This window comes from Melissospora conviva (assembly GCF_049523535.1).
GTDB lineage: Bacteria > Actinomycetota > Actinomycetes > Mycobacteriales > Micromonosporaceae > Melissospora > Melissospora conviva.
This window is the reverse complement of record NZ_JBLLDT010000010.1, coordinates 16855-131587: the sequence shown is the minus strand read 5'-3', so window position 1 is coordinate 131587 and position 114733 is coordinate 16855. Positions and strand designations below refer to the sequence as shown.

Here is a 114733-nt window from a genome sequence, read left to right as displayed (position 1 = left end):
GGCGTCGGCCCGGTCCCGCACCAGCGCCATCATCACGGTCGGCTTCCCCTCCCGCAGGTCGTCCAGGACCGGCTTGCCCGTCACCGCCGGGTCGCCGAAAACGCCGAGCACGTCGTCGCGGAGCTGAAAGGCGTCACCGAGCGGGTCACCGAACGCCGCGAGCGCCTCCAGCACCGCCGGCTGCGCCCCGGCCAGTGCCGCGCCGATCTGCAGCGGACGGGTGATGGTGTAGCGGGCGGTCTTCATCCGGATCACCTTCAGGGCGCCCTCGACCGACCCTTCGCGCATCCCGGCGGCGAGGTCGAGGTACTGCCCGGCGATCACCTCGGTGCGCATGGCGGCGAAGACGTTGTAACCGCGGTGCACCTGCTCGGGCCGCAGCCCGCACTCGTGGAACATCTGGTCGGCCCAGGCTGCGCAGAGATCCCCGGCGAGCAGCGCGGTGCTCTGCCCGTACGACTCGGGGTCGCCACGCCAGCGCGACTGCACGTGCAGGTCGGCGAAGAGCCGGTGCACCGAGGGTTCGCCCCGGCGCTGCTCGCTGCTGTCCATGATGTCGTCGTGGATCAGCGCGAAGGCGTGGAAGAGCTCCAGCGCCGCCGAGGCGATCACAATGGGATCGCCGTCGGGCTCCCCCGCTCCCCGCCAACCCCAGTAGCAGAAGAGCGGCCGCAGCCGTTTGCCGCCGGAGAGAATGAACCGCCGCAGCTCGGTGAAGACCTCCGCGGTGCGTCCGGTGGACCAGTCGGGGGTCCGCTGGTCGAGGAAGGTGGCGAGTTCCGCGTCGAACCGGACGCGCAGGTCCAGCGCTTGCGCCGTCGTCATCGTCATCGTCATCGTGCCCTCCAGGAGGTGGATTCGCCGGCCTGCTGGTGAGCCGACCTCGCTGTGGTGCCGCCGGTGCCCGGGTGGAGCCGGACGGCACCGGATCGCCGTGGTGGTGGCGACGCCGGTCAGAAAAGTGGTCGAAGTGTCACGGTCGGGAGTCGCAGTGCCGAACATATCCGAGCGAGCAGGCGAGGGACCTGCATTCGGCTTCCTGACCAGCGGTGGGATACGCCCTTTCGCACGGATCGATGGATCTCGGCGGAAGTCGGCGCAGCACGAACCGGCCCCCAGACCCCGGAGCGTGACCAACCGATTTCCATACAGGACAGTAACCTGATCATGACTCCGAGCGGAACCGCGAGTTCGCGGTTCCGCTCGGTGACATCGGCAACGTTGTGCCCGCTACGTCTCGCTCTTGCGCAGCTTGCGGTCGTCGCGCAGCTGCACGTAAGGCTCCTCGTCGACCGGGTGACCGGCGGAGATGGCCCGGCTGCGCTCAAGCTCGGCATCGAGCTCGCCGCCGAAGAGGATCGCCAGGTTGGTCAGCCAGAGCCAGACCAGGAAGACGACCACGCCCGCCAGCGCGCCGTAGGTCTTGTTGTAGGACCCGAAGTTGCCCACGTAGAAGGCGAAACCGCCGGAGACGACCAGCCAGATCAGCACGGCGACGATCCCGCCCGGGCTGATCCAGCGGAAACCGCCGTGGCGGGCGTTGGGCGCGGCCCAGTACAGCAGCGAGAACATCAGGCTGACCAGCACGATCAGCACCGGCCACTTGGCGATGTTCCAGACGGTGACGGCGGCTGCGCCCAGTCCGATCAGGTCACCGGCCACCTCGGCGATCCGCCCGGTGAAGACGACGATCAGGACGCTGGCGATCAGCATCAGCCCGACCAGCGCGGTGACCCCGACCCGGATCGGCAGGGTCTTCCAGATGGGCCGCCCCTCCGGCACGTCGTAGATCGCGTTGGAGGCCCGCATGAAGGCCGCAATGTAGCCGGAGGCCGACCAGAAGGCGGCGAGCAGACCGAAGATCGCCACCAGGCTCGCCGCGTCGCTGCGCTGCACCTGGCCGATCGCGTCGGTAATGACCTTGGTGAGTTCGGGGCTCGGCACCACCTGGCCGACGGTGTCCCGGACGGAATCGGGGTCGCCCTGCCCGACCAGGCCGAGCAGCGAGACCAGCACCAGCAGCCCGGGAAAGATTGAGAGCACCCCGTAGTAGGTCAGCGCGGCGGCCCAGTCGGTCAGGCCGTCGTTGGAGAACTCCTTGACGGTGCGCTTGACCGCCGAGAACAGGGACGAGCCGGGCAGGCCCGTCGGACTGTCCGGGCCGGCGTCCGGTCCGGGGGGTGCGTTCTTGTCGGGACGGCCGTCGCCGTCGCGCGGCACCGGCGCGGGCGCCGGCACCTCGTCCTCGTTGCGCCGCGTCGCCGGCGGGACCGCCCGGCCCTCGTCTGCGTTGCGCTGCGTCCCCGACGGGACCGCTCGGTCCTCGTCTGCGTTGCGGTTCGCGGGCGAGGGGGACGGCAGGTCGTTGTCGTCGCGGCGTGATCCCTGCTCCGGGTGTCGTTCGGTGGTCATGGTGGCTCCCTCGCTGTGCCGGCCACCCCGCTATGCCCGAAGCCCGGTCCCGCTAATCGCCGAGGGTCACTTTCACTTGCAGAGCAGCCGGTCGACCCGCCGGCCGGCAGCGGCCAGCCCGATCACCACGGCCGCGAGCAGGTAGACGACGTCGAGCAGCAGTGTCCAGTCGGCCGTGCCCAGGGTGATGCCGCGGATCAGGTGGACAGTCCGGTAGAGCGGAGTGAGCTCGATCAGCGCGCCCAGCGCCGCCGGGTACGCGCTCAGCGGCACGAAGGTGCCCGAGAAGAGGAAGAGCGCGAACTGCACCGAACTGATCAGGTCGAAGTCCTGCCAGCTGCGCAGGTACGTCGCGAACGCCATGCCGAGCGACCCGAAGGCGAAACCGGCCAGCACCGCGGCCGGGAAGGCCACCAGCGCACGTCCGACGCTGGTGAGGTCCATCAGCACCATCAGGCCCAGGAAGGCCGCCGAGTAGGCCGAACCGCGGATCATCGCCCAGATGAGCTCGCCGAAGGCGATCTCGAACGGCCGTACCGGGGTGGCGATCACCCCGTCGTACAGCTTCATGAACTTCATCTTGCCGAAGAAGTTGAAGGTGGTCTCCGACAGCGCGCCGTTCATCGCCGAGGCGGCGAGCATCGCCGGTGCCACGAAGGCGGCGTAGGAGACGACCTGCCCGCCGGTCAGGGTCAGGTCACCGATCAGGCCACCGACGCCGACACCGATGGAGAAGAGGTAGAGCACCGGCTCGAGGAAACCGGAGACCATGACCAGCCAGTACGCCGACTTCAGCGCCGCGAAGTTGCGGCCGGTCACCGACAGCGAGCGGCGCGAAGCGGTGGTGAGCCCGGCGAGCCGGGGCAACAGCAGCGCGACCATGACCCTCCTTCCTAGTCCACGAGCCGGCGGGCGAACTGCCGCCGGGCCAGCCACCAGCCGACCACCGCCCAGGCGGCCAGATAGAGCAGATGCCCGGCGGCCGGCCAGTACGGCGTGGTGCCGAGCGTCGCCGCGCGGGAGAGCTCGACGGAATGCCAGAGCGGCGAGGCGTACGCCAGCCAGCGCAGCACCGGCGTCAGCTCGGCCACCGGGAAGAAGACCCCGGAGAAGAGCGTCATCGGGATCACGCCGAAGCGCATCAGCAGGGCCAGGAAGCTGTCGCTGGAGACGCGCGCGGCATAGGCGATGACCGGGGAGATGACGGCGAGACCGAGCAGCACCTGCACCGGCACCACGGCCAACGCCCAGAGCGAGTGCAGGGTGCCGAAGGCGGCTGCCACCGCGAGGAAGATCGTGGAGCTGAGCAGCACCCGGAAGAGCAGGAAGAGCAGCTGGCCGCCGAGGATGTCAGCGACCCGCAGGGGGGCGGCGGCCTGGGCGAAGTAGGTCTTCTCCCACTCGAACCGGCCGAAGACCGGCCAGAGCGACTCACCGATCGCCACCTGGAACGCGGTGGAGGCGATCAGCCCCGGCACCAGGTAGTCGAGGTACGGCACGCCGTCGACGCCGCCGGTGACGTAGGAGCCGACGCCGACACCGAAGCCGACCAGGGTCAGCACGGGCAGCAGGAAGGAGGAGAAGACACTGCCGTACCAGGACCGGCGGAAGTTGATCAGGTGGTACTCGAAGACCATCAGGGCCGGCATCCGGGCGACCCCGGGCTGCTGCGTCATCTCTGCTCCCGTGCTGGCGGCGGTGGTAGGCGGCGTCACCACGGCCGGCTATTCGATCAGGGTACGGCCGGTGAGGTGCAGGAAGACGTCCTCCAGGCTGGAGCGGCGCACCAGCACCCCCTCCGGGCGCAGCGCCCGCTCGTGCACCTGGGCGACCGCGGCGTCGCCGTCGGGGACGTAGAGCAGGATCCGGTCCGGCAGCACCTCGATGCGCTCGCCGAGACCGGCCAGCTTGCCGGCGAAGTCCTGCTGCGACTCGGTGGAAAAGCGCAGCTCGACCACCTCACGGGTGGAGTAGCGGGTGATCAGGTCCCGAGGCGCGCCCTCGGCGACGATGCGCCCGCCGTCCATCACCACGAGCCGGTCGCAGAGCTGCTCTGCCTCGTCCATGTAGTGGGTGGTGAGCACCAGCGTGACGCCCTGCTGCTTGAGGCGGAACAGCCGCTCCCAGACCAGGTGCCGGGCCTGCGGGTCCAGGCCGGTGGTCGGCTCGTCCAGCAGCACCATGCGCGGCTCGTTGACCAGCGCCCGGGCGATCGTCAGCCGCCGCTTCATGCCGCCGGAGAGGGGCTCGACCTTGTGGTCGGCCCGCTCGGTGAGCTGCACGAAGTCCAGCAGCTCGTCGGCGCGGCGGCGGGCCACCCGGCGCGGGATGCCGAAGTAGCGGGCGTAGGTGGTGAGGTTTTCCCGGACGGTCAGCTCCGGGTCGAGGTTGTCCAGCTGCGGGCAGACGCCGAGCTGGCCGCGGATCGCCGGGCCTTCGCGGCGCGGGTCCAGACCGAGGATACGCAGCTCGCCGTCGGTCGGGGGCGAGACGCAGCCGATCATGCGCATCGTGGAGGACTTGCCGGCGCCGTTGGGTCCGAGGAAGCCGAATGCCTCCCCCGCCTGCACCTCGACGTCGATGCCGTCGACGGCGACGAAGTCACCGAAGCGTTTGACCAGCCCTTTGGCCTGGATGAGAGGTTGCCCCGTGGTCACCGGCAGACTCTAGCGCCCGGGTCGGACAACCTCGCAACGGTTATCCGCCCGGACCGGGAGCGAGGCGCCAGCCCGCGCTCAGTCGGCGAGGGCCGATGCCTCCTGGGCGGCCCGCACCATCCGATCGGTCTCGGCCACGATCTCGGGGTCGTCGGTGCGCGTGCCCGGGTCGTAGCGGACCGTCCAGGTGACACCGTCCACGCCGGGCGCCCGCCGGGCGGCGATCCGCACTCCCCCGCCGGGCAGCGGATGGTGCACCGTGTGGAAGACCGAGCCGGTCACCCGCAGCCGCACCTGTGCCGGGACCGCTCCCGGCTCCGGCAGCTCGAAGGTGTCGACCGGCCGGTCACCCATCACCAGGTAGCCGTCGCGCTCGGCGACCTGCTCGGCCGCGGTGATCGCCAGCTCCCGCCCCGACCAGATCGCCTTGTGCACCTCGTGCCAGCCGAGCCGGCGCTCAGCGGCCGGCAGCCAGAGACCCAGGTTCGTGACGACCACGGTGCCGTCGCCAACGGCGACCGGTGCCCAGGCCAGCACCCGCTCGTCGCGCTCCAGTGGTGGACGGCGGTCGGCCGGCAGTTTCTTGCTCCGGTTGAACAGGCCCATCCGTCACAGCCCTCCCGCTGCCTGCTCGCGCAGTCCGCGGGCGTGCTGCTCCAGCGAGAGCAGCTCCCCGAAGAGCGCGAAGTACTCGTCCTTGTGCGCCACCGGATTGATCCGCTGGATCTTCGACTTCAATTCCCGGATCCTGCTGGTGGCCGAGCCCAGTTGCAACCGGGCCAGGGTGATCGAGACGTACCGGGGGTCCGGCTCGGTGTCCAGCCGCAGCGGCTCGACCGCCAGTTCGGCCACGAGCGCCTGGGCGGCCAGGTCGTCGCAGACGTCGCGGACCGCCTCGATCCAGACCGCGCCGCCGGTCGCCGCGGCGGCGCCGCCGGCCTTGGCGATCGCCTCCCGCAGCACCTGGTGCACCGGGTGCAGGTACTCCTCGGCACCGACCGCGTCGAACATCGGCCCGGCGAGCACCGGCACCTGCAACGCCAGCTTCAGCGCCTCCCGCTCGACCAGGGATCGCGGGTTGTCGACCACGGGCGCGGCCCGGCCGGCCCGCTGCTGTGGCGCGGGGCGGCCGTCGGGTCCGGTGGCCGGGGCGTTGGCCGCGGCAAGCACCGCCCGCTGCACCGGCTCGACCTCCATGCCCAGGTCGCCGGCGAGTTTGCGGACGTACTCGGGGCGCTTCTCGCGGTCCTTGAGCTTGGCGACCAGCGGCGCCGCGGCGCGCATCGCCTCCACCCGCCCGTCAACGGTGTCCAGGTCGTAGCGGCGCAGCACCTGCCGCAGCGCGAAGTCCACCAGCGGCTCACGGCGGGCGACCAGGTCGCGCACGGCCAGGTCGCCGCGGGCCAACCGCAGGTCGCAGGGGTCCATGTTGTCCGGGCTGACGGCGATGAAGGTACGCCCGACGAAGCGCTGGTCGTCGGCGAAGGCGCGCAGCGCGGCCTTCTGCCCGGCGGCGTCACCGTCGAAGGTGAAGATGATCTCGCCGGCGACGGAGTCGGTGTCCATCAGCAGCCGGCGCAGCACGCTGATGTGGTCGGCGCCGAAGGCGGTGCCGCAGGTCGCCACGGCGGTGGTGACCCCGGCCAGGTGGCAGGCCATCACGTCGGTGTACCCCTCGACGATCACCGCCCGCCCCTGCTTGGCGATCTCCCGCTTGGCCTGGTCGATGCCGTAGAGGACGTGCGACTTCTTGTAGATCGGCGTCTCGGGGGTGTTGAGGTACTTCGGCCCGTCGTCGTCGTCGAAGAGCTTGCGGGCACCGAAGCCGATCACGTCACCGGCGAGGTCGCGGATCGGCCAGAGCAGCCGGCGGCGGAACCGGTCGATCAGCGAACCGGAGCGCGCCTCCCGGGCCAGCCCGGCGGTGATCAGCTCCTGGCTGGTGAAGCCCTGCTGGCGCAGGTGCTTGGTGAGCAGGTCCCAGGCGTCGGGGGCGAAGCCGCAGCCGTAGCGCTCGGCGGCGGCGCGGTCGAAGCCGCGGCGGGCCAGGAACTCCCGGGCCGGACGGGCCGGGGCGGTGGCGAGCTGGGCGGCGTAGAACGCGGCGGCGGCGGCGTGCGCGGCGATCAGCCGCTGCTTCTGACCCTGCTGCGGCCGGGGCCGCGGCGCGCCGTCGGTCTCCTCGTAGCGCAGCTGGATGCCGGCGCGCCCGGCGAGGCGCTCCACCGACTCGACGAAGCTCAGGTGCTCGGCGTCCATCAGGAACTTGATCGCGTCGCCACCCTGGCCGCAGCCGTGGCAGAAGTAGACGTTGCGAGCCGGGGCCACCGTGAACGACGGGGTCTTCTCGTCGTGGAACGGGCAGAGCCCCTTGAGATTGCCGCCGCCGGCCGACTTGAGCGTCACCGTCTCGGAGATGATGTCGGCGATCGAGGTGCGCTCCCGGACCAGCGCGATGTCCTCGTCCCGGATCCGTCCAGCCATCAACACCTCCCTCAAGGCTTACATCCTGCCCTGCAAGGGCAGCGTCGCGACGACGGGGGCGCGGGGCGGTGTCCCAGCAGATAAGCGCCCGCGCTTTTTCCGACAGGCTGTCGGTAGGATTTCCCCGACTGCCGCACCAACGTCGGAAGAGACCGGATCATGCGCCGTTCCGCCCTGCTCACCGTCTGCCTGGCGGTCTTCGTCGACATGCTCGGTTTCGGCATCATTCTGCCCCTGTTGCCCTTCCACACCCAGGACCTGGGTGGCACCGGCATCTGGGTCGGCGCGCTGCTCACCTCGTACGCCGCCGCGCAGTTCGTCGCCGCACCGGTCCTCGGCTCGCTCTCGGACCGTTTCGGCCGCCGCCCGGTCCTGATCGCCGCGCTACTCGGCTCGGCGATCTCGCTGGCGCTGACCGGTGTCGCCGGCACGCTCGCCACCCTGCTGCTGGCCCGGGTCGTCGCCGGCGCGTTCGGCGGCGCGATCGCCATCGGTCAGGCGTACGTCAGCGACTTCACCGTGGGCAAGGCCCGCACCCAGGCGCTCGGCATGATCGGCGCCTCGATCGGCATGGGCTTCGTCTTCGGCCCGGCCATCGGGGCGCTCCTGGCCGACCTCGGCTTCGCCGGGGTGAGCTTCGTGGCCGCCGGCGTCGCCCTGGCGAACGCGATCCTCGGCTACTTCCTGCTGCCCCGCACCACGCCGGCCGCGGCCGGCGCCCCGGCCCGGCGCGGCGGCGGCAACCCGCTGACCGCGCTGCGCCATGCGCTGGGCAACGCCACCCTGCGCCCGCTACTGCTGGTGATCTTCGCCTTCACCTTCGCCTTCGTCGGCATGGAGGCGACGTTCGCACTGCTCGGCGCGGAGCGTTTCGGCCTCGACGCGCGCGCCCTCGGTCTGGTCTTCGCCGGTATCGGCATCATGATGGCGATCGTGCAGGGCGGGCTGGTCGGCCGGCTCTCGGGTAGCTTCGGCAACCGGAAGGTGGCGATCGCCGGTGCGCTCCTGCTCGCCGCGGGGCTGGTGATCCTGCCCTTCGTCTCCCCCTGGGTCGGCTACCCGGCGCTCGGGCTGCTCGCCGTCGGCCAGGGCCTGCTGACCACCACCACCTCGGCGCTGATCGCCGAGGAGGGCGGCGCGGAGCTGGGTGGCGCCTTCGGAGTGAGCCAGTCCGCCTCGGCGCTGGCCCGGGCCCTGGGCCCGCTGGCGGCCGGCGCCCTCTACGACGTGAAGATCCCGCTGCCGTACCTGCTCGGGGCGGCGCTGGCGCTGCTGGCGGCGGCGCTGCTGGTCAGCCGGCGGCGCGGCGGCACCGCCCCGGCCACGCCGGCCGAGACCGGTCAGCCCGCGACGGCGAGCTGAGGCGCCGCCGCGGGAAACCGCCGGCTCAGTCGGCCAGGGCGGCCGACTCCTCGGCCTCGATCCGCTGGTTCCAGTCGCGCTTGACCGCGCGCCAGCCCTCGTCGTCGACGCCCCGGCGCCAGTAGCCGGAGATGGAGAGGGTCGCGGCCGGCAGGCCGTGCTCGACGCGGAGCAGGCGGCGCAGGTCCCGGACGAAGCCGGCCTCGCCGTGGACGAATGCCTGCGGGACACCCGCGGGCCAGGCCAGCGCCCGTACGGCAGCGGTCAGTGCCTGGCCGACAGGGCGGCCGTCGCGGTGCACCCAGACGATCTCGGCGTCGGCGGCGGTGGGTAGCGGCTGCTCCTCGGCGGCGTCGGCGACCTCTACGAAGACCCGCGCCACCGCGCCGGCCGGCAGCCGCTCCAGGCCGGCGGCGATCGCGGGCAGGGCGCTCTCGTCGCCGGCGAAGAGGTGCCAGTCGGCGGCCGGGTCCGGCGCGTAGCCGCCGCCGGGGCCGAGGAAGCAGATCTCGTCGCCGGGCTGCGCGGCGGCCGCCCACGGGCCGCCCAGACCCACGTCGCCGTGATAAACGAAGTCGATGGTCAGCTCGCCCGCGGCCGGATCCCACCGGCGGATCGTGTACGTGCGCAGCCGCGGCCACTGCTCCCGGGGCAGGTCGGCACGGATCGCGTCGAGGTCCAGCGGCCGCGGATACTCCACCCCCGACGGCGCGAAGATCAGTTTCACGTAGTGGTCGGTGTAGTCGCCGACCGTCAGCCCGGCAACGGCCTCACCCCCCAGCACGACACGGATCATGTGGGGGGTGAGCCGCTCGGTGCGGAGCACCCGCGCCGAGTTGACCTTGTTCTTCCGCTCCGTCATGTAGCCAAGGCTAACCTCAGTCGCCGTGGCCGCTGCCGGGGTCCCGCGGTCAGTCCGCCTCTGCGTGGGTGATGCGGGACCGCACGATCAGGCCGTAGACGCACGCCACCGCGGCGAGCACGCCGAAGAGCACGAACGGTCCGGCGGGACGCCAGCCGTCGTAGAGCGGGCCACCGGCCGCGAAGGCGATCATGATGCCGATGCCCCCGCTGAGCGAGAAGGTGCCGATCACCGAGCCCCGGGTACGGGTCGGCGCCTGCTCGGCGATGAGCACCTGGCTGGAGATCACCGCACAGACCTGGCCGAGGCCGATCAGGGCCGCGACGAGGTAGCCGGTGAGGCTGAAGGGGTTGTCGACCAGCAGGGTCGCGCAGTAGCCGACCGCCGCGGTGCCGAGGGAGATGATCACCGCGTCGGTACGGGTCAACTTGTCGGCGATGATGCCGATCATCGGCGCGCCGACGAGGGCGACACCGTTGGCGACGCCGAGCAGGATGCCTGCCTTGGCCAGCGCCTCGGCCTCGCTGAGCCCGAGAACCTCGCTGCCGTACTGCTGGGCCCAGAGCGTCAGGTACGCCCCGACGAGCGCCAGGTCGGCCCGGGCGACGAAGGCGCTGGTGTAGGCGAAGGAGACGCCGGGCCGGCGGGCCTCGGTCACCCCTTCGCGCAGCAGCTTGAGCAGGGGGATGCGTTCGGTCTGGACGATCGCCTGTCCACCGCGCAGTCCGAGTTGCATCGCCAGCGCGGTGAGCAGCGCCAGCCCGGCGACGACCAGGTAGGTGGTCCGCAGGGCGGCAACTTCGCCCATTCCGCTTCCCTCGAAGATGTCGGGGAGCTTGACCAGGAAGAAGTAGGTGGCGACGGCGCCGATGCCGTTGCAGACGCCGACGAAACCGTTGGCGGTGCCCCGGGTCTCGTTGCGGACGTAGTCGGCGACGACCGCGGTGAGCATCACCGTCACCATCGCCACGCCGACCGCGGCGATGCTGCGGGCCACGTAGTAGGGCAGCACCCCGCCGACGAAGGGGGCCATCGCCAGGCCGAGGCCGATCAGGGCGTAGCCGCCGGCGACGACGGGGCGGCGGCCGATCCGGTCGGACCAGGCGCCGGCGACACCGACGACCGCGATCAGGATGATCTCGGCGAGCAGGCCGGCGATGCCGACCACGGAGCCCTGCTGGTCGCGGGGGACGTCGAGGATCGCGGTCAGCACGGCGGTCTGGATCGCCGGGATGAACGTGAACATCATGATCGACGTCAGCGCCATCCAGTAGTACGTGCTGATGTTGATCCGCGTGGTGCCGGCCGAGAGCCGCAGTGGGCCGAACCGCACGGGCTTCGGCTCTGGCGTGCTCGGGACGGCGTCGTCCACCTGGCTCTGCGACATGCTTTCCCTGCCCTTCACACGGCGAACGGAAACGCCGTTTCGCAAAAAGTAGCAAGGGATCGGGGCCAAAGGACCCTATTGATCTTGACTTTACTGCCAGGCGGGACGGTTGCCTGACGCAACAGATCGGGCCGGCTGGATACCTCGGGCACCGCCCCCGCGGCCTGGCGGCCAGGTCCAGCGGGGCGCGGCGGCCAGGTCGGCGGCCCCACTGCCAGGTCAGCGGGGCAGCGGCCGGGTCAGCGGCGGCGGCCGGGTCAGCGGGACAGCCGCTGCGCCAGCCAGGCAAGCGCGAGCGGGTACCGGTAGTCGATCGCCATGTGGGTGGCGTCGAAGAGCTCGAAGTGCACCCGGTCGGCCGGCACGCCGACGCGCTCCAGCCCGGCGCGGAACGCCTCCGCCCCCAGATCGAGGAACCACTCGTCCTTCGTACCCGCGTCGATCCAGACGGCGGTCAGCGACCGGAGCGCGTCGGCGTACCGGTCGACCATCCGCACCGGGTCCCACTCCAGCCAGCGCTGCCAGAGCTCCGGGCGCAACTGACCGGTCCGCGGATCGAAGGGCAGCTGCACCGTGCCGTCCTCGGCCGCCGAGAAGGCCGCGCTGCAGCCCAGCACCATGCCCAGCGTCTGGTCGCCCGGCCTGGTGTTCGCCACCCGCGACCGGAAGTCCTCCCACCAGCGGAAAATGTCGTGGTCGTACTCGCGCAGGTAGCGGGCCGCCTGGGCGAACTCGCCCAGATAGCAGTACTCGTAGAGGCTGTCGCCGGCGTGGGTGGCGAGCGCGCCGAAGAGGTCCGGCCGCAGCATCGGCGTGATCATCGCGCCGAAGCCACCGGAGGACTTGCCGGCGATCGCCCGGGACGCCGGCGCGGCGATCGTGCGGTAGCGGGCGTCGACCCAGGGCACCACCTCGTCGCAGAGGTACGAGTGGTACGCGCCGGTGCCGGGCGAGTCGACGTACTGGGAACCGCCGTACCGGCTCCAGGCGTCGACGTAGACCACGATGCAGCCCGGCGCCTGCCCGGAGGCGAAGACCGCGTCCGCGGTCTCGATGAAGGGTTGCCGGTACGGCGTGCGGTTGGCCCACATCGTCACCTGGCCGCCGTAGCCCTGGATGACGTAGACGCTGGGGTAACGCGTCTGCGGGGAGTCGTCGTAGCCGGGCGGGGTGTAGACCCAGATCGGCCGCTGGTGCGGGTCGCCGAGCGGGTTGTCGCGCAGCAGCGCGGAGTCGATGACCTCGTGGTCCAGGCGACCAGCCAGTTCGGTGCTCCAGGGCAGCATCGCGCACCTCTCCTCATCCGGACGGCAGAGCTCGGATCCTACGCCCGCGACCGCCCGCGAACCGCCCTTACCGGCCGGTCAGTCGGGCGTGCCAGGCCGTCGCGGCCGGATCGGTCAGGGAGGCCACCTGGTCGACGACCACCCGCAGCCGGCCGGCGTCGTCGGCGGCTTCACTCCACAGTGGCGCGAAGACCGGGTCGAGCTCCCCCGGCGCCCGCTCCAGCAGCGCGCTGACGAGTTCGGTGAGGAGTTCGCGCTGCTGGGCATAGTGCTGCTCGGCGCCCCGGCGGCGCATCACGTACCGCAGCGCCACCCCCTTGAGGAGCGCCACCTGGGCGCGGACCTCGCGGGGCACCACCAGGTCGGCGGCGTACCGGCGCAGTGGGCCGGGGCCGGCCGCGGCCCGGGTCGCTTCGACCGCGGCGGAGACGAAACGGCCGGTCAACACGCTGGTGGTCTCCTTCAGCGCCGCCAGCGCGCGGTGGCTGCCGTCGTAGCCGGCCAGCGACGCCAGCACCGGGTCCCCGAGCACCTCCAGCAGCACGGTGTTGAGGTCCCCGGCGGTCTCCCCGGAGTAGACCGCCGCGACGTCCGCGCAGAGCGCGGCCCGCTCGTCGCCGTCGTGGAGGAGCCGGCGCGGGTCGAGGTAGCCGCCGTGTATGCCGTCCTCGACGTCGTGCACCGAGTACGCCACGTCGTCGGCCCAGTCCATCACCTGCGCCTCCAGGCAGCGCACCCCCTCGGGCGCGGCCCCCCGCAACCAGGTGAAGACCGCCGCGTCATCGGGGTAGACGCCGAACTTGCGCCGCCCCGGCCGGCGCGGCCAGGGGTACTTGCAGGTCGCGTCGAGCGCCGCCCGGGTCAGGTTCAGCCCGGCCGAGACGCCGTCGGGGGTCAGCACCTTCGCCTCGAGCCGGGTGAGCACCCGCAGCGTCTGCGCGTTCCCCTCGAAACCGCCGCAGGGTCCGGCCAGCGCGTCGAGCGCCTCCTCACCGTTGTGGCCGAAGGGCGGGTGGCCGAGGTCGTGCGCCAGCCCGGCGGTGTCCACCAGGTCGGGATCGCAGCCGAGGCGGGCACCCATCTCCCGGGCGATCTGGGCGACCTCCAGCGAGTGGGTCAGCCGGGTCCGCAGGAAGTCGTCGGTGCCGGCGGTGTGCACCTGGGTCTTGGCCGCAAGCCGCCGGAAGGCCGCCGAGTGCAGCACCCGGGCCCGGTCGCGTTCGTACGGTCCGCGACCGGCGCTGGTGTCCTTCGGCGGCTCCTCGACGAAGCGCGCGGCATCGAAGTCGGCGCTCAACCACGTCACCCGGCGCTGGTGCGCTGCCGCAGCACACAGAACTCGTTGCCCTCCGGGTCGGCGAGCACCGTCCACTCCACGTCGGACTGTCCGACGTCGACGTGCCGGGCGCCCATGTCCACCAGCCGCTCCACCTCGGCCTCCTGGTCATCGGGGCGCAGGTCGATGTGGAGGCGGTTCTTGACCTGCTTCTCCTCGCGCACGGGCACGAAGACCAGCCCGGGGAGCGTGTCGGGAGCGCGGCGGATCTCCACCTCGTCGGGGGTGTCGACGGTGATCCGGTAACCGAGGGCCTCGGCCCACCAGCGGGCCAGCCGCGCCGGATCGTGGGCGTCGACGACGAGATTCTCCCAGACGCTGCTGCTCATGGCGCCGTCCTTCCGTACGCGTCTGCGGCGGTCGCGGGCAAGGAGCCCAGGTTACGCCGCACTCCAAGGGGTGCACCGGGCCTACGGCACGGCGGGTACGCCGCGGGGCGGCCCCGGCGGCGGCCGGTGATGGCCGCCGCCGGGAACCGCCCCGACGCGTACGCGTGTGCCGTCTGCTCAGCGGCTGTCCGAGCCGGCGGACTGCACAGCCGCCCGGCCTGCCTCGAGCCGCGCCACCGGCACCCGGAACGGGGAGCAGGAGACGTAGTCCAGGCCGACCGAGTGGAAGAAGTGCACCGAGTCGGGGTCGCCTCCATGTTCCCCACAGACGCCGAGCTTCAATCCCGGCCGGGTTGCCCGGCCCTCCTCGGCGGCGATGCGGACCAGCCGGCCGACGCCTTCGCGGTCGATGGACTCGAAGGGCGAGACACCGAAGATGCCCAGCTCCAGGTAGCGGGAGAAGAAGGAGCCCTCCACGTCGTCGCGGGAGAAGGCCCAGCTCATCTGGGTCAGGTCGTTGGTGCCGAAGGAGAAGAACTCGGCGGTCTCGGCGATCTGGCCGGCGGTCAGCGCCGCCCGCGGCACCTCGATCATCGTGCCGATCAGCACCTGTACGCCGCTGTCGGCGACGACCTCGGCCACGATCTTCTCGGCCTCGGCGCGGACCGTCTCCAGCTCCTGCACGGCGGCGACCAGCGGCACCATGATCTCCGGCTTGGCCTCCACGCCCGCCCGGGCGCACTCCACCGCGGCCTCGACGATCGCCCGTACCTGCATGGTGAACAGGCCGGGGATGACCAGGCCGAGGCGGACGCCGCGCAGCCCCAGCATCGGGTTCTGCTCGTGCATACGACGGACCGCGGCCAGCAGCGCCTCGTCCTTGCCGGCCTCCTCGCCGCGTGCCTTGGCGACGGCGACCTTGACCGCCAGCTCCTCCAACGGGGGCAGGAACTCGTGCAGCGGCGGGTCGATCAACCGGATGGTGACCGGCAGGCCGTCCATCTCCCGGAAGATCTCGGCGAAGTCCGCCCGCTGCAGCGGCAGCAGGGCGCCGAGCGCCGCCTCACGGCCCTCGGCGGTGGTGGCGAGGATGAGCCGCTCGACCAGCTCGCGCCGGTCGCCGAGGAACATGTGCTCGGTGCGGCACAGCCCGATGCCCTGGGCGCCGAAGCGGCGGGCGCGAGCGGCGTCGGCGCCGGTGTCGGCGTTGGTGCGCACGGCCAGGCGGCGGGTGGCGTCGGCGTGCGTGATGATCCGGTGCACGGCCTTGACGAGCGCGTCGTCGGTGGTCGCCGGGTCGAGAACGCCCTCGAAGTACTGCACCACCTCGGACGGGGAGACCGGCACCTCACCGAGGTAGATCGCGCCGGTGGTGCCGTCGATCGAGAGGACGTCGCCCTCGCCGAGGGTCCGGCCGTTCACGGTGACCGTACGGGCGGCGACGTTGACCTCGAGGGAGTCGGCGCCGCAGACGCAGGTCTTGCCCATGCCGCGGGCCACCACCGCCGCGTGGCTGGTCTTGCCGCCGCGCGAGGTGAGGATGCCCTGGGCGGCGATCATGCCGGGCAGGTCGTCGGGGTTGGTCTCCCGGCGGACCAGGATCGTCGCCTCGCCCTGGGCGGCCAGCTCCACCGCGCGGGCGGAGTCGAAAACGATCTTGCCGACGGCGGCGCCCGGGGAGGCGCCGACGCCCTTGGCGAGCACCTCGTTGGCGTGGTCGGCCTGGAAGCGCGGGAACATCAGCTGCGCGAGCTGGGCGCCGTTGACGCGGCTGAGCGCCTCGTCGAGGTCGATCAGCCCTTCGTCGACGAGCTGGCCGGCGATGACGAAGGCGGCGCCGGCGGTGCGCTTGCCGACGCGGGTCTGCAGCATCCAGAGCTTGCCGCGCTCGATGGTGAACTCGATGTCGCAGAGGTCACGGTAGTGCTGCTCGAGCCGCGCCATGATCCCCAGCAGCTCGTCGTAGGACCTCTTGTCGAGCTGCTCCAACTGCTGCAGCGGCACCGTGTTGCGGATGCCGGCCACCACGTCCTCGCCCTGGGCGTTGGAGAGGTAGTCGCCGTAGATGCCCTGCGCGCCGCTGCCCGGGTCACGGGTGAAGGCCACCCCGGTGCCGGAGTCGGCGCCGAGGTTGCCGAAGACCATGGTGCAGACGTTGACCGCGGTGCCCAGGTCGGCCGGGATGCGCTCCTGGCGCCGGTAGAGCACGGCGCGCTCGGCGTTCCACGAGTCGAAGACCGCGTGGATGGCGAGGTCGAGCTGCTCACGGGGGTCCTGCGGGAAGTCACGCCCGGTGTGGGCGCGGAAGATCTCCTTGTACGCGTCGACGAGCCTGCGCAGGTCACCGGCGTCCAGGGCGAGGTCGTCGGTGGTGCCCTTGGCGCGTTTGGCCTCGTCGATGGCGTGTTCGAACTCCTCGCCGGGCACGTCGCAGACGGTCTTGCCGAACATCTGGATCAGGCGTCGGTAGGAGTCCCAGGCGAAGCGCTCGTTACCGCCGGAGCAGGCGGCGAGGCCGACGACGCTGACGTCGTTGAGGCCGACGTTGAGGACTGTCTCCATCATGCCGGGCATGGAGAACTTGGCGCCGGAGCGTACCGATACCAGCAGCGGGTCGTCGGCATCGCCGAGGCGCTTGCCCATCGCCTGCTCCAGCGCGGCCAGGCGCTCGGTGATCTGGTCGGCGAGGCCGGCCGGCTCACTGCCGCTGGCCAGGTAGGCCTTGCAGGCCTCGGTGGTGATGGTGAAGCCGGGCGGCACCGGAAGACCAAGGTTGGTCATCTCCGCCAGGTTGGCTCCCTTGCCGCCGAGCAGATCCTTGAGATCCCGGTTCCCCTCGGCAAAGTCGTAGACGTACTTCTGCTCAGCAGTCTCTTTGGCTGCCACCAGAGCCTCCCAGTAACCGACACTCAACCGAAGGTTCACACGCTCTTACCCCGAGCGTGGCACCGCCTACCGCTTGGGACCAATGGCCATTGGTGGGCGAAGGCTAAGCGACCGCCTCGGGGGCTGCACCCATTCGGTGACAATGGGCACACGAAACGACAGACCACACGCAAGTTCCGGTCACTGGGAGCGCTTCCATGGTCATGACTGCGCACGACCGCGCATCCGGGGGTCATCTTTGCGACTCAGACGACATTGCCTCCTACCCGCCGCGCGATGTACGTTTTGCCACATGTAACCGGGTATAACCCCTCTTCCGGAGGCCCCCGTGTCGATCGAATCCCCCGCGACGCCGCATCCCGACTCGGCACCGGCCCGGCTCAACGGAGAACCGGCGGTCCTTCTCACCGACGTCGTCCCCGCCCCCACCCGCGTGCGGCCCGACCCCGCGGCCACCTTCACCCTCCGCCCGGACACCACGATCCGCTGCGGCCGGCAACCCGGCGCCGTCGCCGTCGCCGAACACCTCGCCGAACTGCTGCGACCCGCCACCGGCTACCCGCTGCCCGTCGGCCCGCTCGATGGCGAACCCCCCGGTGACCTGCGGCTGCTCCTGACCAACCTGCCCGCGGTCGGCACCGACGGCTACCGGCTCACCGTCACCCCGACCCGGGTGACCCTCGCCGCACCCACCCCGACCGGGCTCTTCCACGGCGTGCAGACCCTGCGCCAACTGCTGCCGTGGCAGATCGAGAGCCGTACGCCGGTCGCGCGGGCCTGGACCGTCCCGGGGGGCGAGATCACCGACACCCCGCGCTTCGCCTACCGCGGCGCCATGCTCGACGTCGCCCGCCACTTCTTCGACGTCCCCGACGTGCTGCGCTTCATCGACCACCTCGCCCGGTACAAGCTCAACCACCTGCACCTGCACCTCACCGACGACCAGGGCTGGCGGATCGCCATCGACCGGCGGCCGGCGCTCACCCGGGCCGGCGCGGCAACCCAGGTCGGCGGCGGCGAGGGCGGGTACTACTCCAAATCGGACTACCGGCGCATCGTCCGCTACGCCGCCGCCCACCACATAACGGTGGTCCCGGAGGTGGACATGCCCGGCCACACCCACGCCGCCCTGACCGCCTACCGCGAACTCGCCCCCGACGACACCGTGCCCGCGCCCTACACCGGCACCGAGGTCGGCTTCAGCTCCCTGGCCCTGGACCGGGAGACGACGTACGAGTTCCTCGCCGACGTCCTCGGCGAACTCGCCGAACTCACCCCGGGGCCGTACCTGCACATCGGCGGCGACGAGGCGTTCCACGTACCCGGGCCGGAGTTCGCCGCCTTCGTCACCCGCGCCCAGTCGCTGGTCGCCGCCACCGGCAAGATCCCGATCGGCTGGCATCAGCTGGCCGCGGCCGAGCACCGCCCCGGCCGGATCCTGCAGTACTGGGGCACCTCCGGTGAGGACCCGCTGCTCGCCGCCGCCGTCCGCCGCGGCGACCGGGTGATCCTCTCCCCCGCCGACCGCTGCTACCTGGACATGAAGTACGACCCGCAGACCCCCATCGGCCACGACTGGGCCGGCACGATCGACGTTCAGCGGGCGTACGACTGGGACCCCGAAAGCCACCTCGACGGGGTGCCGGCCGGTGCCGTGCTGGGGCTGGAGATGCCGCTGTGGACCGAGTCGGTGACCACAATGGAGGAGATCGAGTTCATGCTCTTCCCCCGGCTGCCCGCCCTGGCCGAACTGGCCTGGTCCCCCCGGTCCGCGCGCGACTGGCCGGCGCTGAGCCGGCGGCTGACCGCCCAGGCCTGGCGCTGGACCGAAGCCGGGATCACCTTCCACCGCGCCCCGGAGCTGCCCTGGCCCGTACCGGCCCAGCGCCGCCCCGACAGCGACTCGTCGGCGAATTCCGGTTCAGCAACGGAGGCGGGACCGGCTGCCGACCCCGGGCACTGACCCGGTCAGCGCCGGGACAGCAGCGAGGTCACCCGCATCCGGTCACTGTGGATCCAGACATCGGAGTACTCGACCGGGCGCCCGTCTTCGAGATAGGTGATCTGCTCCAGGTAGAGCAGCGGGAACCCCTCCGGCACCCCCAGGGCCGCGGCGATCGCGCCGCGCGCGCCGGAGGCGCTGAAGGTCCGGCGGCCGTTGCTGATCTTCAAGCCGTACTCGTTCTCCAGCGTGCCGAACAACGACCCGGTGGCGAAGTCGTGCCGCTCGAGCCCGGGCGCCAGATCGGTGCGCACGTAGTTAACCAGCCAGGCCACCGGCCCGTCCTGAGTGGAGCGCAGCCGCTCCAGGTGCAGCACCGCCTGACCGGGGCGCAGATCGAGCAGCGCGGCGACCGGGGAGGGAGCGGCGATGACCTCCCGCGTACGCATCTCGGTGACGACCTCGACGCCCTGCCGGGCGAAGTCCTCCGACAGGGTGGTGAGCTTCTGGGCGATCGAGGGCTCCAGCGTCGTGGAGGTCACGAAGGTCCCCCGCCCGCGGACCTGGACCAGCAGGCCGTCACGGATCAGTGTGGACAGTGCCCGGCGCAGCGTGCCCCGGGAGATGCCGAGTTCGGTGGCGAGTTCCGGCTCGCTGCGCAGCCGGTAGTGAGCGGGCCAGTCGCCGCTGACGATCCGGTGGCGAATCTGCTCGGAGACCTGCGCGTGCAACGGCATCGGCGCGTCCCGGTCGAGATGCTCCGCCGCCGCGATCGAGGCCAACTGCTCGGACATCGCCACCCCTTTGTCGGATTCCGGCCATCCCCCGGTGCGGTGGTGCGACCGCACCGGGAGACGGCAGGAGATCAGTAGCTGGTGGTCTGCGCGTCCACCTGGTCGGTGACGATATCCACACCAGCGCTGGTGCCGAGCAGCACGGCCCCGGCCTTGAGCAACGACACGGCCTGGTCGAAGGACTTGATGCTGCCCGATGCCTTCACCTTGACACCCTCCGGCGCCCGCTGCACGAGGTAGGCGACGCTCTCCGGGTTCGCCACCTCGACGTTGCCGCTGCTGGCGTTCTTCAGGTACGCCGCACCGGCCTCGATGGACAGCCGTACGGCCACCTCCCGCTCCTCGGGAGTCAGCAGCGGCAGCTCCAGCATCACCTTGACCGGCACACCGGCGGCGACGACACCGGCGATGTCGTCACGGAACGCGTCGTACATGCCGCTCTTGAGCCAGCCGATCTGCACACCGATGTCGATCTGCTGCGCGCCGGCCCGGACCAGGCTCTCGGCCTCGGCCGCCTTGCCGGCGCTCGTGGTCACGCCCACGGTCGGGAAGTCGAGCGCCGAGGCGACCTCGACGCCGGTGCCGCGCAGGACCGCGGCCACCTCGGGGACCCAGCTGCCGGGCACCATTGCGGCGTTGAAGCCGTACCGGACGGCTTCCTCGGCGTGCGCGACCATCCGGTCGCGGGTGATCCCGACGTCGATGAGGGTGTGCTGGATGAACGGCGCCAACGACGCGGGGGTGACAGTGGCGTCGTCGAACAGGGCGGAAGTCACGAGATCTCCAAAGGGTGCGGGAAGGGCAGAGGCGGTGGGGACTACATCCGGTCCCGGTAGTAGTCCGGCACGATCACGCCGGGCTCGTCGAACCAGCGCGGCACGTCCACCCCGCAGACCAGGCCGACGTTGCCCCACGGGTTGAAGGCGCCGGTACGCACGATCACCTTCGCCTGGTGGGCGAGTTCGCCCAGCATCTCGGCGTGCGACCGGGTGGTCAGCGGGGCGTCCGGGAAGCGCTGCTGCAGCCAGCCGGCCAGCGGCGCGTTGTGGGTGACCACGTCCTCGGCCGTCACCACGCCCTCGACGATCAGCTCGTCGGCGATCAGGTCGAGCACCGTGGTCAGCCTGGGCAGGTCCTCGGCGATGGCCAGGTCCACCCGGTGCGCCGTACGCGGAATGGGGAACCCGGCGTCGACGACCATGAGCAGGTCGGTGTGGCCGAGGGTGGCCAGGGCGCCGGAGAGCTCGGCGTTGAGGATTCCGTTGCGTTTCATGGCATTACTCCTTCATGGTGGTTGCGCCGGTGGCCAGGGCCATGACCTTCTCCTCGGTCGCCTCCGCCGCCGAGAGCACGCCGACGAGCCGGCCGGCGGCCATGACCGCGATGCGGTCGCTGACGGAGAGCAGTTCGGGCAGGTCGGATGAGGAGACGAGCAGCCCCACCTCGGCCTCGGCGAGGGTGCGGAAGAGCCGGTAGATCTCGGCCTTCGCGCCGACGTCGACCCCGCGGGTCGGCTCGTCGAGCAGCATCAGCCGGGGTTCGATGGAGAGCCAGCGCGCCAGCAGCGCCTTCTGCTGGTTGCCGCCGGAGAGCTGGGTGATGCCCTGCGCGGTGCCGGCGGTCTTGACCCGCAGCTCACGGGCGCGCGCGTCGGCGCCACGCCGCAGCGCCCGCCGCTGCAGCAGCCCCAGGCGCTGGTTGCGGCCGAGGGTCAGCACGTTGATGTTGTCGGCGACGCTCATCGTCGGGAAGATGCCCTGGTGGCGGCGCTCGCCGGGCAGGTAGGCGACCCGCGCGGAGATGGCGTCGCGCGGCGAACGGGCGCGGAACAGCTCGCCGTCGAGCGACATCTGACCGCCGGTGACCGGGTCCGCGCCGAAGATCGCACGCAGCAACTCGACACGGCCGCTGTCGGGCAGCCCCGCCACACCGACGACCTCACCGGGGGCGACATCGAGGGTGACGTCGGCGAACCCCTTGCCGGTGAGCCCACTCAGGGCCAGCCGCGGCGCCGTCTGCGGATTGCGGGTCCGGCCGGCGGGCCGGTCGATCTCGCCGGCCAGCTCCCGGCCGACCATCGCGGCGACAACCTGGTCCGGCGCCACCTCGGCGGTCGGCCAGTCACCGACGTGCCGCCCGTCGCGTAGCACGTGGATGTGCTGCGACAGGGCGAAGACCTCCGGCATCCGGTGCGAGACGTAGAGCATGGTGATGCCGTCGGCGCGCAGCGACTCGATCACGCCGAAGAGCCGGTCGGACTCGGCCGGGGAGAGGATCGAGGTCGGCTCGTCGAAGATGACGACCCGGGCCTCGCGGGCCAGCGACCGGGCGATGACCACGAGCTGCTGGGTGGCGGCGTCGAGCCGCCCCACCGCGTGCCGCGGGTCGAGCCGGACGCCGAGCCGGTCGAGCAGTTCGGCGGCGCGTTCGTCGAGCTTGCCCCGGTTGGGGAACGGACGCGACCCCGGCTCGACGCCGAGCATGATGTTCTCGGCGACGGTGCGGTCCAGGCAGAGCGACAGCTCCTGCGGCACCAGGGCCACCCGGTGCCGGCTGAGCAGGTTCGCCGGTTCGAAGCGGCGGACCTGCTGGTCGCCGACGCGTACGGTGCCCGCGGTGGGGGCGTCCAGCCCGGCCAGGATCTTCATGAGGGTCGACTTGCCCGCGCCGTTCTCCCCCATGACGGCGGTGAGGCTCCCCGCCGGGACGCGCAGGGTCACCTCGTGCAGCGCGCGGACGGGTCCGAAGTGCCGGGACAGCCCCTCGACCTCGACGGCGACGGCCGCCGGGGCGATGATCTCAGCCGGGCTGGTCATGACTCAGCCCTCCACCGGCACGTCGTCGACGTTGTCGCGGGTGACCACGAGCACGCCGGTGTCGACGTCGCTGATGGCGGTGCCGTTCTTGACGAACTCGGCGAGCAGCTTGACGGCCTGGTAGCCCTGCTCGGCCGGGGCCTGGCTGATGGTCAGGTCGACGGTGCCGGCCTTGAGGTACTCGACGGTCTGCGGCTGGACGTCGAAGCCGACGGAGTGGATCTTTCCGGCCTTGCCGGACTGCTGGAGCCACTTGGCCCCGGCGGTGAAGCTGCAGCAGTCGAGGGAGACCAGCGCGATCGCGTCGCCCTGAGCGGCCATGGTCGACTCGATGGTGTTGTACGCCGTGCTCGGCTCGTTGCCGGTGTTCACCGGGCCGACGATCTCCAGACCGGAGCCCTCGACGCCCTTCTTGAAGCCGGCGAAGCGGTCGTTGGACCAGCCCGCACCGGAGTCGACCGAGGCGACGACGACCTTGCCGGTGGCGCCGTCGAGCACCCCGAGCAGCTCCTTGGCCAGCGACTCGCCGGAGGCGACCAGGTCCTGGCCGACGAAGCCCATCTGCTTGGACTCGGGGTTGTTGGTGTTGAACGAGATGATCGGGATGCCGGCGTCGAAGGCCTGCGCGATCACCGGCTTGAGGGCGTCGTTGCTGGCCGAGGAGACCGCCAGACCGTGGATCTGCTTCTGGTTGATCAGGGTCTGCAGCTCGGCGACCTGGGCGGAGGCGTCACCGCCGGAGGGGCCGATCATCTGCACGTTGACGCCGAGTTCGGCGGCGGCGCGCTCCATGCCCTGGCGGATCGGCACCGCGAAGGCCAGCGACGGGTCGTGGTAGCTGAGCCGGATCTTGAGTTCGTCGCCGTTGTCGACGGCTTCCTTGATGTAGCCGGCGAGCTTGAACTCGCCGTCGGAAGAGGATTCGCCGGTGGTGACGGCGCCACAGCCGGCCGAGGCCAGCAGGGTGGCACCGACGGCCACGGCGACGGCGAGCCGGCGCCGGAGGGAGACAGCCATGGGTACAGCTCCTTGCTCGTGGTGATGGGTGGGGGTGCGGTGCGAGGGGTGCCGGAAGGCCGCTAACGGCGGCCGGAGCGTTTGCGCAGCCAGGTGTCGGCGGCGACGGCGATGATGATCACCGCGCCGGTCGCCACGGTCTGCCAGAACGACGAGATGCCCCGCAGGTTGAGGATGTTCTGCAGTACACCGATGAAGGCGACGCCGATGATCGTGCCGAGCATCGTGCCGGAGCCACCGAAGAGCGCGGCGCCACCGATGATCACCGCGGAGATGGCGGTCAGCTCCATCCCGGTGCCGGTCACCCCCTGCACGTACGACAGGAAGGAGAGCCCGAGCACGCCGGCCAGGCCGGCCATGGTGCCGGAGATGGTGAACGCGGTGATGCGTACCCGCCCGGTGTTGATGCCGCAGAGCCGGGCGGCCTCGGTGCTGCCACCGACGGCGTATGTGTTGAAGCCGTAGCGGGAGCGGGAGAGCACGATCATGCCGACGACCGCGACCAGGGCGAAGATGATCAGCTGCATCGGCACCAGGCCGAAGAGCTTGCCCTGGCCCAGCAGGCTGAACTCGGCGACGTTCGGGTCGCCCGAGGGCAGCGAGATCGGCGCGCCGCCGCTGAGCAGCAGCGCCACACCCCGGTAGACGCTCAGCGTGCCGAGGGTGACGATGAAGGACGGGATTCCGAAGCCGACGGTCATCACGCCGTTGAGGAAGCCGGCGGCCGCGCCGGCCGCGATGCCACCGAGCGCGGCGATCGGCCAGGCGACGTCGGCGGACATCAGCAGACCGCAGCAGACGGCGCCGAGGCCGTAGATCGAGCCGACCGAGAGGTCGATCTCGGCGTTGATGATCACGAAGGTCATCCCGACGGCCATGATGCCGATCTGCGCGATCTGCTGGCCGACGGTCAGGAAGTTGCTGGTGCCGAGGAAGCCCGGGGCGATCAGCGTGCCGAGGGCGAAGAGCACCACGAGCGCCAGGAAGGTGCTGGCCTCACGGGCGTGCAGGAAACGCTGCAGGGGGTTGCGGGCCTTGGCCGCGGTCGCCTCGGGCAGCGGCGCGGTCGGCGCGGTCGTTGTCGTCATCGGTCACTCCTGAGCAGGGCCGCGACGTCATCCGGTCGGGGCAGCGCCGGAATCACCTCGGCGATGCCGACCGTGTGCGCGCCGGCGGCGGCGGCGAAGCGGACGGCGTCGGGCAGGGCGTCGCCGCGCGACAGGGCGACGGCGAGGGCGGCGGTGAACGAGTCACCGGCGCCGGTGGTGTCGACCACGTCCGAGACCCGGACCGGCTCCACCCGGAACCGGTCGCCGGCGTCGTCGACGATGGCGCCCTCGGAGCCGAGGGTGAGCACGATCGTTCCGGTGTACTGCCGGCGCAGCAGGTCGAGCAGCTCCTCCGGGGAGGTCTCGTCCTCGGGGTCTCCCCCGGTGAGCACCCGCGCCTCGCTGGAGTTCGGGGTCAGCACGTCGATCCAGTCCCAGGCCTCGGCCGGCAGCTGCGCGGCGGGCGCCGGGTTCAGCAGCGTGCGGGTGCCGTGTTCGCGGGCGATGCGCAGCGCGGCCGTGGCGACCGGCAGCGGGATCTCCAGCGACACGACCACCAGGTCGGCCTCGGCGATCCGGCCGGCGAAGGCTTCCACGTCGGCGGGGGTCAGCTCGTCCAGCGCCCCGGGGGCGATGGCGATCCGGTTCTCGCCCTGATCGTCGACGATGATGAAGCCGACCATGGTGGCGGCGTCGGTGTCCCGGACCTGGGCGGCGTCGACGCCCTCGTCGGCCCAGAGCCGGCGCGCGGCGGCGCCGAACTGGTCACGACCGATCGCGGTCAGGAACGCCACCTCGGCACCGAGCCGGGCGGCGCCGACCGCCTGGTTCGAGCCCTTGCCGCCGTGACCGGAGGCGAAGACCCCTCCGGTGAGTGTCTCTCCGGCGACGGGTGCCCGGGGCACCCGCATCGTCAACCCGGCGCCGTAGCTGCCGACCACTGCAATCTTCATCTACCGGCCTCATGTTCATGGACAACCATGTACAACTTCCGGAACCATAAGCCGCCGGACCCGTCCTGTAAACCCTCCTGACCAGGAAACGAAACAGTTTCGTAACCATCACGTGGACGGGACATGGACCGGGATCTCCGCCCACCAGGGCCAGGACGTCGGTCCGGCACCTTGGAACCGAGGGCGGCAAAAGCTTCCCTATACGTCCCTGTTGCCCCTAGGATCAGGAACGATGAGTGAGGAAATGTACTCGGTTGAGCAGGTCGCCGAGCGGCTCGGGCTGCACGTGCGGACCGTCCGCTCCTACATCCGCGGCGGCCGGCTCAAGGCGGTCCGCATCGGCAAGCAGTACCGGATCGCCCGCAGCGACCTCGACGCGCTGACCGGACAGAGCCGGACACCGGGTCCCACTCCGGACCGGGCGATCGAGGTGTCGAGCATCGTGCAGATCGATGGTGTCGACCGGGCCGCCGCCGACCGGCTCGCCACCCTGGTCCTGGCCGGGGCGAACAGCAGCGCCGGGCACGCCTCCCCGCTACGCCTGCAGACCATCCACGACGACGAACGGAACCGGATGAAGATCGTGATCCTCGGAGACGCCGCCGCGACCGCGGACGTCCTGCAGCTGCTCGACTCCGTGCTCGGGGCGGGCAACGACCTGCTCGGCGGAGCGATCCACAATGGCTGACCTGGTGCAGGAACGCCACGGGGTGCAGGTGCTGGTCTGCGACCCGGACGGGCCGCTCATCGCCTCCGAACAGGACGCCCTCGACCTGATCGGGGCTGCCTTCGCCGGCGCCGAGATGGTGGCGGTCCCCGCGCACCGGCTGGATCCGCGCTTCTTCTCCCTCGGCACCCGCTTCGCCGGCGAGGTGATGCAGAAGTTCGTCAACTACCGGATGCCGCTGGTCGTCCTCGGCGACATCACCGCGCACCTGTCGGAAAGCAGCGCGCTGCGCGCCCTGGTGCAGGAGTCCAACCAGGGCGCCCACGTCTGGTTCGTCGACGACCTGGCCGCGCTCGACAACCGGCTACGCGACCGCCGCACGGCAGGCTGACCGGCTGCGCGACCGCCGCACGGCAGGCCGCCCCGGCAGCGGCTCAGCCGCCGGAGTCCTCCAGCTCCGCGCCCTGGGGCACCACGTCGTCGTCCCGGCTCTCCAACCAGCCCTCGGGCAGAAACACCTTGCCGGGCGAATTGGTCCGGCCGCGGGGCTGACCCAGCGCGCTGACCGGGAACGGCTCGTCCGGGTCGAGTTTGCCGAGCAGGTCGTCGAGCTGCCCGAGGGTGGAGATCATCGCCAGCTCCCGGCGCAGTTCACTGCCGACCGGGAAGCCCTTCAGGTACCAGGCGACGTGCTTGCGGAAGTCGGTGCAGCCGTCCTTCTCGCTCGGGAAGGCCTCGGCCAGCAGCTCGGCGTGACGGCGCATCATCGCCGCCACCTCACCGAGGTTCGGCAGGCGCCGCTCGGGGGCGCCGTTGAAGGCCGCCTCCAGATCGGCGAAGAGCCACGGGCGCCCCAGGCAACCACGGCCCACGACCACCCCGTCGGCGCCGGTGTGGGAGATCATCCGCAGCGCGTCGTCGCCCTCCCAGATGTCGCCGTTGCCGAGGACGGGGACATCCAGCGCCGCCTTCAGCGTGCCGATCGCGTCCCAGTCGGCGGTGCCCGAGTAGCGCTGGGCGGCCGTCCGCCCGTGCAGGGCCACCGCGGCGACCCCGGCGTCCTGGGCGGCCAGCCCCGCCTCGACGTACGTCAGGTGGTCGTCGTCGATGCCCTTGCGCATCTTGACGGTGACCGGGATCCCGGCGGGGGCGGCGGCCTCGACGGCGGCGCGCACGATCCGGGCGAAGAGCCGGCGGCGCCACGGCAGCGCCGAGCCCCCGCCCTTGCGGGTCACCTTCGGCACCGGGCAGCCGAAGTTCAGGTCGATGTGATCGGCGAGATCCTCCTCGACGATGCGGCGCACCGCACCGGCGGTGATCTCCGGGTCCACGCCGTAGAGCTGCAGGCTGCGCGGACGCTCGTCGCCGGCGAAAGCGATCATGCGCAACGTCTTGGGGTTGCGGTGCACCAGCGAGATCGTGGTGATCATCTCGCAGACGTAGATGCCGCCGCCCTGCTCGCGGCAGAGCCGGCGGAACGCGACGTTGGTGATGCCGGCCATCGGGGCGAGCACCACCGGCGGCCACACCTGGTGCCGGCCGAGGGTCAGCGGGGCGATCGCCGGGGCCGGCGTGCTGATCGCCGCCGCGTAACCGGCTGGGGCCGGAACAGCGGCGGGGACCGGGACGGGCGTGGCCGGTGCGGTCGCGGGGTCGGCGGGAGTGGTCACAGCCTCAACAATTCCACGTCGGCGGCGAAACGCCCCCGCCGCCGCCGTGCGGGCGACGACAGGGGCGCGTACGCCGGAGTTGTCAGCAGCCGGGCAGGCGCTCGATCAGGTACCGCTCGACCTGGTCCAGCGGAACCCGCTCCTGGGCCATGGTGTCGCGGTCCCGGATGGTCACCGCGTTGTCGTCGAGGGTGTCGAAGTCCACCGTCACGCAGAACGGCGTGCCGATCTCGTCCTGCCTGCGGTAGCGCTTGCCGATCGCCTGGGTCTCGTCGTACTCGACGTTCCAGCGCTTGCGCAGCGCGGCGGTGAGCTCCTTGGCCTTCGGCGAGAGGGCCTCGTTGCGCGACAGCGGCAGGACCGCGACCTTGACCGGGGCCAGCCGCGGGTCGAAGCGCATCACCCGGCGGGTGTCCACCCCGCCCTTGGTGTTCGGCGCCTCGTCCTCGTCGTACGCCTCGAGCAGGAAGGCGAGCACCGCCCGGGTCAGGCCGGCGGCGGGCTCGATGACGTACGGCACCCAGCGCTCACCCTTCTCCTGATCGAAGTAGGAGAGGTCGACGCCGGAGTGCTTGCTGTGCGTGCTCAGGTCGAAGTCGGTGCGGTTGGCGATCCCCTCGAGCTCGGAGAACTCGGTGCCGCCGAACTGGAACCGGTACTCGATGTCGACGGTGCGCTTGGAGTAGTGCGAGAGCTTCTCCTGCGGGTGCTCGAAGAAGCGCAGGTTCTCCTCGCTCAGGCCCAGGTCGATGTACCAGTTCCAGCGCTGCTGCAGCCAGTACTCGTGCCACTGCTCGTCGGTGCCCGGCGCGACGAAGAACTCCATCTCCATCTGCTCGAACTCACGGGTACGGAAGATGAAGTTGCCCGGGGTGATCTCGTTGCGGAACGACTTGCCGGTCTGCGCGATGCCGAACGGCGGCTTCTTGCGGGCCGAGGTGGCGACGTTGTTGTAGTTGACGAAGATGCCCTGGGCGGTCTCGGGGCGCAGGTAGTGCATCCCCTCCTCGCTCTCCACCGGGCCGAGGTAGGTCTTCATCAGCCCGTTGAACATCTTCGGCTCGGTGAAGGAGCCCTTGGCGCCGCAGTTGGCGCAGTTGAGCTCGGTCAGGCCGCTGGGCAGCCGGCCGTGCTTGGCCTCGAACGCCTCCTCGAGGTGGTCGGCCCGGTAGCGCTTGTGGCAGGACTGGCACTCGGTCAGCGGGTCGACGAAGGCGTCGAGGTGACCGGAGGCGGCCCAGACGTCACGCGCCAGGATGACAGCCGAGTCCAGCCCGACGACGTCGTCGCGCTCCTGGACCATCGTCTTCCACCACTGCCGGCGGACGTTCTCCTTGAGCTCCACGCCCAGCGGACCGTAGTCCCAGGCAGACCGGGTGCCTCCGTAGATCTCACTGGAGGGGAAGACGAAGCCCCGGCGCTTGGCGAGGCTGACTACGGCGTCGATACGGTCGGCTGGCATGGGTTCCTCCTACGCCGGCTGGCGGTCGGCGGGGACATGGTTCGGAATCGGGGCGAAGACCGGGACAACAGTACTGCCACGGTCCTGGCCAGGAGATTACTCCCGGCGCCGCAGGCCCAGCTCAGCTGACCCCGCAGACCTCGAATTCGCCGGTCGAGGTGTCCTGGGCGAGGGTGACGTTCTGCCGCTCGGTCCCGCCGCCGCCGAAGACGACGTCCACCGGGACGGTCAGCTCGTTGCCGATCACGGTCTTCCCCACCTGGTACGAGTCGATGCGCGGCCCGAGGCCGGCGGTGCGGACGTACTCGGCGCGGGACTGACCCGCCTGGAGTTGGTCGCAGAGCAGGTCGTACGCCTGCTCGTACTCCTGCTCGGCGAGGGCGGTGTAGTACGCGCCGGTGACGGCCTGCGCCTGTTCGTTGAGCGCCTCGGTGCCGGTGACGGCCAGGCCGATGATCGCCGCCAGACCGGCGCCGCCGCAGAGGGTCAGCACCACCGCGCCGATGCCCAGCCCGAACCACAGCCGGCGCGAGCGCCCCTCCACCGGCGGGGCGGCGAAGGGAGGCGTCACGCCCGGCCCGGGCGGCGGGGGCGCCACCGGTGCGGGTGCGCCCGGCGCGGCGTGGGGCGGCGGGGCGGCTGCCGGTCCGGTTGCGCTCATGCGGGAGAGATTAGTCGCACCGGGCTACCGGTACGGCTGCGTACTGCGATCACTGACCCGGACGGTGACCGCCGCGCCCGGCTCGGCGGTGGCCAGCGTCTCGAAGGCGGAGGGTTCGTCCAGCGACTGCGCCAGCAGCGGGGTGGCGTGCACCTTGACGTCGAACCCGCCCAGCGCCCGCCGGTACGCCCCGACTGACTCCCATTCGGTCAGCAGCGACCAGTGCCGCGGGTCGTCCAGGGCGCGCAGGAGCTCCCCGCGCAGGTAGCCGGGGCGCGCCGCGAGCGCGGCCAGCGCCGTGTGGGCGCGGTCGGCGAAATCGGCGGCGACATCCTCGTCGATCACGAAGCGGTTGGTGACGAGCACCTGTGCCGTCCCTCCTGAGCGTGGTGACGTGCACCACAGCGTTCTCCTAGAGTGTGTGGATGCAGCGTACGCAGAGCGCCTGGGAGCTCCGCCTGGCCCGGCTCAACCCCACCTCGGTCTTCCTCGCCGCCCTGGCGCTGATGCTCGCCGCGCTCTTCGCGCCGGGGCTCGCCGGCGCGCTGCTGCTGCTGGTGCTCGCGGCCGCGCTGGGCATGCTGATGTCGAAGACCTGGCCGGTGCAGACCGCCGGCATGCGCGCGGTGCGACTGTCGGTGCTGGCGCTGCTGGTCGCCGGCGCGGTGGCGAAGCTGCTCTGACCCGCACTTTCATACACTTATGCGCTTTTGACAATCATTGTCATCATGCGGAGAGTTGCCGGTATGACCCACCGCCGCAGGCTCCGCCCACTCGCCGCCGTCACCACCGCGCTACTCGCGGCCGGCGCCCTCGCCGCCTGCGGCAGTGACGACGCCGACGACGGTCGGACCCGGGTGGTCACGGCCTTCTACCCGATGCAGTTCGTCACCGAGCGCGTCGGCGGCGACGACGTCCGCGTCGACTCGCTCGTCAAGCCCGGCGCCGACTCGCACGACCTGGAGCTCAGCCCGCGCCAGGTCGGCCAGATCAGCGACGCCGACCTGATCCTCTACCTCTCCGAATTCCAGCCGGCCGTGGACGAGGCCGTCACCAGCGAGGGCGACGACCGGGCGCTGGACGTCGGCACCCTGGTGCCGCTGCTCGACGGCGCCGCCGGCGGACACGAACACGACGAACACGAGCACGAGGCCGACGGGCACGATCACGCGCACGACCAGGCCCGGGACCCGCACCTCTGGCTCGACCCCGCCCGGATGGCGACCATCACCGACCGGGTCGCCGACCGGCTCACCGAAACCGACCCCGCCAACGCCGCCGACTACCGGGCCCGCGCCGCCGCGCTCCGCACCGATCTGCAGACCCTCGACCAGGAGTACGAGGCCGGCCTGCGCAGCTGCGAACGCCGCGAGCTCGTCGTCAGCCACACCGCCTTCGGCTACCTGACCGAACGCTTCGGACTGGAGCAGATCGGCGTCAGCGGCCTGACCCCGGAGGACGAGCCGACGCCGCAGCGACTGGCCGAGGCGACCGAGGAGGCCCGCGCGCACGGCGCCACCACGATCTACTTCGAGAGCCTGGTCAGCCCGAAGGTCGCCGAGACCATCGCCCGCGAGGTCGGCGCCACCACCGCCGTACTGGACCCGCTGGAAGCAGCCCCCGCCCAGGGCGACTACCTGAGCGCGATGCGCGCCAACCTCGCGGCCCTGCGCACCGGACAGGGATGCGCGTGAGCGACGCGACGATCATCTCCGTCACCGGCGCCGCGATCGGGTACGACAACCGGCTGGTGCTGCGCGACGTCGACCTGCGGATGACCCGGGGCGAGGTGATCGCCGTCCTCGGCGCCAACGGCTCCGGCAAGTCCACCCTGATCCGAGCCGTCCTCGGCCTCGTACCGCTGCGGGCCGGCCGGATCGAGCTCTTCGGGGTGCCGCTGCGGCGCTTCCGGCAGTGGCAGCGCATCGGCTACGTCCCGCAGCGCCTCGGTGCCGGCGGCGGAGTGCCCGCCACCGTCACCGAGGTCGTCTCCACCGGGCGGCTGGCCCGCCGCGGCATCCTGCGCCCGCCCGGCGCCGCCGACCGGGCCGCCGTCGCCGACGCCGTGGCGGCCGTGGGGCTCACCGACCGGGCCCACGAGCCGGTCGCCAACCTCTCCGGCGGCCAGCAGCAGCGGGTACTGATCGCCCGCGCCCTGGCCGGCGCACCGGACCTGCTCGTCCTCGACGAGCCGACCGCCGGCGTCGACGCCGTCAGCCAGGAGGCATTCGCCACGGCGCTCGGCACCTTCGTCGACGCCGGCGGCTCGGTGCTGCTGGTCGCCCACGAACTCGGCCCGCTGCGACCACTGATCAGCCGGGCGGTGGTCGTCCACGACGGCCACATCGCCCACGACGGAGCGGTACCGGAGCCCGCCGGGCACCACGCCGAACCCGACCACGACCACGTGCACCCGCACGCGCCCGCCGAACCCGGCAGCATCTGGAACAGGACGTGGAACCTGTGAGCGACGCCCTGAGCCTCTTCCAGTACGACTTCATGATCCGCGCGCTGATCGGCGCGCTGATCATCGGACTGGCCGCCCCCTCCCTCGGCATCTACCTGGTGCAGCGCAAACTCTCGCTGATCGGCGACGGCATCGGCCACGTCGCGCTCACCGGCGTCGGCATCGGCCTGCTGATGCACCGCTCCCCCGTCATCGCCGCCGTCGTCGTCGCCATCATCGGCGCGGTCGGCATCGAACTGCTGCGGGAGCGGGGACGCACCTCCGGCGACATGGCGCTGGCGCTGCTCTTCTACGGCGGCATCGCCGGCGGCGTGATGCTCGTCGGCCTCTCCGACAGCAGCAGCGCGGCGCTCACGTCGTACCTCTTCGGCGCCCTGACCACCACCCGGACCGCGGACCTGATCACGATCGGCGTCCTCGGCGGACTGGTGCTGATCACGATGCTGCTGCTGCGCCCCGCGCTCTTCGCCGTCTGCCAGGACGAGGAGTACGCCCGGGTCTCCGGACTGCCCGTACGCACCCTCAACCTGATCCTGGCCGTCACCACCGCGGTGACCGTGACCATCGCGATGCGGACGGTGGGGCTGCTGCTGATCAGCGCGCTGATGGTGATCCCGGTGGCGGCCGCCCAGCAGTTCACCCGCGGTTTCCGCGCCACGATGACGGCGGCGATGCTCTTCGGTCTGCTCGCCGCCGGCTCCGGGCTCTTCGTCGCCGCCGGCCTTGACACCGCCCCCGGTGCCTCGGTGGTGGTGCTGGCGATCGCCATCTTCCTGGTCGTCAGCGCCGCGGTCGCGGTGCGGCACGCCCTGCACCGCCGGCGCACCCCGCCGGCGGCGACCGAACCGGAACCGCAGGAGGTGGTGCTGCGGTGACCCGCCGCACCGGACGCGACCGGCGCCCCGATGCCGTTACGGTGGTGTCGTGACCGCTGCGAACGGCTACGACTCCTACGAGGGCGCCGGCGAACTGCTGCGCGCCCTGTCGGCGCCGATCCGGCTCGCCATCGTCACCGAACTCGGCCAGGGCGAACGCTGCGTGCACGAGCTGGTCGAAAAGCTGGGGGCCGCCCAGCCGCTGGTCTCGCAGCACCTGCGCGTGCTGCGCGGCGCCGGAGTGGTGCGTGGGTCCCGGCGGGGCCGCGAGATCGCGTACGCGCTGGTCGACGAGCACGTCGCACACATCGTGGCCGACGCGGTCAGCCACGCCGGGGAGGGCAGATGAGCACCGTCGGAGCGCCCCTGCGCCGGCGCGGACCGTACGAGCCGGCAGCGGCAGTGCCGTGACCGCGCAACCGCAGACCGGGGGCACGATCCGCAACACCCGCCAGCGCAGCGCGATCAGCGCCCTGCTCGGCGACGTGGACGGCTTCCACAGCGCCCAGGAGCTGCACGCGATGCTGCGGGACCGCGGCGAACGCATCGGGCTGACGACCGTCTACCGGACCCTGCAGAGCCTCGCCGACGCCGGCGAGATCGACGTGATGCGCCCGGCCGGCGGCGAGCACCTGTACCGCCGGTGCAGCGACGGACACCACCACCACCTGATCTGCCGCCGCTGCGGCCGTACGGTCGAGGTGGGCGGTCCGGCGGTGGAGAGCTGGACCAACGCCGTGGCCCAGCGGTACGGCTACGTCGAGATCGACCACTCCATCGAAATTTTCGGCACCTGTCCGGCCTGCGTGGACTGACCGCGCGTGCCACGCTGCACGCGTGAGAATCTATGCCGACCGGCCGCGCGTCGCCCTCCGCCAGCTCCTGGCCGACCTCCTCGTCGTCGCCTGGGTCTACGTCGCCGTCCGCGGCGCGCTCTGGCTGCACGACCTCGTCGCGCAGCTCGCCGTCCCCGGGCGCAAACTTGAGGAGGCCGGCGGCGGACTCGCCGGCAACTTCGCCGAGGTCGGCGGCAAGGTCGGCCGGGTGCCGCTGGTCGGCGACGAGCTGACCAGCCCGTTCGAGCGGGCCGCGCAGGCGGCCCAGTCGGTCGCCGACGCCGGCGCCGACCAGCAGGCGCTGGTCGGCCGGCTCGCGCTCGCCCTCACCGTGGCGGTGCTGATCTTCCCCCTCGGGATCGTCCTGTTCGGCTGGCTGCCGCTGCGGCTGCGCTGGATCCGCCGCGCCGGTGCCGCCCGCGCGCTGCGCGCCGCGCCGGCCGGCCGGGACCTGCTGGCGCTGCGGGCGCTGACCAACCAGCCGCTGCGCCGGCTCACCCGCATCGACCCCGACGTCGCGCAGGCCTGGCGGCGCGGCGACCCGGCGACCGTGGAGGCGCTCGCCGCGCTGGAACTGCGGGCCCTCGGCCTGCGCGCCACCCCCGCAGCCGCACGCCGGCCTGCGGCCGAAGCCGGCGACGCCGGCTGACCCGCGCCCGCCGTACGCCGCGACGCGACGCGGACCGGCCCCGCCACGTGTCAGCCCCTGACCGGAACCGGACCCTGCCGGTAGTCGTAAACCAGCAAAAACCATTGCCCGCACGCTCGTCCGAGCGCTAGCTTTTCTGCCAACCGGATCGAGACAGGGAGATCACCCGATGCCACGGCACCCGAGCACCGCACCGCGCGCGTACGCGTGGTGGGGCGAGGCGTGCCCGTCGGCCGCGGGCGGCACCCGCTACCGCATGCACCACGACGAACCGGGCCGGTGGCGCGGGTAACCAACCCGCGCCTGCTCACGCCGCCCGTGTCGTCCTGTTCGGACCGGGCGGCTTTTTTTCGCCCACCGTCCGGCAGCCGTCACCGTCCGCCGAAGCCGTCACCGTCCGGCAGCCGTCACCGTCGCCGGAGCCGTCCGCAGAGAACAGTCCGCAAAAGCCGTCCGCCGAAACCGTCCGGAGAGGGGAGACCGATGGACGTACTGGTTGTCAACGCAGATCTCGGCCCGATGCACCGGGTCAGCCTCCGTCATGCCGTACGGATGCTCTGCCGTCAGGTCGCCGAGGTGCACGAGGCGGTGCCCGACCGGCTGATCGGCGTCTACCCGCTGCCGCGGGTGGTCCGGCTGGTCCGGTACGTCGTCACCCGGTGGCGTTTCACCTCCGGCCCGGCCTGGTCCCGGCGCGGTGTGCTGGCACGCGACGGCCGGCGCTGCGGCTACTGCGGCGCGGCGGCCGCCACCGTCGACCACATCCTGCCCCGCTCCCGCGGCGGTGGTAACACCTGGACGAACACCGTCGCCTCCTGCGCCGGCTGCAACCAGCGCAAGGCCGACCGCACCCCCGCCGAGGCCGCGATGACGCTGCGGGTTGTCCCCCGGGCGCCGAGCTGGGCCGCGCACGCCCGCTCCTGACCACCCCGCCCCTTCCTACGGTGCGCGCGGTGCTTCAGGTGCTGCAGGGCTGCGTCGCCTGCGCGTGCAACGTCCGCCATCACGTCACCTCGAACTGGTCCTTCAGCAGGTTGAGGTCGAGCCGCAGGGTCTCGCCGTCGCTGTCAAAGGAAAGGACTTCGTACCCCTCGACATTCAAGATGCGCTTGACGACTGCGAGTCCCTGCCCGATGCCGACATACGGCAGCCCCGCCGCCGAGGCGACCGTCTCTTGGTGCGCTCGCCCGCCGCGGTCGACGAGGGTGCGCAGCACGGTCTCCACGAGCGGCCCTGCCCCTGCGGCTGCACGGCCCGCAAGCCTCAGCTGGTCGGCGTAGACAGACGAATCAAGCACTCGCGCCACGAAATCATGCGGTTTCCTCGGTAGCGAGGGGTGCTGCGCTCCTGACTCGATCTCCAACTCGAAGAGGGCGGGGACCTTGTCCACCACGGTCTTCTTGCGCGACTTCTTCGCCGCAGCCGTCTCAGCTGGTTCGACCTTGGCCTCGACGACGGGGTCGTTCCACCACGCCGGCGCCTGTGGCGGCGCCAATTCCCATCCCTCAGGCGTTGACTGTGCCAGCGATCGCTGGTACACCAGCACCGGCACGGTCAGCTCGGCCAGCGACGCACCGCCGTGGTAACCGGCCCGAGCAGCTCCGTATCTCGCGTCGTCGCGCCACAGCATCACGACCTCGCCTGCGTCTACTGCAACGCGCGGCCCTCTGACGAGCACCTCGCCATCCTTGACAGGACCAGACGACGCTGGCCGCCAGCGTGCGTCACCCCCCGCGGCGGCAGGCAGCATCTCGGTCTCACGCTCGACGACGTGGCCGTGGTCGGAGGTGAGCACGACGGCACGACCCGCAATCGACGCGGCATTGAGGAGCGCCCGCAGCGGATCGAGCTCGGCCATCGTCCATGGCCGAGTTCTCTCATTCTTGTGTGTCGCGTCGTCGATGGCATTAATGACCACGCCAACGACAGGGACCGCCGGATCGGCGATCGCCACGGCCACGCCGTCCGCCAGCTGCGCCCCTCCACTGGCCCGCAGATCCCGCTTGTGGAACACCCGCGCGCCGGGGAACACGGTAGCGAGGCCGGCCTTCTCCGTCGCCGAGTTGCCGACGCGAATCTCGCCGCACAACAGACTCGTGCGTGAAATTCCGGTCATCGACGGCAGCGCAGCCACCGCCGAAAGTCGGCGCTTGGTCGCGACCGGTACCCACTCGACGAGCCCCGAGCGCCTGACCTCGGTGGCGAGGTCGACGGCGACTGCACCGCTCATGCCGTCGATGACCACCAGCAGCACTCCGCCGTGAGACTTCCACGGGTCGACGACGGCGCGAAGGACGTTCTCGATTCCGAGCGCCCGTCCATCGGCCAGCGAACGCTCTACAGCCGAGTCGCCCAGGTGCGTCGCGGCTGTCTCATCGCGCCTTCGGCGCCGAGCACGCACGCGCTCGATCAGCCGGCCGTACGCGCCGCCTATCTCTGCGTCAGGAGAACCACTCCAGAGCACGCCGAGGGCCGCGTCGACCCAGGCGCCATCGTCGAGCTGCCGCTGGAGGTCTCCTCCGAGGCTGTGCACGTCCCGCTCCGCAGTGGCCAGCCAGCGGGCGAGTCGCACGGCCATCCTCGGTGCGAGGTCATGTCCGTCCAGGGTTGCTTCGCGGTGGTCGAGCACCGCGGCCAATGTCTCCTCGGCCCCTGCCCCGGCATCGAGTGCCTGCCCGAGGACTCGAAGCCGAGCGGTGAATCCTGGGCGAAGGATCGCCGACCGCTCGGCGCCGACGGGCCAGCCCAGGTTGTTGCGCAGCAGCGCCTCGGCCTGGTCGAGCACAACGCCGAGCCGTCCCTCGGGGTCGCCCTCTCTCGACAGGCGCAGCACAGCGGACACCGAGGCGTTGGCAATCTCCCGCGCCTGCAGCGGTGTGACGGATCTACCGCCCACGTAGCGCTCGAGCAACCGGGTGCGCGCGGCAACCTGCTCCTCGGTAAGATCGCCGGCGGGGTGAGGCCACAGCACGTCAATGGCCAGCCCGAGCGCGAGGGGCTTGACGAGCCCGCCCGGGGCGGCAGTGGTGCGCAGCGCGAACCCGGCGGCGGGGCCATACTCCTGCTCGGCCCACTTGACCAGGTGATCCTGCAGCTCCGGATCCACCGCGGACCAGGAAGCGCGGGACCCGTTGCTCAGCGCGGTGAGGAGGAAAACGCCGTCGAGGTCGCCCGAGTCAATCCGCAGCAGGTGCGCGAGCAGGCCGCCGATGGCGTGCTCGGCGGTCACGGCGAGATCGGTCGACGGCGCCCATCCCCCCGCAGGCTCGTGGTCGAGCAGAGCCGTGGCCGCCCAGTCGAGCCGGCGCAGCTCGCGGCTGACTTCCCGCGCTGCGCCGAACAGTGCCGGAACGCTCCCCCATTCGTCGGGGTCCTCGATCTGCTGGCGGTAGGCTCGGGCAAGCACCGTGTCGCTGAGATCGGCGCGTGGCCGGTCGGTTAGCACCACCAGGTACTCGTCGTCCCGCTGCGCGGCATAGGCATCGAGGATCGCCAGCTGGGAGATGCCCTCGACCACCCGGACGCGCTTACCCTCGACCGTCAGGTCCCCGCCGTGCCAGCGCGGCTGGGCGCGCATCACGAGCACACGTGAGTCGCCGCCCTTGGCGATGAGCTCGGCGGCGCGCGAGCGCACGAGCGCCTCGGAGACGGCGACGGTGCGCGTCACCTCGGGCTGGGCGCTGGTCACTCCCACCTCCAGCTCACCCGCAGCTTCTTGCCCGGAACGGGGTTAGCAAGCTCGTCGCTGATCTGCCGCCCGATCTCCTGGACCTCGACGACGCGTGCGACGAGCTGGCTCTTTTCAGCCAGGCGCTGCCGCTGGCGCTCCTCCTCTTCCAGGCGAATCCGATCGAGCTCGGCGAGCTTGCGAGCGATCTCCGCCTCGCGCTCCTGCTGCTCACGACGCTGGGCCTCCAGCCGCTCTCGCTCGCGCTGGAGCTCCGCCTCGCGAGCCGCACGCTCCTCAGCAGCCTTGCGTTCGGCCTCTTCCCGCTGGCGTTCGGCTTCCGCCTCGCGGCGACGCCGCTCTTCCTCCTCCCGTCGACGACGCTCGATCTCGTCGGGGTCGTCAAGAAGAGCCTCGGTCGCCTCACGCGCGGCAGTCTCAAGGGCTGGCTTGAGCGGAGCGTGCAGCTCCGCCTGCCGAGCGGCCTCCCGCAGCTGCGTCAGTGCGCGGGCCGCGCGATCCCCGCCGAGCGCGGGCAGCCGATCTATCAGCCCCCAGTTCGCGCCGCGCAGCGCGGCCACGACGTCGCCCGCCATGCTGATGGAACGGGCGATCGCCTGCGACTCGGCGGGGAAATCGAACTGGGCGAGCGCCTGGATCCTCGCCACTGGTCCATCGGCCGCGGCGAGCACGGCGACCAGGTCCCGGCCGCGCGTCACCGTCTGCCATCGTGGCGCGGTTTCGTCTAGCCCGAGAGTCTCGCGGTGCGCGGCCATCTCCGCCACGGCGTCCACCGTCGCGTGCAGGGCTGGACGGACCTTGCCCAGGAGCGCATCACTGACGCGCTGCAGCGCGGCGGTCGACAGGTGGTACTCGTCAGTTCCCACGCCGAACAGGGCCTTGGCGCGGGTCAGCGCCACCTGCCACTCCTCCTCGGACGGCAGCACGGGTTCGCGCAAGAGCATGTCCGGGGCCAACGAGCCGATGCCTGGCTCGGGTGTGCGAGCGCCGGCGCGGTACCACTCGCGGTCGGTGATCTTCGCCCACGCCAGCACCAGCAGATCCATGGCGTCGGTCGTCATACCACGCTCGGCCAGCCGGCCGCGAAGGGTCCCGACGGTCACGTCGCCGGTGCCGGCAGCGCGGGTGAACTCGTCGAAGAACGCGAAGTGCTGGGCGTCCAGCGCGTAGGTGGTCTCGCGTAGGGTGCCGACGCCGTAGGCGGTCACCACGCGGCGCACGCGAGTTCCGGTAGCCCGGTCGACGTCGGCCAGACGACCACCGGCGTCCACGGCCTTGCGCGCCAAGTCCAGCACGGCGTTCAGCTCGGCACGGCGGACTTCCTCGGTGCCGCGCTCGATCTCCGGGTGCTTAGGGTAGCGGGCGGTCAGCGCAGAGCTGAGCACTCCGACCACGGCGTCGCGCAATGTCGCGGCCGAGGGTTGCATCGGTGTGAAGCCGTCGGCGAGGGTGACGAAGTTGGTCCCAGCGACGAAGGTGCCGATGTTCTCCTCGTTCCTGGCGTCCACGCCGTAGGCCTGGCGTAGGAGCGCGGCGAGCTGGCTGCGCAGCGAGTCGCGCTGACTGGTCAGGAGTCGGCGTGCGGGCTCGCGGTCGTTGACCGGCAGGCTGGTGGCGTACTGGTCGAACCGGTCGCCGGTGAGCAGGTACTCGAGCTGGACGAGCTTGCCCACGTCCTCCATGCGCTGCGTGGTGAGGAAGTGGGGCACCCACGCGATCGTGTCGCTGACTACGCCTTCCTGCCGAAGCGTGTAGATGCGCTCGACGTCGTCGGACGGTCCGCGGTCGTCCATGTCGTCGAACGGGAAGTCGACCACGAGCTTCCATCGCCCGTCCGACGCCTTGAGCCCCTCGATGGGAAGCGCGGCCTTGTCCCGCACGTTCCCGAACACGACGTCCACGGAGCGTTTCTGGCCTCGCCAGACGTGGTCGAGTGTGTACTCGCCCGCGTACGAGCCAGTGGCGACGGCGCCGATCTCGGTGATGAGCGTGTCGCGGATGAGCCGGCGGCGGTTCGGGTGGGAGTCCTCCTGTGTGACGTGCGCGAGGATGGAGTCGAAGTCCACGCCCGTCAGCTGCAGGCTGATCACCGGGTCCGCGGTCGAGCCGACGGTGATCTCAGAGAACTTGCCCCGCCACTCGGCGGCCAGGGTTACGACCTGCCCGGACACGTGCCCGCCGAACATGGACACGACGCTGCCGAAGTTGAGCGCGGCGAGCTTGGACGCCGTCAGGTCCTTTAGCGACGTGGCCCCGGGTGCGATCGCCGCGACAAGGAGAGTCTTGGCGAGGCGGTCCTCGCGCCGGAACGGGTGGTTGCGGTCGAGCGTCCGGGCGTCCGCGTCGCTGACGTGGTGCTTGTCCAGCAGGTACGGGCGCATCTTGCCGCGGTAGAACGAGGCGGCCGCCTCGAAGACCTTGACCATGTCGTCGGTCAGCGGCTTGGCATCACCGAGCACGACGACATCGAACAGGTCGCCAACCGGGATGACGTCGCCGACGGTGAGCTCGTCACGCCCGCGGTACAGCAGCTCGCTCATGATCTTCAGCGCGGTGCGCTCGCGCTGCATGATTGCCGACAGCGCGACCATCGCGTCCACGAGCGCCGGGGAGAACGGGTAGACCTTCTCGAAGTCGACGGCGCCCGAACCCGCCCCATCCGTGAGCAGGTGCTTCCAGTCCGTCGGATTGGCACGCACGCGAGCGACCGCGGAGGCCAGGGCCGTCTTGCCTGCCTCCGACGTGGGGGTCAGCAGACGCTTGTTGACGATCTCCGGAAGGTCGGCGGCGGCGAGGGCGATCTTGTCGAACCGGTCCTCCCACCACTGGAACGAATCCTCGAGCGCGACCTGCTCGGCACCGACGTTGCCGCCACCGAGGAACTCCTTCAGCGCGCGCTGACGAGCAACGAACGAGATCATAGGGATCGCCATCTGCCCCGACCCGGTCTCGACAAGTTTGGCCACCTTGGACGTCTCGTTCTGAATGAACGCCGAGTCACGCAGGTGGTTGGCGAGCCACAGCACCAGCTCGTCGAGGAACAGCACTAGACCGTCGTATTCCAGCCCCTTGGCGTGCTCGGTCATGATCCGAAGCCCCTGGTCGATGGGCAGCCAGGCCGAGGTGGAGGTGTAGGCCGGGAAGTAGGTCTCTACCAACTTGGCCGCCACCGCCTGCCGGTCGCGCTCGCTCGCGGTGCCGTCGGCCGCCGCGTCGAGCTCCGCCGCAGTCAGCCCGCCCCCGCTCAGGGTCCCCAGCACCGGGTCGAAGTCCGCCGCGAACTTCGAGAAGAACAGCTCGTCGCCCATCTGCGTCCGGAGAGCCTGTGCGTTCTGGAACAGCAGGTCGCTCTGGTGGAGCACCGGGGCGGCCGCTTCCGGGTGCTTCGCCTTGACCGTGTTGATGTACCCCGAGAACAGAGCGGCCTCAAAGGATTCGGCCCCGATGAGGTGGTAGTCGACCGCCAGAAACTTCCGCGACAAGACGTCTGCATGCTCGGCGACGACGGCCTGCAGCCCTTCGAGGGCCCGCGCGTGGGGATTGCCCGTGAGCAGCAGGTGCATCACGGCCATGTAGTGCGACTTACCTGCACCGAACGAGCCATGGATGAACGCACCCTTGGCGTTGCCCCGAGTGAGCGCGGACTTCACCAGGGTCAAGCCTTCGCCGAACGCGCCGGCGATCTTCTCCGTGACGACGTAGTCCCTGAGGGTCTGCTCGGCAGCAGGAACCCCCTCGTGAATCCGCATGACGAAGTCGTCGTCGTGGACGGCCTCGGGTACGTTGATCGCGTCGCGCAGCATCATCGCTAGGGCACCAGCGGTGGGAATGCTCATCGGTGGGAAATTCCGTTCATCAGGTACGTCGCTTGTCGGTCGCTACGATTGCCACAGCCAAGTGCGATCAGGTGTGCCGACGTCGACCTCGCGCCGCCGCCGGGGGCCGCCACGCGTTCACGTCGTCGCGGGTCATCTGCAGCTGAGCCAGGAACTGGTCGATCTGGCTGGTGACCGCTTGCGCGGCACTGGATCCGAACTCCGGTTCGAGATCGGTGTGCCACTGGTGCAGCCACGGCTCTAGCTCGACAAGCCCGGCCACCAGCGGCACCAGAGCTTCCTTCGAGGCACCGAACGTCTGCTGATTGAGAATTTCGCGAACCAGCGCGACAGCTTGGTCACGGTGGCTCCAGCCAGCCCAGCCAAGTACTTCACTACCGTCTCCCTCGCGGCCAACACGCGGATAGACAATGAAGCGCTCCTTTGGTGTGTCCAGCTTTCCGCGCAGCCGGTAGAATTTTGCCAGCCGGAAGTCGCCCGTCGAGTCGTACTTAGGTGGAATCGGAACGACGACGCTTTCCCCGGAGTCCTCGCGCCGTTGGAGGCGCCAGATTGACTGCCACTCAGCGAATTTCTCTAACCCAGCATCCGTATACCGGTCCGCTGCAAGAAATGGCACCGCCTGATCGGGCAGCACCGAACCAAGCACAGCGACAAGGTCTGGTTCAGGAGAACGTGTTAGCACGCGGCTCAGCTCCATAAGAGTCTCATCACGCCTGAGCACGTCGGCTAGAGCAGCCACCGAACGCGTGGTCGGACCTTGGTGATCCCGCCACAGCATTGGGTCTTCCAGGAGATCCAATATTGCACTCCGCAGTGCGTCGTTGAGCTCCCTGTCCCAACGCGCAAACTCCCAGCGCCGCTTATACTCTGGTCGCTCGAGGAGCCCAATGTTTCCATCAGACTTAAGGACATTCAATCGCTCTTCCACCAATTGCCGGTAGGCCTCGGGCCACACGACGGGGATCGCCTCCGCGGCGACGGACCCATGGCGCTGGAACCACTCCATCTCGCGATCCGCGGTCGTAGGTTCCCGAGCGAGCATGATCTCAAAGGCGCGAGCGCCGAGCGGGATTTCACAGAGATCCCGCCCAGTATAGGTTAGCTGTTGGTCGAGAATGCCATACGCATAATATACTTCCCAATCCAACTCTTCCTGTTCGAAGATGAGCTGGCCAATGAGCCGATCCCATTCTCTTCGCGCCTTCGCGAGGCGAGTAGAAAGCTCCCCGTCAGAACTACTCTTAATCCACGAAGTCACCACTGCATGCGGCGACAGTTCGGCAAGCTTTTGCACCAAGTCATCTACTCTTGCCCCGCGCGCGTTAGGCAGAACTGCAGGCAGGGGCAACTGCCCGACCTTGGTCGAGTTGAACTGATACGTGCGCAACCATTTCGTGTCTGCGTCGCCGCCCTTCTTTTGGCAAACTTGTTTCAGCCAAAAGCAAACGGTTGAACTGTTCAGAAGAGCTGCGAGAGCCTGGTGGTCACGCTCGGAGCTCGACTCGGGCAGCTTAATTATCGGAGCAGTCTGTTTGAAAGCGAACCTCTCGCGGACGAGTACGAAGTGGTTATGTGTAGCAACCTCGGAAAAGGTAATGGTCCAGGCATGAGCACCTTGATCTTTGGGAAGTTGATGCCACTCATACCAAGGGCGCCCCTCTTCGAAGTAGGTGTGCTTTGAGAACGTAGCTCGTTGCCCCAACTCCGACCTAAGAGGCCATAGGCGCACCGCAACCGCCGATTGGGCGTCGAGCGGCAGCAAATCGTGTTCGGGCGAGTATGGGAAGAACGTTGGCTCGGCGGCAAGGATGCGGAAGTCGCGGACTTGGTCGCCGAAGACCAGCGGCTTGAAAGACTCCACTGCGTCGAGTCTCCGCGGAATGAACGAGGGAACCATGAATGCATCGTCTGCACCCTGAATGCCAAAAAAGCCTATTCGATAGGCCATCGCGCTCGGCGTTTGGACGCCGGCACTCTTAATGATTTCCATGAGCTGGCTCGCCCCCCCTCCAGACAACGACCAAGGGTGGCGCGAGAGGACGCTGCGATCAATGTCAGAAACGCTGATGTATTTGCCGTCGTATACCGCGTCATCAACGTGCTCTGATATCTCGGTCCAAACGGGGCCCGTAGCTGGGTCATCTAGTTTCCCGGCGTCGTCCTTAACTCCAAGCACCACATGCACCTGCTGCTTCACCGGTTTGCGGCGGCGCCCGAACACAATCACTGTGGGGGTGCCATCAAAGTTGTGTCCCGGCATCCAGGCGCCTGATGAGTCGATAATTTGAGTCAGGTCGACTGGATTGTCGAGGTGATGTCCAGCGAACAACTCTTCGATGAGCTTCTTGCCGAACTCGCGCTTCATAAAGGAGTTGGACGTGATCTGCCCGACATAACCGGCGCTCTGGCCACGCGCACCCTTGATGGCAAGTCGATAGAAGAGTTCCATGAAAGGCACAGAGAGCGCGTACTTGCGATGGGCTGTGGTGTAGGCCCTGCGGTAGGTCTGACTGAGGACCTTGTCCTTGACTGTAATGTAGGGCGGGTTACCCACGACCACGTGGTAGCGACCGGGCTTGAGGATGGCGAAGTACTCACCGAGGTCTTCGGTGGCATACGTGTACGGATTGTCTCCGAAGAGAGTTTCGGCGGCGCCTTGCTCTCCGAGCAGCGAGTCGCCGATAGCCAAGTGGAATCCCAGTTCCGGTACACCAACCAGGGATCTCTCTCCTGCGGCAGCGATGGCGGCTACAGTGAGGCGAAATCGGGCGATGGCGATGGCGAACGGGTTCAGATCAACGCCGTGGATGGCCTGCATCGCCTTGCGCACGCGCTGTTTGGGGTCAAGCCCAGGCGCCTCGGCAGCCCATTGCTGGTTAAGGCGCTCGAAGGCGCCCAGCAGGAAGTGACCCGACCCGCAGGTCGGGTCGATCAGCCTAAGCTCGTCAAGGCCGAACTCCTGGATCGCAGGAGTCAAAGTGCGATCGAGGATGAACTCCTCGACGAACACCGGCGTCTGCAACAGTGCATAGGTCTTCCTAGCGTGCTCGGACGCGTACTGGTACAGGTCCCCGAGGAAGCGGGTGTCCAGGTCGGGGTCGGTGAAGTCGTGCACCAGCGCGCCGCCAGCGTCGGTACGCCGCCAGAAGTCGACGAGGCCCTTGGCGGCTTCGGCGCTGATTTCGGCGGTCCAGACCGGGTTGTGCTCGGGGTCAACCAGACCTTTACCGGCGAGCTGGGCGGCCAGCACGCGGAAGGACTGCTGGAGCCAGTCGCGGTCATGGTGGCTGGTGTTGACCCGGAAGTACGCGGTCTGGTTTTCGCGTGCGCGGAGGGTGCGGTCACCAGGGCCGGCGATCCAACCCACGGGGACGGGCAAGCCGTCGAGGGTAGCGCCGACGAGGAGGTCGTTGTCCTCACAAAACCGGACGAACGTCGTCGTCACGATCCACGCGACGGCCGCCTGATCAACCTCGTTGTCCCGCCACGCACTCCACGACAGACCCGTGCGCTCATGGCGCAGAGCCTCGGCGTGCTCCCGCCGGAGATCGGCGCCCCATTTGGTTATGGGGTCGTCGGCACGCTCCTTCAGGTCGGCCTGCAGGGCCCGCAGCTGAGCCTTCAGGTCGGCGAGAAGGGCAGAAGAGTCGATCATGCATGGTCTCCGAGGGCGGTGCGCTGAATTGCAGTGGTCTCGTCGTCGGCGAGTTGGGCCAAGTCACGGGGAAGGTCGATCCAGCCGCTCGGGCCCAAGGGAACCGACCGGCCTTCCAGAAGCGGGGCGCGGGCATCGCCGGCCTTGGCGACGAGCAGCCAGCGGGCGGCAGGCCGCTTGGTGCCGGTGTCGAGCAGGGCGGCAAGCCGCGAGGTCATGCCGTAGCGCACCAGCGGGCCGGCGTTGGTCAGCAGAAGCCGTCGGTCTGAGCTGAGTCGTTCGGCCCAGACGGGTTCGACCGACCTCTGGACGACACCTTCGAGTGCCTTCCACTGCTTGCTGTCACGGTCCAGCGCGTCATAGCCGAGCAGACCGCTCCAGATACCGCCGGCCTTTTCGATCTTCTCCCTGGTCGCGCTGACGACGAGCTCGGCGACGTCGAGCACGTCGATGTCGAACTTCGAGGCCAGCGCTCTGGTGGCAGCGACGTACCGCTTCGGCGCGACGGTGAGAGTGAGCGCCGAATGCCTGTCGAGCGACTCGGTGAGCTTGCGAGCGATCTCGGCGGCAGGTGTGGGCGCGAACTGAGTCGCCGAGACCGTGCCCGTGGTGTACAGCACGGTGCTCTTGGGCGCGTAGATACCGTTCCGGTTGACCAGCTCGGGGTACAGCTCGCGCATGAGCACGTCGAGCCTGTCGGAGTTGGGCAGCGGCTCGGTCAGGTGCGGGAACCGAGCACTGAGAGTGCGCCGCACCGCCATCTGGCTGATGGAGCGGCCCGGCTTGCCGCGCATCGCGTGCTCGAGCGCCTCCTTGATCGGCAGTGCGCGCGGGTACAGCTCCTGGAACCCTGACACGGCCGCGGTCTGGCTCGCGGCCGCGGCCAGTCGCAGCAGGCGCGCGTCGGTCACCTGCCACTGGCCGGCGCCGTCGAGCTCGTCAGTCACCCCGCGGAGTTCGCTGATCGCCGTACTGGCGGCGACGACGCCACCGGCAACCAGGTCGTCGGCCTTGCTGCCGAGCTCGCCGGCCAGGTCGGTGACCAAGTCCGCGGGTGGGAAGGAGTCGCCGTCGTCCGAGACCGTCGCGTCCTCGCTCAATGCGAGCAGGTCGACCTTTGCGCCGGCACGGCGCCGGAGCACGAAGTCAGGTTCGGTGTCGCGGGCGTCCAGCTCGACGATCGCCCGCAACAGCGCGGTGCCGTAGGTCGTTCGCTCGGCGCCGTCGAGCGTGGAGCCGCGCACTGTCAGGAGCGAGGCGACCGCCTCGGGCACGGTCATGACGCGCCCGGCGTTTGCGACGATATTGGTCAGCTCGCTGCGCGCGGCAAGGAACGGCTTGTCCTTCGTCCACTCGCCGACGGCGTCGTCGAGCATGCTGGTGACGCGTTCGCGCGTGGTCTGGAAGCTGGCCGCGACCTCGGCAGCCGTGAGCCACGGGGCGCCGCCGCCGAAGCCGAGGAGGCCGCGCGCGAGCGGCTTGTCCGCCGCGGGGAGCATTTCCAGCAGGTTGTCGACCACGCGATCGACGCCGAGCGCTACCTCGAGCCCCGGAGCAGGCTCGGTGGGGCGCAATGCGGTGCGCCACTGGGCAATGCGTCTCTGGATCTCCTTACGGTAGGTCTCCCCCAGGCCGCGGATGCCGTTGATCTTGACCGGGTGAACGCCGAGGACGTCGCCCACCGTGACCACGCCGTCCAGACGGCGCAGCGCGGAGAGTGCCTGCGCCGACAGACCGGACTGCTCCAGCGGCGTCTCCAACGTGACCTTGGAGGCGAGCTCGTCGTCCTTCTGCCGTGCGTCGTCGTCCAGGGCAAGACCTGCGAAGACGTCACTCCAGGCGCGCAGCAAATCTTCGACGTTGCCGAACCGCTCCTTGACCTCCGGCGACAGTGCCTTGCGGAACAGCTCCGTGAGTTGGGCGCCGACGGCGGGGTCGAACGACGTCGGCTCGACCACTGGCCGATCGGTCGCGTTGGCGGGTGCGCTTGCGCCGTTGGGCCACCAGGGCAGCACGCCAGTCGCCATCTCGAACAGGGTCGTCGATACTGCCCACAGCTCGGCCGCCCGGTCGTAGCGGGTGCGGCGTCCCTTGCCGAGATACGGGTCGAGGTAGCCGGGCGTGCCGGAGGCGATGTTGTCCAGCGGCTCGCGGGCCAACGAGAGGTCGAACAGGGTCAGGTGGGGCTTGCGGTAGCCAGGGTCCGGTGCGATGCCAAGGTTCGCGGGTTTGATGTCCCGGTGGAAGACGCCCTTGACGTCGATCAGGTAGGCCATGGCCTCCAGCAGGTCGGTGCCCCAGCGCTGCAACTGCTCCAGGGTCGACTGACCTTCCTTGACCAGACGCGTGGCGAGGGTTTCCTTGCCGGCGTCGGACATGAGCAGCACGCGACGGTCGCCGAGCTCAAGCGTCTCGACAAGCCGGACGACGCGGGGGTGCTCGAGCCCGCCGAGCACATGGGCCTCGACGTCGAGCCTGCGTCCGGCGGCGTCGTTACGCGCAACCTTGAGGATGAGCTCCTTGTCGTCGCCCGCGTGATCATCCAGCACGGCAAGGGCAACGCCCGACGAACCCTCGCCGCGGCGACCGACGACGAGGAACCGTCCGCCGATCATGTCGCCGGTCTGGGCGTCGAGCGGATCCTCGATCTCCACCGGCGGGGCCTGGTCGTCAGGTCGGCGCACCTCGTCCCACGCCATCCGGACCAGTTCGAGCGCTTCCTCCACAGATGCAGGGCGCACCGCCTCGTCAACGGAGGTCAGGTTGGCCACGACTTCGGCGAGCGTGTCGGGCAGGGCTGCGGTGACTGCGCGCGGATCGAACCGTCCGGCATGCTGCTGGACTTCCTGGACCTCGGCGATCGTCATCGCCGGCGCCTTGCCCGTCAGGATCAAGAACGCCAAAGCGCCGAATCCGAAGACGTCCAGGGGAGCCCCAGGCACGTCGGCGACCGACTGGCGCGCCTCGGGCGCGAGCCACACCAGGTCTTCCGCGCCCGCGACGCCGAGCAGGTCCGTCACGCCCCGGCTGATGACGGTCCAGCGTGTTGAAGCGGCCGTCTCCCGGTCCTTCTGCGCCGAGTACCAGTCGCGTACCTCGAGACGGGGTCCGTTCGGCGAGGGCCGCACCCACACCCGCTGCGGCGAAAGGGCTCGGTGGAACAGGTGGCGGTTGTGCGCGAACCGGAGGATGTCCCCAAGCTGCTCGACCATCGCAACGCGGTCGTCAACCGTGAGCGCGGCGCCCTCGTCAGCGAGGAACGCGTCGAGCGGCCGCTCGACGTCCTGGTACTCGAAGACGAGAGCGGGACCGTCGTCGGTCACCAGGAACTGCTGGGGCACCGCGATGCCCTCGTGGCGGATGCCGAAGGTGAGCTGGTATTCGCGCTGGGCAAGCTGCTCGATACGCTTGCGCTCCGACGCGGACGCCTTGGGGGGCACGTCGTACAGGCGCAGCCGCTGCTTGATCTTGGTCAGGTTCGGGTGCGTGACCACCACGTCCTGCCAGTCGACTCCCTCGGCCACCGGGTCGGACTCGGCGACCGCGTAGTCGCCGACCATCCGCGTCTTGGGAGTGGGACGGAAGTCGGCCTTGTCGCACAGGTGCCGCACGAGGCGGGCGCGCTGCGGGTCGATGGCATCCTTCGGGTTGGCCGGCGGCGTTGCCAGAAACTCGCTCAACCGCTGCAGCGGAGGCTTGGAGGTGACGTCGTACGTATCAAGTTTGACGACGCCGGCACGGCCCGAGGCGTCAACCGCAAACGTGGATCCCTGTCCGTGCAAAACGACGAGCGCGTTGACCCACGGGACGCTCCGTTCCATGTGAAGGCTCGACGCGTACGACTTGAGCAGTGACGCGAGACGCTTGCCCTTGCGGTCGGTGATCAAAAACGGGTTCGGGTGCGTCTTGCCAGGCTGGTACCAGCGCTGAGAGTTGCCGGTGATGGTGCCATGCCACCCCTTGAGTTCGACGCAGAAGAGACCGACCGGAGTCAGCAGGAGGACGTCGACCTCGGCCGTGCGGTTGTTGGTGTCGATGAAGGTCAGGTTCACCCACGCCGTGGTGCGACCATCGTCAGGCAGAACCTCACGGAAAGCCTCGAGCGCGGCCGCTTCCTCCGGCGTCGCGGGCGGCCCCATCACTTTCCAGCTAGGCGAATCAGCCTTCATCGGTTACTCGTTGCTCCGGGGTGTGCGACGTCGATGTTGCTGCAGCCTAGCGTCCTGCACCGACAGCCTCACGAGGAGTGGGAGCGTCGCGCAGTGGGGTGATCTGAACGGCAGAGCCCACCAGGGTGACACAGGGCGGGCTCGACCGCAAGCTCGAGCCGAGCGAAGGCGGCGAGGTGGACGAATTGAATCGACCCTCGGCTCGAGCAACCATCACCCTCAGCGAGCAGCCCATGGTGCTGCGAATGGACGTACTGGTTGTCAACGCAGATCTCGGCCCGATGCACCGGGTCAGCCTCCGTCATGCCGTACGGATGCTCTGCCGTCAGGTCGCCGAGGTGCACGAGGCGGTGCCCGACCGGCTGATCGGCGTCTACCCGCTGCCGCGGGTGGTCCGGCTGGTCCGGTACGTCGTCACCCGGTGGCGTTTCACCTCCGGCCCGGCCTGGTCCCGGCGCGGTGTGCTGGCACGCGACGGCCGGCGCTGCGGCTACTGCGGCGCGGCGGCCGCCACCGTCGACCACATCCTGCCCCGCTCCCGCGGCGGTGGTAACACCTGGACGAACACCGTCGCCTCCTGCGCCGGCTGCAACCAGCGCAAGGCCGACCGCACCCCCGCCGAGGCCGCGATGACGCTGCGGGTTGTCCCCCGGGCGCCGAGCTGGGCCGTGCATGCCCGCTCCTGAGGGCCCTGACCGGTGCGAGCCGAGCAGGGATGGACCCAACCGGTACGCCGGGCCCGCCGGCGCGAGCGGCGGGCCCGGCGTGAGACGTCGTTCAGTGCCTGTTGCGGGGGTGCTGCCGGGCCATCCGTTCGTTACCGTGCCGGTAGTTGCCGGTCCAGCGGGCCATCGCCAGCTGGGGATCGTCCTCGACCTCGGCGAGGAACTCGGCGGCACGGCCACCGCGCAGCTTCGCGGCCACCCGGCCGTGGTGAGTGATGATCACGCTACCGTCGGCGCGACTGACGTACTCGAATCCCTCTGCCCGACCACCCATCCGATGCACTGTACCGGCGCTTGCCTGGAAGACGGGACGCTCCACATATGTGCTGAGCCTGGCGTTCACGCGTCACGACGACCGGTGGCTGCTCGTCCACGACCAGAACACCTTCTGCTGAGCAGCCCGGATCTGGATCAGTTCGTCGCCGACCTGCCAGGCCAGCTCGCTGGCGTAAGTCATGGGTGACGATGCGACCGGCGTCACTGCTCTTATCAACCCCGATGAATAGCATCCGCTCTGATGGCGGCTGCACCGGAGAAACCACGGCATCGGCCCGGCCGGCTGCGTCAGGCCACGGCCGGGTGGTCGCCCCTGCCACCGTCCGGTCCGCTCCGGACGGTGGCAGGGGCCACCCTGGTGAACACCGTCGGCACCGGGCTCTGGTCGGCCGGCGCCGCGGTCTTCCTCACCCGCAACGTGGGCCTGAGCGCCGCCGAAGTGGGGCTCGGCCTGGGCGCCGCCGGGCTGGCCGGCCTCACCGCGAGCGTGCCGCTCGGTCGCCTCGCCGACCGGCGGGATCCGCGTACGGTGCGCGCGGTGCTGCAGGTGATGCAGGGCTGCGTCGCGTGCGCGTACCTGTTCATCGGCTCCTTTCCCGCCTTTCTGCTGGTCGCCGTCCTCGACGCGTTGCTGGTCTCGGGGAACCTCCCGGTCCGCGCCGCACTCATCTCGGCGGTCGCCGGACCCACGACACGGGTACGCGCCTTCGCGGCGATGCGTGCCGTTGCCAACATCGGAATCAGCACCGGCGCGGGTCTCGCCGCCGTCGCGCTGCTCGCCGACACCCGGCTCGGTTACCTCCTGCTGGTGGGCGGCAACGCGCTGACGTATCTCATCTCCGCCGGGTTACTGATGCGCCTGCCCTCGATGCCACGCGCGGCGGCCGCTTCCCCGCCATCGGCCCGTGGGGTGCTACGCGACTGGCGGTTTCTCCTGGTCAGCGCAGCGGCAGCGGTGCTCGGGCTGCACCAGGTCCTGCTCGCGCTGGTACTTCCCCTGTGGATCGTCGGCCGGACCAGCGCACCCGCCGTAATGATCTCGGTGGTGCTGTTGACCAACACGGCGCTGACCGTGCTGCTCGCGGTCCGCCTCAGCACAGGGGCCGAGAGCGCCTTCGGTGCCGCGCGAATGCTGCGCCGGGCGAGCTGGCTACTCGCCGTGGCCCTGCTCCTCTACGCCGCCACCGGCACGGTCGGGACCGCGGCCGCGGTGATCCTGCTCGTCGGGGCAACCCTGGTCTTCACGCTCGGTGACCTGTTGCAGAGCACCGGCTCGGCGGCGCTCGCCTACGGGCTGGCGAGTACGGAGGCGGTCGGCGCGTACCAGGGCGGGCATCAACTGATCGCGGACCTCGTACAAGCGGGCGGAACGACGCTGCTGGTCCTGTTGCTCATCGACGGTCCGAGCGCGGGCTGGCTCCTGCTCGCGGGGGTCTTCGTTCTGACGGGCCTGGCGACGCCGGCCCTCACCGCTCGTGCCCTCCGTACCGCCACCTGGTCGGGTGGAGCGGGATAGCCGGCGGCCTCGCCGCAGCCAAAAATCGGTTGCGGAGGGCCGGGCCGGGAACGGGATGGCGGTCCTGTGGATCAGGTGGGTGGGGGGAGGTGGCGGCGGGTGTCCTCGCTACTGGAGGGGCCGCGTTCCCAGCCCGCGACCCGGGCACCGTCGGTCGGCGGCGGCACCACGCCCTCCTCCAGGAAGGTGTAGCGGCCGGCGAGGACCGCCTGGGCCGCCTTGACGTCCACCGAGTCGGTGTTGTCCCACAGGTCGGCGAAGAGCGCTTCGGCACGCTGGCGGGCCTGCCGGCAGAAGAGGTCCGCCAGCTCCAGCCCTTCCGGGCGGGTCTCCCGCTCGGCGCGGGCCCGGACGCAGACCGCGGAGATGGCGAAGAGTTCCGCGCCGATGTCGACGATGCGGCCGAGGAACGCCTGCTTGCGCTCCATCTTTCCCTGCCAGCGGGACATCGCGTAGAAGGTGGAGCGGGCAAGCTTGCGCGAGGAGCGCTCGACGTAGCGCAGGTGCCCGGCGAGCGGGCCGAACTCGGCGTACCCGGTGGGTTTCTGCCCTTCGCCGAGGGCGAGGGTGGGGAGCCATCTGGCGTAGAAGGCGCCGGCCTTGACCCCGGCCCGGGCCTTGCCACCGAGGCCGACGTCGGGATCGATGATGTCGCCGGCGACCGAGAGGTGCGCGTCGACCGCCTCGCGGGCGATCAGCAGGTGCATGATCTCGGTGGAGCCCTCGAAGATCCGGTTGATCCGCAGGTCCCGCAGGATCTGCTCGGCCTGGATGGGACGTTCGCCGCGGGCGGCGAGGGAGTCGGCGGTCTCGTAGCCGCGGCCACCCCGGATCTGGATCAGCTCGTCGCCGACCTGCCAGGCCAGCTCGCTGGCGTAGAGCTTCACCAGCGCCGCCTCGATGCGGATGTCGTTGCGGGCGTCGTCGGCGAGCATGCAGCTCAGGTCCAGCATGGTCTCCATGCCGTAGGTCGAGGCGGCGATGAAGGCGAGCTTCTTGGCGATCGCCTCGTGCCGGCCGACCGGCAGGCCCCACTGCACCCGCTCGGCAGCCCACTCGCGGGCGACATTCAGCGCCCACTTGGAAGCGCCCACGCACATCGCCGGCAGGGAGAGCCGGCCGGTGTTCAGGGTCGACAGGGCGATCTTGAGACCCTTGCCCTCCCCGCCGATCACGTTCTCGCCGGGGACGAAGACGTCGTGGAAGCGGGTGACGCTGTTCTCCAGGCCGCGCAGCCCCATGAAGGCGTTGCGCCGCTCCACGGTGATGCCGGGTGAGTCGGCCTCGACCACGAAAGCGGTGATGCCGCCGCGGCGCCCTTCGGTGCCCGGCACCCGGGCCATCACCACCAGCAGGGAGGCGACCGTGCCGTTGGTGGCCCAGAGCTTCACGCCGTTGAGCCGGTAGCCGGTGCCGTCGGCGGTCGGTTCGGCGAGGGTGCCCAGCCGGGCCGGGTCGGAGCCGACGTCGGACTCGGTGAGCAGGAACGCCGAGACCTCACCGGCGGCGAGCCGGGGCAGGAAACACTGCTTCTGCGCCTCGGTGCCGAACATCTTGAGCGGCTGTGGCACCCCGATCGACTGGTGCGCCGAGAGCAGCGCGCCGATCGCGGGGCTGACCGAGCCGGCGAGCATCAGCGCCCGGCAGTAGTCCAGGTTGCTCAGCCCGAGCCCGCCGTACGACTCGCCGATCTTCATCCCGAAGGCGCCGAGCGCGGCGAGGCCGTGGAAGACCTCGTCGGGGATGCGGGCGTCGCGCTCGATCGCCGCGCCGTCCACCTCGGAGCGGAGGTAGGTGTCGAGGCGGCCCAGGAACTCCTGCGCCTTGACCGTCTGCTGCGGGTCCGGCTGCGGCCACGGATCGATGAGGTCCAGCCGCAGCCGGCCGAGGAAGAGTTCCTTGCCGAAGCTCGGCTGACGCCACCGCGATTCCCGGGCGCCCTCGGCGACCTGGCGGGCTTCCTTCTCGCTGACCTGGCCGGCTTCGGCGGGCAGCGCGGCGGTTCCGTCTGTCGTGCCCGCCCCGGGCCCGTCGTCCTTGGTCGTGGTCACGGCAACCCCCTCAGCTTCCGGTACGCCTGACACCGACAAGTGTCGATGGGAGGAACGCTACCGCCGTTGCCGATCCGCAGGTAGAGGGCGGCACCAGGTCATGACGGGTCGTCGTCCTCGTCGTCGATGTCGTCGTCGCCCCAGTTGCGCCGGGCCATCGGCAGCACCACCCACAGGAGCGTGAACCAGGCGAGCGTGATGGTGGTCAGGATGATGGCCGCGGTGAGGTTGACGATGTAGTCGGTCACCAGGAGCACCGAGCTCGCCATCGCGATCAGCATGAAGCCGAGCCCGCCGGTGGCCATCGTGTGGGCGAAGCGGACCAGCTCCGGTTTGCGGCCCTGCCGGAAGAGCGCCCGGTGGAAGGCGACCGGCGAAATGATCATCGCCGCGCTCGCCGCGGCCGAGAGGAGCGCCACCAGGTAGACGTCACGCTGGAACTCGGTCACCTCGGGAAAGCCGCTGCTGAACGGCAGGGTCAACAGGAACGCGAAGAGGATCTGCACACCGGTCTGAGCGACCCGCAGTTCCTGCAGCAGATCGGCGAAATTGCGCTGCCAGCGCTGCCGTTCGGACTCCTGCGACACGTGGGGCACCTTTCGTTGTGGGGCTACCCGGCGAACCCGCTTGCCGGGTGGCCTCCAATGCCCCACCGCGATGACCCTGAAACGGGCTCAGCCGGTGACCCGGTCCCGGATGGCCGCCGCCAGCGGAGCCGGCGCCTCGTCCGGGATCCAGTGGCTGACCCCGGGCAGCTCGAGGAAGCGGTAGTCACCGGTGACGTAGTGGGCGCAGGCGTGTGCGGCGGTGCCGCCGAGCGCCGCGTCCCGGGTGCTCCAGACGTACGTGGTGGGGACGGTGACCGGGCCGACGTCGCCGTAGGTGGCCGGGGTTATCGCGCGGTACCAGTTCAGGCCCGCGGTCAGCGCGCCCGGGGCGCGCATCGCGTCGATGTAGGGTGCGGCCTGCTCGGCCGGCAGGCCGGTGAACATCAGACGCAGCGCGGCCGCGTCGAAGGAGAGCAGCACCTTCTCCGCCAGGCCCGCCCGCCGGAAGAGCCTGATGTACCACGATTTGAGCTTCTGGCCGACGTCGTCGCGCAACGCCTGCCCGACCGCCTCCGGGTGCGGCACCGAGACGGCGGTGAGGGTACGCACCCGCTGCGGATGCCGGGCGGCGAGGTGCCAGGCGACGATCGCGCCCCAGTCGTGGCCCACCAGATGGGCCGAGTCCAGCCCGAGCACGTCGAGCACGGCGCACACGTCCGCCACGCACTCCTCGATCCGGTACGCCGCCACGTCGGCGGGCCGGGCACCGGGCGAGTAGCCGCGCTGATCGAGGGCGTACGTACGCAGCCCGGCGGCGTGCAGTTCCGGGACGACCTGGTCCCATTCGCCGCTGTGCTGCGGGAACCCGTGCAGCAGCAGCACCGGCTCACCGTCGGCGGGGCCGCCTTCCCGTACCTCGAACCGAAGTCCGCGCGCATCGACCAGCATGAGTCGCAGCGTACCGGGGATCGGCCCGGGACGCCGGGGGCGCGATGGCGGGCTCTGGCCGGGAGCGGGGGCCGGTGCTAATCTCTGCCGCGACAACTTCACATCCGACAGGGGAGCGCACAGCGCTGAGAGTGCGGCATGACGCCGCAGACCCTCGAACCTGATCTGGGTAATGCCAGCGCAGGGAGTTCGGTCGACCTCCAGCCGCGCCGCAGTCCGGGCTTCGCCGGACGCGGCGTGCGTCTTCTCCTGGTTCGCTGACAAGGAACTGGGAGCAAGGATCATGAATCACCGTTGGCGCACACTCGACATCGTCGTGGCCGCCGTCATCGCCGTCGCCTTCGGCGTCATCTTCTGGGCGTGGGGGCTGGTCTGGCGGGCCGCCGACCCGCTCTTCGCGTTCTTCCCGCCCTCGCAGGCGCTGATCTACGGGGTCTGGCTGGTGCCGGCCGTGCTCGGCGGACTGGTGATCCGCAAGCCCGGCGCGGCGCTCTTCTGCGAAGCGCTGGCGGCGACCGTGTCGGCGCTGCTCGGCTCGGAGTGGGGCGGTGTGACCATCGCCCAGGGGCTGGTGCAGGGGCTCGGCGCCGAACTCGCCTTCGCCGCCTTCCGGTACCGCTCCTTCAAGCTGCCGACGGCGGCGCTCGCCGGGGCGCTGACCGGTCTGGGTGCGGCGCTCTTCGACTTCTTCGTCTGGAACACCGAGTACGCGCTCTGGGCGTACCGGATCCCGTACGCGCTCTTCACGATCGTCAGCGCGACCGTGATCGCCGGCGTGGGCGGCTGGTACCTCACCCGGGCGCTGGCCGGCACGGGTGCCCTGGACCGGTTCGCCGCCGGGCGCGAACGCCGCACCGTCTGAGGCTCTCCCCGCCCGGCCCTGGGATCGGGGCCGGGCGGGCACGCGCAGGCACCACGCACGACGGAGAGGAGGGGTGGATGAGCGCGGTCACGCTGACCGGGTTCGGCTGGCGGCACGCCGGGCGCGGCGCCTGGGCGGTACGCGGCGTGGACCTGCGGATCGAGGCGGGCGAGCGGGTGCTGCTGCTCGGCCCCTCCGGCGCCGGCAAGTCCACCCTGCTCGCCGCGCTCGCCGGGCTGCTGCCCGAGGACTCCGGCGAGCAGGAGGGCGCCGTCGAGATCGACGGCCTCGACCCGCGCAAGGCCCGTGAACGCGTCGGCATCGTCTTCCAGGACCCGCAGACGCAGCTGGTGATGGCCCGCTCCGGCGACGACGTCGCGTTCGGGCTGGAGAACCGGGGCGTGCCGCCGGCGGAGATCTGGCCACGGGTGGACGCCGCCCTGCACCGGGTCGGTTTCCCCTACCCGCGCGACCGTCCCACGGCGGCGCTCTCCGGTGGCGAGCAGCAGCGGCTGGCGCTGGCCGGGGTGCTCGCCCTGCGCCCGTCGCTGCTGCTGCTGGACGAGCCGACCGCCAACCTCGACCCGGCCGGCGCGGCGCTGATCCGCGGCGCGATCGCCGGCGCCCTCGACGCCGACACCACCTGCGTGCTGGTGGAGCACCGGGTCGCCGACGCGCTGGAACTGGTCGACCGGGTGGTGGTGCTGGAACCGGGCGGGGGTGTGGTCGCCGACGGCGTGCCCGGGGCGGTCTTCGCCGCGCACGGGGCCGCGCTGGCCGAGGCGGGTGTCTGGGTGCCCGGCCATCCGGTGCCGCCGCGGCCGGCCCGCGCGGCGGCGGGTGAGGTGCTGCTCACCGCCGACCGGCTCGGCCTGCCACCCCGGCTGGCCGCCACCGATCTTGCGGTACGCGCCGGCGAGGCGCTCGCCGTGCTCGGCCCCAACGGCGCCGGGAAGTCGACCCTGGCGCTGCTCCTCGGCGGGCTGCTGAAGCCGGGCAGCGGCACGGTCCGGGGCGGCAGCGTCCTGGCCGGCGCCGACGCCGGCGTCCCTCCGCACCGCTGGAAGGCCCCGGCGCTGGCACGCCGGATCGGGTCGGTCTTCCAGGACCCCGAGCAGCAGTTCCTCACCGGCAGCGTCTTCGACGAGCTGGCGCTGGGCCCGCGCCGCACCGGGGAGCCCGAGCCGGTGGTGAAGTCCCGGGTCGACGAGCTGTTGGAGCGGCTGCGGCTGGGCCGGCTCGCCGGTGCCAACCCGTACACGCTCTCCGGCGGGGAGGCGCGGCGGTTGAGTGTGGCCACGGCCTTGGCGACGGCACCGCGGCTGCTGATCTGCGACGAGCCGACCTTCGGGCAGGACCGCCGGACCTGGCAGGAGCTGGTGGACCTCTTCGCCGACCTGCGCGACGACGGGCACGCGATCGTCTGTGTCACCCACGATCCGGAGTTCGTCGCCGCGCTGACCGACCGCCGGCTCGTGCTGGGGGCGCCGTGATCGCCCTGGAGCCGGTCGCCGACCCGCGCGCGCCGCTGGCCCGCCGCAACCCGGTGGCGAAACTCGCCGCCGCGCTGCTCTTCTCGTTCGCGCTGGTGGTGACCGTCGACCCGGTCGCGCCGGCGATCGCCATCGCCATGGAGCTGGCGCTGCTGCCGCTCTTCGGGGTCCGCTACGGCGTGCTGCTGCGGCGCACCTGGCCGCTGGTGATCGGCGCGGTCGGCGTCGTGGTGGCGATGGTGCTCTTCGCCGCCGAACGCGACGGCCCGGTGCTGTTGAGCGCCGGGCCGCTGGTGGTCACCTCCGGGGTGCTGATGACCACCCTCGGTCTGGTGCTGCGCATGTTCGCCGTCGCGCTCCCCGGGGTGATCGTCTTCGCCACCACCGACGCCACCGACCTGGCCGACGCGCTGATCCAGAACGTACGGGCCCCGGCGCGCTTCGCCATCGGCGCGCTAGCCGCTTTCCGGCTGGTGCCGCTGCTCGGCCAGGAGTGGCAGATGATCAGCATGGCGCGCCGGGCGCGCGGCGTGGAGGCCGGGCGGAACCCGGTCGCCAAACTGAAGCTCTTCGTCTCCACCGCGTTCGCCCTGCTGGTCGGGGCGATCCGCCGCGGCAGCCGGCTGGCGGTGGCGATGGACGCCCGGGGCTTCGACGCCGGCACGCCCCGCACAGTCGCCCGCCGGCAGCATTTCACCGCCGCCGACGCGGCGCTGATCGCCGGGGCGCTGCTGCTGGCCGCGGTCGCGCTCGGCGTGAGCATCCGGCTCGGCACCTTCCAGCTGATCTGGTAGCCCGCAGAGCTGATCCGGCGGCGGATCGGGGTGGCCCCGGTCCGGCGGTGGCCCGGAGCGCCCGGCCGGCGGCGGGTCCACCATGGAAGACCCGCCGCCGATCGCCGATCAGCTGCGCCGGAAGGCGTACTTGCGGGCCTGGGCGCCACCCTTGCCGCGGCTGTCGCCGTGGAACTGCGGCCCGTGCCCGGCCTGCGGACCGTGCTTGGGGGCCGGTTTCTCCGTCGCGACCGGGGTGAGCTCCTCGACGGTCACCGCCGGGACCACCATCGGCGCGATCGACGGCGCCGGCTCGCCGACGACCGGCATCTCGGCGGTCAGGCCCGGCTCGGCCGCGGTGTCGGTACGCGGCTTGGCCGCGGTGTCGGTACGCGGCTTGGCCGCGGTGTCGGTACGCGGCTTGGCCGCGGGCGGCGGAACGGGCCGACGGGACTTGCGGGGTTTCTTACTGGCAGGCATCCGGGTCTCCTCTGATGCTCTGAACCGGGTTCACGGCAGCGCCGGCTCGGCGGAAGGGAAAGGGATGCTCCGAGGTCGGCCGGGATCGCTTCGACCGGGTCGGCACACGTCGACAACGGCGGAGGGAAAGGACGCCCACGGAGCAGCCAGGCACCCGCCGGGAAGGGCGGGGCGGCTCGCGGAAACGGGCGTCACTTGCGCATGGCGACATGGTAGGCCTCTCGACGCCGACGGCGCAGCTCCATTTCCCGCCGGACGGGTGTCGGTGCGACGACAGCGGGTACGCCGCTGCGATGAAGACCACGTGGAAGCCGATCGACAAGCCCGGTGCCGTCACCAGCAAGGAGCGCCGCGAACTGCCCGACAGCGCGTACGCCTTCCCGGGCAAACGCAAGGAACCACTGGTCGACGCGAAGCACGTGCGCAACGCCATCGCCCGCTTCGACCAGGTGCAGGGCGTCACCGACCGGGATCGGGACCAGGCATTCGCCAACATCCAGGCGGCGGCGCGGCACTACGACATCGACATGGTCGAGACGAACTGGCGCCAGCTCGGCAAGCTGCCGCACACGCCGAACCCCGCGCAGCGCTGAGGCGTACGCGGGGCTCGGATCCAGGCTGAGCGGCCGGGGTCAGCGGAACAGGCCGCGCTTCTTCTGCTGAGGGCGGATCATGTCCGCACCCTGGCGCAGCCATCCGCTGGCGCGCGTCGGGCCCTTACCCCGCTCCATGCGCTCGCTGAGCTTGCGGGCGCCGGCCGCGGCGACCGGTACGGCCACCGCCATGATCGCCCAGCCGCGAAGTCCACCCCTCATGTCATCCTCCTGAGTCGTTGCCTCTCCGGTGACCCGGAGTCCTCCGGTTGTCACCCGGCGACGCAGACTCAATACCCCGTCTCGTCGGCGGCTATGCGGCCACGGTCCGCGAACCGGACTCCTGGGACGACAGGCGGGTCACCCGGTGCGCCCAGACGGCGAGCAGCTCCTCGTCGTGGCTGACGGCCAGCACCCCCAGCTCCCGTTCGGCCACGACGGCGCGTACCGCCTGGACCAGCGCGGCGGTGGTGGAGGCGTCGAGCATCGCGGTCATCTCGTCGCAGATCAGGTACCGGGGGCGCAGCACCAGCGCCCGGGCCAGGCAGGCGCGCTGCAGCTGGCCGTCGCTGACCTCGTGCGGCAGCCGGCCCAGCAGGTCGTCGGTGAGCCCGACCAGCTCCGCCACCTCGGCCACCCGCGCCGGCTGGTCGGCGCGGACCCGGTTGGCACGCAACGGCTCGGCGATCACATCCCGCAACCGCAGCCGCGGATCGACCGACCGGCGCGGCGACTGGAAGACCACCCCGATCGCCGTCCGCGCCGCCCGTGGTGCCCGGTAGCGGAACCCGTCGACCGGGACGCCGTCCAGCAGCACCCGTCCCGACCAGGGGCGCTGCAGCAGGGTGAGGACCCGCACCAGGGTGGACTTGCCGCAGCCGCTCGGACCGGCCAGCCCGACCACCTCGCCGGGGGCGATCGACAGGGCGGCGTCGCGCAGCACCGGTTCGCCGCGCCGGTATCCGAATGTCACGTTCTCGGCGGTCAGCACGACACGTCCTCCTTCTCGGCGACGCCGGCCGGCACCGGCGCGGGCCGGCAGGCCACCGCCCGATCGCCGTACGCGCGCAGCGCCCCCGCGCCGTCGCACTCCCCCGGCACCCGGGTGTGGAAGGCGCAGCCCGTCGGCAGCGCCGACAGCTCCGGCGGCTGGCCGGGGATCGGCACCAGACCGTTGCGCGGCAGCGCGCCGAGCAGCCCGCGGGTGTAGTCGTGCCACGGGTCGGCGAGTACCCGCGCGGCCGGGCCGGTCTCGACGAGCCGGGCGGCGTACATCACCGCGAGGTCGTCGGCGACCTCCTCGGCGGCGGCGATGTCGTGGGTGATCAGCAGTACGGCGCGGCCCTGATCGGCGAGTTCGCGCAGCGCGCCGAGGGTCTGGCGCACCAGCGGCCGGTCCAGTCCGGCGGTCGGCTCGTCGGCCAGCAGCACCGGCGCGTCGGCGGCGAGCGCGAAGGTCAGCGCGGCACGCTGGGCCATCCCGCCGGAGAGCTCGTGCGGGTAGCGGTCGAGGTGGGCCGGGTCCAGTCCGGCCCGGACGGCGAGCGCGTCGCAGCGTTCCCGCAGGGCCGCCCGTTCGGCGCGCCCGGGGCGGGTCCGGCGGGTGCCGGCGGGCCGGGCGAGCATCGCGACGGTCTCGGCGAGCTGGTCACGGACGGTGCGTACCGGGGTGAGGTGGGTGGTGGCCGACTGCGGCACCAGCGCCACCCGGCGGCCCCGGACGCGACCGGCGAGGACCTGCTCGGGGCAGCGCAGCAGCTCCAGCGGCGCGGTGTCGTCGGCGCCGCCGAGCAGCACCTCCCCGCGCACCTCGGCGTTGGCGGGCAGCAGCCCCAGGATCGCCGAGGTCAGCACCGACTTGCCGCAGCCGCTCTCCCCGACCAGGGCCAGGATCCGGCCGGGGTGCAGCCGCAGCGAGACGTCGATCGCGGCCTGCACCACGGCGCGGCGGTGGCCGCCGGTGTGGAAGCGCACCGACAGGTCCCGCAACTCCAGTGCGGCGTTCACAGCGACAGCTCCGTCCGTCGGCGCGGCACCAGCCGGTCCCGCAGGGCCGCGCCGCAGGTCGCCACGGCCAGGGTGGCGATGACCAGCGCGGCGGACGGGAAGACCAGCGGCCACCAGGCGCCGAGCATCACCGCTTCCCGCGCCTCGTCGAGGAGAATGCCGAGGCTGGCGGTGTGCGGGGGCAGGCCGAGCCCCAGGAAGCTCAGCGCGGTCTCGTGCCAGACGGCGTGCGGCAGCATCAGCACCGTGGCGAGAGCGGCCTGCGGCACGACGGCCGGCAGCAGGTGCCGCCGGGTCACCCGCCACCGGGAGGCCCCGCCGGCCACGGCGGCGTCGATGAACTCGCGGTCGCGCAGCGAGAGCACCTCGGCGCGCACGATACGGGCGACCGACGACCAGTGGGTCAGCGCGATCGCCACGATCACCGCGGTCAGCCCGCCGCCGTAGAGGGCGACGATGACGATGCCGAGCAGCAGGTGCGGCACCGAGTTCACGGTGTCGATCAGCCGCATGACGAGCTGGTCGACCCAGCCGCCGGCGATGCCGGAGAACGCCCCGACCAGGGTGCCGATCACCGTGGAGACCACCGCGCAGACCGCGGCCACCAGCAGCGACACCCGCAGCCCGGCGGCGGTACGCACGAAGAGGTCCCGGCCGGCGGAGTCGGTCCCGAACCAGCCGCCGGCGCCGGGCGCGAGCAGCGCCCGTCCGTGGTCGGTGAGCCGCTCGTCCAGGCCGGCCAGCCAGGGCGTCAGGAGCGCGTAGGAGACCAGGAGCACGAGCAGGGTGATACCGAGCGCCGGGCGCGTCCAGCCGGGCCGGCGTGGCCCGCGCGGCATGCCCGCGCGCGGCCGGGCGGCGCTGATCCAGCCGCCGTCGCCCGCCGGGACGGGCGCGGCGGGCGGCGCGTGCAGAGTCCGCTCAGCCATCGAGACGCACCCGGGGGTCGAGCAGCGTGTACGCCACGTCCGCCAGCAGCGAGCCGAGCAGCACGGCGACGGTTGCCAGCAGGGTCAGCGCGGCGAGCAGCGGGAAGTCGACGGCGCTCGCCGCCCCGATCACCGCCTGCGCCACGCCCGGCCAGGAGAAGACCTCCTCGACCAGCATCGCGCCGGTGACGACCTCGGCGACGCGCGCGCCGAGCACGGTGGTGAAGGGCAGCAGCGCCCCGGGCAGGGCGTGCCGCAGCACCACCCGCGCCTCGGGCAGCCCACGGGTACGCGCGCCGGCGACGTGGTCCTCGGTGAGCGCCGCCAGCAGCGACTGGCGTACGTGCAGCAGCAGCACCGGGGTCTGCGAGATCGCCAGCACGGTCGCCGGCAGCACCAGGTGGCGGGCCACCTGCCCGACGGTGATCTCCGCGCCGGCGTCGGTCAGGCCGGCCACCGGCAGCCAGGCCAGTCCGAGCCCGAATATCGCGATCGCGCCGAGCGCCACCACGAACGGCGGGACGCCCTCGATGGCGTGGCTGAGGCCGGTGACGGCCCGGTCGACCCAGCCGCCCTGGCGCCACGCCGACCAGATCCCCAGCACCAGGGCGGTGGTGGTGGCGAGCACCATCGCGACCGCCACCAGCAGCACGGTCCAGGGCAGCCGCTCGGTGATCACCTCGGCGACCGGCTGGCGCAGCCAGAGCGAGGTGCCGAGGTCGCCGGTGAGCAGGTCGCCGACCCAGTGCAGGTAGCGCTGCGGCAGCGCGTCGTCGAAGCCCAGCTGTGCGGCGAGCCGGGCCTGGTCGGCCGGGTCCATCGTCAGGTACCGGTCACCGAGGTAGGCCGAGAGCGGATCGAAGGGTGAGACCGCGGCCAGCACGAAGATCGCCACGGAGACCAGCGCGAGGACCGGTACGGCGACCAGCGCCCGGTGCAGCACCAGCCGCAGGATCGTCACTGACGCGTCCAGTCCTCGATGTTCCACCACGGACCCCAGGTGACGCCGTGGGCGTGCGGCTCCAGCACCGGCGTCGTGCCGGTCCAGCCGCCGTCCTTCATCACGTACGTGTGGTGCAGGAAGACCAGCATCACGTGCGACGGGTCGGCGGCGTACTCGGCCTGGACGGTGCGGTAGGCCTCCTGCCGGGCGGCTTCGTCGGTGGTGCGCCGGCCGGCGTCGAGCGCCGCGTCGACTTCGGCGTCGCGGTGCCCGCTGGGGTTGCGGAACGGGTTGGCGGCGTCGTGGTCGGCGTAGCGGGAGTGCAGCGTCGGATAGAGCTGGGTGTCCGGGTCGTACGGGTTGTCGCCGCCGCCGACCAGGCTGGCGTCGGCGGGGATCCGGGGCCGGAACTGCGGGCGGTCGACGGCGTCCAGGCTGACCTCGATGCCGATCTTTTTGGCGTCGGAGGCGAAGGCGAGGCTCAGGTCGCGGCGCAGGATGTCGGTCGGAAAGTACATCAGCGTGAAGGCGGCGCGCTTTCCGTCGCGGACCCGGATGCCGTCGGCGCCGGTCTGCCAGCCCGCGGCGTCCAGGAGCTGCTCCGCCTTCGCCGGGTCGTGGGCGAAGGTCACGGCAGCGTCGTGGTAGTCGCCGAAGGCGTCGGAGACGGGCGTGTACGCGGGCGCGCCGTAGCCGGCGAGGATGCTGTCGACCATCGCCTGCCGGTCGACGGCGTGGTTGAGGGCGAGCCGGATGGCCGGGTCGCCGGCGACCGGGTCGCCGGCGGGCAGGCTCACCGAGCGCCAGTCGGCGCTGGGGTGGGCCACGACGGTGTAGCCGTCGGTGTCGGCGAAGGTGCCGGCGAGCTTCGGGGGCAGCCAGGCGCCGTCGAACTCGCCGCTGGTGGTGCGCTGGGCGCGGGTGTTGTCGTCGGCGGCGATGACGTACGTCAGCTTCTTGACCTGCGGCACGCCGTCCCAGTACGCGTCGTTGGCGACCAGCACGAGCTGGCTGCCCTTGCGCCAGGACTCCAGCTTGTACGGCCCGGTGCCGACCGGTGCGTTGTTCATCGCCGACTCGGTGACCGGGGCCGGGGTGGCGAGCGCCTCGCTGGGGACGATGCCGAGCAGCAGTTTGCGGTCGAAGGGGGCGTAGGAGTACTTGAGCCGGAAGCGCACGGCGTTCCCGTCGGCCTTCTCGACGCTGTCGATCATCTCGTAGGAGCTGACCAGCGGCGAGGAGACGGCCGGGTCGAGGATCGCGCGATAGGTGGCGACCACGTCGTCGGCGTCGAAGGCGCTGCCGTCATGGAAGTGCACCCCGTCGCGGAGTGTGATGGTCCATTCGCGGGCGTCGGCGCTGATCTCGGCCGGCGCGGCGGCGAGCGCCGGTTCGATCCGGGGCCGGCCGTCGGCGCCGGCCGACGCGATCCGGAAGAGCCCGTCGTGGATCTTGCTCTCGCCGGTCTCGGAGTAGCCGGCGATCGGGTTGAGGGTCTCCGGTTCGTACGCGTCGGCGAGCACGATCGAGCCGGGATCGGAGGCGCTGTCGCGGGGATCGGTGCAGCCGACAGCGAGCAGGCCGAGCACCGCCAGCCCGGCCACGAGGGCGGGCCGGGTACGCCGCCCGGATACGGTCATCACAACGATGCCTCTCAATCACCCAGTTCTGGCTGTTGCCAATATCTTGCAACAGCACGCTAGGTGAGCATAGCGAGATGATCCAGCGGATCCCAAAGTACGGTGCGGAACCTGGCGGACGGTGGCGTCAACCGCGGCGTCCCGGCCCGGGCCGGGACCGGCTCACCGGCCGGCCGGCGCGGCCGTGACCGGGGCGACCGGGTTCGGGATCGCCCCACCGAAGCGCCGGTCCCGCTGGGCGTAGAGCTCACAGGCGTACCAGAGGTGCCGGCGGTCGAAATCCGGCCAGAGGGTGTCCAGGACGACCAGCTCGGCGTAGGCGGACTGCCAGAGCAGGAAGTTGGAGATGCGCTGCTCCCCCGACGGACGCAGGAAGAGATCGACGTCGGGAACCTCGGGGTGGTAGAGGTACTTGGCGATCATCTTCTCGTTGATCTTCTCGGGGTCCAACTTGCCGGCGGCGACGTCCCGGGCGATCGCGGCCGCCGCATCGGCGATCTCCGCCTGGCCGCCGTAGTTGACGCAGAACTGCAGCGTCAGCACCGAGTTGCCCCGCGACATCTCCTCCGCGGTCTCCAGCTCGCTGATCACGCTCTTCCAGAGCCGGCCGCGCCGCCCCGACCAGACCACCCGCACCCCGAGGTCGACCAGCTGGTCCCGGCGCCGGCGGATCACGTCCCGGTTGAAGCCCATCAGGAAGCGCACCTCCTCCGGCGAACGCCGCCAGTTCTCGGTGGAGAAGGCGTACGCCGACAGGTAGGGAATCCCCATCTCGATGGCGCCCTCGACGGTGTCGAAGAGCGAGGACTCGCCGGCCTCGTGCCCCTTGGTACGCGGCAGGCCGCGATCCTTGGCCCAACGGCCGTTGCCGTCCATGACCACCGCGACGTGCTTCGGCAGCGCCTCGGGCGGCAGCGCCGGCGGACGGGCGCCGGAGGGGTGCGGGGTGGGCGCAGCGACCGCCGTCCGGCGGCCCCTCATCGATCGCATCACTGTTCCTGCTCCCCTGTCTCCTGCCGTTGCCGGCCTGCCGGCGCCGGATGATCACGGTCCACCAGCGGCAGCGAGCGTAACCCGCGCTCCAGGTGCCACTGCAGATGCGCCGCGACCAGCCCGCTGCACTCGCGCTGGACGCCGGTCCCGGTCGCATCGGCGATCCGCCAGTCCCCGGTCGTCAACGCCGACATCAGCTCGATGGTGGCCGGCGCCGGGTGCGCCGCGCCGGGCGGACGGCAGTCCGGGCAGACCGCGCCGCCGGCCGGCACCGAGAAGGCCCGGTGCTGCCCGGGCGTGCCGCAGACCGCGCAGGCGGCCAGCGCCGGCGCCCAGCCCGCCAGGGCCATCGACCGCAACAGGTACGCGTCGAGGACGAGCGTGCCGGCGTGCTCACCGGCGGCCAGCGCCCGCAACGCCCCGAGGGTGAGCTGGAACAACCGCAGCGCCGGCTCCCGCTCCACCGGGGTCAGCCGCTCGGCGGTCTCGGCGATGGCGCTCGCCGCCGTGTACCGCGGATAGTCGGCCAGGAACCGCTTGCCGTAGAGGTCGATCCCCTCGACCTGGCTGACGCTCTGCAGCGAACTGCCGACGTTGCCCTGCGGATCCCCGGCGAGCTGCACGTCGATGTGCCCGAAGGGCTCCAGCCGGGCGCCGAAGCGCGACGAGGTGCGCCGGACGCCCCGGGCGACCGCCCGCAGCCGGCCGTGCCGACGGGTCAGCAGCGTGATGATCCGGTCCGACTCACCGAGCTTCTGCACCCGCAGGACGAGCGCGTCGTCGCGGTAGAGCTGGCGGCGGTATCCGGACACCGGCCCATTCTCCCCCGGCGGTCACGCGCCGGGGCGGGTCGGGGTCTTCCCCGGCAATTCCCGTGATCCGCCGCCGGCCCGCTACGGCGCCTGCACCGGCAGCGGGGACATCACGACCGACCCGCGTTGACCCGCCGCGCTCCGTTGTCCTCGGCCGCCTCCGGTTCCCGATCGGCGGGCGGCGCCGGCGAGTCGGCCGGCACTCGTACCGGGCCACCCGGCACGAGTTCCGGTCGCCGTCGCGCGGCGATGTCCTCGATCCAGCCGAAGAGCGCGACCGGAATGCAGACCAGCGCGAAGACCAGGCAGACTCGCACGGCTCGCCCCACCGGGTCCTCGTGGGTCCAGCCGGCGATGTCCACCAGAGGCGTGACGAGGGCGACGAAGGGCATGTGCCAGAGATAGATGGTCAGCGCCCGCCGATTGAAGATCGTCACGATTCGGCCGAAGAGGGGGCTGCGGTCGACCCAGGCCGCGCCGGCCGGCGCGAAACCGAGCACCACCAGGATGAAGGCGGCCGACCAGAGCGCGTTGGCCAGCGGAATGTCGTTGAGGTCGTAGCTGCGCGCCCCCTGGTGCGTGAAGGCCCAGGCGAGGCCGGTGACGCCGAGGACGGTGACCAGGGTCAGCAGCAGCCGACGGGACAGCCGCTGCAACAGGCCGTCGTGGTGGGCGAAGCCGAGCATCCAGGCGCCGAAGTAGAGACCGAAGTCCCGCACCACCGGATGGGCCACGACGCCGCCGAACTCCAGCACCAGCAGGAAGACGTACGGCGTCAGCAGCACCGGCAGCGGGGCCCGGCGGAACAGGCGCAACGCCAGCGGCGAGACGAGCACGAACCAGAGGAAGTCCCGCAGATACCAGACCACGCTGAGCGAGATGGCTCCCCAGTCGCCGGTGGTGGGCGCGGCCGGGGGGTCGGTGAGCGGGACCACCCAGAGCAGCAGCTTCCAGTTGAACGCCAGCCCGGTCAGCAGCATCGCCGGGACGAAGACCGCCGCGAGCACCCAGAGCGAGGGCAGCAACCGGCGCAGCCGGCGGCCGATCGCGGACACGCCGGAGCGGTCGATCGAGGCGGCCATCATGGAGCCGGCGAGCGCGAACATCACGGACATCGCTGGAAAGGCGATCGTCATCATGGCCGAGCCGGTGACGTGATAGACGACGACTCTGACGATCGCGAGGAAGCGCAGCAGGTCCAGGTATCGGTTTCGCATCAGTCTGCATCTATGGGACGGGGCGGGAGGCGTTCCTCCTACCCTCCCCGTCCCAAGGTGCATCCAATCCACACGGGGGTCGATTCGTGACGAATCGCATAGCCCCTATGTCTTGCGAAGTGCCGACATATCGAAATATGCGGATTCAGGCCCGAAGCCCTGTCTGCCCGGGTCAGAAGCCGAGCTTGCGCAGCTGCTTCGGATCCCGCTGCCAGTCCTTGGCCACCCGCACGTGGAGGTCGAGGTAGACCTTCGAGCCGAGCAGCTCCTCGATCTGCTTGCGGGCCCGGATGCCGACGTCCTTGAGCCGGCTGCCCCGCGCGCCGATCACGATCGCCTTCTGGCTGGGCCGCTCGATGTAGAGGTCGGCGAAGATCTTGATGAAGTGCTCCTCGGGGATCATCTCCTCGACGACCACGGCGATCGAGTGCGGCAACTCGTCCCGGACACCCTCCAGGGCCGCCTCCCGGATCAGCTCGGCGACCATCACCTGCTCCGGATCGTCGGTGAGCATGTCGTCCGGGTAGAGCTGCGGCGACGGTGGCAGATAGCCGGTCATCACGTCGACCAGCGTCTCCACCTGATGCCCGGAGACCGCGCTGACCGGCACCACCGCAGCGAAGTCGGCCAGCTCGCTGACCGCCAGCAGCTGCTCCGCCAGGCGCTTGCGGTCGACCAGGTCGGTCTTGGTGACCACCGCGACGAGGGTCGCCTTCAGCTCCGCCATCTCGCCGGTGATGAACCGGTCGCCACGCCCGACGGCCTCGTCCGCCGGAATGCAGAGGCCGATCACGTCGACCTCGCTCCACGTCTGGCGGACCAGATCGTTGAGGCGCTCGCCGAGCAGTGTGCGCGGACGGTGCAGACCCGGGGTGTCCACCAGCACCAGCTGGGAGTCGGGGCGGTGCAGGACCCCCCGGATGATGTGCCGGGTGGTCTGGGGCTTGTTCGAGGTGATCGCGATCTTCTGGCCGATGATCGCGTTCGTCAGCGTCGACTTGCCGGCGTTGGGCCGCCCCACGAAACAGGCGAACCCGGCCCGGTACGGCGCGCCGTCGGGACCCGGTGCGCCGTGGGAGAAGCGGTCAGCGGCGCCACCGCGCTCAGGACGGCCCGTCACTGGACGACCGTGCCCAGGACGGTGCCGTCGGGGGAGGCGACGTAGATCGGCGCCTCGGCGGAGAGATCCCGCACGGCGCTGTGGCCGGCGCCGTCGAGGGTGGAGGCCTCGGTCACCACTGCCGCCGCCTCCAGCCGGGACGCCCCCGACGCCGCCGCCGAGGCGACGGCGAGCTGCAGCGCCGTGATGGCCAGGGAGGGCAGGGCGACGCTTGCCGCGGCGTAGGTACGGCCGTCCTGGTCACGCACCGCGGCACCCTCGACCGCGCCGATCCGGGCGCGGGCGCTGCGGGCCAGCGTCACCAGCTTGGCGTCCTCGGCCGCGAGTTCGGTGGGCTCCTCGGTCGGCACGACGGCGACGGTCGACGCGGCGGATGTGTCAGGCATCGGCGGGTTGCCTCTCCTCTGGTTGACGCTGATTCTCGTGGGATCCGGTGCTGCGCGAATTCTTCCGGTCCGAGGCGCGCTCCTCGGGTTCGGCCGGCCGGACCAGGATGGTGTCGATGCGGTTCCGGCGTCCGGTGGTGCCCTCGGCGACCAGGAGCAGCCCGCGGACCTCGGCCCGCGCACCCGGGATCGGCACCCGTCCGAGCGCCTGCGCGAGCAGGCCCCCGACCGTCTCCACCTCGTCGGCCGGCAGCTCCACGTCGAAGACCTCGCCGAGGTCCTCCACCGACAGCCGGGCGGTGACCCGCACCGTGCCGTCGTCGAGCCGCTCCACCGGGGGACGCTCGACGTCGTACTCGTCGGTGATCTCACCGACGATCTCCTCGAGGATGTCCTCGATGGTGACCAGGCCGCCGGTGCCGCCGTACTCGTCCACGACGATCACCAGATGGGTACGGGCCGCCTGCATCTCGGAGAGCAGGTCGTCGACCGGCTTGGACTCCGGCACGAAGATCGCCGGCCGCATCAACTCGGCCACCGGCAGGCCGTCGGTCGCCGGGTCGCCGCCCTGGGCGCGGCGGATGACGTCCTTGAGATAGAGCACGCCGAGCACGTCGTCGACGTTCTCCCCGACCACCGGGATCCGGGAGAAGCCCGAACGCAGGAAGAGAGCGCGGGCCTGGGCGAGTGTCTTGTGCGACTCGATCCAGACCATCTCGGTGCGGGGCACCATCACCTCGCGGGCGATGGTGTCGCCCAGCGCGAAGACGGAATGGATCATCTGCCGCTCGCCGTGCTCGACCACGCCGCGCTGCTCGGCCAGGTCGACCAGTTCACGCAGCTCCACCTGGGTGGCGAAGGGGCCCTCGCGGAAACCCCGGCCGGGGGTGACCGCGTTGCCGATCAGGATCAGCAGGGAGGCGAGCGGGTTGAGGGCGCGGCCGAGACCGCGTACCAGGGGCGCGACGTTGCGGCCGACGGCGTAGGCGTGCTGCCGGCCGAGGGTGCGGGGCCCGACGCCGACGGCGACGAAGCTGACCACCGTCATCACCCCGGCAGCTGCCAGGGCCGCCAGCCAGCCGGCGCCGAAGGTGTCGACCGCCACCAGCGCCACCAGCGTCGTCGCGCTCATCTCGCAGAGCAGACGCAGCAGGAGCAGCAGGTTGAGGTGGCGGACGACATCGGCCACGACGAGCTGGAGGGTGGCGGCGCCGCGGACCTCGTCACGGACGAGTTCGGCGACCCGGGCCGCGGAGATGACCGACAGCGCCGCCTCGGTCATCGCGATCAGACCGGCGAGCACCACCAGCGCCGCGGCGATGAAGAGCAGTTGCAGGTCGGGCAGGCCGGCGGAGCCGGCGGCGAGGCCGGCCGGAGCGGCCAGCGTCAGAGGTGCGGGCATCAGCTGCTCCGTGCCGCCTGCCAGCTGGTCAACAGCCGGGCCTGAAGGGTGAACATCTCCCGCTCCTCCTCCGGCTCGGCGTGGTCGTAGCCGAGCAGGTGCAGCACACCGTGCACGGTCAGCAGGTGCAGCTCGTCGGCGGCGCTGTGCCCGGCGGTGACGGCCTGCTTGGCCGCGATCTCCGGGCAGAGGACGATGTCGCCGAGCAGGGCCGGCTCGCCACCCGGGGTGCTCTCCCCCGGCCCGTGGTCGACGTTGCCCTCGTCCATGGGGAAGGCGAGCACGTCGGTCGGCCCGTCCCCACCCATCCAGCGGTGGTTGAGCTCCGCCATGTAGTCCACGTCCACCAGCAGTACGGAGAGCTCGGCGAGGGGGTTGACCCCCATCTCGTCGAGGGCGTAGCGGGCAACGGCGAGTACGGCGTCGGTGTCGACGGTGACGCCGGACTCGTTGGCGATCTCGATGGACAACTTGTCTCTTCCCTTGACGGTCTAGCGGTTCCGGCCGGTCCGGCCGGCCTGGGCGTTGCGTCCCGGCGCTGCGTGCACCGGCTGGCCCTGCTGGCTGTCCCGGTCGGCGTCCCAGCGGGCGTACGCGTCGACGATCTCCCCGACCAGCTGGTGGCGGACGACGTCGGCGCTGGAGAGCGCGGCGAAGTGCACGTCCTCCACGTTCTGCAGGATCTCCCGCACCACCCGCAGGCCGCTGGTGGTGCTGCCGGGGAGGTCGACCTGGGTGATGTCCCCGGTCACCACGATCTTGGAGCCGAAGCCCAGCCGGGTGAGGAACATCTTCATCTGCTCGGGCGTGGTGTTCTGCGCCTCGTCCAGGATGATGAACGCGTCATTGAGGGTACGGCCCCTCATGTACGCCAGCGGCGCCACCTCGATGGTCCCGGCCGCCATCAGCCTGGGGATCGACTCGGGGTCGAGCATGTCGTGCAGTGCGTCGTAGAGCGGACGCAGATACGGGTCGATCTTCTCGTTGAGAGTGCCGGGCAGGAAGCCGAGCCGTTCGCCCGCCTCGACGGCGGGACGGGTCAGGATGATCCGGTTGACCTGCTTGGCCTGGAGCGCCTGGACGGCCTTCGCCATCGCCAGGTAGGTCTTGCCGGTGCCGGCGGGGCCGATGCCGAAGACGATGGTGTGCGCGTCGATGGCGTCGACGTACTTCTTCTGCCCGAGGGTCTTGGGCCGGATTGTGCGCCCGCGCCGGGAGAGGATGTTGAGGGTGAGCACCTCGGCCGGGCGCTCACCGCCGTCCTGCTCGAGCATGGTCGCGGTACGTCGCACGGCGTCGCTGGTCAGCGTCTCGCCCTTCTCGATGAGTTCGAGCAGTTCGGTGAAGAGCCGCTCGGCGCTGGCGTTCTCTGCGGGGGTGCCGGTGATGGTGATCTCGTTGCCGCGTACGTGGACGTCGCTGCGCACCGAGCGTTCGATGAGGCGCAGGATCTCGTCACCGGTGCCGAGCAGATTGACCATGATCTTGGGATTGGGCACCGTGATCCTGGTCTGTGCCCGGAGCTGTCCGGGAGGCGGAGTGCCGGTCATAGATCGGGCCCGCGGGCCCTGCGCCACCTGCTTCCGAAATCAGGCGTCGCGCCTGGCGGCGCGGCGTGCGGTCGTTGGTCTCCATCGTATCCGGTCGGCCCGGTCCGCACCCGATCCATTTCCGCCCGGCCGGCGGCCCACCGCACCGCGCACCCCACCGGCAGGCCCGCTCAGTCGGGAGCGCGGAAGTCGAAGCCGTCGAAGGCCTCCTGCCGCCGGGTGAAGCGGTACGTGGCCCAGTGCATACGCACCACCCGTCCCTGCCCGTCGCGGGTCAGCCGCAGCAGCTCGCCGACCTCCCGGCCGGAGACGGTGCGCAGCAGATCAGGCCGGCCCGGCAACGGGGCGAAGACCGCCGGCGGCCTGCCTGCCGGGGCGTCGACCGCATGCGCCCGCAGAGCGCCGTCGTGCCAGCCGAAGACGTACTCGTTGCCCTCGCCCCACCAGCGGCCGAGCAGCTCCCGGTACGGCGCGGGGGCCGGCTCTCCCGGCGCCCAGGCGGCGATCCGGGGCGGGTCGTGCTCGGCGGCGGCCGCGAGCAGCTGGTGGGAGAGCTCGTTGACCACGCCGGCGGTGCCGGAGGAGCCGAGAACCGCCACCCCCATCGCCGGTGCGGTGTCCGGGCCGCCGCGGCGGCCGTAGACGCTGGCCAGGAAGCCGGGCATCGCCCCGTCGTGCCCGACGTGCACCACCCGGTCGGCCATCGGCACCAGGATCAGCCCGAGCCCGAAGCCGCTGTTCCAGGCGGCCTCGTCGCTGACCGTGGCCGGCCAGCGCATCTCGTCCAGGGCCGGCGCGCTCAGCACCGTGCCCGCCGGGTCCATCGCCGCCGGATCGGCCAGGAAGGCCGCCCAGCGGGCCAGATCGGGAGCGCTGCCCCAGAGCTGCGCGGCCGGCGCGACCGCACCGAGGTCCAGCTCCGGCTCCGGGTGGGCGTGGTCGGAGTAGGCGTCGACCAGGAAACCCGTGGCGGCGCCGGGGCCCGACCGCAGTGTGACGCTGGACAGGGCCAGCGGCTCCAGGATCCGCTCGGCGAGCACCTCGGCCCAGGTCCCGCCGCGCAGCCGGCCGACGAGGTGCCCGAGCAGCGCCATGCCGAGGTTGGAGTAGTGGAACCGCCGGCCCGGCGGCAGCACCCGCTCGACCCGCTCCAGGTCGGCCAGGAGCCCGCGTACGTCCGGGGCCGACAGGGTGTCCCAGACGTCGCCGTACGGCTCGCGCTGCAGGCCGGAGGTGTGCGACAGCAGCCGCCGTACGGTCAGCTCGCCGTGGGCCGGCACGTCGAGGTGCCGGGAGATCGGGTCGTCGAGGTCGAGCAGCCCGTCCTGACGGCACTGCATCACCAGTACGGCCGTGAAGGTCTTGGTGACCGAACCCATCCGCATCGGGGTGTCGGCGCTCAACCGGGCGGCGTTGCCGGTGGTCCCGACCGCGCAGCGCCACAGCGGCCGGTCGGCGCGGTGCAGCGCCACCGTCAGCGCGGGGATGCGCGCCTCGGCCTGGGCGCGCTGCACCAACCGGGTCAGTCGGGCCGCGACGTCGGTCATCAGCGGGCGATCATCGGGCCGAGCGGAGCGCCACCGAGCACGTGGGCGTGGACGTGGAAGACCTCCTGCCCGCCGTTGACCCCGGTGTTGAACATCAGCCGGAAGCCGTCCCCGAGCAGTCCCTCGGCTTCGGCGACCGCGCCGGCGGTGGCGAGCACCTCACCGGCGAGCCCCGGGTCGCTCTCGGCGAGCACCGCCACGTCGCCGTAGTGCTCCTTGGGGATCACCAGCACGTGCGTCGGCGCTTTCGGGTCGATGTCACGGAAGGCGAGCGTTCGCTCGGTCTCCCGGACGATGGTGGCCGGGATCTCCCCGGCGACGATGCGGCAGAAGAGGCAGTCGGTTTCCACTCCGGCATGCTAAGCGCCCCGCCCGGCGGCCACACCCTTGATCGGCCCACCGGCGCGGCGCCGGCACCGGCGGGCGGCCCGCTCCCGGATGCCCGCCCGGAATCAGCAGGCCCGGATCACCAGCGGCCGAGGCGGGCGGAGAGCACCGCCAGCGCCGCCGGGCCGGCGGTCGAGGTACGCAGCACCGTGGAGCCCAGGCGCACCGGCCGGGCGCCGGCGGCGACGAAGGCGTCGAGCTCGTCGGGGGCGATTCCGCCCTCCGGCCCGATCACGCAGACGATCTCGCCGGCCTCGGGCAGGTCGACCGTGGTCAGCCGCTCGGTCGCCTCCTCGTGCAGGACGAAGGCGGCGTCCGCGCCGGCCAGCCGCTGGGTCACCGCCCTGGTCGACTCGTCGGGCGAACCGGCCACCACCGGCAGCCAGGCGCGACGGGCCTGCTTGGCCGCCTCCCGGGCGGTGTGCACCCACTTCTCGCGGGCGCGCACACCCCGGTCGCCGCGCCAGAGGACCACCGAGCGCACCGCCCGCCAGGGGACGATCTCGTCCACTCCGACCTCGGTCATCGCCTGCACCGCCAGCTCGCCCCGGTCGCCCTTGGCGATGCCCTGCACCACCACCAGCCGCGGCACCGCGGCGTCGACGTACCCGCGGGCGATGACGGCCAGCTCGAGGCTGCCCCGGCCGACGGCGGTGACCTCGGCGGTCGCCGTGCCGCCCCGGCCGTCGGCGAGCACCAGCCGCTCACCGACGCGCAGCCGTTGCACGTTCGCGGCGTGATGCCCCTCCGGCCCGGCGAGGGTCAGGTTGTCGGCCGTCGGCAGGGATTCGACCAGGAACAGGGGTACGGACACGATCACAGGCTAACCGCCCCGGCCGGGCGGACCGGACCGGGCGGGAATCTCAGCCGTGGCCGTTGAAGGCGTCGCGCATCCGCGAGAAGAAACCGCCCTGCTTGCTCAACTCGGCGACCTCCTCGCCCCGGCTCTTGGCGAAGTCGCGCAGAATCTGCTCCTGCGCGCCGTCGAGTTTGGTGGGGGTCCGCACATCCAGGTGCACGTAGAGGTCACCGCGGCCGGTGCCGCGCAGGTGCGGCACGCCGCGGGCCCGCAGCCGCAACGTGGAGCCGGGCTGGGTACCCGCCTTGACCTCGACGGCCTCTTCGCTGTCGAGCGTCTTGATGGTCAGCCGGGTGCCGAGCGCGGCGGCGGTCATCGGGACGGTGACCCGGCAGTGCAGGTCGTCGCCCTTGCGCGAGTAGACGTCGTGCGGCCGCTCGTGGATCTCCACGTAGAGGTCGCCGGGGGTGCCGCCACCGGGGCCGACCTCGCCCTGCTGGGCCAGGCGGATGCGCATGCCGTCCTCGACACCGGCCGGGATCTTGACCGTCAGCGAACGCCGGGTGCGGACCCGGCCGTCACCGGCGCAGGTCCCGCAGGGGTTCGGGATGGTGCTGCCGTGGCCGGAGCAGACGGTGCAGGGGCGGGCGGTCATCACCTGGCCGAGGAAGGTGCGCTGCACCGACTGGACCTCACCGCGCCCGCCGCAGGCGTCACAGGTCGCCGGGTGGGTACCGGCGGCCGTGCCGGCGCCGCTGCAGGTGGTGCAGAGCACGGCGGTGTCGACCGTGATCGGCGCCTCCACCCCGAAGGCGGTCTCGTTGAGGTCCAGCTCAAGCCGGATGATCGCGTCGGAGCCGGGCCGGGTACGCGGGCGCGGGCCTCGCCCGGCGCCGCCACCGGCGCCGCCGAAGAAGGCGTCCATGATGTCCTGGAATCCGACGAACGGGCCGGCGCCGCCGGGGGCGCCGCCACCGCCGGGGGCGAGTGGGTCACCCCCGAGGTCGACGATCTGCCGCTTCTGGTCGTCGGAGAGGACCTCGTACGCGGCGTTGATCTCCTTGAACTTCTCCTGGGCCTCCGGATCCGGATTCACGTCCGGGTGGTACTGGCGGGCCAGCTTGCGGTAGGCGCGCTTGATCTCGTCGTCGGAGGCTCCCCGGCTGACGCCGAGAATTCCGTAGTAGTCCCTGGCCACTGCGTTCGGTGTCCCCATCGTCTGTGTCGCTTGACGTTCGCCGGTCCTCGGGCCGGTTGCCCCTGGTCAGTTCTGTGCGAGCAGCTCGCCGACGTAGCGTGCCACGGCCCGCACGGTGGCGATCGTCCCGGGGTAATCCATCCGGGTCGGGCCGAGCACCCCCAGCCCGCCGACGATGGTGCTGCCGGGGCCGTACCCGGCGCTCACCACCGACGTCGCCCGCAGGTTGTCGATCTCGTTCTCGTCGCCGATGCGTACCCGGGTCGCGCTCGGTTCGGTCTCGCCGATCAGCTTGAGGAGCACGACCTCCTCCTCGAGCGCCTCGAGGACCGGCCGAAGCGAACCCTGGAAGTCAAGGAGACCACCCCGGGTCAGGTTAGCGGTGCCGGCCAGCGCGATTCGTTCCTCGTGTCGCTCGACCAGCGTCTCCAGCAGCACGGTGGCCAGGCAGGTCATCGCCCCGCGCAGCAGCGGTGACGCCTCCTCGACCAGCGTCTGCACCAGCGGCGGGGTGTCGGAGAGCTTCTTGCCGCAGAGCTTCTCGTTGACCAGCCGCCGCAGCTCGGTGACGTCCTCACCCGGGGTCGGGCCGGGCATCTCCACCAGCCGCTGCTCGACCCGGCCGGTGTCGGTGATCATCACCAGCATCAGCCGGGTGGTGGAGATCGGCACCAGCTCCAGGTGGCGTACGGCGGAACGGGCCAGGCTGGGGTACTGCACCACCGCGACCTGGCGGGTCAGCTGCGCGAGCAGTCGGACGGTGCGGTGCACGACGTCGTCGAGGTCGACGGCGCCGGCCATGAAGCGCTCGATCGCCCGCCGTTCGGCGGGCGAGAGGGGCTTGATCCGGGAGAGCCGGTCAACGAAGAGGCGGTAGCCGCGGTCGGTGGGGACCCGGCCGGCGCTGGTGTGCGGCTGCCGGATGAAGCCCTCTTCCTCCAGCACCGCCATGTCGTTGCGCACCGTGGCCGGCGAGACGCCGAGCTGGTGCCGCTCGACCAGGGCCCTGCTGCCGACCGGCTCCTGGGTGGCGACGTAGTCCTCGACGATCGCCCGCAGCACGTCGAGTTTGCGTTCGTCGAGACTCATCCCTCCCCCTTTGCGGTGACGACAGTCGAAGGTGCTGCCCCGGCAGCGGGCCCGGTGCGCGGCCACTGCCGCGGCGAGCACGCGAACCGCTGCCAGGCCGGGCGGCGACCGGATCGGCCGACCTCACGCCCTGCTGGCACTCGACTGTAGCGAGTGCCAGTGTACGTCGCGCGGGGCCGGAGCGCGATGATCAACCCGAGGTGGCGCCCGGGGCGCCGGCGCGCCTGCTCAGCGCCGGCGGTGACCGAGCTGTCGGATCGCAGTGTCGCCGTCTCGCCGGTTGCGCCTCGGCCCTACCGTTGAGGCTATGACCGATTTCCCGCCGCAACACGGATCGGACCGGCCCGATCCCACCTCTCCCCCGCCGCAGGGGCAGAACCCTCCCTACGGCTCGCCGACCTCCGGCGGCGGGCAACCCGGCGCCTACGACCAGCAGCCGGGCGAGTACGGCCAGCAGCCCGGCGCGTACGGCCAGCCCGGCGGCTACGAGCAGCCCGGCGGATACGGCCAGCCCGGCGGGTACGGCCAGCCCGGCGGTTATCCTCCGCCGGCCGGTGGGGGTTACCCGCCCTACGGCGGCCAGCCCGGCTATCCCACCGCCCCGCCGCCGCCCGGATACCCGAGCAACGACGACAAGACCTGGGCGCTGATCGCGCACTTCGGCGGGGCCGGCGGGGCCCTGCTCGGCAGCGGCGGGCTCGGCTGGCTCGCCCCGCTGATCGCCATGGTCTCCAAGGGGCCGCAGTCGCCGGTGGTCCGGGCGCACGCCGTCGCCGCGCTCAACTTCCAGATCACCTGGACGATCGTCACGATCGTCGCCGCGGTGATCGCCGTGATCACCTGCGGAGTGCTCTTCTTCCTCCCGATGATCAGCATTCTGATCCCGATCATCTTCGGCATCATCGGCGGCGTGAAGGCCACCGAGGGAGTGCTCTACCAGTACCCGATGAGCTACGCGTTCGTGAAGTGACCCACCCGTCCCGTCGGCAGCGCCCCGCCCCGCGGCGGTGCCGCCGGCGGGCCGCACCCGGTCAGGGCAGCAGGTCGCGCACCACCGCGTCGGCGAGGAGCCGGCCGCGCAGCGTCAGCACGGCCTGCCCCGCCCGGTAGCCCGCCTCATCCAGCAGGCCCTGCTCCAGCGCCCGCCGGGCGCCGGTTACGCCGGCCGGGTCCAGCACCGCGAGCGGCAGCCCTTCGGCGAGCCGCAGCCGCAGCATCACGTCCTCCATGTGGGTCTCGGCGGCGGTGAGCAGTTCCCGCCCCTGCCCCGGCGAATGCCCCTGTGCCAGGCGCTGCGCGTACGCCGACGGGTGCTTGACGTTCCACCAGCGCACGCCGCCGACATGGCTGTGCGCGCCCGGGCCGAACCCCCACCAGTCGCCGCCGGCCCAGTAGAGCAGGTTGTGCCGGCACCGGGCAGCCGGCGTACGGGCCCAGTTCGACACCTCGTACCAGGAGAAACCCGCCGCGCTCAGCGCCGCCTCGGCCGCCAGGTAGCGGTCGGCGGCGACGTCGTCACTCGGGTACGGCAGCTCACCCCGGCGCATCCGGGCCGCCAGCCGCGTCCCCTCCTCGACGATCAGGGCGTACGCGCTGACGTGGTCGACGCCGGCGGCGACGACCTGCTCCAGGGAGGCGGCGAAGTCCTCCGCGGTCTCGCCCGGCGTGCCGTAGATCAGGTCCAGGTTGACGTGGTCGAACCCGGCGTCGCGTGCCTCCCCGGCGGCGGCCACCGCCCGGCCGGCGCTGTGCCGGCGGTCGAGGACGGCGAGCACCCCCGCCGCGGCGGACTGCATGCCGAGCGAGATGCGGGTGTAGCCGGCCGCCCGCAGCGCCTTGAGCGAGGCAGGGGTGACCGATTCGGGGTTGGCCTCGGTGGTGACCTCCACGTCGTCGGCGAGCCCCCAGAGCCGGTCGATGCCGTCGAGGATGCGCGCCAGGTCGTCGGTGGGCAGCAGCGTCGGGGTGCCGCCGCCGACGAAGACGGTGTCGACCCGCGGCGGCGGGTTGCCGGCGAGGACCCGGCCGGCGAGCGCCATCTCGGCCAGGACGCTGTCGGCGTACGACTCACGGGTGACGCCGCCGCCGAGCTCCGCGGCGGTGTAGGTGTTGAAGTCGCAGTAGCCGCAGCGGCTGGCGCAGAAGGGCACATGGACATAGACCCCGAACCCGGCTGAACCCACCCGTGCGGTGGCTTCTGGGGGCAGAGCTCCGTCGAGGGGGACGGATTCACCTTCTGGTACGGCTCCCGGCATGCCACTAGTCTGCCCGGCATGACCTCTCCCGACGCACTCGTGCGGTCCGGCACCGCCTCCGGCGTGACCACCCTCACCCTGGACAGCCCGCACAACCGCAACGCGCTCTCCACCCGGCTGATGACAGAGCTGATCGAGGGGCTCGCCGCCGCGGTCGCCGACGACGCGGTACGCGTCGTGGTCCTGACCCACACCGGGCCGGTCTTCTGCTCCGGGGCGGACCTGAAGGAGTCGGCGCAGGCGTACGCCACGGGCACCCTGCCGGCCGGAATGCTCGGTGACGTGCTCGCCGCGGTCCGGGAGTGCCCCAAGCCGGTGGTGGCGCGGGTGGCCGGGCCGGCCCGCGCCGGCGGACTGGGACTCATCGCCGCGGCCGACCTGGCGGTCTGCGCCCGCGAGGCGACATTCGCCTTCACCGAGGTGCGCATCGGCGTGATCCCGGCGGTGATCTCGGCGACCGTGCTGCCGCTGCTCACGCCCCGCGCCGCCGCCGAGCTCTACCTGACCGGGGAGAAATTCGACGGCACCCGGGCCGCCGAGATCGGTCTGGTGACCGCCGCCGTGCCCGCCGAGGAGCTGGACGCCAAGGTCGCCGCGTACTGCGCCGCGCTGGTGCAGGGCGCGCCGCGGGCGCTGGCCGGCGCCAAGGAGCTGCTGGCCCGCCCGGCGCCGGCCGACCTGCGTACGGAGCTGGCCGCCTTGTCCGGGCTCTCCACCGGGTACTTCCTCTCGGAGGAAGGGCTGGAGGGCGTGATGGCGTTCCGCGAAAAGCGACCCGCTCGGTGGGTGCCGGCGGCGCAGTGACCCGGTCGACCGGGCACAGAACGGTACGGAGCAGGAGAAATTCCGCAGCCCGGCCCGGGTGGTGATCGTGGAACGTACGCTTGCCCCCGGCTGGTCGTGACGAGGAGGAATCGCGTGCGCGGACGGGCAGTCCTGGCGGCTCTGGCCGCCTTCACCGTGCTGGCCGGGGTCGGCATCGTGCTGGTGATCAAGCAGATCGGCGACGGGTTCACCCTGCCGCGGGTGAGCCGCAGCTGCGTGACCGAGGCCGACGGCCAGGTCGAGCTCAGCCCGGAGCAGATGGCCAACGCCGCCACGATCGCCGCGATCGGCGTCCAGCGGGGCCTGCCCGAACGCGCCGTCATCGTCGCTCTCGCCACCGCCTTCCAGGAATCACAGCTGCGCAACCTCGCCGGCGGCGACCGGGACTCGGTGGGGCTGTTCCAGCAGCGGCCCAGCCAGGGCTGGGGCACACCGGAGCAGATCCAGGACACCCGGTACGCCGCCACCCAGTTCTACGCCGCGCTCGAGCAGGTGCGCGGGTGGGAGAAGATGCGGGTCACCGACGCGGCGCAGACGGTGCAGCGGTCGGCGTTCCCCGAGGCGTACGAGAAGTGGTCCGAGGATTCGACGGTGCTGACCCGGGCGCTGCTGGGGCAGTTCACCGGCGCGGTCGCCTGCACGGTCAGCCGGGAACCGGCGCTGCGCGGCGACGCCGCCACCGAGGCGCTGCTGCGCGGTCTGAAGCTGGACTGGGGGGTGTCGCGGGACGCGGCGAGCCCGGCCACCGCCGGGCTGACACTGACCGCGCAGGACGAGCGGCAGGGCTGGCGCTACGCCCACTGGCTGGTGTCGCACGCCAACGACCACGGCGTGCAGCGGGTGCGCTTCGACGACCTGGAGTGGACGGCGGCCGACGGCAGGTGGAAGTCCGCCGAGGGCGAGGTCACGCCGGGGTCCGTCGTCGCCGAGGTCTCCGCCGACGCCTGAGCAGCGGCTGCCTCCGCGCCGATCAAGCCGCCGGTCGGCAGCCGGCGGGGTGGGCGCGACGAGGAGGAGGCCGGCAGAGCCAGAACCTCAGGAGCCGGTGCCGGTTCAGGAGCCGGTGCCGGCCACCCGGCGGGCCACCTTCTGCCGGATCGGCTCGGGCAGCTCGGCCGCGGCGAGCAGCCGGGGCAGCAGTTCGGGCTCGGTGCTCAGCGCGCGGAACGTCTCGCCGATCGTCACTCCGTGGGCGGGCCGCTGGACCACGCGGATCTCGTCGCCGGCCCGTACCTCGCCGGGGGTGAGCACCCGCAGGTACGCCCCGGGCGCGGCCCGCGCGGTGAAGCGCTTGATCAGATCGGGTACGCCCCAGAACCCGGCGAAGGTGCGGCAGGGCGTACGCGGCTTGGTGACCTGTAGCAGTGCCGTGCCGATCGCCCACTGCTCGCCGATGACGGCGCCGGTGACGTCGACGCCGGCGGTGGTGAGGTTCTCGCCGAAGGCCCCCGGCGGCAGCGGCCGGTCCAGCTCGTCGGCCCACCACGCGGCGTCGGCCTCGGCGTAGGCGTAGACGGCCTGATCGGGACCGCCGTGATGGGCCCGCTCGGCGATGAAATCGCCGGCGACGCCGGTGGCGAGGATCGCCACCGCCGTGTCGGCCGGCCGCTTGTCGATGCCGCTGCGGCCGCTGGCGTCGCCCGCCCAGGAAGCCTCGGTGACAACGCCGACATTCACCGCCAGGAGTCTGCCCGTCATGGCGTATGAGCCTACGGCGATGCCGTCCCGGCCGTCCCGCCCGGGACCCGGTCTGTCCAGAACGGCTGTCCGCAGGCGGACCGGGTCGCACAGACCGGCCGTCCGTCCGTACTGGGGCCGGGCCGGTGCAGACCGGCCGTCCGCACGAGGACCCGGTCGGCACAGAAAAGAACCAGGGCACTCCGGCGGGTGCCGGAGTGCCCTGGTTGCGGAGCAGGGTGTCAATTACCGGTGGGTGACACCGCGACGGTTGCCGACACCGGCGACGACGGCCACCGCGATCGCGGCGACGACGACCTGGACGAGCAGCTCAGCCCAGTCGATACCGGCGGTCTGCGTGGCGATGCCGGCGGCACGGGCGATCACGGTACCGAGCAGCGCGGCGCCGACACCGATGAGCATGTGCAGCCACATCGGCATGTTCTGCCGGCCCGGCACGATCAGACGGCCCAGCGCGCCGACGATCAGACCGACGATGAGCGCGGTGATGATTCCCCAAACAGTCACGATCGTCCTCCTGAGAGCAAGTTTTGTATGCGTTGTGCGGTTTTTCGTTCGCGACCGATAGATGCCCTGGTGGGGAAAAATTCAAACCGGGTCTTTGCCTCCAGCGACGAAAATGACCGCCCCACCTGAGGTGGGGCGGTCATTGACCAGGGACAACGTACTTGCGGCAGAAGCGCCTACTTCTTGGCGCCAGCGGCCTTGCCGTCGCCGCCGTCGGAGGAGAGCGCGGCGATGAAGGCCTCCTGGGGTACCTCCACCCGGCCGACCATCTTCATCCGCTTCTTGCCCTCCTTCTGCTTCTCCAGCAGCTTGCGCTTACGGCTGATGTCGCCGCCGTAGCACTTGGCGAGCACGTCCTTGCGGATCGCGCGGATGGTCTCGCGGGCGATGACCCGGTTGCCGATCGCCGCCTGGATCGGCACCTCGAACTGCTGGCGCGGGATGAGGTTGCGCAGCTTGGCGGCGATGCTGACGCCGTAGTTGTACGCCTTGTCCTTGTGCACGATGGCGCTGAACGCGTCCACCGGCTCGCCGTGCAGCAGGATGTCGACCTTGACCAGGTCGGAGGCCTGCTCACCGGAGGGCTCGTAGTCCAGCGAGGCGTAACCCTTGGTACGGCTCTTCAACTGGTCGAAGAAGTCAAAGATGATCTCCGCCAGCGGCAGGGTGTAGCGCAGCTCCACCCGGTCGGAGGAGAGATAGTCCATGCCGAGCAGGACACCGCGGCGGCCCTGGCAGAGCTCCATCACCGCGCCGACGTAGTCGGTCGGGGTCAGCACGGTGGCGCGCACCACCGGCTCGTACACCTCGGCGATCTTGGCGTTCGGGTACTCGCTCGGGTTGGTGACGACGATCTCCTTGCCGTCCTCCAGCAGCGCCCGGTAGACGACGTTGGGGGCGGTGGAGATCAGGTCGAGGCCGTACTCGCGCTCCAGCCGCTCCCGGATGATCTCCAGGTGCAGCAGGCCGAGGAAGCCGCAGCGGAAGCCGAAGCCGAGCGCGCCGGAGGTCTCCGGCTCGTAGTCCAGGGCGGCGTCGTTGAGCTTGAGCTTGTCCAGCGCCTCGCGCAGGTTCGGGTAGTCCGAGCCGTCGATCGGATAGAGGCCGGAGTAGACCATCGGCCGCGGGTCCTTGTAGCCGCCGAGCGACTCGGTGGCCGGGCGGGAGTTGATGGTGACCGTGTCACCGACGCGGGACTGCCGCACGTCCTTCACGCCGGTGATGAGGTAGCCGACCTCGCCGACGCCGAGCGCCTCGGCCTTGAGCATCTCCGGCGAGATGACGCCGATCTCCAGCAACTCGTGCACGGCGCCGGTGGACATCATCTTGATCCGGTCGCGGGCGCTGATCCGCCCGTCGATGACCCGGACGTAGGTGACGACACCCCGGTAGACGTCGTAGACCGAGTCGAAGATCATCGCGCGGGCCGGGGCGGTGACGTCGGTGTCGCCGACCGGCGGCTTGAACTGCCGCACGATCTCGTCGAGCAGGTACGCCACCCCCTCACCGGTCTTGCCGGAGACCCGGATGCAGTCCTCGGGCTCACAGCCGATCAGCCGGGCCAGCTCCTCGGCGAACTTCTCCGGCTGCGCCGCCGGCAGGTCGATCTTGTTGAGCACCGGGATGACGTGCAGGTCGTTCTCGAGCGCCAGATAGAGGTTGGCCAGCGTCTGCGCCTCGATGCCCTGGGCGGCGTCGACGAGCAGGACAGCGCCCTCACAGGCCGCCAGCGACCGCGACACCTCGTAGGTGAAGTCGACGTGGCCCGGGGTGTCGATCATGTTGAGCACCGCGCGCTCGCCCTGCCGCTCGCCCTCGCGGACGGTCCAGGGCATCCGGACGGCCTGGCTCTTGATGGTGATGCCGCGCTCGCGCTCGATGTCCATCCGGTCCAGGTACTGCGCCCGCATCTGCCGCGGGTCGACCACCTCGGTGAGCTGCAACATCCTGTCGGCCAGGGTCGACTTGCCGTGGTCGATGTGGGCGATGATGCAGAAGTTCCGGATGCTGCCGGGGTCGGTGGCACCGGGGGCGTACGCGCCGGGATCGAGCGTCGGTGGCACAGCGGTCCGTTCTGGTCGGCGGAGCGAGGTCGTGGGCGGGCCGGCTCGCGCCGGTCCCCCTCTATGCTCCCACGTCGCCGGAAGCGGCCTCGGATCACTCCTGCGGCGGCTCCAGGAAGAGCGCGGCCAGCCGCGGCAACCGCCGCCGGGCCTCCTCCTCGTCGTCGAAGTCCCAGAAGTCGTTGAGGTCCGGGTACGCCGCCCGGCCCTCCTCGACGGGCGGGTCCTCCCCGGTGGCCCGCCGGTACGCCTCGGCGGCGAACCGTGCCATCGCCGGAGCGCCGAACTCCGCACCGGTGACCGCGGCCCGCTGGACCGCCGGCAGCTCGGCCAGCGAGTCCGGCTCGGCCACGGCGCGGGCGAAGACCGCCCGCCCCTGGGCCATCAGCCAGCCCCGGAAGTGCGCGAAGTCGTCGTCCGAGGCGCCCCCGTTGATCAGGTACGCCGCACCCCAGAGGTCCTCGCAGTAGGAGGCGACCAGGACCCGGTGCAGGTGCCGGTCGAAGGCCAGGATCTCCTCGGCGGGCCGGTCGGCCAGCGCGGAGATCACCCGCTCGGTGATCTCTTCACTGTCGCCGGGCGTGGCTCGCGCCGCTTCGATGAGTGCCCAGAATTCGTCGGTCCGCATGGCCGTCGAGTCTGTCAGACCCCGCCGACAAGCTCCGCGACCGAACCGGCACGCCACCGGCACTTGCGCCGGCGGTGAACAAGCAGGCGCCCCGCTCCCGGCGGGCGAGACGCGAGCCGCCCCGGCTGGATCCGGCACCATGGGCACATGCCGCCCGGGTCCCGCTTCCCCATCCCGTACGACCGGACCGCGCGCCGTCCCGGCTGGGAGCAGCTGCCCGCGGCCGTACGCGATGCGGTCGTCGCCCTGCTCGGCGCGCCGGTGACCGGGGTCGACGTGGCCGGCGGCGGCTTCACCGGCGGCTTCGCGGCGACGGTGCGCACCGCCGACGGTGCGGCGGCCTTCGTCAAGGCCGCGTCGCTGAGCACCGCCCCGGAAATCGCCCGGGACTACGCCAACGAGGCGGGGATCCTGGCCCGGCTGCCGGCCGGGCTGCCAGTTCCCCGGCTGCGCTGGGCGGTGACCGCCGCCGACCACGTGATCCTGGGGCTGGCCGCCGTCGAGGGGCGGATGCCGGCGCTGCCCTGGGACCCCGCCGACCTGAGCGCCGCCCTCGACGCCTACGCGCAGGTCGCCGCGGCGCTGCGCGAACCCCCGGCCGAACTGGTCGCGCTCGGCCTGCCCCGGCTTGGCCCCGACGATTTCCACGGCTGGCGGGAGTTCGCCTCGGGGCGGGTGCGCCTGCCGCCGGGGTTGCCGCCGGCCGTCGGCGCGCTGCTGCCGGCCCTTGCCGCGTACGAGTCGAAGCTGGCCGGCTACAGCGGCGGCGACGGACTTGCCCACTGCGACCTGCGGGTCGACAACGTGCTGATCGACGAGGCCGGCCGGGCGTTCATCTGCGACTGGAACTGGCTCTCCCACGGCCCGGCCTGGCTCGACCTGGTCAGCCTGCTGATCACCGCGTACGCCGGCGGGCAGCCCGCCGACGACCTCTTCGCCGCTCATCCGGCGGCGGCGGGGGCGCCCGGCGACGCCCTGGACGTGGCGCTCGCCGCGGTGTCGGGCCTCTGGCTGCTGCGCTCGGCCGACCCGCCGGTGGCGGCTTCGCCACATCTGCGGGGGCACCAGCGCTGGAGCGCGGAGACGGCGCTAGGGTGGTTCTCCGAGCGCCAGGGCCGCAGCGAGGACCCCGCCGTTTTGGCTCGTCCCCGCTGACCTGGTAACCTGGCTCTTCGCGCACCGGTGATGTGTGATCGTCGCCTGCGCATAAAGCAGACCACACCCGAGCTACCAAGACGAGGCTGTCGCGTGGCGAACATCAAGTCCCAGATCAAGCGCAACCGGCAGAACGAGAAGCGCCGGCTGCGTAACAAGTCGGTCAAGTCCTCGCTGAAGACTGCCGTCCGGAAGTTCCACGAAGCCGCCGAGGCCGGTGACGCCGCTCAGGCCACCGAGCTGATGCGCGCTGCTTCGCGGCAGCTGGACAAGGCAGTCAGCAAGGGCGTGATCCACAGCAACCAGGCGGCGAACCGCAAGTCGGCCATCGCCAAGCGCGCCCAGTCGCTCGCTGCCTGACGGCTCAGCATCACCTTCGAAACCCCGGACCGTACGGTCCGGGGTTTTCGCTCTGGCCCGGCACGGCACGCCGGATCCGGACTGTCTGATCCACGGCTGCGCGGACCCCGTCCCCGGTGGGCGGCATCCGGGACGTGGCGGTCGGCGCTGTCTGCTCCTGGCTGCGTCGCCTACTCGTAGCGGCGGCGGGCGGACTGCCGGGCCCGCTGCTCGGCCGACTCCACATTTGCCGCCAACGGCCAGTGCCGGCGATCTCCCGGTCGCGCCGTGGGCAGCGCCCGGGCGGGATTCGACTCCGGGCGACGCGGGGCGGCGGGGAGCGCGGCCGGCACCCGGGCGCGCCCGACGGAGCGTTCAAGCCCCGGCGGCAGACGCCGGCGGAAGCGATCCTGCTCCTGGTCGGGCACCCAGGCCGCCGAACGGATCACCTCCCCGGCCACCAGGTCGTTCATCTTGACCATGACGGCGACCGTGACCGGCAGAATGATCATCGACCACCAGGTGACCAGTTCGGCGAGGGCGAGCAGCGCGGCCAGCAGCACCGACCCCTCGAAGAAGACGAAGCAGAGCGCCGCGCCCGGGTTGACGAAGCGCAGTCCCAGCAGGCGGGCATAGAGCGGCCGCTGCCGCTGGTGTTCCGGCGCCAGGGTGCGCCAGGCGACGTGCGGCCGGCCCCGCAGCTGCCCGTGGCCGACCGGGGCGCCCGTCACCGGCCCCCTTCCCGCCGGGCGGCGGCCACCGCGAAGACTGCCCGTTCAAGCGCGTACGCCCGGTCGTCCGCGCCGCCCTTGACGGCGGCGTTGCAGTCGGCGGCGGCGCGCATCGCCGTCACCAGCCCGTCCGGCGTCCAGCCCCGGCTCTGCCGCTGTGCGCGCTCGATCTTCCAGGCCGGCATGCCGAGGCTGCCGGCGAGCTGGTAGGCGCTCCCCCGTCCGGCGGAGCTGACCCGGGCGACGGTACGGATGCCGTCGGCGAGCGCGTCGGCGATCGGCACCGGGTCCACCCCGATGTGCAGCGCCCAGCGCAGCGCCTCCAGCGCGGCGGGCAGGTCCCCCACCACGGCGGCGTCGGCGACGGTGAAGCCGCTGACCTCGGCGCGGCCCTTGTAGTAGCGGGCGACGGTGTCGGCGCCGATGCGCCCGTCGGTGTCGGCGATCAGCTGGGAGCAGGCGGAGGCGAGTTCGCGCAGGTCGTTGCCGACCGCCGCCAGCAGCGCCTCGGCGGCGTCGTCGGTGCAGCGGCCACCGGCGCGGCGGATCTCGTCGCGGACGAAGGCGACGCGGTCGCGGTGGCCCTTGAGCTTCACCGCGGGCACCACCTGCGCCCCGGCGGCCTTGAGCCCGTCGGCGAAGGCCTTGCCCTTCGCGCCGCCGGCGTGCACCACGATCAGGTGCACGTCCGGGTCCGGGTTCTTCGCGTACGCCACGAGCGCCGTGACCAGGTCCTTGCGGGCGTCCTGGGCGGCCCGCAGCACCAGCACCCGGCGCCCGCCGAAGAGGGAAGGGCTGAGCATCTCGGCTATCTCACCGACGGTGAGGGCCCCGGCCTCGTAGCTGCGTACGTCGGCACCCGGGTCGACGGCGACGGCGGCATCGGTCGCGTCGGTGACCGCGCGGGTGGCGAGCAGTTCCTCGTCGCCGAGGACGAGCAGGATCGGCGGGGGCAGGCTCGCAGCGGTCACGTCGCCATCTTGGCACGATCGCCCTGCACGTCGTACCTGGTCACCGCTGCGCTGAGCGGACCTTGAGCACAGGGAGCGCGAATAACGATATTTACCGTAATTGGTTCTTATCGGACAAAAGCCACGGGCAGCAGCGGTGACCTCGGCCGTTCTATCCTGGCGCGCATGGCACTGCTGCACCGCGCCGAGCTGCGCCCCACCAAACTCGAACTCCTCGCCGGATGGCTGCCCGCGCAGCCCTGGTACGCGGGCGGGACAGGGGCCGGGGTCGAGCGGGTCGCCGCGTACCGGTTCGACGACCCGGCCGGCGACGTCGGCATCGAGACGATCCTGGTACGCGTCGGCGCCGGGCCGCTGCACCAGGTGCCGTTGACCTACCGGGCCGCACCGCTGGACGGTGGCGATGCCTGGCTCGTCGGCACGTGCGAGCACTCCGTGCTGGGCCGGCGCTGGATCTACGACGGCTGCGGTGATCCGGTCTACCAGGCCGCGCTTGCCGGTGCCCTCGCCGGAGACGCCGTCCAGGCCGACGAGTACTTCGAGGTCGACGGCCGGCTCATCGCCCGCGAGCGGAACATGACAGTGACCAGGGTGGCGGGCACCTCCGAGGACGCCCCTGACGCCCCTGATACCGGAGCCGGGCTTGAAGCCGAGCTTGAGGCCGCGCTTCAGGTCGACGCCGACGAGGGTCTGACCCGCATCGACGCCCGATCGTTCGAGCTGACCGTGCTCCGCCGTCCCGCGCTGCGGCCGGCCCCGACCGGCGACGCGCTCGTCGGCACGTGGAGCGGGCAGTCGAGCGCTCTTGTGCTGGCGTACGCCCGGCCCCGCTGACACCCGGGCCGCTGACACCCGGGCCGCTGACACCCGGGCCGCTGACGCCCGGTCGTTCAGCGACGTCGCCGGTCGGTGGTGCGCCGAGCGCAGCCGGCGACCTCAGAGCAGTGGCACCGAATGGTCCGCGGGTGTGACGGGCGGCGGGCCCACGCCGGGCGTAGGGTGGCTCTCGTGGATCAAGAAGACCGGATCGCCCTTTTCCTCGACTACGAGAACCTCGCGCTGGGCGCGCGGGAGCATCTCGGCGGCATGGTTTTTGATCTCCGGCCGATCGCCGACGCCCTTGCCGAGCGGGGCCGGGTGGTGGTGCGCCGGGCGTACGCGGACTGGTCGTACTTCGACGAGGACCGCCGGATGCTCACCCGCTCCCACGTCGAGCTGATCGAGATGCCGCAGCGGATGGGCACCTCCCGCAAGAACGCCGCCGACATCAAGATGGCGGTGGACGCGGTGGAGCTGGCGTTCGAGCGCAGCTACGTGTCGACCTTCGTCATCTGCACCGGCGACAGCGATTTCACTCCCCTGGTCCAGAAGCTGCGCGAGCTGAACAAGCGGGTGATCGGCGTCGGCGTGGAGAAGTCGACCTCGAAGCTGCTGCCGCCGGCCTGCGACGAGTTTCTCTACTACGACCGGCTGGAGGGGGTCGAGGCCCCGTCGGTCGCCCCTCGCAACGGCACCCGACGCCGGGCGCAGGTGCCCAGCCCGGAGCCGGTGAAGCAGGCTCCCGAGCCACCGCCTGTCGTGGAGGAGCCCACCGCCGAGGAGCCGGCGCGCGACGCCGACAGCCTCGCCGTGCTGGTCGCGCAGACCGTGGCCGGGTTGGAGAACAGCTCCAGCGGCGCGGTGACCGCCTCGACGCTGAAGCGCACGCTGCTGCGCAAGGACCCGACGTTCAGCGAGTCCGACTACGGCTTCCGGGCATTCGGCGAGCTGCTGCGCCACCTCGCCGACCGCAATGTGGTGGAGCTGACCGAAGGGCCGGCCAAGGGCGACCCGGACGTCTCCCTGCCGGAGCACGGCGACCGGGAGGTGGCCTTCGGTCTGCTGCGCTCGGTGGTCCAGGATCTCTCCGCCGACGGCGGCGCCGCGGCGCTGTCGGGTCTGAAGAACCAGCTGCGCCGCTCCCGGCCGGACTTCAGCGAGAAGAAGCTCGGCTACCGCAGCTTTCTGCAGTTCTGCAAGGCCGCCGCGACCAGCGGGGTGGTCGACCTCGAGTGGAGCTCCGACGCCGACGACTACCTGCTGACGGTCCCGGCAGCCTGAGCCTTCGGCAGCCTGGCTGTTTCAGGCCCGGGTCCTCAACCACCACGCCTGCGGCTCCCGTGACGGGCCCGGCCGGCGCCCCGGGTCACCACCGCGAGCCCGTCCGGACGCTGGACCACCGTGGCATCCCCGTCGAGGTCGGTGCGCAGCACCCGCACCCCGAGCCCGCGCAGCCGGTCCACGATCACCGGACTCGGATGCCCGTAGCTGTTGTCCACCCCGGCCGACACCAGCGCCACCGACGGCCCGACCGCGTCGAGAAAACCGAGATCCTGGTACGCCGACCCGTGGTGGGCCACCTTCAGCACGTCGGCGCGGAGCCTGTCGGCGGGTAGCCGTTCGAGTAGTTCCCGCTGCTGTTCGCTCTCGGCGTCCCCGGTGAGCAGCACGCGTACCGCACCGACGGTGGCGGCGAGCACCAGCGAGTTGTTGTTGGGGTCCGAACGGGTGCCGCGCAGTGGGGCCGCGGCGTTCAGGAGTTCCAACGTCAGCGAGCCGTCCCGCCAGGACCAGCCCGGTGTGACCGGTGCGACCGGCACCCGGGCGCGGGATGCCGCCTCCGTTACCTGGGCCCGGCCCGCCGCAGGCTCGTGCCACTGCGGAGTGAGCACGGTTCCGACCCGCCGGTTGCGGAACACCCCGTCGACGCCGGCCACGTGGTCGGCGTGGAAGTGGCTCACCACCAGCAGCGGCACCTCGCGTACGCCGAGCCGGCGCAGGCAGCCGTCAACCGCGGCGGCCTCCGGTCCGGCGTCGACCACCACCGCCCGTCCCGGCGCCACCGCCAGCACGATCGCGTCGCCCTGCCCGACGGCGCAGGCGGTCACCACCCAGCCGGACGCCGGCCATCCGGGGGCGAGCAGCCGCACCGGTATCGCCCCGGCCGCCACGGCGAGAACCACGACCAGCGTCGATCGGCGGAATGTGCGATGCCGGAATCCGATCAGCAGGATCACGGTCACCGCCGCCAGCAGCAGGCCACCGAGGACGCCGCCGGGCCAGGGCAGTGTCCCGGCGGGAATCCCCGCGCCGTACCGGGCCACCGTCACCAGCCACCAGGCGGGCCAGCTCGCCAGCCAGGCGACGAACTCGGCACCGGGCGGCCAGACGGCCGACAGCGCCGCCGCGATCACGCCGAGCACCGTCGCGGGGGCGATGGCGGGTACGGCGAGCAGGTTGGCCGGCACCGCGACGAGGCTGACGTTGGCCGAGATGGCGGCGACCACCGGGCCGCACGCCACCTGCGCGGCGGCCGGGATGACCAGCGCCTCGGCGAGCCCTGCGGGCACCCCGCGCCGGCGCAGGGCGTCGCGCCAGCCCGGCGCCAGCAGCAGCAGACCGGAGGTGGCGAGCACCGAGAGCGCGAACCCGGCATCGGCTGCCAGGGCCGGATCGAGCACCACCAGGACGGTGATCCCGGCGGCGAGCGCCGGCAGCGCGGCCCGGGGGCGCCCCAGGGCGAGCGCGGCAAGTCCGATCGCCCCCATCGTGGCGGCCCGGACCACGCTGGGCGAGGGGCGGACCAGGATCACGAAGCCGACCAGCGCGACCGCGCAGAGCGCCGCCGCGACCCAGGGTCCGGCGCGCGCCCAGCGGGCCAGCAGCAGGACCAGCCCCACGACAAGCGCGACGTTGGAACCGGAGACGGCGTTGAGGTGTGTCATACCGGTGTCGCGGAAATCCTGCTCGACCTCCTCGGTGAGCCGGCTGGTGTCCCCCACCACCAGCCCCGGCAGCAGTCCCCCCTGTGCGGGCGGGAGCGGCGCGCAGGCGCGTTGCAGTCCGGCGCGCAGCGATCCCGCGGCCCGTTGGGCCCAGGAAGGTTCGCCGTGGGTGAGCGGGGCAGCGTTGGTGGAGAGCACCGCCGCGGTGAGGTCACCCCCCTGCGGCTCCTGAAGGCGGCCGGTGGCGGTCAGCCGCTGGCCCGGCAGCAGACCCTGCCAGTGCGGGTCGCTCGCCAGCACCAGCAGCCGGGCGGGGGCACGCAGGTGGCTGCCGTCCGGACGGTCCAGCCGCACCAGCTCGGCCCGCAGCAGGAACATCGCCGGCCGGTTCGCCGGTCCGCGCAGCGCGCGGGGATCGTCGCGCACCACGAGCTCAACGCTGACCCTGGCCCGCTCTGCGGCGAGCTCGCGCAGGACCTCGGCGTCGCGCACCACCAGCCGGGCGCCGGTGGCGGTCGCCCCGCAGACCACCCCGAGCAGCACCGCCACCCCGACCCAGCCGTACCGAGCGGGCGCGATCTGCCGGAGCGCCATGTTGGCCGGGCGGGACGACGCGCCAGGCGGGCGGGGTGACGGCGTACGCGGGGCACGCAGCAGGTGGCCCGCGAGCGCCGCTGCCAGCAGCGCGGCGACCACTGCCAGTACGGCGGCGCGGGTCACGGTGAGGTGGAGCGTCGCCAGCGCCGAGAGCCAGGTGGCCACTGCGATGCCGGCGAGCCGCAGATCCGGCGGATCGGAGGTGAGGACCGAGGCCGGCGCGACCTGATCCGGCCCCGCGGGCGCTCGCGCTGCCCTCACACCGTCACCAGGTCCTTGAGCTGCTCGTACCGGGTGTCGCCGATCCCGCTGACCTGTCGCAGGTCCGCCACCGAGCCGAACGGGCCGTGCTTCGTACGGTGGTCCAGGATGGCCTGGGCGAGGACAGGGCCGATGCCGGGCAGCGACTGCAACTGGGTCAGGTCGGCCGAATTGATGTTGACCTTGCCGCCGGTCGCCGCCGCCGGGTCCGTGCCGCCGCCTTCGGCGGCGGCCCCGATCCCGACGGCGATCAGCTCGCCGTCGGTGACCTTGCGGGCGAGGTTCAACATGGTCAGGTCCGCACCCGGCAGGCTGCCGCCGGCGGCCTGTACCGCGTCGGCCACGCGCGAACCCGCGGGGAGGCGCACCAGGCCGGGGCGGCGGACCTTTCCGGTCACCGCGACTACCACCTCGGCCTCCTGCCCGGCGCCGGTCGAGCCGGGCGCAGCGGAGGCGCCCTCGGTGGCGGCGATGGCCGGCGGATCCAGCGGCTCGGCCCGGGGGCGGGCCCACCAGGCCCAGCCGGCGGCGATGACCACGACGGCGGCGGCCACCACCGCCAGAGCCTTGACGCCGCGTCGGCCGGGGTCGAAGGGGCCAGGCCCGAGCAGGCCCGGCGACTCGTCCAGCGGTGGATCCGCCGCGACGAGAGCCCGGTCCGGGTCCGCTGCTGGTTGCCGGCCCGGGCCTTGTTCGCCGGCCCGGCTCGCCGCCAGGTATGCGTCGCCGAGCCCGGATCGACCGGACGGCGGCGGCTCCACGGCGATCTCGCGTTCCGGTGCCGGCGCATCGCGGTCGCGACCTGGCCATGCCGCCACGATGGGGTCGTCCGCAGTGGAGGGCCACGCAGAACCCGCAAGTTCCCGGCTCGCGGGGGACGGCTCCCGGGGCGCGAACGGCAGCCCGCTCCCGGAGAGGACGGCGGCCGAGGGAGGAAATCCGGCCTTAGCCGGGCGGGTGGCCGCATGAGGCCGCCCTCCGCCGGGATGGTCGGCGGGCGTGGTCTGGGAGTGGCCCGGGGCCGGGTCGGTGAAGAGGCGCGACAGGCGCCGGCGTACCGCTTCGTGGTCGTCTGGCACGCCGCGACGTTAGGCGCGGACCGGGCCGGCGGCGGGCCGTCGTCCGGCGATCTGTGGAGAACCCCGGCGGCTGTGGAGAAGCATCGGCAGGACGTGCTGATCTGCTATGCGCCAACGCGGCGCACCGGGCTCCCGGTGATTCAGGCGTGCCGGTGGATCACGACGCTGGCCAGTCCGGGACCGGCGTGCGCGGCGGCCACCGCACCAACCTCGGTGACGTAGAGGGCCTGGAGCCCTTCCCCCAACCGGGTCTCAAGCTCCGTACGCAGCAGCTCCGCGCGCTCCGGCGCGTCAAGGTGGTGCACGGCGATGTCGACGGGGCCGGCGCCGGCCGCGGTCACCGCCAGGTCCGCCAGGCGCGCCACTCCCCGGCTCGCGGTCCGGACCTTGTCGCGCTGGACGATGACACCGTCGGCCAGCTGCAGGATCGGCTTCACCGACAACGCCGTGCCCACCAGCGCGGTCGCGGCATTGATCCGCCCACCCCGGCGCAGGAACTCCAGGGTGTCCACATAGAAGTAGACCTCGGTGCGGGCGGCGGCGTCGAGCGCGGCCTGCCGGACCTGCTCGTGGTCTGCCCCGTCGGCGGCGAGGGCCGCCGCGGCCATCGCCGGGAAGCCGACCCCCATGCCGATGAGCCGGGTGTCGACCACCGTCACCCGCTCGTCGCCCACCTCGGCGGCGGCGAGCACGGCGGCGTCGTACGTGCCGGAGAGGTCTGCGGAGAGGTGGACCGAGACGACGGCCTGCGCACCGTCGGCGAGCAGCCGCCGGTAGGTGCGGGCGAAGACCTCCGGCGCGGGGCGGGAGGTGCTCACGCGTGCCCGCTTCTCCCGCAGCGCCCGAGCGGCGTCGGCGGGGAAGAACTCCACACCCTCGAGCCCTTCGGCGCCGTTGAGCACGACGGTCAACGGCACGACCGTCAGCCCGTACGCGTCAACGAGCTCGGCGGGGAGGTACGCGGTGGAGTCGGTGACGACCGCTACGGACATGTCCGGCAGGTTAACCGATGCCGGGCCGTTATGCCCACGGCAGGCGGTGAATACCGCCCCTGGTCAGACCGCCTCGGCGGGAGCACCGGAGACGAGCCGGCCGGCGTTGTACGCCTGCAACCGCCAACCGCGGTCGGCCTCGTGATGCAGCTCCGCCCAGTGGCAGTTGTGCATCGGGCCGATGGTGCTGAGCACCGACGGGTCCCAGCCGAGCAGGTAACCGCAGGCCTGACGGGCCGCGCCCCCGTGGGTGGCGACCACGATCGTCTCGCCGGCGGCTGCTTCGGCGATCTCCTGAAGGGCGCTGCCGATGCGCTTGCCGAGCACATCGAGGCTCTCCACGCCGCAGCCGGGATCCGGGTCACCGGTGCGCCAGCGCGCGTGCGCCTCGGGGTGCCGCTCGGCGATCTCGGTGAGGTGGAGCCCCTGCCAGTCGCCGAAGTGCCGCTCCCGCAGCCGGGCGTCGGTGCGGACCGGCAGGCCGGTGACGGCGGCGAGGGCGGCGGCGGTGTCGCGGGCCCGGCTGAGGTCACTGGACCAGATCCGGCCGGGTCGCAGCGCGGCGAGCAGCGGCGCCGCCTCGGCCGCCTGCCGGCGGCCGAGGTCGTTGAGCGCCACGTCACTCTGTCCCTGCACCCGCCGGGCGGCATTCCAGTCGGTGTTGCCGTGCCGCCAGATGAGCAGCTTGGTCATTCGGCCGCGGCGGGCTCGGCCTCGACCAGGTCGCGGTCGACGAACGGGATGACCGGGCAGTCCTTCCAGAGGCGGTCGAGCGAGTAGTGCTCGCGCTCCTCGGTGTGCTGCACGTGCACCACGATGTCGACGTAGTCCAGCAGCACCCACCGGCCGCCCCGCTCGCCCTCGCGCCGGACCGGCTTGGCCTTGTCGGGGAGCTCCAGCAGGCGCTCCTCGACGGCGTCGACGATGGCCATCACCTGGCGCTCGTTGGGCGCGGAGGCGAGGACGAAGGCGTCGGTGATCGCGAGCCGGTCCCCGACATCGATGATGGCGATGTCCTGCGCCTTCTTGTCGGCAGCGGCCTGGGCGGCCGTGGTTGCCAGTTCAAGTGCGCGTTCGGAAACTGTCACCGTTCTCCTTCGATCAGACGTGCTATCTCCCTAGGGTCTCACATCCGGTGAGCAGGAGACCATCGCGATCTGCGGCGAAAGCTCGCAAAGGGCGACATATCAGTCGCGGTAGAGGCCGCGCTTGGCGATGTACTGCACCACACCGTCGGGCACCAGGTACCAGACGGGCTCGCCCCGGGCCACCCGGTCGCGGCAGTCGGTGGAGGAGATGGCCATCGCCGGCACCTGGACCAGGCTCACCGTGTCGGCGGGCAGGTGCGCGTCGGTGAGCTCGAAACCGGGGCGGGTCACCCCGATGAACCGGGCGAACTCGAAGACCTGGTCGAGATCCTTCCAGGAGAGGATCTTCTCCAGGGCGTCCGCGCCGGTGATGAAGAAGAGCTGGCTCCGCGGGCCGTAGTGCGCCCGCAGGTCGCGCAGCGTGTCGACCGTGTAGGTCGGGCCACCGCGGTCGATATCGACCCGGCTGACCTGGAAGCGAGGATTCGAGGCGGTGGCGATCACCGTCATCAGGTAGCGGTCCTCGGCCCGGCTGACCGACCGGTCGTCCTTCTGCCACGGCTGCCCGGTCGGCACGAAGACGACCTCATCGAGGTCGAACCGGTCGGCCACCTCGCTGGCCGCCACGAGGTGCCCGTGATGAATGGGATCGAAGGTGCCGCCCATGACCCCGATACGCCGAATCTCTTCCGCCACGCGCTGATCGTAGGCGCGCCGCCGCAGACCACCTCGCGGTAGTCCGCAGACGCGGCGGACGTCACGCCATCGCCCGCCGCGGGCGCCTCACTGCGCGGCGTACCGCTGCCGGGCGGCAAGGGCCCGGGCCAGGTCGTCCGCGGCGTCGACGACGGCGCGGCGCAGCCCCGGCACCAGGTCGTCGCGGCCCAGCAGCTTCGCGGCGAGCTCCCGGGTGACCGGGTCGACCGCGTAGCGGGGGAAGGCGTCCGACGCGATGCGCTCGGCCGTCCAGCCCGGCCGCAGCAGTGCCGCCGCCGGCTGCTCGACGAAGTAGCGCGGCACGTAGCCGGCGGTCAGCTCGGCCTGCTCCGGCTGCCAGAAGTCACCGGCGGTGGCCTCCACGATCCGGTTGGAGTGCTCGGCGCCCCGCACGATGATTTCCCAGGCGGCGGCCTTCGCCGCCGGGTCGGGCAGCGCGGCCCGGCAGCGGGCCGCCCACTGCTCTCCGGTGGCGCTGCGGTCGGCGCGGGCCTCCGCCTCGATCTGCGCCTCGCCGGCCGCGCCGAGCACCACCAGCCGGCGCAGCAGCAGCCACCGCAGGTCGGCGTCGACCGCCAGCCCCGCCGGCACCTCGGCGCCGCTCAGCCAGCCGGCGGGTAGCTCCGGCTCGGTGGCCGCCCCGATCAGCGCCCGCGCGGCGGCGAGCTGGATCGAGCCGCCGGGCTCGGCTGCCAGCAGCAGCCGCCGGCAGGCGGCGGAGATCATGCCCAGCGCCTCGTGCCGCGCCGGACCCGCCAGGTACCGGTCGACGAGGGGACGGCTCATCGTGAGCACGTCCTCGACGATGATCACCTCGCGTTCCGCGGGCAGGGCGGCGGCGATCAGCTGCACCAGGTCCTCGACGGGCCGCTCGGCGTCGGTGACGGCGTCGAGCATCTCGCCCCAGAGCAGCCCCCGGACAAGTGGATCCGGCGTCGACGGCAGCAGCTCCCGCACCGCCGGGACCGAACGCGGATCCAACCGCAGCTTGGCGAAGGTGAGGTCACCGTCGTTGGCCAGCAGCACCGACGCCGGCTCACCGGTGAGTTCGGCGACGACAGTACGCCCGCCGTCGCGCTCCGGGTCCAGATCGAGCTCCACGCCGCCGGCGCGCCCCTGGACGCCGTACCGGCCGAGCAGCACGCGGTGCGGGCGGAGCACCGGATGGGCGGCGGGCGCGCTCTGGACGATCGCGACCTCCTCGTAGCGACCCTGCGCGTCCACCACCGACTCGACGCGCAGGGTGTTCACACCGGCCTGCCGCAGCCAGAGCTGCGCCCAGTCGTCGAGGTCCCGGCCGGCCGCCGCCGCCAGGCTGCTCAGCAGGTCCGCGAGGCTGGCGTTGCCGAAACGGTGCGCGGCGAAGTGGGCGTTGAGCCCGGCCAGGAACACCTCGTCGCCGAGCCAGGCGACCAGCTGACGCAGCACGGCGGCCCCCTTGGCGTACGAGATGCCGTCGAAGTTGGTCAGCGCCTGCGCCGCGTCGGTCACCTCCGCCGGGGCGACCGGGTGCGTGGAGGGACGCTGGTCGGCGGCGTACCCCCACGCCTTGCGGCGCAGCGCGAACGTGGTCCAGGCCTGGTCGAAGCGGGTGGCCTCGGCGGTCACCCGGGTGCCGAGGTACTCGGCGAAGGACTCGTTGAGCCAGAGGTCGTCCCACCAGCGCATCGTCACCAGGTCGCCGAACCACATGTGCGCCATCTCGTGCGCGATGGTGGTGGCCCGCAGTTCCCGCTGGCTCTCGGTCACCGCGGAACGGAAGACGAGGTCGTCGCGGAACGTCACCAGCCCCGGGTTCTCCATCGCGCCGGCGTTGAACTCCGGCACGAACGCCTGGTCGTACTTGCCGAACGGGTACCGCTCGGCGAAGAGCTCGTGGAACCGGTCGAAGCACTGCCTGGTGACGGTGAAGATCTCCTCGGCGTCGGCGTCGAGGTGCGCGGCGAGCGACCGGCGGCAGTAGAGCGCCAGCGGAATGCCATCGTGGCTGTCGCGGCGCACGTGGTACGGCCCGGCGATCAACGTGACCAGGTACGTCGCCAGCGGCGGCGTCGGCACGAACTCCCACCGGCCGGGTGCGGGCTCGGCGGCGACGGACGCGTTGGCGGCGACCGTCCACTCCGGCGGCGCGGTGACGCTCAGCGTGACCGGCGCCTTCAAATCGGGCTGGTCGAAGGCGGCGAAGATGCGCTGCGCCTCGTCGAGGAAGGACATCGCGTAGAGGTACGTCTCGCCGTCGGCCGGGTCGACGAAGCGGTGGATTCCCTCACCGGTGCGCGAGTACGCCATCTCGGCCTCGACGTGCAGGGTGTGCCGGCCGTCCAGGCCGGTCAACGGCAGCCGGTTCTCGTCGAGCCCGGCAATGTCGAGGTCGCGGTCGTCGAGGCGGACCGCGAGCAGCCGGGCGGGCTTGAGCTCGACGAAAGTCTCCGCGCCGGGCACGGCCGTGAAGTGGATTTCGGTACGGGAGCGGAAGTGCGGACCGTCCCCGGTGAGGTCCAGGTCCACCAGGTACGACTCGACGCTGATCGCCGCACGGCGCGCGACCGCCTCGGCACGGCTAAGACTCGGCATCCGCCCATCCTCCCCGATCCCCGCCGGATCCGCCGCACCCCTGCCCCGCACCCCGAGGCGCCCCCTTCCCCTCCCGGCTCCCCGTTGGGGCCGGGGCGCGGTGTTGTCAGGACATCCGGGCCAGGGCGGCGCGGATCCGGGCCAGGTCGCGGCGGCGGCGTTCGAGGGTGATCGCCAGGCCGACCAGGAGCAGGCCACCGCCGGCGAGCGGAAGCCACCGCGGCAGCAGGTCCCAGACCAGGACGAGTTCGTGCAGCGCCACCGCGAGCAGCACCGCCCCGCCGGTGACGACCGGGGCCCGCAGCCGGGCGCGGGCGCCCGTGACGACGACGGCGAGGGCGCCGACGCCGAGCAGCAACCGCCGCCACGCGTCGTCGTCGGTGGCAACCACGACGGCCAGCGTCGGCAGCAGGGCCGCGGCGAGCGCCACGCCGTACGCGGTCCAGCTCGTGATCCCCGGCCAGGTCCGGCGCGCCAGCCAGCCGGCGAGCAGCGCGACAGCCGCCGCCGGCAGGCTGTACACCTCCACGGTCGAGACCTGCGCCGAGGCGACGATCAGCCACCAGCCCAGCAGTTCGGCGGCGGCCGCGGTCACGATCAGCACCCGCCGTACCCCGGTTGTCTCCCCCGGGGCCAGCGCCCGGATCCCGAGCAACAGGCCCCAGAGCGTGCAGATGGCCGCGGCGTGCCGGGGCTGACCCGAGGTCAGCAGCAGCGCCAGCACCGCGCCGGCGTGGGCGGCGGCCTGGACGGCCCGTCCCTCGTCGACGCGGCGGCGGAGGGCGAGCACCGTACCGAGGACGAGGACGGCGGCGGCTGCACCGGCGACGCCGAAGGCCGACGACGCGAGCGGTAGGCCCGCGGCGCGCCCCACGGTGAACGCGAAACCGAACAGCGCCGCGGTCGCGCCCAGCCAGCCGGCGACCCGGGCCTCGACTGTCCGGCCCGCGCTGCCGGCGCAGACCCCGGCGACGGCGACCAGACCGAGCGCGACGAGGGTCGCCGCCCGCGTCGGGAGGGCACCCGACAGGCCCGCGCCGGCCAGCACGACGCCGAGCGGGAGGAGCAGGACCCGCACGCCGTGCGCGGACCACCATGCGACGGCGGGTGTCGTACGGGACTCACCGGCGGGGGCGAGCCGTCCGCCGTCGGCGTCGGCGGCCCGGACGCCGCCCGTGCGCGCGACGAGGATGAGGCAGATCAGGCCGGTGAGCAGGCTCGCCAGTGGGACGGTGGGCCAGCGGAAGCCGGCCGCGGCGAGCGCCATCGGCAGGGCGAGCGCCACCACGGCAGCCACCGGGCCGACGACGGCAACCGACTCGTGTCGCCTCGCGGCACGGTACCCGGCGATCCAGAGCGCACCCGCCGCGGCGAGCAGCGCGATGGCGACTACATCGGCCACGGCGACGTTGTCCCGGCCCGCCGGATCGAGTCCCGTCCCCGCCGGAGCGCCCGCCCAGACCTGCTCCCACCACCGGTACGGGCCGGCCAGCACCTCCACCACGCTCGGCGCGACCGCCAGAGCGAGCGCCGCCCCGAGCAGCGCCGCCGGCGCCGCGGTGAAACCGGACCGTAGCGGCGCGACGAACGCGACCACGATCAGGGCGAGGGCGGCGTAGACGGCAGGTGAGTCGCCGGCGGCCAGCGCCCAGATCGGCAGTGCGAGCGCGCTCGTGACGACGGCGGCCAGCGCGAAGCCGCGGTAGCCGGACCAGCGCCGTGCGACCAGGTGTGCGGCCGCCCCCAGCAGTGCTGTCGCGGCCACCGTGGCGCGCGCCTGCACCTGCGGCGAAAGGTCCAGCGCCAGGGTTGCGGTCCAGGCGACCGCCGGGACGGTGAGCAGCCCGACGGTCAGGGCCGGGCCGCCCAGCGGCATCCGGACCGGCCGGGCCCACGCCGCTGCCGCGGTCCCGAAGGCGAGCAGGCCGACCACCGTCAGGGTGGCGACCGCCAGGCCGGGAGCGCCGAAGCCGACGAGCACCGCGTGCCCGCCCAGCACCACGGCGACCGGCGCCGCGACGACAGGGACGGACCCCCGTACCGCGAGAGTCAGCGCGGCCGCGGCGACGAGCAGATCGAAAGCCACAGCGGTCGACCAGGGCAGCCCGAACCCCACGGGTACGGCGAGGGCGACCAGCGCGGCGCCGACCAGCGGCACCGCGACGGCAGCGGGCCGGCCCATCGCGGCCGTACGGGAGGCGCCCTGTTTCGCCGCAGTCGTGCGGGAGGTGACGAGGATCGTCACCGCGGCAGTCAGCACGGCCAGCGCCGCCGGGACCTGCCACTGCGCGCGTCCCATCACGGCGGACGGATCGGCGTTCAGCGGCGGCATCGCCGCGATGATGCTCCGCGACGCGGAGACAGCGGCAGCGAGAGCCCCGATCATCGCGGGGAGGGCTACGACGACGAGCGCGCCGGCCCACGGCCCGACCCGGACGGGCGCGGGCAGCCACCGCGCCACGACGGTGACCGCCGCCGCCAGCACCGCGACGAGCACCGCGATCAGGATCGGCTCGTACCCGTCGGAGGACGCCACCACGAGGCGGACACCGGCGACGGCGAACGCCCCGACCAGCAGGCCGCCGGAGAGCGCCTGCGCGATCGGGGACCGGGCCAGGACCGCGGCCACGACCAGCAACAGCACCGGGGTCAACAGGGCGCCGCTCGCCGCCACCAGCGCGGCGACGGAGTCGGGCAGCAGCAACGCCACGAGCGCGGCGAGCAGGGCGCCGGCGACGGCGAGAGCACCCAGCAGGTACGCGGCCACCCCGACCCCGGTGAAGGCGAACCGGGCGCGCCGCAGGCGGAGCACGGCGAGGTTGCCGGCCGCCACCGCCGACAGCGTGTACGACGCGCCGGTGATGCCCGGGTCCGACGCGGCGACCAGCAGTGGCAACGCGGGCTGGGCGACGATCATCGCGACGAACCGGGGACCGGTCAGGCCGGTGGCGTACGCGTAGCCGGCCGCGACGACGGCGGTGACGGCGCAGACCACCCCCGAGTAGCGAACGCCGCTTGTGTTCGCGAGGCCGAAGAGGTTCACGTACCAGGCCGCGTAGCCGTCGAGGAGGACGAGCAGCAACCCGAGCGCGGCGAAGGTCTCCGCGGTCGCGGTCAGTCCCCGGCGCAGGGCGATCGGGGGCACCGCCAGGGCGGCGACGGTGAAGCCCGCGAGCAGCGCGGCCCGCCCGCCGACACCGAACTGCGACCAGGCGACCATGGTGAAGACGATCGCCGCGACGCCGAGCAGCACGCCGCCGAGCAGGAACAACGCGTTCTGCACCAGCCGGGTGGAAGCTTCGGGACCGCGGCCGGCGGGCATCGGCGCCGGTCCGGGCACCGCCGGCGGCCGGAGCAGAGCGGTTGCCTGCGGATACCGCGCCACCGGGGTGACGGCCGGGGTGGCCGAGGCCGGCGGGGCGGCGGCGACCGCGGCGCGGACCCGCGCTGCGGCGGCGCTGCGGCGTTGCCAGGCGTCCTGCACCGCCCGCTCGGCGGCGAGCATCTGGGCGCGCGCCGTCTGCAGCCGGGCGTTCAGTGCCTGGATCTCCCCATCGAGGCGGATCACCTCGACGGCGTCGGCGTTGGGAGCACGGCCGCAGGCCGGGCAGCCGGTAGCCGAGTCGGCCACGGCGCGGCAGAACGGGCACGGATACGTCGTCACACCCGCAGTCTCCGGCCGGGGCACGGGCTGGTCCTGAGCCGGGGTACTCAGAAGAGATCGACCCGCCGTCGTCTGCGTTACCGGGATCGGGACGGGACGGCACATATCCTGCTCAATGGAGAGCACCTCCCGGTTGTTCGGCAGCGTGAAGGCGGTTGGCATGGCACAGCACGTCAAGGGCGAGTTCGACCTGTCACGGGCGAACTGGCAGCAGGCCGTCGGCGAGAAGGGCAGCCGGGGATCGGTGGAGGTCGCTTTCGTCGACGACCTGATCGGTGTGCGCAACTCCGCCGAGCCGGACGGGCCGGTGCTGGTCTTCACCCAGTCGGAGTGGGTGGCCTTCGTCGAGGGCGCCAAGGACGACGAGTTCGACCTGGACTGAGTGCCCGACCCTCGCAGCCGGCAGCACCCGGCCGGCAGCACCCGGCCGACGGCAGCCCGGTGCACGTCGCGGCCGCGGATTCACGAGTCTCCTGCCACTTTCAGGAGAACCCGACGGGGCGGTCTCCGTCGCCCCAGCCGAGCGCGCCGAGCCCGGCGGCGTGGTGGAAGCCCGGGTGTCCCCAGACGTCGGCGCAGCGTTCCCCGTCAGGGCCGGCCGCGCCGCAGAAGAGCGGCTCGGAGTGCTGCCAGGTGCCGGCCGCGGAGAACTCCGCTCCCCCGGGCCAGATCTCCGGCCGCAGCACGCTTAGCGCCTCGACGTACGCGACGGCCTGCTCGCAGGCGGTCTCCCGGCCCGTCGCGGTGAAGCTCAGATGCAGGGTGTACCAGCGCGGAGGCACCATTGTCTCGGCCGGCCCCAGCAACGAGAAGCGGGCCGGTGCCGGTGTCGGCGGCCCGGGACGCCGGTTCTCTCCGCGGCGGTCGGCCGGGCCGCGCCGGTCACGCCGCTTGCTGTTCCCTTGAGGATCACCGTCGCCGTACATCCCGACCTCCCGCTCGCCACCGACCTGGTACGGCTTCCAGCCCACCAGACTTTCCGCCGGTTGGGAGGGGCCAGCGGTGTGGGCCAATTGGTGACGACTTTTGCTCCGAGCCGGGCTGCCGTTCAGCAGAAGGCGGGGCTGCTCAGGTCCGTGCGGACACCGGCAGTTTCACGCCCGCCTCATCGGCGAACTGCGCCGGCGCCCCGCCCGGCGAGCGGGTCACGGGTTCCAGCACCTCGCCGCACTCGAGCAGCGACTTGAACCGGCGCAGCGCGTCGCGCATCCGCCGGTCCGGTTCCCGGCCGATGACAAGATCAAGGTTTGGTCCCGCGGAGCTGCCGGCGTAGCGCAGCACCACCTGCACCTCGGTGCCGCGGCTCATCGGCGCGGGCACGAACCGCGCCTCACCCTCGTGCGGTACCGCACCGCCGGCGCTGCGCCAGCGCAGCACGTGGTCGCTGTTGTCCATCGTGATGTCGGCGCGCCAGGCAACGCTGCCGTCGTCGTGCAGGCTGCTCCAGCGCCGGCCGTCGAGCGACTCGAGCCGAATGCGCTGCCCCACGACCCGGCTGAGCAGCCGCGGGTCCCGCCAGGCCGAGGCGACCTCGTCCAGCGGCCGGTCGACGGTCACGGCGCGCTGCACCACGTACCAGCCGTCCTGGCGCTGCGGCTGGTGCCGGCGACGACGCCGGCCGGCGATGATCGTGACGGCTTGGCCGAGCGCGCCGACTCCGGCCGCGAGTGCCATGGCGCTCGCGGCGACTTCCCACCTCGCGCTGTTTCTGGTCATCAGGTCCCTCCGGCCGGACGCACGGACAAGGAAGGCCCCGCCTACCCGTCACGTCACGCCGGAAACCGGGACCAGGAAACCGGCGCCCGCCCGGTTTGCGGCGCCACCGGCGGGGCACCGATGTGCCCGTGTCCGCGACATTGCCGTCTCGCCACCTTCCCGGGCCGCTCGCCAACACGGCCCCGCAGACCTCCGCCGCCGCGCCGCGCCGGCTGGAGCTCGAGTACGTCCTGCCGCTGCGCTGGACCGACGACACCCCGCTACCCGAACTGACCGGATACCTGCGGTGGCTCGCCGGGCAGGTACCGGTGACAGTCGTCGACGGCTCGCCGTCGGAGTTCTTCGCCCGGCACGCCGCCGCCTGGGCCAGGTACGTCCGGCACGTCCCCCCCGACCCGCATCTCACCGGCGCCAACGGCAAGGTCCTCGGCGTGCTCACCGGCCTGCGGCTGGCCCGGCACGAACACGTGGTGATCGCCGACGACGACGTCCGCTACGACGAGCAGGCGCTGCGCACGCTGCGCCGTCTCCTCGACCGGGCCGACCTGGTACGACCGCAGAACTACTTCGACCCACTGCCGTGGCACGCCCACTGGGACACCGGCCGCAGCCTGCTCAACCGGGCGGTCGGCGCCGACTACCCGGGCACGCTGGGCGTACGCCGCTCCACCTTTCAGGCGATGGGCGGCTACGACCCGGACGTGCTCTTCGAGAACCTGGAGCTGATCCGCACCGTCGGCGCGTACGGCGGCCGGGAGCTCACCCCGCCCGGCCTCTACGTGCGCCGGGTGCCGCCGGCGACCTCGCACTTCCTGCAGCAGCGGATCCGGCAGGCCTACGACGACATCGCTCAGCCCTGGCGGCTGATGACCTTCCTCGCGGTGGTGCCGGCGCTGACCGCCGCCGCCGTCACCCGGCGTACGGGCGAGGTCGCCGCCGCGGCCGCGGGAATCGTCGCACTCGCCGAGTACGGCCGTCGCCGCGCCGGCGGCCGGCACGTCTTCCCGGTCACCGGGTCGCTGCTGGCGCCGCTCTGGGTGCTCGAACGCGGCGTCTGCAGCTGGCCGGCGCTGGCCCAGCGGGTCGCTTTCGGCGGAGTCGGCTACGCCGGCGGCCGGCTGCGCACGGCGGCGCACTCGCCGCGCCGGCTGCGCACCTCCTTACGGGCACGGGCCGCAGAGGCGGCTGAGGAGCCGGCGGGCCGGTAGGTCGCCCGGATCAACCCCCTGCAGACCTGGAACTGCGCGCTCCGCGACGAATGACGGCACCCCGGCGGGGTACTCGCCGCGCCTGCCGGGCCGACGCCCGCAGGCACGCCGGTTCCTGCCCGCACGACCGACGGGGAACCGCGTGGCGGCAGACCGCCGACAACGGCGCAGGCAGGGAGGCGGGACAGATGGCGAAGAAGTCGCGTGATCGCCGGCAGAACCGGGTGATTCAGCGGGGTTCCCTGATCCGCAGGGTCGCCACCGTCGTGGCGATCGGCTTCCTCGGCGTGGGCATCCTCGGTTTCGTGCCGGGCATCACCACGAACTACGAGACGCTGAGCTGGGCCGGAGACCATTCGCAGGCACAGCTCTTCGGGGTCTTCCACGTCTCCGTGCTGCACAACCTGCTGCACCTGGCCTACGGCGTGGTCGGTCTGCTGCTGGCCCTCAACACCGCCGGGGCGCGGGTCTTCCTCACCGTCGGCGGCGCCGGCTACCTGATGCTCTGGCTGATGGGGCTGGTGATCCGCCAGGACGTCCTGGCCAACTGGTTGCCGGTCGACGAGGCGGACAACTGGCTGCACCTCGGGCTCGGGCTGGGCATGCTGGTCCTCGGTCTGCAGCTCTCCACCCGCCTGAACGCCGACAACCGCGCCCTGGACGATCCGGCCCCGGCCTGACCACTGACCAGCCGCCACGCGGGCCGCGAGCCCGAGCCCGGCCGCACCCACAAGCCGAACGCGCCCGCGGGCCCGTACGAGCCGGCTGGCTCGCGCGGGCCCGCGGGCTCACACGCTGTCTGTCGCAGCCGCCGAGGAGACCCCGGCGGGCGATCGGTCAGTCCTCGAGGTCGTCGTCGTCCTCGTCGTCCGAGACGTCCGCGTCGGTGCCGAGCTCGTCGGCCGGGCGTTGCCGCCGTGCCTTGCGGGCCGCGAGCCGGTCAGCGGCCGAGGCGCGCTTGGATGCCTCCTCCAGCCGGATGTCGGTGCCGCGCGTGGTCGGAACATAGTCCGGACCGGCGTAGAGGGTGGGGCGCCAGTCGAACTCGCGCACCCCGATGCGGACCAGGTCACCGGGCTGAGCGCCGGCCTTGGCCAACTGCTCCTCCACGCCGAGACGGGCCAGCCGGTCGGCGAGGAAGCCGACCGCCTCGTCGTTGTCGAAGTTCGTCTGCCGCACCCAGCGCTCCGGGCGGGCGCCACGCACCACGTACGCCTCGTCGGCCGGGTCCCGCTCGATGGTGAAACCGGCGTCGTCGACGGCCGTGGGACGGATCACGATCCGCGGCTCCTCGACCACCGGAACGGCCGCGCGGGTCTCCGCCACGAGCTGGGCCATCGCGTACGTCAGCTCCCGCAGCCCTTCGCGGGTGGCCGTGGAGATCTCGAAGACGCGGTAGCCGCGCTCCTCCAGGTCCGGCCGGACGATCTCGGCGAGGTCCCGGGCGTCCGGTACGTCGATCTTGTTGATGGCGACGAGCCGGGGCCGGTCGGCGAGGCCGCCGTACTGCGACAGCTCGTCCTCCAGGGCGTCGATGTCGGCCATCGGGTCGCGGCCCGGCTCCAGGGTCGCCGCGTCGATGACATGCACCAGTACGGCGCAGCGCTCGATGTGCCGCAGGAACTCCAGCCCCAGCCCCTTGCCGGTGGCCGCACCGGGGATCAGCCCGGGGACGTCGGCGACGGTGAAGGTGTGGTTGTCGACCCGGACCACGCCGAGGTTCGGCACCAGCGTGGTGAACGGGTAGTCGGCGATCTTCGGCTTGGCCGCGGAGATGACCGAGATCAGCGAGGACTTACCGGCCGACGGGAAGCCGACCAGACCGACGTCGGCGACGCTCTTGAGCTCCAGCACGGCGTCCAGGTGCTCACCCGGCTCGCCGAGTTCGGCGAAGCCCGGCGCCTTGCGGCGGGAGTTGGCCAGCGAGGCGTTGCCCCGGCCGCCGCGGCCGCCCCGGGCCACCTCGAAGGTCGTGCCGGCGCCCACCATGTCGGCGAGGATCGTGCCGTCCGGGGTCTGCACGACCGTGCCGTTGGGGACCTTCAGCACCAGGTTGCGGCCGTTGGCGCCGTCCCGGTGCGAGCCCGCGCCGCCCTTGCCGTTCTCGGCTTTGACGTGCGGCCGGAAATGGAAGTCGAGCAGGGTGGTCACCTGCGGGTCGACGACCAGCGACACGCTGCCACCGTGCCCGCCGTTGCCACCGTCGGGCCCACCGAAGGGCTTGAACTTCTCCCGGTGGATCGAGACACAACCGTGCCCCCCGTCGCCGGCCTGCAGGTGCAGGACGACCCGGTCAACGAACGTCGCCACGTCGCCAATCCTTCCAGCGGGGTTGTCCCCCGCTCATGTAAACGGCAAAGCGGGCCCGGACACCAGTCCGCGGCCCGCTGAGCGCGAGAAAACTACTGCTGCACCGATGCCGGCACGATGCTGACGGTCTTGCGGCCACGCTTGGTGCCGAAGAGGACCGCCCCCGCGGAGAGCGCGAAGAGCGTGTCGTCGCCGCCGCGACCGACCAGGTCACCGGGGTGGAACTTGGTGCCGCGCTGACGGACGATGATCTCGCCGGCGCTGACAACCTGGCCACCGAAACGCTTCACGCCGAGTCGCTGAGCGGCGGAATCCCGGCCGTTACGCGAGCTGGACGCACCCTTTTTGTGAGCCATCTGGAAACGACCTACTTCCCGGTGGAGATGCCGGTGACCTTGACCTGGGTCAGCGGCTGGCGGTGACCCTGGCGCTTGTGGTAGCCGGTCTTGTTCTTGAACTTGTGGATCCGGATCTTCGGGCCCTTGGTGTGCGCGGCGATCTCGCCGGACACCGCGACCTCGGCAAGCTTCGCAGCGTCGGTCACCAGGTCGTCACCGTCGACGAGGAGCACCGCGGTGAGCTTCACCGCGTCACCGGGGGCACCGGTGAGCTTCTCGACCTCGATCACGTCGCCCTCGGCGACCTTGTACTGCTTGCCGCCGGTCTTGACGATCGCGTACATAGACGCGGACTCCCTGTCGTTGAGGCTGTTGGCGGGTAGTGCTCGCGGCGGCGCGGGGCGGTAGCAGATCACCTCGGCGGGCACGCGAGAACCTGGCGCGCAAAAGTGCGCCGTAGGCAAGGGTACGCCATGGCCTGCCCGTTGCCCAAACCGGGTCGCCCCGATGACCGGCGTACCGCCGGCGCGGGGGTCCCGCTGCCCCGTCCGTGCCCGCTGTCCCCCGTATCCGCGGACGGGCACCGGCCCGCCGTGCCGGGGACGCCTCGGCCCGCCGACGCGTACGGGGCACCCGCGGCGGTCGTACCGCCACGGATGCCCCGTCTGACGTCGCAGTCGAAGTCAGGAGCGCGTACGCCGCCGGCCGGTGCCGCGACGGGCACGCCGACGACCACCGCCCTCGTCGGACGACTCCTCGTCGCCGGCCAGACCGTCCGGGTCGTCGGCGCCGGCCAGCGGCACCGCGTCGGCCCGGTCCGCCTCGGCCGAGGCCACACCGTTGGTAACGGTGTCGGTCTCGTACCGGGACAGGTCGTAGCCCATCGTGTCGTCCTCGGTGAGCACGGCGACGGCGGCGATCGGCTCCGCGGCGCCGGAGTCGCCGGCCTCGGCCACCTCGGCCACCGTGCGCTCGGCGGCCCCCTTGCGACCGCGACGGCGGCTGCCGGCGCCGGCCTGCTCCGGGGCGGTCGCCGTCGCGGTCACGACCTTGACCTTCTCGCTCGTGGCCGGCTTGGTCTTGTCCGCCACCGGCTCGGTGTGGATGATGACGCCGCGGCCCTTGCAGCACTCGCAGGTCTCACTGAACGCCTCGAGCAGCCCCGCACCGATGCGCTTGCGCGTCATCTGCACCAGGCCGAGCGAGGTGATCTCGGTGACCTGGTGCTTGGTGCGGTCCCGCCCCAGGCACTCGGTCAGCCGGCGCAGCACCAGCTCACGGTTCGACTCGAGCACCATGTCGATGAAGTCGATGACGACGATGCCGCCGATGTCGCGCAGGCGCAGCTGCCGCACGATCTCCTCGGCCGCCTCGAGGTTGTTGCGGGTGACGGTCTCCTCGAGGTTGCCGCCGGTGCCGGTGTACTTGCCGGTGTTGACGTCGACCACGGTCATCGCCTCGGTCCGGTCGATCACCAGGGATCCGCCGGAGGGGAGGAAGACCTTGCGGTCGAGCGCCTTGAGCAGCTGCTCGTCGATGCGCGAGTCGGTGAAGACGTCCCCGACGCCGGTGTAGCGGTGCAGCCGCTCGACCAGGTCCGGCGAGACGTGCGACAGGTACGACTCGACCATCGCGTACGACTCTTCGCCCTGCACGACCAGCTCGCGGAAGTCCTCGTTGAACAGGTCCCGCACCACCCGGATGACCAGATCCGGCTCCTCGTAGAGCAGCGCCGGAGCGCCGCCGGAGGTCGCCTTGGCCTGAATGTCGTCCCACTGGGCCTGCAGCCGCTTGATGTCGCGGGCGAGATCGTCCTCGCTGGCGCCCTCGGCGGCGGTGCGCACGATCACCCCGGCGCCGTCGGGCACCATCTTCTTCAGCACGTCCCGCAGCCGCTTGCGCTCGTTGTCGGGCAGCTTGCGGCTGATGCCGGAGGTGTTGCCGTGCGGCACGTAGACCAGGTGCCGGCCGGAGAGCGCGATGTGGCTGGTCAGCCGCGCGCCCTTGTGACCGATCGGCTCCTTGGTGACCTGCACCAGCACCGAGTCGCCGGACTTCAGCGCCTGCTCGATGGAGCGCGCCCGTCCTTCCAGGCCGCTGGAGTCCCAGTTGACCTCACCGGCGTAGAGCACGGCGTTGCGGCCACGGCCGACGTCGACGAAGGCCGCCTCCATGCTCGGCAGGACGTTCTGCACCTTGCCGAGGTAGACGTTGCCGGCCATCGAACCGGAGGAGTTGCGGGTGACGTAGTGCTCGACGAGGACCTCGTCCTCCAGCACCGCGATCTGGGTCCGGTCGCCGCGCTGGCGGATCACCATCCGCCGGTCGACAGCCTCGCGCCGGGCCAGGAACTCCGATTCGCTCAGGATCGGGGGCTTGGTGCGGCGCTGCTCACGGCCGTCGCGGCGGCGCTGGCGCTTCGCCTCCAGCCGGGTCGAGCCGGAGACCCCCTGCACCTCGTCGCTGCTCTTGCGCGGCTCCCGGACCTTGACCACGGTCGGCACGCCGTCATCGGCGGCGGTGTCCGCATCCACGTCGCCGGCGCCCTTGCGGCGGCGGCGCCGGCGTCGCCGGGTCACCCCGTCGCCGTCGGTCTCGTCCTCGTCGGTCTCCGCTTCGGCCTCGGCCTCCGCGGCGGCCGGCTCGTCGGTCTCGTCCTCGTCGAAGTCGTCCGCGCCGCCCTTGCCGCGACCGCGGCCACGACGGCCACGACGACGCCGGCGACGCGCGGCAGCGGTCTCGTCGTCCTCGTCGTCGATGTCGCCCTCGTCGGCCTGGTCCTCGGCGTCGGCCTCGGGTTCCACCTCGGGCTCGGCCTCGACGACCGGCTCGGCGACCTTGCGGCTGCGCCGGCGGCGGCGGGAGGTCTCGGCGGTCTCCGCCTCGACCTCGGCTGCCTCCTCGGTGACGACGGCGGGCACGGCGGCGGCGGGGACCACCAGCACGGCGTCCGGTTCCGGGGCCATGAACAGCACCGGCGGCGGGACCGCAGCGCGGCGGCGACGGCCCTTGGCCGGCGACTCATCCGGCGTGGTCTCGTCGGCCGGCGGAACATCGGAGGCAGCGGCCGGCTGCGCCTGCACCGGCGCGTCCGCGGCGGCGGTCTGCGCGGGCGTGGCGCTCGCGGGCGGTTCGGCGGCGGCGGGTTCGGCCGGCGTCTCGCCGCCGGCCGATGCGATCTCGGCCGGGGCGGCCTCAGCCGCGGGCACCGCCTTCTTGCGCCGGGTACGCGTCACCTTGACCGGCGGCACCGTCGCCTCGCCCTCGGCGACCGGCTGCGCCGGTTCCGCGGGCGCCTCGGGCACCTCGGGCACCTCGGGCGCCTCGGGCGCCTTTTCGCGGGTCACGGCCGTACGCCGGCGCCGGGTGACCTTGGGTTTGTCCTCGCTGTCCGCGGCGGGCGGGGCCGCGGGTGGGGGCTCCGCGGCGGCCGGCACGGACGCGGCCTCGGCCGCTTCACCTGCCGGCTCCGGCGGTGTCACCGCGGCGGCACTACGCCGGCGGGTGGCACGGACACGGCGGACCGGGGCCGCCTCGGTGCTCTCGGGCGTCGCATCGAGCGGCCGGACATCCGGCTGTTCGCCGCCCTCGGGCTCGTTTTCGAGCATTGGACGTTCTCCAGTTCTGGCTTCCCCGGGCGCGTGTGAGCGCTGCCACGCAGGGTCGCCGCAAAGGGTTCCGCCGGCGCGCGTACGCGCGACCGTCGAAGTCTGCCTGACCGACTGCCGACCGGAGACCGGTCAGCTGTCACCGATGCGTACCCCGTCGCGGTCCGCCTCCAACGGATCCACGATCGTTTCCTGCGCGGTGAGCATGCCCTGCGCGAGCCGCGTCACCCGAGGCGACACCGGCGGCACCAGATCCGCCACCACCCGGAAACCCGAAAGGACGTCATCGGGCCGGACGGCAGGAGTGACCTGCCGCACGACTAGGTCAAGTATCGCACACGGTACGGCCCCGACCCCGGAAGGTACGGCCGCCTCGTCACCGACCTCGGCGCGCACCACGGCGGCGCGGGCATCGAAGGTGCGTCGCCCCTGCTTGGTCATCCGCTCGACCGCCACCTCGTCGCGGGCGAGGAACTCGGTGACGGCCGCACGCAGCGTCTCCGGGGTCACCTGCGGCAGTTCGATGCGCCAGTGCGAGGCCTCGATCCGGTCGGCGAGGCTGCCGCCGGTGGCGACCACGGCGTCGAGCACGTCCAGCCCCGGGGAGAGCGCGGCGTCCAGCGCGGCACGCAGGGCGGCCGGGTCGGTCTCCGCCTGGAGACCGATCTCCAGGTACTCGGCTTCACTGGCGACACCGGTCGGCGCGGCGCTGGCGTACGAGATCTTGGGGTGGGGGGTGAATCCCTGCGAGTAGGCCATCGGCACACCGGCGCGGCGCAGCGCCCGTTCGAAGGCACGAGCGAAGTCGCGGTGCGAGGTGAAGCGCAGCGGACCGCGCTTGGCGTACCGGATCCGGATCCGCTGGACAACCGGTGCCTGGCCGCCCTCGGGTTGTTTTCTGGCGATCGTGGGCTCCTCGGGTTCTGCCGTACGGGTCCTCTCCATCCTGTCTCAGCAGGCGGGGCGGAGCACAGCCGGGGCGGGCGAAGGTGCACCTGAGGGCACCGGTCGCCCCGGGGCTCGCCGAAAGGTCCGTACGGGCAGCCGGGCGGGGGGGGGGGGGGGGGGGGGGGGCGGCCCCCGCCCCCCCCCCCCCCCCCCCCCCCCCCCCGCCCCCCCCCCCCCCCCCCCCCCCCCCCCCCCCCCCCCAC

At 71.8% G+C, this 114733-nt stretch carries 101 protein-coding genes, 1 pseudogene and 1 riboswitch (1 of these 103 cut by a window edge); of the genes and pseudogenes, 28 read left to right on the top strand and 74 right to left on the bottom strand.

All coding sequences use genetic code 11. The features are described 5' to 3' along the window. The 7 genes from ACK8GG_RS19950 to dnaG form a co-directional block, all read right to left on the bottom strand. Positions 1–837, bottom strand: partial view of a polyprenyl synthetase family protein gene (locus ACK8GG_RS19950; RefSeq protein WP_440356971.1) — the 5' portion only. The gene continues 231 nt to the left of window position 1, outside the view; the window shows 837 of its 1068 coding nt (coding positions 1–837); it begins with the start codon at positions 835–837; its stop codon lies beyond the left edge, outside the window. A gap of 393 nt (positions 838–1230) precedes the next feature. After that, positions 1231–2412 (bottom strand): YihY/virulence factor BrkB family protein, encoded by a 1182-nt coding sequence (locus ACK8GG_RS19945; RefSeq protein WP_440356970.1) that lies wholly within the window; start codon positions 2410–2412, stop codon positions 1231–1233. 72 nt (positions 2413–2484) lie between these two features. Further along, positions 2485–3294 (bottom strand): ABC transporter permease, encoded by an 810-nt coding sequence (locus ACK8GG_RS19940; protein ID WP_440354939.1) that lies wholly within the window; start codon positions 3292–3294, stop codon positions 2485–2487. A gap of 11 nt (positions 3295–3305) precedes the next feature. Then, the gene (locus tag ACK8GG_RS19935) at positions 3306–4088 is read right to left on the bottom strand and encodes an ABC transporter permease (RefSeq protein ID WP_440354940.1); all 783 of its coding nucleotides are present in this window, start codon (positions 4086–4088) and stop codon (positions 3306–3308) included. A 48-nt stretch (positions 4089–4136) separates the two neighbouring features. Beyond that, positions 4137–5069 (bottom strand): ABC transporter ATP-binding protein, encoded by a 933-nt coding sequence (locus tag ACK8GG_RS19930; protein WP_440350639.1) that lies wholly within the window; start codon positions 5067–5069, stop codon positions 4137–4139. 78 nt (positions 5070–5147) lie between these two features. Then, positions 5148–5675: a hypothetical protein gene (locus tag ACK8GG_RS19925; protein ID WP_440356969.1), complete on the bottom strand. Its 528-nt coding sequence runs from the start codon at positions 5673–5675 to the stop codon at positions 5148–5150. Between the two features lie 3 nt (positions 5676–5678). Next, positions 5679–7553, bottom strand: a complete 1875-nt coding sequence (dnaG, locus tag ACK8GG_RS19920; protein WP_440350641.1) for a DNA primase — start codon at positions 7551–7553, stop codon at positions 5679–5681. A 159-nt stretch (positions 7554–7712) separates the two neighbouring features. Between dnaG and ACK8GG_RS19915 the strand changes: the two genes are divergently transcribed. Then, complete coding sequence (locus tag ACK8GG_RS19915) at positions 7713–8915, top strand: MFS transporter (protein ID WP_440354942.1); 1203 nt, start codon at positions 7713–7715, stop codon at positions 8913–8915. A 25-nt stretch (positions 8916–8940) separates the two neighbouring features. Here ACK8GG_RS19915 and ACK8GG_RS19910 read toward each other — a convergent pair whose 3' ends face one another. From ACK8GG_RS19910 to ppdK, 6 genes are all read right to left on the bottom strand, one after another. Beyond that, complete coding sequence (locus ACK8GG_RS19910) at positions 8941–9777, bottom strand: siderophore-interacting protein (protein ID WP_440354943.1); 837 nt, start codon at positions 9775–9777, stop codon at positions 8941–8943. 49 nt (positions 9778–9826) lie between these two features. After that, entirely contained in the window at positions 9827–11164 is a 1338-nt protein-coding gene (locus ACK8GG_RS19905; RefSeq protein WP_440356968.1) for an MFS transporter, read from the bottom strand. A 257-nt stretch (positions 11165–11421) separates the two neighbouring features. After that, entirely contained in the window at positions 11422–12450 is a 1029-nt protein-coding gene (locus ACK8GG_RS19900; RefSeq protein ID WP_440356967.1) for an alpha/beta hydrolase, read from the bottom strand. Between the two features lie 67 nt (positions 12451–12517). Continuing rightward, a complete protein-coding gene (locus tag ACK8GG_RS19895) occupies positions 12518–13747 on the bottom strand; it encodes a deoxyguanosinetriphosphate triphosphohydrolase (protein WP_440356979.1) in 1230 nt (409 codons plus the stop codon). Positions 13748–13752: 5 nt separating this feature from the next. Next, positions 13753–14115: a VOC family protein gene (locus tag ACK8GG_RS19890; protein WP_440354945.1), complete on the bottom strand. Its 363-nt coding sequence runs from the start codon at positions 14113–14115 to the stop codon at positions 13753–13755. Between the two features lie 177 nt (positions 14116–14292). Further along, the gene (gene ppdK, locus ACK8GG_RS19885; protein ID WP_440356966.1) at positions 14293–17001 is read right to left on the bottom strand and encodes a pyruvate, phosphate dikinase; all 2709 of its coding nucleotides are present in this window, start codon (positions 16999–17001) and stop codon (positions 14293–14295) included. 304 nt (positions 17002–17305) lie between these two features. On the opposite strand from ppdK, the gene ACK8GG_RS19880 reads away from it, so the two are divergent. Next, the gene (locus ACK8GG_RS19880; protein ID WP_440356978.1) at positions 17306–18964 is read left to right on the top strand and encodes a beta-N-acetylhexosaminidase; all 1659 of its coding nucleotides are present in this window, start codon (positions 17306–17308) and stop codon (positions 18962–18964) included. A 5-nt stretch (positions 18965–18969) separates the two neighbouring features. Here ACK8GG_RS19880 and ACK8GG_RS19875 read toward each other — a convergent pair whose 3' ends face one another. The 7 genes and pseudogenes from ACK8GG_RS19875 to ACK8GG_RS19845 form a co-directional block, all read right to left on the bottom strand. Then, positions 18970–19737: a GntR family transcriptional regulator gene (locus tag ACK8GG_RS19875; RefSeq protein WP_440356965.1), complete on the bottom strand. Its 768-nt coding sequence runs from the start codon at positions 19735–19737 to the stop codon at positions 18970–18972. Between the two features lie 71 nt (positions 19738–19808). Further along, positions 19809–20513 carry a deoxyribose-phosphate aldolase gene (gene deoC, locus ACK8GG_RS19870; RefSeq protein ID WP_440354947.1) on the bottom strand — a complete coding sequence of 235 codons (705 nt, stop codon included), beginning with the start codon at positions 20511–20513 and terminating at the stop codon, positions 19809–19811. 41 nt (positions 20514–20554) lie between these two features. After that, complete coding sequence (rbsD, locus tag ACK8GG_RS19865) at positions 20555–21010, bottom strand: D-ribose pyranase (protein ID WP_440350651.1); 456 nt, start codon at positions 21008–21010, stop codon at positions 20555–20557. A gap of 4 nt (positions 21011–21014) precedes the next feature. Next, positions 21015–22553, bottom strand: a complete 1539-nt coding sequence (locus tag ACK8GG_RS19860; protein WP_440356964.1) for a sugar ABC transporter ATP-binding protein — start codon at positions 22551–22553, stop codon at positions 21015–21017. Between the two features lie 3 nt (positions 22554–22556). After that, positions 22557–23570 (bottom strand): substrate-binding domain-containing protein, encoded by a 1014-nt coding sequence (locus ACK8GG_RS19855; RefSeq protein WP_440356963.1) that lies wholly within the window; start codon positions 23568–23570, stop codon positions 22557–22559. 164 nt (positions 23571–23734) lie between these two features. Beyond that, a pseudogene (locus tag ACK8GG_RS19850) lies at positions 23735–24658 on the bottom strand (ABC transporter permease); the annotation flags it as partial. Further along, entirely contained in the window at positions 24655–25572 is a 918-nt protein-coding gene (locus ACK8GG_RS19845) for a ribokinase (protein WP_440350654.1), read from the bottom strand. The gene ACK8GG_RS19845 and the pseudogene ACK8GG_RS19850, both read right to left, overlap by 4 nt. Before the next feature lie 232 nt (positions 25573–25804). Between ACK8GG_RS19845 and ACK8GG_RS19840 the strand changes: the two genes are divergently transcribed. Together ACK8GG_RS19840 and ACK8GG_RS19835 are read left to right on the top strand one after the other, a co-directional pair. Further along, positions 25805–26260, top strand: a complete 456-nt coding sequence (locus tag ACK8GG_RS19840; protein WP_440350655.1) for a helix-turn-helix domain-containing protein — start codon at positions 25805–25807, stop codon at positions 26258–26260. Continuing rightward, on the top strand, positions 26253–26630 hold the full coding sequence (locus tag ACK8GG_RS19835) for a DUF4180 domain-containing protein (RefSeq protein WP_440350656.1): 378 nt from the start codon (positions 26253–26255) through the stop codon (positions 26628–26630). Before ACK8GG_RS19840 ends, ACK8GG_RS19835 begins: the two co-directional genes overlap by 8 nt. A 43-nt stretch (positions 26631–26673) precedes the next feature. Here the strand turns inward: ACK8GG_RS19835 and dusB are convergent, their stop codons facing one another. The 4 genes from dusB to ACK8GG_RS19815 form a co-directional block, all read right to left on the bottom strand. After that, complete coding sequence (gene dusB, locus ACK8GG_RS19830) at positions 26674–27819, bottom strand: tRNA dihydrouridine synthase DusB (protein WP_440350766.1); 1146 nt, start codon at positions 27817–27819, stop codon at positions 26674–26676. Between the two features lie 172 nt (positions 27820–27991). Further along, positions 27992–29371, bottom strand: coding sequence for a glycine--tRNA ligase (locus ACK8GG_RS19825; protein ID WP_440350657.1), 1380 nt, complete (start codon positions 29369–29371; stop codon positions 27992–27994). A gap of 121 nt (positions 29372–29492) precedes the next feature. Further along, entirely contained in the window at positions 29493–29969 is a 477-nt protein-coding gene (locus tag ACK8GG_RS19820; protein WP_440350767.1) for a hypothetical protein, read from the bottom strand. A gap of 87 nt (positions 29970–30056) precedes the next feature. After that, positions 30057–30398, bottom strand: coding sequence for an antibiotic biosynthesis monooxygenase family protein (locus ACK8GG_RS19815; RefSeq protein WP_440350658.1), 342 nt, complete (start codon positions 30396–30398; stop codon positions 30057–30059). A gap of 59 nt (positions 30399–30457) precedes the next feature. On the opposite strand from ACK8GG_RS19815, the gene ACK8GG_RS19810 reads away from it, so the two are divergent. The 8 genes from ACK8GG_RS19810 (at position 30458) to ACK8GG_RS19775 (ending at position 35783) form a co-directional block, all read left to right on the top strand. Next, a complete protein-coding gene (locus ACK8GG_RS19810; RefSeq protein ID WP_440356962.1) occupies positions 30458–30715 on the top strand; it encodes a DUF6703 family protein in 258 nt (85 codons plus the stop codon). Positions 30716–30778: 63 nt separating this feature from the next. After that, complete coding sequence (locus ACK8GG_RS19805; protein ID WP_440356977.1) at positions 30779–31726, top strand: metal ABC transporter substrate-binding protein; 948 nt, start codon at positions 30779–30781, stop codon at positions 31724–31726. Next, a complete protein-coding gene (locus tag ACK8GG_RS19800; protein WP_440350660.1) occupies positions 31723–32499 on the top strand; it encodes a metal ABC transporter ATP-binding protein in 777 nt (258 codons plus the stop codon). The genes ACK8GG_RS19805 and ACK8GG_RS19800 overlap by 4 nt, the downstream gene beginning before the upstream one ends. Before the next feature lie 8 nt (positions 32500–32507). Then, positions 32508–33374: a metal ABC transporter permease gene (locus tag ACK8GG_RS19795; protein WP_440356976.1), complete on the top strand. Its 867-nt coding sequence runs from the start codon at positions 32508–32510 to the stop codon at positions 33372–33374. A gap of 49 nt (positions 33375–33423) precedes the next feature. Then, positions 33424–33723 carry an ArsR/SmtB family transcription factor gene (locus tag ACK8GG_RS19790; protein ID WP_440354950.1) on the top strand — a complete coding sequence of 100 codons (300 nt, stop codon included), beginning with the start codon at positions 33424–33426 and terminating at the stop codon, positions 33721–33723. A 58-nt stretch (positions 33724–33781) separates the two neighbouring features. Beyond that, positions 33782–34189, top strand: a complete 408-nt coding sequence (locus ACK8GG_RS19785) for a Fur family transcriptional regulator (RefSeq protein ID WP_440350662.1) — start codon at positions 33782–33784, stop codon at positions 34187–34189. Positions 34190–34211: 22 nt separating this feature from the next. Then, on the top strand, positions 34212–34859 hold the full coding sequence (locus ACK8GG_RS19780) for a hypothetical protein (protein ID WP_440356961.1): 648 nt from the start codon (positions 34212–34214) through the stop codon (positions 34857–34859). Positions 34860–35342: 483 nt separating this feature from the next. Further along, positions 35343–35783, top strand: a complete 441-nt coding sequence (locus tag ACK8GG_RS19775; protein ID WP_440356960.1) for an HNH endonuclease — start codon at positions 35343–35345, stop codon at positions 35781–35783. Positions 35784–35862: 79 nt separating this feature from the next. Here the strand turns inward: ACK8GG_RS19775 and pglZ are convergent, their stop codons facing one another. From pglZ to pglW, 4 genes are all read right to left on the bottom strand, one after another. Further along, positions 35863–38547 (bottom strand): BREX-2 system phosphatase PglZ, encoded by a 2685-nt coding sequence (gene pglZ, locus ACK8GG_RS19770; RefSeq protein ID WP_440356959.1) that lies wholly within the window; start codon positions 38545–38547, stop codon positions 35863–35865. After that, positions 38544–42383, bottom strand: a complete 3840-nt coding sequence (locus tag ACK8GG_RS19765; protein ID WP_440356958.1) for a DUF6079 family protein — start codon at positions 42381–42383, stop codon at positions 38544–38546. Before ACK8GG_RS19765 ends, pglZ begins: the two co-directional genes overlap by 4 nt. 67 nt (positions 42384–42450) lie before the next feature. After that, the gene (gene pglX, locus ACK8GG_RS19760; protein ID WP_440356957.1) at positions 42451–46041 is read right to left on the bottom strand and encodes a BREX-2 system adenine-specific DNA-methyltransferase PglX; all 3591 of its coding nucleotides are present in this window, start codon (positions 46039–46041) and stop codon (positions 42451–42453) included. Beyond that, positions 46038–50210 carry a BREX system serine/threonine kinase PglW gene (gene pglW, locus ACK8GG_RS19755; protein ID WP_440356956.1) on the bottom strand — a complete coding sequence of 1391 codons (4173 nt, stop codon included), beginning with the start codon at positions 50208–50210 and terminating at the stop codon, positions 46038–46040. The genes pglX and pglW overlap by 4 nt, the downstream gene beginning before the upstream one ends. A 245-nt stretch (positions 50211–50455) precedes the next feature. On the opposite strand from pglW, the gene ACK8GG_RS19750 reads away from it, so the two are divergent. Further along, positions 50456–50896: an HNH endonuclease gene (locus ACK8GG_RS19750; RefSeq protein WP_440356955.1), complete on the top strand. Its 441-nt coding sequence runs from the start codon at positions 50456–50458 to the stop codon at positions 50894–50896. 91 nt (positions 50897–50987) lie between these two features. Here the strand turns inward: ACK8GG_RS19750 and ACK8GG_RS19745 are convergent, their stop codons facing one another. Beyond that, the gene (locus ACK8GG_RS19745; protein WP_440350665.1) at positions 50988–51209 is read right to left on the bottom strand and encodes a hypothetical protein; all 222 of its coding nucleotides are present in this window, start codon (positions 51207–51209) and stop codon (positions 50988–50990) included. Between the two features lie 342 nt (positions 51210–51551). Between ACK8GG_RS19745 and ACK8GG_RS19740 the strand changes: the two genes are divergently transcribed. Then, entirely contained in the window at positions 51552–52727 is a 1176-nt protein-coding gene (locus ACK8GG_RS19740) for an MFS transporter (protein WP_440356954.1), read from the top strand. Between the two features lie 71 nt (positions 52728–52798). On the opposite strand, the gene ACK8GG_RS19735 is transcribed toward ACK8GG_RS19740, so the two are convergent. The 3 genes from ACK8GG_RS19735 to ACK8GG_RS19725 all read right to left on the bottom strand — a co-directional run bounded on the left by ACK8GG_RS19735 (position 52799) and on the right by ACK8GG_RS19725 (position 56274). Next, positions 52799–54778 (bottom strand): acyl-CoA dehydrogenase family protein, encoded by a 1980-nt coding sequence (locus tag ACK8GG_RS19735; RefSeq protein WP_440356953.1) that lies wholly within the window; start codon positions 54776–54778, stop codon positions 52799–52801. Positions 54779–54876: 98 nt separating this feature from the next. After that, a complete protein-coding gene (locus tag ACK8GG_RS19730) occupies positions 54877–55365 on the bottom strand; it encodes a DUF6328 family protein (RefSeq protein WP_440350668.1) in 489 nt (162 codons plus the stop codon). An 87-nt stretch (positions 55366–55452) separates the two neighbouring features. Beyond that, complete coding sequence (locus tag ACK8GG_RS19725; RefSeq protein WP_440356952.1) at positions 55453–56274, bottom strand: alpha/beta fold hydrolase; 822 nt, start codon at positions 56272–56274, stop codon at positions 55453–55455. Positions 56275–56373: 99 nt separating this feature from the next. Next, a riboswitch (TPP riboswitch) is annotated at positions 56374–56479 on the top strand. Positions 56480–56557: 78 nt separating this feature from the next. Between ACK8GG_RS19725 and ACK8GG_RS19720 the strand changes: the two genes are divergently transcribed. From ACK8GG_RS19720 to ACK8GG_RS19710, 3 genes are all read left to right on the top strand, one after another. After that, positions 56558–57136, top strand: coding sequence for an ECF transporter S component (locus tag ACK8GG_RS19720; RefSeq protein ID WP_440350670.1), 579 nt, complete (start codon positions 56558–56560; stop codon positions 57134–57136). A 77-nt stretch (positions 57137–57213) separates the two neighbouring features. Beyond that, positions 57214–58629, top strand: a complete 1416-nt coding sequence (locus ACK8GG_RS19715; RefSeq protein WP_440356951.1) for an ABC transporter ATP-binding protein — start codon at positions 57214–57216, stop codon at positions 58627–58629. Further along, complete coding sequence (locus tag ACK8GG_RS19710; protein ID WP_440356950.1) at positions 58626–59423, top strand: energy-coupling factor transporter transmembrane component T family protein; 798 nt, start codon at positions 58626–58628, stop codon at positions 59421–59423. Before ACK8GG_RS19715 ends, ACK8GG_RS19710 begins: the two co-directional genes overlap by 4 nt. Before the next feature lie 108 nt (positions 59424–59531). Here the strand turns inward: ACK8GG_RS19710 and ACK8GG_RS19705 are convergent, their stop codons facing one another. Then, positions 59532–59882, bottom strand: a complete 351-nt coding sequence (locus ACK8GG_RS19705; RefSeq protein WP_440356949.1) for a hypothetical protein — start codon at positions 59880–59882, stop codon at positions 59532–59534. 293 nt (positions 59883–60175) lie between these two features. Between ACK8GG_RS19705 and ACK8GG_RS19700 the strand changes: the two genes are divergently transcribed. Further along, complete coding sequence (locus ACK8GG_RS19700; RefSeq protein ID WP_440350674.1) at positions 60176–60475, top strand: DUF6582 domain-containing protein; 300 nt, start codon at positions 60176–60178, stop codon at positions 60473–60475. Positions 60476–60514: 39 nt separating this feature from the next. On the opposite strand, the gene ACK8GG_RS19695 is transcribed toward ACK8GG_RS19700, so the two are convergent. The 19 genes from ACK8GG_RS19695 to hrcA form a co-directional block, all read right to left on the bottom strand. Next, complete coding sequence (locus ACK8GG_RS19695) at positions 60515–60697, bottom strand: hypothetical protein (protein ID WP_440350675.1); 183 nt, start codon at positions 60695–60697, stop codon at positions 60515–60517. A gap of 91 nt (positions 60698–60788) precedes the next feature. After that, positions 60789–61466: an ABC transporter ATP-binding protein gene (locus ACK8GG_RS19690; RefSeq protein WP_440354957.1), complete on the bottom strand. Its 678-nt coding sequence runs from the start codon at positions 61464–61466 to the stop codon at positions 60789–60791. Further along, positions 61460–62482: an ABC transporter ATP-binding protein gene (locus ACK8GG_RS19685; protein WP_440350677.1), complete on the bottom strand. Its 1023-nt coding sequence runs from the start codon at positions 62480–62482 to the stop codon at positions 61460–61462. The genes ACK8GG_RS19690 and ACK8GG_RS19685 overlap by 7 nt, the downstream gene beginning before the upstream one ends. Beyond that, positions 62479–63411, bottom strand: coding sequence for an ABC transporter permease (locus ACK8GG_RS19680; protein ID WP_440354958.1), 933 nt, complete (start codon positions 63409–63411; stop codon positions 62479–62481). The genes ACK8GG_RS19685 and ACK8GG_RS19680 overlap by 4 nt, the downstream gene beginning before the upstream one ends. Then, complete coding sequence (locus ACK8GG_RS19675; protein ID WP_440354959.1) at positions 63404–64372, bottom strand: ABC transporter permease; 969 nt, start codon at positions 64370–64372, stop codon at positions 63404–63406. Before ACK8GG_RS19675 ends, ACK8GG_RS19680 begins: the two co-directional genes overlap by 8 nt. Continuing rightward, positions 64369–65994 (bottom strand): ABC transporter substrate-binding protein, encoded by a 1626-nt coding sequence (locus ACK8GG_RS19670; RefSeq protein ID WP_440354960.1) that lies wholly within the window; start codon positions 65992–65994, stop codon positions 64369–64371. Before ACK8GG_RS19670 ends, ACK8GG_RS19675 begins: the two co-directional genes overlap by 4 nt. Before the next feature lie 162 nt (positions 65995–66156). Then, positions 66157–66975 (bottom strand): isoprenyl transferase, encoded by an 819-nt coding sequence (locus ACK8GG_RS19665; RefSeq protein WP_440356975.1) that lies wholly within the window; start codon positions 66973–66975, stop codon positions 66157–66159. Positions 66976–66983: 8 nt separating this feature from the next. Beyond that, complete coding sequence (gene recO, locus ACK8GG_RS19660) at positions 66984–67799, bottom strand: DNA repair protein RecO (RefSeq protein ID WP_440354961.1); 816 nt, start codon at positions 67797–67799, stop codon at positions 66984–66986. Between the two features lie 110 nt (positions 67800–67909). After that, entirely contained in the window at positions 67910–69016 is a 1107-nt protein-coding gene (locus ACK8GG_RS19655; RefSeq protein WP_440356948.1) for an acyltransferase family protein, read from the bottom strand. 172 nt (positions 69017–69188) lie between these two features. Continuing rightward, positions 69189–70136 carry a GTPase Era gene (gene era, locus ACK8GG_RS19650; RefSeq protein ID WP_440356947.1) on the bottom strand — a complete coding sequence of 316 codons (948 nt, stop codon included), beginning with the start codon at positions 70134–70136 and terminating at the stop codon, positions 69189–69191. Further along, a complete protein-coding gene (locus ACK8GG_RS19645) occupies positions 70133–70522 on the bottom strand; it encodes a cytidine deaminase-like protein (protein WP_440350684.1) in 390 nt (129 codons plus the stop codon). The genes era and ACK8GG_RS19645 overlap by 4 nt, the downstream gene beginning before the upstream one ends. After that, positions 70515–71924: a hemolysin family protein gene (locus ACK8GG_RS19640; RefSeq protein WP_440350685.1), complete on the bottom strand. Its 1410-nt coding sequence runs from the start codon at positions 71922–71924 to the stop codon at positions 70515–70517. Before ACK8GG_RS19640 ends, ACK8GG_RS19645 begins: the two co-directional genes overlap by 8 nt. Beyond that, positions 71924–72394: an rRNA maturation RNase YbeY gene (ybeY, locus tag ACK8GG_RS19635; RefSeq protein ID WP_440350686.1), complete on the bottom strand. Its 471-nt coding sequence runs from the start codon at positions 72392–72394 to the stop codon at positions 71924–71926. The genes ACK8GG_RS19640 and ybeY overlap by 1 nt, the downstream gene beginning before the upstream one ends. Positions 72395–72415: 21 nt before the next feature. Next, complete coding sequence (locus tag ACK8GG_RS19630) at positions 72416–73474, bottom strand: PhoH family protein (protein ID WP_440350687.1); 1059 nt, start codon at positions 73472–73474, stop codon at positions 72416–72418. Between the two features lie 170 nt (positions 73475–73644). Beyond that, positions 73645–75021 (bottom strand): serine hydrolase domain-containing protein, encoded by a 1377-nt coding sequence (locus ACK8GG_RS19625; RefSeq protein WP_440356946.1) that lies wholly within the window; start codon positions 75019–75021, stop codon positions 73645–73647. Then, entirely contained in the window at positions 75021–75371 is a 351-nt protein-coding gene (locus tag ACK8GG_RS19620; RefSeq protein WP_440350689.1) for a histidine triad nucleotide-binding protein, read from the bottom strand. The genes ACK8GG_RS19625 and ACK8GG_RS19620 overlap by 1 nt, the downstream gene beginning before the upstream one ends. A 116-nt stretch (positions 75372–75487) precedes the next feature. Next, positions 75488–76222, bottom strand: a complete 735-nt coding sequence (locus ACK8GG_RS19615; protein ID WP_440354965.1) for a 16S rRNA (uracil(1498)-N(3))-methyltransferase — start codon at positions 76220–76222, stop codon at positions 75488–75490. 49 nt (positions 76223–76271) lie between these two features. Further along, positions 76272–77405 (bottom strand): molecular chaperone DnaJ, encoded by a 1134-nt coding sequence (gene dnaJ / locus ACK8GG_RS19610; RefSeq protein ID WP_440350691.1) that lies wholly within the window; start codon positions 77403–77405, stop codon positions 76272–76274. Between the two features lie 66 nt (positions 77406–77471). After that, positions 77472–78494, bottom strand: coding sequence for a heat-inducible transcriptional repressor HrcA (hrcA, locus tag ACK8GG_RS19605; protein ID WP_440350692.1), 1023 nt, complete (start codon positions 78492–78494; stop codon positions 77472–77474). 307 nt (positions 78495–78801) lie between these two features. Here hrcA and ACK8GG_RS19600 point away from each other — a divergent pair, with 307 nt between their 5' ends. Next, positions 78802–79464, top strand: coding sequence for a DUF4870 domain-containing protein (locus ACK8GG_RS19600; RefSeq protein WP_440354966.1), 663 nt, complete (start codon positions 78802–78804; stop codon positions 79462–79464). A 61-nt stretch (positions 79465–79525) separates the two neighbouring features. Here the strand turns inward: ACK8GG_RS19600 and hemW are convergent, their stop codons facing one another. Next, on the bottom strand, positions 79526–80749 hold the full coding sequence (hemW, locus tag ACK8GG_RS19595) for a radical SAM family heme chaperone HemW (RefSeq protein ID WP_440356945.1): 1224 nt from the start codon (positions 80747–80749) through the stop codon (positions 79526–79528). 18 nt (positions 80750–80767) lie between these two features. On the opposite strand from hemW, the gene ACK8GG_RS19590 reads away from it, so the two are divergent. Both ACK8GG_RS19590 and ACK8GG_RS19585 read left to right on the top strand, forming a co-directional pair. Further along, positions 80768–81553 carry an enoyl-CoA hydratase-related protein gene (locus tag ACK8GG_RS19590; RefSeq protein WP_440356944.1) on the top strand — a complete coding sequence of 262 codons (786 nt, stop codon included), beginning with the start codon at positions 80768–80770 and terminating at the stop codon, positions 81551–81553. A gap of 114 nt (positions 81554–81667) precedes the next feature. Next, positions 81668–82522 (top strand): hypothetical protein, encoded by an 855-nt coding sequence (locus ACK8GG_RS19585; protein WP_440356943.1) that lies wholly within the window; start codon positions 81668–81670, stop codon positions 82520–82522. Positions 82523–82627: 105 nt separating this feature from the next. Here the strand turns inward: ACK8GG_RS19585 and ACK8GG_RS19580 are convergent, their stop codons facing one another. The 4 genes from ACK8GG_RS19580 to ACK8GG_RS19565 all read right to left on the bottom strand — a co-directional run bounded on the left by ACK8GG_RS19580 (position 82628) and on the right by ACK8GG_RS19565 (position 86470). Further along, complete coding sequence (locus ACK8GG_RS19580) at positions 82628–83272, bottom strand: MOSC domain-containing protein (RefSeq protein ID WP_440350697.1); 645 nt, start codon at positions 83270–83272, stop codon at positions 82628–82630. A gap of 225 nt (positions 83273–83497) precedes the next feature. Continuing rightward, positions 83498–83779 carry a GlsB/YeaQ/YmgE family stress response membrane protein gene (locus ACK8GG_RS19575; protein WP_440350698.1) on the bottom strand — a complete coding sequence of 94 codons (282 nt, stop codon included), beginning with the start codon at positions 83777–83779 and terminating at the stop codon, positions 83498–83500. A 176-nt stretch (positions 83780–83955) separates the two neighbouring features. Further along, positions 83956–85842, bottom strand: coding sequence for a translation elongation factor 4 (gene lepA, locus ACK8GG_RS19570; RefSeq protein ID WP_440350699.1), 1887 nt, complete (start codon positions 85840–85842; stop codon positions 83956–83958). 94 nt (positions 85843–85936) lie between these two features. Next, positions 85937–86470, bottom strand: a complete 534-nt coding sequence (locus ACK8GG_RS19565) for a DUF4240 domain-containing protein (protein ID WP_440354968.1) — start codon at positions 86468–86470, stop codon at positions 85937–85939. Positions 86471–86617: 147 nt separating this feature from the next. Here ACK8GG_RS19565 and ACK8GG_RS19560 point away from each other — a divergent pair, with 147 nt between their 5' ends. Both ACK8GG_RS19560 and rpsT read left to right on the top strand, forming a co-directional pair. Next, positions 86618–87625 (top strand): aminoglycoside phosphotransferase family protein, encoded by a 1008-nt coding sequence (locus ACK8GG_RS19560; RefSeq protein WP_440356942.1) that lies wholly within the window; start codon positions 86618–86620, stop codon positions 87623–87625. A gap of 93 nt (positions 87626–87718) precedes the next feature. Next, positions 87719–87985, top strand: a complete 267-nt coding sequence (rpsT, locus tag ACK8GG_RS19555; RefSeq protein ID WP_440350702.1) for a 30S ribosomal protein S20 — start codon at positions 87719–87721, stop codon at positions 87983–87985. A 170-nt stretch (positions 87986–88155) separates the two neighbouring features. On the opposite strand, the gene ACK8GG_RS19550 is transcribed toward rpsT, so the two are convergent. Next, entirely contained in the window at positions 88156–88695 is a 540-nt protein-coding gene (locus tag ACK8GG_RS19550) for a hypothetical protein (RefSeq protein ID WP_440354970.1), read from the bottom strand. After that, positions 88692–89666 (bottom strand): DNA polymerase III subunit delta, encoded by a 975-nt coding sequence (gene holA / locus ACK8GG_RS19545; protein ID WP_440354971.1) that lies wholly within the window; start codon positions 89664–89666, stop codon positions 88692–88694. Before holA ends, ACK8GG_RS19550 begins: the two co-directional genes overlap by 4 nt. Before the next feature lie 165 nt (positions 89667–89831). Here holA and ACK8GG_RS19540 point away from each other — a divergent pair, with 165 nt between their 5' ends. Beyond that, complete coding sequence (locus ACK8GG_RS19540) at positions 89832–90500, top strand: CG0192-related protein (RefSeq protein WP_440354972.1); 669 nt, start codon at positions 89832–89834, stop codon at positions 90498–90500. A 174-nt stretch (positions 90501–90674) separates the two neighbouring features. Next, a complete protein-coding gene (locus ACK8GG_RS19535) occupies positions 90675–91766 on the top strand; it encodes an NYN domain-containing protein (protein WP_440356941.1) in 1092 nt (363 codons plus the stop codon). A 35-nt stretch (positions 91767–91801) separates the two neighbouring features. On the opposite strand, the gene ACK8GG_RS19530 is transcribed toward ACK8GG_RS19535, so the two are convergent. The 8 genes from ACK8GG_RS19530 to ACK8GG_RS19495 form a co-directional block, all read right to left on the bottom strand. Beyond that, on the bottom strand, positions 91802–94288 hold the full coding sequence (locus ACK8GG_RS19530) for a ComEC/Rec2 family competence protein (RefSeq protein WP_440356940.1): 2487 nt from the start codon (positions 94286–94288) through the stop codon (positions 91802–91804). Continuing rightward, positions 94285–95109 carry a ComEA family DNA-binding protein gene (locus ACK8GG_RS19525; protein ID WP_440355019.1) on the bottom strand — a complete coding sequence of 275 codons (825 nt, stop codon included), beginning with the start codon at positions 95107–95109 and terminating at the stop codon, positions 94285–94287. The genes ACK8GG_RS19530 and ACK8GG_RS19525 overlap by 4 nt, the downstream gene beginning before the upstream one ends. 398 nt (positions 95110–95507) lie before the next feature. After that, positions 95508–96359, bottom strand: a complete 852-nt coding sequence (locus ACK8GG_RS19520) for a DegV family protein (protein WP_440354975.1) — start codon at positions 96357–96359, stop codon at positions 95508–95510. A 63-nt stretch (positions 96360–96422) separates the two neighbouring features. Continuing rightward, a complete protein-coding gene (locus ACK8GG_RS19515) occupies positions 96423–97052 on the bottom strand; it encodes a histidine phosphatase family protein (protein ID WP_440354976.1) in 630 nt (209 codons plus the stop codon). Next, positions 97049–97447 (bottom strand): ribosome silencing factor, encoded by a 399-nt coding sequence (gene rsfS, locus ACK8GG_RS19510; protein WP_440350709.1) that lies wholly within the window; start codon positions 97445–97447, stop codon positions 97049–97051. Before rsfS ends, ACK8GG_RS19515 begins: the two co-directional genes overlap by 4 nt. 99 nt (positions 97448–97546) lie before the next feature. Further along, a complete protein-coding gene (gene nadD, locus ACK8GG_RS19505) occupies positions 97547–98143 on the bottom strand; it encodes a nicotinate-nucleotide adenylyltransferase (protein WP_440350710.1) in 597 nt (198 codons plus the stop codon). Between the two features lie 87 nt (positions 98144–98230). After that, on the bottom strand, positions 98231–100738 hold the full coding sequence (pepN, locus tag ACK8GG_RS19500) for an aminopeptidase N (RefSeq protein WP_440356939.1): 2508 nt from the start codon (positions 100736–100738) through the stop codon (positions 98231–98233). Between the two features lie 106 nt (positions 100739–100844). Then, the gene (locus ACK8GG_RS19495; RefSeq protein WP_440354978.1) at positions 100845–104402 is read right to left on the bottom strand and encodes an SCO7613 C-terminal domain-containing membrane protein; all 3558 of its coding nucleotides are present in this window, start codon (positions 104400–104402) and stop codon (positions 100845–100847) included. 160 nt (positions 104403–104562) lie between these two features. On the opposite strand from ACK8GG_RS19495, the gene ACK8GG_RS19490 reads away from it, so the two are divergent. Beyond that, positions 104563–104784 (top strand): DUF397 domain-containing protein, encoded by a 222-nt coding sequence (locus ACK8GG_RS19490; RefSeq protein ID WP_440350713.1) that lies wholly within the window; start codon positions 104563–104565, stop codon positions 104782–104784. 100 nt (positions 104785–104884) lie between these two features. Here ACK8GG_RS19490 and ACK8GG_RS19485 read toward each other — a convergent pair whose 3' ends face one another. Beyond that, positions 104885–105373: a hypothetical protein gene (locus ACK8GG_RS19485; protein WP_440354979.1), complete on the bottom strand. Its 489-nt coding sequence runs from the start codon at positions 105371–105373 to the stop codon at positions 104885–104887. A gap of 97 nt (positions 105374–105470) precedes the next feature. Continuing rightward, positions 105471–106118, bottom strand: coding sequence for an SRPBCC family protein (locus ACK8GG_RS19480; protein WP_440354980.1), 648 nt, complete (start codon positions 106116–106118; stop codon positions 105471–105473). 128 nt (positions 106119–106246) lie between these two features. On the opposite strand from ACK8GG_RS19480, the gene ACK8GG_RS19475 reads away from it, so the two are divergent. Next, positions 106247–107326 (top strand): glycosyltransferase family 2 protein, encoded by a 1080-nt coding sequence (locus ACK8GG_RS19475; protein ID WP_440356938.1) that lies wholly within the window; start codon positions 106247–106249, stop codon positions 107324–107326. A gap of 188 nt (positions 107327–107514) precedes the next feature. Continuing rightward, a complete protein-coding gene (locus ACK8GG_RS19470) occupies positions 107515–108006 on the top strand; it encodes a DUF4383 domain-containing protein (protein ID WP_440350717.1) in 492 nt (163 codons plus the stop codon). Between the two features lie 157 nt (positions 108007–108163). Here ACK8GG_RS19470 and obgE read toward each other — a convergent pair whose 3' ends face one another. From obgE to ACK8GG_RS19445, 5 genes are all read right to left on the bottom strand, one after another. Further along, on the bottom strand, positions 108164–109636 hold the full coding sequence (obgE, locus tag ACK8GG_RS19465; protein WP_440356937.1) for a GTPase ObgE: 1473 nt from the start codon (positions 109634–109636) through the stop codon (positions 108164–108166). A 92-nt stretch (positions 109637–109728) separates the two neighbouring features. After that, a complete protein-coding gene (gene rpmA, locus ACK8GG_RS19460) occupies positions 109729–109992 on the bottom strand; it encodes a 50S ribosomal protein L27 (protein ID WP_440350719.1) in 264 nt (87 codons plus the stop codon). A gap of 11 nt (positions 109993–110003) precedes the next feature. Further along, positions 110004–110318 carry a 50S ribosomal protein L21 gene (gene rplU, locus ACK8GG_RS19455; protein ID WP_440350773.1) on the bottom strand — a complete coding sequence of 105 codons (315 nt, stop codon included), beginning with the start codon at positions 110316–110318 and terminating at the stop codon, positions 110004–110006. A 339-nt stretch (positions 110319–110657) separates the two neighbouring features. Continuing rightward, the gene (locus ACK8GG_RS19450; RefSeq protein ID WP_440356936.1) at positions 110658–113582 is read right to left on the bottom strand and encodes an Rne/Rng family ribonuclease; all 2925 of its coding nucleotides are present in this window, start codon (positions 113580–113582) and stop codon (positions 110658–110660) included. A 132-nt stretch (positions 113583–113714) separates the two neighbouring features. Then, positions 113715–114527 carry a TIGR03936 family radical SAM-associated protein gene (locus ACK8GG_RS19445; RefSeq protein ID WP_440350721.1) on the bottom strand — a complete coding sequence of 271 codons (813 nt, stop codon included), beginning with the start codon at positions 114525–114527 and terminating at the stop codon, positions 113715–113717. Between the last annotated feature and the right edge of the window lie 206 nt (positions 114528–114733).

What these genes read in the sequence shown, in the direction of transcription:
- ACK8GG_RS19680 (WP_440354958.1), bottom strand. Translation starts at nt 63,411, where the DNA reads ATGGCTGAGCGGACTCTGCACGCGCCGCCCGCCGCGCCCGTCCCGGCG.
- ACK8GG_RS19490 (WP_440350713.1), top strand. Translation starts at nt 104,563, where the DNA reads ATGGCACAGCACGTCAAGGGCGAGTTCGACCTGTCACGGGCGAACTGG.
- ACK8GG_RS19540 (WP_440354972.1), top strand. Translation starts at nt 89,832, where the DNA reads ATGGCACTGCTGCACCGCGCCGAGCTGCGCCCCACCAAACTCGAACTC.
- ACK8GG_RS19515 (WP_440354976.1), bottom strand. Translation starts at nt 97,052, where the DNA reads ATGACCAAGCTGCTCATCTGGCGGCACGGCAACACCGACTGGAATGCC.
- ACK8GG_RS19630 (WP_440350687.1), bottom strand. Translation starts at nt 73,474, where the DNA reads ATGACCGGCACTCCGCCTCCCGGACAGCTCCGGGCACAGACCAGGATC.
- ACK8GG_RS19720 (WP_440350670.1), top strand. Translation starts at nt 56,558, where the DNA reads ATGAATCACCGTTGGCGCACACTCGACATCGTCGTGGCCGCCGTCATC.
- ACK8GG_RS19450 (WP_440356936.1), bottom strand. Translation starts at nt 113,582, where the DNA reads ATGCTCGAAAACGAGCCCGAGGGCGGCGAACAGCCGGATGTCCGGCCG.
- ACK8GG_RS19890 (WP_440354945.1), bottom strand. Translation starts at nt 14,115, where the DNA reads ATGAGCAGCAGCGTCTGGGAGAATCTCGTCGTCGACGCCCACGATCCG.
- ACK8GG_RS19580 (WP_440350697.1), bottom strand. Translation starts at nt 83,272, where the DNA reads ATGACGGGCAGACTCCTGGCGGTGAATGTCGGCGTTGTCACCGAGGCT.
- ACK8GG_RS19935 (WP_440354940.1), bottom strand. Translation starts at nt 4,088, where the DNA reads ATGACGCAGCAGCCCGGGGTCGCCCGGATGCCGGCCCTGATGGTCTTC.
- hrcA (WP_440350692.1), bottom strand. Translation starts at nt 78,494, where the DNA reads ATGAGTCTCGACGAACGCAAACTCGACGTGCTGCGGGCGATCGTCGAG.
- ACK8GG_RS19765 (WP_440356958.1), bottom strand. Translation starts at nt 42,383, where the DNA reads ATGAGCATTCCCACCGCTGGTGCCCTAGCGATGATGCTGCGCGACGCG.
- ACK8GG_RS19705 (WP_440356949.1), bottom strand. Translation starts at nt 59,882, where the DNA reads ATGCCTGCCAGTAAGAAACCCCGCAAGTCCCGTCGGCCCGTTCCGCCG.
- ACK8GG_RS19670 (WP_440354960.1), bottom strand. Translation starts at nt 65,994, where the DNA reads ATGACCGTATCCGGGCGGCGTACCCGGCCCGCCCTCGTGGCCGGGCTG.
- ACK8GG_RS19600 (WP_440354966.1), top strand. Translation starts at nt 78,802, where the DNA reads ATGACCGATTTCCCGCCGCAACACGGATCGGACCGGCCCGATCCCACC.
- ACK8GG_RS19910 (WP_440354943.1), bottom strand. Translation starts at nt 9,777, where the DNA reads ATGACGGAGCGGAAGAACAAGGTCAACTCGGCGCGGGTGCTCCGCACC.
- pepN (WP_440356939.1), bottom strand. Translation starts at nt 100,738, where the DNA reads ATGCCGAGTCTTAGCCGTGCCGAGGCGGTCGCGCGCCGTGCGGCGATC.
- ACK8GG_RS19855 (WP_440356963.1), bottom strand. Translation starts at nt 23,570, where the DNA reads ATGGCTGTCTCCCTCCGGCGCCGGCTCGCCGTCGCCGTGGCCGTCGGT.
- rpmA (WP_440350719.1), bottom strand. Translation starts at nt 109,992, where the DNA reads ATGGCTCACAAAAAGGGTGCGTCCAGCTCGCGTAACGGCCGGGATTCC.
- ACK8GG_RS19925 (WP_440356969.1), bottom strand. Translation starts at nt 5,675, where the DNA reads ATGGGCCTGTTCAACCGGAGCAAGAAACTGCCGGCCGACCGCCGTCCA.
- ACK8GG_RS19945 (WP_440356970.1), bottom strand. Translation starts at nt 2,412, where the DNA reads ATGACCACCGAACGACACCCGGAGCAGGGATCACGCCGCGACGACAAC.
- rplU (WP_440350773.1), bottom strand. Translation starts at nt 110,318, where the DNA reads ATGTACGCGATCGTCAAGACCGGCGGCAAGCAGTACAAGGTCGCCGAG.
- ACK8GG_RS19590 (WP_440356944.1), top strand. Translation starts at nt 80,768, where the DNA reads ATGACCTCTCCCGACGCACTCGTGCGGTCCGGCACCGCCTCCGGCGTG.
- ACK8GG_RS19470 (WP_440350717.1), top strand. Translation starts at nt 107,515, where the DNA reads ATGGCGAAGAAGTCGCGTGATCGCCGGCAGAACCGGGTGATTCAGCGG.
- ACK8GG_RS19665 (WP_440356975.1), bottom strand. Translation starts at nt 66,975, where the DNA reads ATGAGGGGCCGCCGGACGGCGGTCGCTGCGCCCACCCCGCACCCCTCC.
- ACK8GG_RS19805 (WP_440356977.1), top strand. Translation starts at nt 30,779, where the DNA reads ATGACCCACCGCCGCAGGCTCCGCCCACTCGCCGCCGTCACCACCGCG.
- ACK8GG_RS19825 (WP_440350657.1), bottom strand. Translation starts at nt 29,371, where the DNA reads ATGCCAGCCGACCGTATCGACGCCGTAGTCAGCCTCGCCAAGCGCCGG.
- ACK8GG_RS19725 (WP_440356952.1), bottom strand. Translation starts at nt 56,274, where the DNA reads ATGCTGGTCGATGCGCGCGGACTTCGGTTCGAGGTACGGGAAGGCGGC.
- ACK8GG_RS19645 (WP_440350684.1), bottom strand. Translation starts at nt 70,522, where the DNA reads ATGCCTGACACATCCGCCGCGTCGACCGTCGCCGTCGTGCCGACCGAG.
- ACK8GG_RS19560 (WP_440356942.1), top strand. Translation starts at nt 86,618, where the DNA reads ATGCCGCCCGGGTCCCGCTTCCCCATCCCGTACGACCGGACCGCGCGC.
- ACK8GG_RS19565 (WP_440354968.1), bottom strand. Translation starts at nt 86,470, where the DNA reads ATGCGGACCGACGAATTCTGGGCACTCATCGAAGCGGCGCGAGCCACG.
- ACK8GG_RS19900 (WP_440356967.1), bottom strand. Translation starts at nt 12,450, where the DNA reads ATGCTGCCCTGGAGCACCGAACTGGCTGGTCGCCTGGACCACGAGGTC.
- hemW (WP_440356945.1), bottom strand. Translation starts at nt 80,749, where the DNA reads ATGCCGGGAGCCGTACCAGAAGGTGAATCCGTCCCCCTCGACGGAGCT.
- ACK8GG_RS19775 (WP_440356960.1), top strand. Translation starts at nt 35,343, where the DNA reads ATGGACGTACTGGTTGTCAACGCAGATCTCGGCCCGATGCACCGGGTC.
- ACK8GG_RS19860 (WP_440356964.1), bottom strand. Translation starts at nt 22,553, where the DNA reads ATGACCAGCCCGGCTGAGATCATCGCCCCGGCGGCCGTCGCCGTCGAG.
- rbsD (WP_440350651.1), bottom strand. Translation starts at nt 21,010, where the DNA reads ATGAAACGCAACGGAATCCTCAACGCCGAGCTCTCCGGCGCCCTGGCC.
- ACK8GG_RS19745 (WP_440350665.1), bottom strand. Translation starts at nt 51,209, where the DNA reads ATGGGTGGTCGGGCAGAGGGATTCGAGTACGTCAGTCGCGCCGACGGT.
- ACK8GG_RS19905 (WP_440356968.1), bottom strand. Translation starts at nt 11,164, where the DNA reads ATGTCGCAGAGCCAGGTGGACGACGCCGTCCCGAGCACGCCAGAGCCG.
- pglW (WP_440356956.1), bottom strand. Translation starts at nt 50,210, where the DNA reads ATGAAGGCTGATTCGCCTAGCTGGAAAGTGATGGGGCCGCCCGCGACG.
- ACK8GG_RS19915 (WP_440354942.1), top strand. Translation starts at nt 7,713, where the DNA reads ATGCGCCGTTCCGCCCTGCTCACCGTCTGCCTGGCGGTCTTCGTCGAC.
- ACK8GG_RS19750 (WP_440356955.1), top strand. Translation starts at nt 50,456, where the DNA reads ATGGACGTACTGGTTGTCAACGCAGATCTCGGCCCGATGCACCGGGTC.
- ACK8GG_RS19840 (WP_440350655.1), top strand. Translation starts at nt 25,805, where the DNA reads ATGAGTGAGGAAATGTACTCGGTTGAGCAGGTCGCCGAGCGGCTCGGG.
- ACK8GG_RS19835 (WP_440350656.1), top strand. Translation starts at nt 26,253, where the DNA reads ATGGCTGACCTGGTGCAGGAACGCCACGGGGTGCAGGTGCTGGTCTGC.
- ACK8GG_RS19940 (WP_440354939.1), bottom strand. Translation starts at nt 3,294, where the DNA reads ATGGTCGCGCTGCTGTTGCCCCGGCTCGCCGGGCTCACCACCGCTTCG.
- ACK8GG_RS19520 (WP_440354975.1), bottom strand. Translation starts at nt 96,359, where the DNA reads ATGTCCGTAGCGGTCGTCACCGACTCCACCGCGTACCTCCCCGCCGAG.
- ACK8GG_RS19700 (WP_440350674.1), top strand. Translation starts at nt 60,176, where the DNA reads ATGAAGACCACGTGGAAGCCGATCGACAAGCCCGGTGCCGTCACCAGC.
- dnaG (WP_440350641.1), bottom strand. Translation starts at nt 7,553, where the DNA reads ATGGCTGGACGGATCCGGGACGAGGACATCGCGCTGGTCCGGGAGCGC.
- ACK8GG_RS19875 (WP_440356965.1), bottom strand. Translation starts at nt 19,737, where the DNA reads ATGTCCGAGCAGTTGGCCTCGATCGCGGCGGCGGAGCATCTCGACCGG.
- ACK8GG_RS19845 (WP_440350654.1), bottom strand. Translation starts at nt 25,572, where the DNA reads ATGAAGATTGCAGTGGTCGGCAGCTACGGCGCCGGGTTGACGATGCGG.
- ACK8GG_RS19625 (WP_440356946.1), bottom strand. Translation starts at nt 75,021, where the DNA reads ATGACCGACGTCGCGGCCCGACTGACCCGGTTGGTGCAGCGCGCCCAG.
- ACK8GG_RS19480 (WP_440354980.1), bottom strand. Translation starts at nt 106,118, where the DNA reads ATGACCAGAAACAGCGCGAGGTGGGAAGTCGCCGCGAGCGCCATGGCA.
- ACK8GG_RS19640 (WP_440350685.1), bottom strand. Translation starts at nt 71,924, where the DNA reads ATGCCCGCACCTCTGACGCTGGCCGCTCCGGCCGGCCTCGCCGCCGGC.
- pglX (WP_440356957.1), bottom strand. Translation starts at nt 46,041, where the DNA reads ATGATCGACTCTTCTGCCCTTCTCGCCGACCTGAAGGCTCAGCTGCGG.
- ACK8GG_RS19655 (WP_440356948.1), bottom strand. Translation starts at nt 69,016, where the DNA reads ATGCGAAACCGATACCTGGACCTGCTGCGCTTCCTCGCGATCGTCAGA.
- ACK8GG_RS19445 (WP_440350721.1), bottom strand. Translation starts at nt 114,527, where the DNA reads ATGGAGAGGACCCGTACGGCAGAACCCGAGGAGCCCACGATCGCCAGA.
- ACK8GG_RS19810 (WP_440356962.1), top strand. Translation starts at nt 30,458, where the DNA reads ATGCAGCGTACGCAGAGCGCCTGGGAGCTCCGCCTGGCCCGGCTCAAC.
- ACK8GG_RS19715 (WP_440356951.1), top strand. Translation starts at nt 57,214, where the DNA reads ATGAGCGCGGTCACGCTGACCGGGTTCGGCTGGCGGCACGCCGGGCGC.
- ACK8GG_RS19695 (WP_440350675.1), bottom strand. Translation starts at nt 60,697, where the DNA reads ATGAGGGGTGGACTTCGCGGCTGGGCGATCATGGCGGTGGCCGTACCG.